At 63.2% G+C, this 115343-nt stretch carries 103 protein-coding genes, 1 rRNA gene, 4 pseudogenes and 1 other annotated feature (1 of these 109 only partly in view); of the genes and pseudogenes, 55 read left to right on the top strand and 53 right to left on the bottom strand.

Going from position 1 to position 115343, the window contains the following annotated elements; genetic code table 11:
- Positions 1–73 precede the first annotated feature (73 nt).
- Entirely contained in the window at positions 74–523 is a 450-nt protein-coding gene (locus tag B9A95_RS29450; RefSeq protein ID WP_084051174.1) for a hypothetical protein, read from the top strand.
- Between the two features lie 1231 nt (positions 524–1754).
- Positions 1755–2174, top strand: coding sequence for a hypothetical protein (locus B9A95_RS29440; RefSeq protein ID WP_139807148.1), 420 nt, complete (start codon positions 1755–1757; stop codon positions 2172–2174).
- Positions 2175–2968: 794 nt separating this feature from the next.
- Here B9A95_RS29440 and B9A95_RS29435 read toward each other — a convergent pair.
- Positions 2969–3622, bottom strand: coding sequence for a helix-turn-helix domain-containing protein (locus tag B9A95_RS29435; RefSeq protein ID WP_245808577.1), 654 nt, complete (start codon positions 3620–3622; stop codon positions 2969–2971).
- Positions 3623–3652: 30 nt separating this feature from the next.
- Here B9A95_RS29435 and B9A95_RS29430 point away from each other — a divergent pair, with 30 nt between their 5' ends.
- Positions 3653–4768 (top strand): alpha/beta hydrolase family protein, encoded by a 1116-nt coding sequence (locus B9A95_RS29430; protein WP_084051171.1) that lies wholly within the window; start codon positions 3653–3655, stop codon positions 4766–4768.
- 293 nt (positions 4769–5061) lie between these two features.
- Here B9A95_RS29430 and B9A95_RS29425 read toward each other — a convergent pair whose 3' ends face one another.
- From B9A95_RS29425 to B9A95_RS29405, 5 genes are all read right to left on the bottom strand, one after another.
- The gene (locus B9A95_RS29425; protein ID WP_084051170.1) at positions 5062–6054 is read right to left on the bottom strand and encodes a Gfo/Idh/MocA family protein; all 993 of its coding nucleotides are present in this window, start codon (positions 6052–6054) and stop codon (positions 5062–5064) included.
- A gap of 314 nt (positions 6055–6368) precedes the next feature.
- The gene (locus tag B9A95_RS29420; RefSeq protein WP_084051169.1) at positions 6369–7136 is read right to left on the bottom strand and encodes an ABC transporter substrate-binding protein; all 768 of its coding nucleotides are present in this window, start codon (positions 7134–7136) and stop codon (positions 6369–6371) included.
- Positions 7137–7172: 36 nt separating this feature from the next.
- Positions 7173–8006: a PfkB family carbohydrate kinase gene (locus B9A95_RS29415; RefSeq protein ID WP_084051168.1), complete on the bottom strand. Its 834-nt coding sequence runs from the start codon at positions 8004–8006 to the stop codon at positions 7173–7175.
- A 1-nt stretch (position 8007) separates the two neighbouring features.
- Positions 8008–9048 (bottom strand): SIS domain-containing protein, encoded by a 1041-nt coding sequence (locus B9A95_RS29410; RefSeq protein WP_084051167.1) that lies wholly within the window; start codon positions 9046–9048, stop codon positions 8008–8010.
- 68 nt (positions 9049–9116) lie between these two features.
- Positions 9117–9869: a GntR family transcriptional regulator gene (locus B9A95_RS29405; RefSeq protein ID WP_084051166.1), complete on the bottom strand. Its 753-nt coding sequence runs from the start codon at positions 9867–9869 to the stop codon at positions 9117–9119.
- A gap of 275 nt (positions 9870–10144) precedes the next feature.
- Here B9A95_RS29405 and B9A95_RS32910 point away from each other — a divergent pair, with 275 nt between their 5' ends.
- Together B9A95_RS32910 and B9A95_RS29400 are read left to right on the top strand one after the other, a co-directional pair.
- A complete protein-coding gene (locus B9A95_RS32910; protein WP_139807147.1) occupies positions 10145–10399 on the top strand; it encodes a hypothetical protein in 255 nt (84 codons plus the stop codon).
- Positions 10400–10898: 499 nt separating this feature from the next.
- Positions 10899–11585, top strand: a complete 687-nt coding sequence (locus tag B9A95_RS29400; protein WP_245808576.1) for a molybdopterin-dependent oxidoreductase — start codon at positions 10899–10901, stop codon at positions 11583–11585.
- A 513-nt stretch (positions 11586–12098) separates the two neighbouring features.
- Positions 12099–12228 (top strand) — a sequence feature (23S ribosomal RNA rRNA prediction is too short).
- A gap of 60 nt (positions 12229–12288) precedes the next feature.
- Here B9A95_RS29400 and B9A95_RS35890 read toward each other — a convergent pair.
- A complete protein-coding gene (locus tag B9A95_RS35890; RefSeq protein ID WP_245808575.1) occupies positions 12289–12651 on the bottom strand; it encodes an integrase core domain-containing protein in 363 nt (120 codons plus the stop codon).
- A gap of 524 nt (positions 12652–13175) precedes the next feature.
- Positions 13176–13463, bottom strand: a complete 288-nt coding sequence (locus B9A95_RS29390; protein WP_084051164.1) for a transposase — start codon at positions 13461–13463, stop codon at positions 13176–13178.
- Between the two features lie 745 nt (positions 13464–14208).
- On the opposite strand from B9A95_RS29390, the gene rrf reads away from it, so the two are divergent.
- Both rrf and B9A95_RS29380 read left to right on the top strand, forming a co-directional pair.
- Positions 14209–14325: ribosomal RNA gene (gene rrf / locus B9A95_RS29385) — 5S ribosomal RNA — on the top strand.
- A gap of 273 nt (positions 14326–14598) precedes the next feature.
- Positions 14599–15804: a sigma-70 family RNA polymerase sigma factor gene (locus tag B9A95_RS29380; RefSeq protein ID WP_084051163.1), complete on the top strand. Its 1206-nt coding sequence runs from the start codon at positions 14599–14601 to the stop codon at positions 15802–15804.
- A gap of 271 nt (positions 15805–16075) precedes the next feature.
- Here B9A95_RS29380 and B9A95_RS32905 read toward each other — a convergent pair whose 3' ends face one another.
- Positions 16076–16375: a hypothetical protein gene (locus B9A95_RS32905; protein ID WP_139807146.1), complete on the bottom strand. Its 300-nt coding sequence runs from the start codon at positions 16373–16375 to the stop codon at positions 16076–16078.
- Positions 16376–17471: 1096 nt separating this feature from the next.
- On the opposite strand from B9A95_RS32905, the gene B9A95_RS29375 reads away from it, so the two are divergent.
- From B9A95_RS29375 to B9A95_RS29365, 3 genes are all read left to right on the top strand, one after another.
- Complete coding sequence (locus B9A95_RS29375) at positions 17472–19337, top strand: putative bifunctional diguanylate cyclase/phosphodiesterase (protein ID WP_084051162.1); 1866 nt, start codon at positions 17472–17474, stop codon at positions 19335–19337.
- 441 nt (positions 19338–19778) lie between these two features.
- Positions 19779–23282, top strand: a complete 3504-nt coding sequence (locus tag B9A95_RS29370) for a PAS domain S-box protein (RefSeq protein ID WP_084051161.1) — start codon at positions 19779–19781, stop codon at positions 23280–23282.
- Positions 23275–23718 (top strand): response regulator, encoded by a 444-nt coding sequence (locus tag B9A95_RS29365; RefSeq protein WP_084051160.1) that lies wholly within the window; start codon positions 23275–23277, stop codon positions 23716–23718. The genes B9A95_RS29370 and B9A95_RS29365 overlap by 8 nt, the downstream gene beginning before the upstream one ends.
- Before the next feature lie 54 nt (positions 23719–23772).
- Here B9A95_RS29365 and B9A95_RS32900 read toward each other — a convergent pair whose 3' ends face one another.
- The 3 genes from B9A95_RS32900 to B9A95_RS29355 form a co-directional block, all read right to left on the bottom strand.
- Positions 23773–24024 carry a hypothetical protein gene (locus B9A95_RS32900; protein WP_139807145.1) on the bottom strand — a complete coding sequence of 84 codons (252 nt, stop codon included), beginning with the start codon at positions 24022–24024 and terminating at the stop codon, positions 23773–23775.
- 270 nt (positions 24025–24294) lie between these two features.
- Positions 24295–24465 carry a hypothetical protein gene (locus B9A95_RS34835; RefSeq protein ID WP_212648416.1) on the bottom strand — a complete coding sequence of 57 codons (171 nt, stop codon included), beginning with the start codon at positions 24463–24465 and terminating at the stop codon, positions 24295–24297.
- Between the two features lie 511 nt (positions 24466–24976).
- Positions 24977–25213, bottom strand: coding sequence for a WGxxGxxG family protein (locus B9A95_RS29355; protein ID WP_084051158.1), 237 nt, complete (start codon positions 25211–25213; stop codon positions 24977–24979).
- A 557-nt stretch (positions 25214–25770) separates the two neighbouring features.
- Here B9A95_RS29355 and iscB point away from each other — a divergent pair.
- Positions 25771–26523, top strand: a complete 753-nt coding sequence (gene iscB / locus B9A95_RS34830) for an RNA-guided endonuclease IscB (RefSeq protein WP_212648415.1) — start codon at positions 25771–25773, stop codon at positions 26521–26523.
- A 1033-nt stretch (positions 26524–27556) separates the two neighbouring features.
- On the opposite strand, the gene B9A95_RS29345 is transcribed toward iscB, so the two are convergent.
- Positions 27557–28168: a hypothetical protein gene (locus tag B9A95_RS29345; RefSeq protein ID WP_084051157.1), complete on the bottom strand. Its 612-nt coding sequence runs from the start codon at positions 28166–28168 to the stop codon at positions 27557–27559.
- A gap of 86 nt (positions 28169–28254) precedes the next feature.
- Here B9A95_RS29345 and B9A95_RS29340 point away from each other — a divergent pair, with 86 nt between their 5' ends.
- Positions 28255–29637 (top strand): MFS transporter, encoded by a 1383-nt coding sequence (locus tag B9A95_RS29340; protein WP_084051156.1) that lies wholly within the window; start codon positions 28255–28257, stop codon positions 29635–29637.
- A gap of 206 nt (positions 29638–29843) precedes the next feature.
- Here the strand turns inward: B9A95_RS29340 and B9A95_RS32895 are convergent, their stop codons facing one another.
- The 3 genes from B9A95_RS32895 to B9A95_RS29325 form a co-directional block, all read right to left on the bottom strand.
- The gene (locus tag B9A95_RS32895; RefSeq protein ID WP_139807143.1) at positions 29844–30200 is read right to left on the bottom strand and encodes a hypothetical protein; all 357 of its coding nucleotides are present in this window, start codon (positions 30198–30200) and stop codon (positions 29844–29846) included.
- Between the two features lie 239 nt (positions 30201–30439).
- A complete protein-coding gene (locus B9A95_RS29330) occupies positions 30440–31339 on the bottom strand; it encodes a ParB/RepB/Spo0J family partition protein (protein ID WP_084051154.1) in 900 nt (299 codons plus the stop codon).
- Positions 31336–32106, bottom strand: a complete 771-nt coding sequence (locus B9A95_RS29325; protein WP_084051264.1) for a ParA family protein — start codon at positions 32104–32106, stop codon at positions 31336–31338. Before B9A95_RS29325 ends, B9A95_RS29330 begins: the two co-directional genes overlap by 4 nt.
- Positions 32107–33071: 965 nt before the next feature.
- On the opposite strand from B9A95_RS29325, the gene B9A95_RS29315 reads away from it, so the two are divergent.
- The gene (locus B9A95_RS29315; RefSeq protein ID WP_084051152.1) at positions 33072–33293 is read left to right on the top strand and encodes a hypothetical protein; all 222 of its coding nucleotides are present in this window, start codon (positions 33072–33074) and stop codon (positions 33291–33293) included.
- A 575-nt stretch (positions 33294–33868) separates the two neighbouring features.
- Here B9A95_RS29315 and dkgB read toward each other — a convergent pair.
- Together dkgB and B9A95_RS29305 are read right to left on the bottom strand one after the other, a co-directional pair.
- Positions 33869–34678, bottom strand: coding sequence for a 2,5-didehydrogluconate reductase DkgB (gene dkgB, locus B9A95_RS29310; RefSeq protein WP_084051263.1), 810 nt, complete (start codon positions 34676–34678; stop codon positions 33869–33871).
- A gap of 255 nt (positions 34679–34933) precedes the next feature.
- Positions 34934–35578 (bottom strand): annotated as a pseudogene (locus tag B9A95_RS29305) (transposase domain-containing protein); the annotation flags it as partial.
- Between the two features lie 312 nt (positions 35579–35890).
- Between B9A95_RS29305 and B9A95_RS29300 the strand changes: the two are divergent.
- Both B9A95_RS29300 and B9A95_RS29295 read left to right on the top strand, forming a co-directional pair.
- Positions 35891–36472: a GAF domain-containing protein gene (locus B9A95_RS29300; RefSeq protein WP_342744633.1), complete on the top strand. Its 582-nt coding sequence runs from the start codon at positions 35891–35893 to the stop codon at positions 36470–36472.
- Between the two features lie 494 nt (positions 36473–36966).
- On the top strand, positions 36967–37485 hold the full coding sequence (locus B9A95_RS29295) for a hypothetical protein (protein ID WP_084051150.1): 519 nt from the start codon (positions 36967–36969) through the stop codon (positions 37483–37485).
- A gap of 194 nt (positions 37486–37679) precedes the next feature.
- Here B9A95_RS29295 and B9A95_RS29290 read toward each other — a convergent pair whose 3' ends face one another.
- Both B9A95_RS29290 and B9A95_RS29285 read right to left on the bottom strand, forming a co-directional pair.
- Positions 37680–37949, bottom strand: coding sequence for a hypothetical protein (locus B9A95_RS29290; protein ID WP_084051149.1), 270 nt, complete (start codon positions 37947–37949; stop codon positions 37680–37682).
- A gap of 260 nt (positions 37950–38209) precedes the next feature.
- Entirely contained in the window at positions 38210–38680 is a 471-nt protein-coding gene (locus tag B9A95_RS29285) for a YbjN domain-containing protein (protein ID WP_245808574.1), read from the bottom strand.
- Positions 38681–39427: 747 nt separating this feature from the next.
- Between B9A95_RS29285 and B9A95_RS29280 the strand changes: the two genes are divergently transcribed.
- Positions 39428–40606, top strand: coding sequence for an MFS transporter (locus tag B9A95_RS29280; protein WP_342744632.1), 1179 nt, complete (start codon positions 39428–39430; stop codon positions 40604–40606).
- A 757-nt stretch (positions 40607–41363) separates the two neighbouring features.
- Here the strand turns inward: B9A95_RS29280 and B9A95_RS29275 are convergent.
- Positions 41364–42398, bottom strand: coding sequence for a nucleotidyltransferase domain-containing protein (locus B9A95_RS29275; RefSeq protein ID WP_170928852.1), 1035 nt, complete (start codon positions 42396–42398; stop codon positions 41364–41366).
- Between the two features lie 330 nt (positions 42399–42728).
- On the opposite strand from B9A95_RS29275, the gene B9A95_RS34300 reads away from it, so the two are divergent.
- The gene (locus tag B9A95_RS34300) at positions 42729–43586 is read left to right on the top strand and encodes a transposase (RefSeq protein ID WP_170928851.1); all 858 of its coding nucleotides are present in this window, start codon (positions 42729–42731) and stop codon (positions 43584–43586) included.
- 675 nt (positions 43587–44261) lie between these two features.
- Here the strand turns inward: B9A95_RS34300 and B9A95_RS29260 are convergent.
- Positions 44262–45017: a DeoR/GlpR family DNA-binding transcription regulator gene (locus B9A95_RS29260; RefSeq protein ID WP_084051144.1), complete on the bottom strand. Its 756-nt coding sequence runs from the start codon at positions 45015–45017 to the stop codon at positions 44262–44264.
- Between the two features lie 122 nt (positions 45018–45139).
- Between B9A95_RS29260 and B9A95_RS29255 the strand changes: the two genes are divergently transcribed.
- From B9A95_RS29255 to B9A95_RS29245, 3 genes are all read left to right on the top strand, one after another.
- The gene (locus tag B9A95_RS29255) at positions 45140–45724 is read left to right on the top strand and encodes an NUDIX hydrolase (protein ID WP_170928850.1); all 585 of its coding nucleotides are present in this window, start codon (positions 45140–45142) and stop codon (positions 45722–45724) included.
- Positions 45725–45755: 31 nt separating this feature from the next.
- A complete protein-coding gene (locus tag B9A95_RS29250) occupies positions 45756–46130 on the top strand; it encodes a hypothetical protein (protein WP_212648414.1) in 375 nt (124 codons plus the stop codon).
- A 511-nt stretch (positions 46131–46641) separates the two neighbouring features.
- A complete protein-coding gene (locus B9A95_RS29245; protein WP_170928849.1) occupies positions 46642–47226 on the top strand; it encodes a DUF6923 family protein in 585 nt (194 codons plus the stop codon).
- 132 nt (positions 47227–47358) lie between these two features.
- Here the strand turns inward: B9A95_RS29245 and B9A95_RS36455 are convergent, their stop codons facing one another.
- Complete coding sequence (locus tag B9A95_RS36455) at positions 47359–47568, bottom strand: IS66 family transposase (protein ID WP_084051141.1); 210 nt, start codon at positions 47566–47568, stop codon at positions 47359–47361.
- 205 nt (positions 47569–47773) lie between these two features.
- Complete coding sequence (locus B9A95_RS29235; RefSeq protein ID WP_084051140.1) at positions 47774–48307, bottom strand: DUF402 domain-containing protein; 534 nt, start codon at positions 48305–48307, stop codon at positions 47774–47776.
- 86 nt (positions 48308–48393) lie between these two features.
- Between B9A95_RS29235 and B9A95_RS29230 the strand changes: the two genes are divergently transcribed.
- Positions 48394–48699: a hypothetical protein gene (locus B9A95_RS29230; protein ID WP_084051139.1), complete on the top strand. Its 306-nt coding sequence runs from the start codon at positions 48394–48396 to the stop codon at positions 48697–48699.
- 620 nt (positions 48700–49319) lie between these two features.
- On the opposite strand, the gene B9A95_RS29225 is transcribed toward B9A95_RS29230, so the two are convergent.
- The 5 genes from B9A95_RS29225 to B9A95_RS29210 all read right to left on the bottom strand — a co-directional run bounded on the left by B9A95_RS29225 (position 49320) and on the right by B9A95_RS29210 (position 53921).
- A complete protein-coding gene (locus tag B9A95_RS29225) occupies positions 49320–50069 on the bottom strand; it encodes an alpha/beta hydrolase fold domain-containing protein (RefSeq protein WP_170928847.1) in 750 nt (249 codons plus the stop codon).
- Positions 50066–50359 (bottom strand): hypothetical protein, encoded by a 294-nt coding sequence (locus tag B9A95_RS34295; protein ID WP_170928846.1) that lies wholly within the window; start codon positions 50357–50359, stop codon positions 50066–50068. The genes B9A95_RS29225 and B9A95_RS34295 overlap by 4 nt, the downstream gene beginning before the upstream one ends.
- Positions 50360–50436: 77 nt before the next feature.
- Positions 50437–50847 carry a hypothetical protein gene (locus B9A95_RS29220; RefSeq protein ID WP_139807140.1) on the bottom strand — a complete coding sequence of 137 codons (411 nt, stop codon included), beginning with the start codon at positions 50845–50847 and terminating at the stop codon, positions 50437–50439.
- A complete protein-coding gene (locus tag B9A95_RS34290; protein WP_084051137.1) occupies positions 50844–51632 on the bottom strand; it encodes an SDR family oxidoreductase in 789 nt (262 codons plus the stop codon). The genes B9A95_RS29220 and B9A95_RS34290 overlap by 4 nt, the downstream gene beginning before the upstream one ends.
- Before the next feature lie 1032 nt (positions 51633–52664).
- Complete coding sequence (locus B9A95_RS29210) at positions 52665–53921, bottom strand: cation:proton antiporter (RefSeq protein ID WP_084051136.1); 1257 nt, start codon at positions 53919–53921, stop codon at positions 52665–52667.
- A 235-nt stretch (positions 53922–54156) separates the two neighbouring features.
- Here B9A95_RS29210 and B9A95_RS29205 point away from each other — a divergent pair, with 235 nt between their 5' ends.
- The 4 genes from B9A95_RS29205 to B9A95_RS37375 all read left to right on the top strand — a co-directional run bounded on the left by B9A95_RS29205 (position 54157) and on the right by B9A95_RS37375 (position 56168).
- Positions 54157–54450, top strand: a complete 294-nt coding sequence (locus tag B9A95_RS29205) for a hypothetical protein (RefSeq protein WP_139807139.1) — start codon at positions 54157–54159, stop codon at positions 54448–54450.
- A gap of 517 nt (positions 54451–54967) precedes the next feature.
- Complete coding sequence (locus B9A95_RS29190; RefSeq protein WP_084051132.1) at positions 54968–55288, top strand: Dabb family protein; 321 nt, start codon at positions 54968–54970, stop codon at positions 55286–55288.
- Between the two features lie 233 nt (positions 55289–55521).
- Positions 55522–55692, top strand: coding sequence for an SAM-dependent DNA methyltransferase (locus tag B9A95_RS34825; RefSeq protein ID WP_212648413.1), 171 nt, complete (start codon positions 55522–55524; stop codon positions 55690–55692).
- A 119-nt stretch (positions 55693–55811) separates the two neighbouring features.
- Positions 55812–56168: an N-6 DNA methylase gene (locus B9A95_RS37375; protein ID WP_212648412.1), complete on the top strand. Its 357-nt coding sequence runs from the start codon at positions 55812–55814 to the stop codon at positions 56166–56168.
- Positions 56169–56846: 678 nt separating this feature from the next.
- Here the strand turns inward: B9A95_RS37375 and B9A95_RS35880 are convergent.
- Complete coding sequence (locus B9A95_RS35880) at positions 56847–57416, bottom strand: M28 family metallopeptidase (protein WP_245808573.1); 570 nt, start codon at positions 57414–57416, stop codon at positions 56847–56849.
- A 107-nt stretch (positions 57417–57523) separates the two neighbouring features.
- Positions 57524–57655, bottom strand: a pseudogene (locus B9A95_RS35875) (PA domain-containing protein); the annotation flags it as partial.
- A gap of 608 nt (positions 57656–58263) precedes the next feature.
- Between B9A95_RS35875 and B9A95_RS29175 the strand changes: the two are divergent.
- Positions 58264–59316 (top strand): GGDEF domain-containing protein, encoded by a 1053-nt coding sequence (locus tag B9A95_RS29175; protein ID WP_170928845.1) that lies wholly within the window; start codon positions 58264–58266, stop codon positions 59314–59316.
- A 719-nt stretch (positions 59317–60035) separates the two neighbouring features.
- Here the strand turns inward: B9A95_RS29175 and B9A95_RS37370 are convergent.
- Positions 60036–60524 (bottom strand): PAS domain S-box protein, encoded by a 489-nt coding sequence (locus tag B9A95_RS37370; protein ID WP_170928844.1) that lies wholly within the window; start codon positions 60522–60524, stop codon positions 60036–60038.
- Complete coding sequence (locus B9A95_RS29165; protein WP_170928843.1) at positions 60481–61356, bottom strand: alpha/beta fold hydrolase; 876 nt, start codon at positions 61354–61356, stop codon at positions 60481–60483. Before B9A95_RS29165 ends, B9A95_RS37370 begins: the two co-directional genes overlap by 44 nt.
- A 293-nt stretch (positions 61357–61649) precedes the next feature.
- Between B9A95_RS29165 and B9A95_RS32880 the strand changes: the two genes are divergently transcribed.
- A complete protein-coding gene (locus B9A95_RS32880) occupies positions 61650–61880 on the top strand; it encodes a hypothetical protein (protein WP_139807138.1) in 231 nt (76 codons plus the stop codon).
- Between the two features lie 141 nt (positions 61881–62021).
- Here B9A95_RS32880 and B9A95_RS29160 read toward each other — a convergent pair whose 3' ends face one another.
- Together B9A95_RS29160 and B9A95_RS29155 are read right to left on the bottom strand one after the other, a co-directional pair.
- On the bottom strand, positions 62022–62543 hold the full coding sequence (locus B9A95_RS29160; protein ID WP_170928842.1) for a DinB family protein: 522 nt from the start codon (positions 62541–62543) through the stop codon (positions 62022–62024).
- Positions 62544–62548: 5 nt separating this feature from the next.
- A complete protein-coding gene (locus B9A95_RS29155; protein WP_245808572.1) occupies positions 62549–62956 on the bottom strand; it encodes a DUF421 domain-containing protein in 408 nt (135 codons plus the stop codon).
- Between the two features lie 533 nt (positions 62957–63489).
- Here B9A95_RS29155 and B9A95_RS29145 point away from each other — a divergent pair.
- Positions 63490–63906: a hypothetical protein gene (locus B9A95_RS29145; protein ID WP_139807137.1), complete on the top strand. Its 417-nt coding sequence runs from the start codon at positions 63490–63492 to the stop codon at positions 63904–63906.
- Between the two features lie 192 nt (positions 63907–64098).
- Here the strand turns inward: B9A95_RS29145 and B9A95_RS37365 are convergent, their stop codons facing one another.
- Complete coding sequence (locus B9A95_RS37365) at positions 64099–64224, bottom strand: diguanylate cyclase domain-containing protein (protein ID WP_212648410.1); 126 nt, start codon at positions 64222–64224, stop codon at positions 64099–64101.
- 413 nt (positions 64225–64637) lie between these two features.
- On the bottom strand, positions 64638–65090 hold the full coding sequence (locus tag B9A95_RS29135; protein ID WP_084051124.1) for an NUDIX hydrolase: 453 nt from the start codon (positions 65088–65090) through the stop codon (positions 64638–64640).
- Positions 65091–65458: 368 nt separating this feature from the next.
- Between B9A95_RS29135 and B9A95_RS32875 the strand changes: the two genes are divergently transcribed.
- Positions 65459–66253: a hypothetical protein gene (locus tag B9A95_RS32875; RefSeq protein WP_139807136.1), complete on the top strand. Its 795-nt coding sequence runs from the start codon at positions 65459–65461 to the stop codon at positions 66251–66253.
- Between the two features lie 435 nt (positions 66254–66688).
- Here B9A95_RS32875 and B9A95_RS29125 read toward each other — a convergent pair whose 3' ends face one another.
- Positions 66689–67159, bottom strand: coding sequence for a hypothetical protein (locus tag B9A95_RS29125; RefSeq protein WP_139807135.1), 471 nt, complete (start codon positions 67157–67159; stop codon positions 66689–66691).
- 772 nt (positions 67160–67931) lie between these two features.
- Between B9A95_RS29125 and B9A95_RS29115 the strand changes: the two genes are divergently transcribed.
- The 5 genes from B9A95_RS29115 to B9A95_RS29095 all read left to right on the top strand — a co-directional run bounded on the left by B9A95_RS29115 (position 67932) and on the right by B9A95_RS29095 (position 72940).
- The gene (locus B9A95_RS29115) at positions 67932–68873 is read left to right on the top strand and encodes a dienelactone hydrolase family protein (protein WP_084051120.1); all 942 of its coding nucleotides are present in this window, start codon (positions 67932–67934) and stop codon (positions 68871–68873) included.
- Between the two features lie 189 nt (positions 68874–69062).
- Positions 69063–69194: a hypothetical protein gene (locus tag B9A95_RS37360; protein WP_425429984.1), complete on the top strand. Its 132-nt coding sequence runs from the start codon at positions 69063–69065 to the stop codon at positions 69192–69194.
- A gap of 30 nt (positions 69195–69224) precedes the next feature.
- Positions 69225–69437, top strand: a complete 213-nt coding sequence (locus B9A95_RS37355) for a transposase family protein (protein WP_139807133.1) — start codon at positions 69225–69227, stop codon at positions 69435–69437.
- Positions 69438–70007: 570 nt separating this feature from the next.
- The gene (locus tag B9A95_RS29100; protein ID WP_170928841.1) at positions 70008–71003 is read left to right on the top strand and encodes a serine hydrolase domain-containing protein; all 996 of its coding nucleotides are present in this window, start codon (positions 70008–70010) and stop codon (positions 71001–71003) included.
- Positions 71004–71428: 425 nt separating this feature from the next.
- Positions 71429–72940: a diguanylate cyclase gene (locus tag B9A95_RS29095; protein WP_084051118.1), complete on the top strand. Its 1512-nt coding sequence runs from the start codon at positions 71429–71431 to the stop codon at positions 72938–72940.
- A gap of 416 nt (positions 72941–73356) precedes the next feature.
- Here the strand turns inward: B9A95_RS29095 and B9A95_RS29090 are convergent, their stop codons facing one another.
- Positions 73357–73605 carry a hypothetical protein gene (locus B9A95_RS29090; RefSeq protein ID WP_084051117.1) on the bottom strand — a complete coding sequence of 83 codons (249 nt, stop codon included), beginning with the start codon at positions 73603–73605 and terminating at the stop codon, positions 73357–73359.
- 67 nt (positions 73606–73672) lie between these two features.
- Entirely contained in the window at positions 73673–74014 is a 342-nt protein-coding gene (locus B9A95_RS29085) for a response regulator (RefSeq protein WP_084051116.1), read from the bottom strand.
- A 189-nt stretch (positions 74015–74203) separates the two neighbouring features.
- Between B9A95_RS29085 and B9A95_RS32860 the strand changes: the two genes are divergently transcribed.
- From B9A95_RS32860 to B9A95_RS29070, 3 genes are all read left to right on the top strand, one after another.
- Entirely contained in the window at positions 74204–74461 is a 258-nt protein-coding gene (locus B9A95_RS32860) for a hypothetical protein (RefSeq protein WP_139807132.1), read from the top strand.
- 726 nt (positions 74462–75187) lie between these two features.
- Positions 75188–76999, top strand: coding sequence for a family 43 glycosylhydrolase (locus B9A95_RS29075; RefSeq protein ID WP_245808570.1), 1812 nt, complete (start codon positions 75188–75190; stop codon positions 76997–76999).
- A gap of 953 nt (positions 77000–77952) precedes the next feature.
- Positions 77953–78441: a DinB family protein gene (locus tag B9A95_RS29070; protein ID WP_084051259.1), complete on the top strand. Its 489-nt coding sequence runs from the start codon at positions 77953–77955 to the stop codon at positions 78439–78441.
- 821 nt (positions 78442–79262) lie between these two features.
- On the opposite strand, the gene B9A95_RS29065 is transcribed toward B9A95_RS29070, so the two are convergent.
- From B9A95_RS29065 to B9A95_RS32855, 3 genes are all read right to left on the bottom strand, one after another.
- Positions 79263–80537 carry a DUF4139 domain-containing protein gene (locus B9A95_RS29065; RefSeq protein WP_084051113.1) on the bottom strand — a complete coding sequence of 425 codons (1275 nt, stop codon included), beginning with the start codon at positions 80535–80537 and terminating at the stop codon, positions 79263–79265.
- Between the two features lie 1153 nt (positions 80538–81690).
- Positions 81691–82041, bottom strand: a complete 351-nt coding sequence (locus B9A95_RS29055) for a hypothetical protein (RefSeq protein WP_084051111.1) — start codon at positions 82039–82041, stop codon at positions 81691–81693.
- Between the two features lie 599 nt (positions 82042–82640).
- The gene (locus tag B9A95_RS32855; protein ID WP_139807131.1) at positions 82641–82889 is read right to left on the bottom strand and encodes a hypothetical protein; all 249 of its coding nucleotides are present in this window, start codon (positions 82887–82889) and stop codon (positions 82641–82643) included.
- 86 nt (positions 82890–82975) lie between these two features.
- On the opposite strand from B9A95_RS32855, the gene B9A95_RS29050 reads away from it, so the two are divergent.
- The 8 genes and pseudogenes from B9A95_RS29050 (at position 82976) to B9A95_RS29010 (ending at position 94080) form a co-directional block, all read left to right on the top strand.
- Entirely contained in the window at positions 82976–84382 is a 1407-nt protein-coding gene (locus B9A95_RS29050; RefSeq protein ID WP_084051110.1) for a GGDEF domain-containing protein, read from the top strand.
- Positions 84383–85784: 1402 nt separating this feature from the next.
- A complete protein-coding gene (locus tag B9A95_RS29040) occupies positions 85785–86066 on the top strand; it encodes a hypothetical protein (RefSeq protein ID WP_084051108.1) in 282 nt (93 codons plus the stop codon).
- Position 86067: 1 nt separating this feature from the next.
- Positions 86068–86208, top strand: coding sequence for a hypothetical protein (locus B9A95_RS34285; RefSeq protein WP_170928840.1), 141 nt, complete (start codon positions 86068–86070; stop codon positions 86206–86208).
- Between the two features lie 1092 nt (positions 86209–87300).
- A complete protein-coding gene (locus tag B9A95_RS29035) occupies positions 87301–88923 on the top strand; it encodes an ABC-F family ATP-binding cassette domain-containing protein (protein ID WP_084051107.1) in 1623 nt (540 codons plus the stop codon).
- Positions 88924–89026: 103 nt separating this feature from the next.
- Positions 89027–89323, top strand: coding sequence for a hypothetical protein (locus B9A95_RS29030; RefSeq protein ID WP_139807130.1), 297 nt, complete (start codon positions 89027–89029; stop codon positions 89321–89323).
- 55 nt (positions 89324–89378) lie between these two features.
- Positions 89379–90692 (top strand): annotated as a pseudogene (tnpC, locus tag B9A95_RS36630) (IS66 family transposase); the annotation flags it as partial.
- 2235 nt (positions 90693–92927) lie between these two features.
- Entirely contained in the window at positions 92928–93194 is a 267-nt protein-coding gene (locus B9A95_RS29015) for a hypothetical protein (protein ID WP_139807129.1), read from the top strand.
- Positions 93195–93297: 103 nt separating this feature from the next.
- The gene (locus B9A95_RS29010) at positions 93298–94080 is read left to right on the top strand and encodes a carboxypeptidase-like regulatory domain-containing protein (protein WP_084051103.1); all 783 of its coding nucleotides are present in this window, start codon (positions 93298–93300) and stop codon (positions 94078–94080) included.
- Between the two features lie 446 nt (positions 94081–94526).
- On the opposite strand, the gene B9A95_RS29005 is transcribed toward B9A95_RS29010, so the two are convergent.
- Both B9A95_RS29005 and B9A95_RS29000 read right to left on the bottom strand, forming a co-directional pair.
- Positions 94527–95519, bottom strand: coding sequence for a hypothetical protein (locus B9A95_RS29005; protein WP_139807128.1), 993 nt, complete (start codon positions 95517–95519; stop codon positions 94527–94529).
- A gap of 23 nt (positions 95520–95542) precedes the next feature.
- Positions 95543–96574, bottom strand: a complete 1032-nt coding sequence (locus B9A95_RS29000) for a hypothetical protein (RefSeq protein ID WP_084051101.1) — start codon at positions 96572–96574, stop codon at positions 95543–95545.
- Positions 96575–97251: 677 nt separating this feature from the next.
- On the opposite strand from B9A95_RS29000, the gene B9A95_RS28995 reads away from it, so the two are divergent.
- From B9A95_RS28995 to B9A95_RS28985, 3 genes and pseudogenes are all read left to right on the top strand, one after another.
- Positions 97252–97611 carry a hypothetical protein gene (locus B9A95_RS28995; protein ID WP_139807127.1) on the top strand — a complete coding sequence of 120 codons (360 nt, stop codon included), beginning with the start codon at positions 97252–97254 and terminating at the stop codon, positions 97609–97611.
- Positions 97612–98169: 558 nt separating this feature from the next.
- A pseudogene (locus tag B9A95_RS37350) lies at positions 98170–98436 on the top strand (transposase); the annotation flags it as partial.
- 65 nt (positions 98437–98501) lie between these two features.
- Positions 98502–99068: an IS5 family transposase gene (locus tag B9A95_RS28985; RefSeq protein ID WP_425429927.1), complete on the top strand. Its 567-nt coding sequence runs from the start codon at positions 98502–98504 to the stop codon at positions 99066–99068.
- A gap of 4 nt (positions 99069–99072) precedes the next feature.
- On the opposite strand, the gene B9A95_RS28980 is transcribed toward B9A95_RS28985, so the two are convergent.
- On the bottom strand, positions 99073–102456 hold the full coding sequence (locus tag B9A95_RS28980; RefSeq protein ID WP_170928839.1) for an ATP-binding protein: 3384 nt from the start codon (positions 102454–102456) through the stop codon (positions 99073–99075).
- 494 nt (positions 102457–102950) lie between these two features.
- On the bottom strand, positions 102951–104141 hold the full coding sequence (locus B9A95_RS28975; protein WP_084051097.1) for an MFS transporter: 1191 nt from the start codon (positions 104139–104141) through the stop codon (positions 102951–102953).
- A 41-nt stretch (positions 104142–104182) separates the two neighbouring features.
- Here B9A95_RS28975 and B9A95_RS28970 point away from each other — a divergent pair, with 41 nt between their 5' ends.
- Both B9A95_RS28970 and B9A95_RS32850 read left to right on the top strand, forming a co-directional pair.
- Positions 104183–104788 carry a TetR/AcrR family transcriptional regulator gene (locus B9A95_RS28970; RefSeq protein ID WP_084051096.1) on the top strand — a complete coding sequence of 202 codons (606 nt, stop codon included), beginning with the start codon at positions 104183–104185 and terminating at the stop codon, positions 104786–104788.
- A gap of 364 nt (positions 104789–105152) precedes the next feature.
- A complete protein-coding gene (locus B9A95_RS32850; RefSeq protein ID WP_139807126.1) occupies positions 105153–105602 on the top strand; it encodes a hypothetical protein in 450 nt (149 codons plus the stop codon).
- Between the two features lie 487 nt (positions 105603–106089).
- Here B9A95_RS32850 and B9A95_RS32845 read toward each other — a convergent pair whose 3' ends face one another.
- Positions 106090–106275 (bottom strand): hypothetical protein, encoded by a 186-nt coding sequence (locus tag B9A95_RS32845; RefSeq protein ID WP_139807125.1) that lies wholly within the window; start codon positions 106273–106275, stop codon positions 106090–106092.
- Positions 106276–106597: 322 nt separating this feature from the next.
- Complete coding sequence (locus B9A95_RS28960) at positions 106598–107155, bottom strand: TetR/AcrR family transcriptional regulator (RefSeq protein ID WP_084051094.1); 558 nt, start codon at positions 107153–107155, stop codon at positions 106598–106600.
- A 231-nt stretch (positions 107156–107386) separates the two neighbouring features.
- On the opposite strand from B9A95_RS28960, the gene B9A95_RS32840 reads away from it, so the two are divergent.
- Entirely contained in the window at positions 107387–107932 is a 546-nt protein-coding gene (locus B9A95_RS32840; protein ID WP_139807124.1) for a Rossmann-fold NAD(P)-binding domain-containing protein, read from the top strand.
- A 1721-nt stretch (positions 107933–109653) separates the two neighbouring features.
- Here the strand turns inward: B9A95_RS32840 and B9A95_RS28955 are convergent.
- Together B9A95_RS28955 and B9A95_RS28950 are read right to left on the bottom strand one after the other, a co-directional pair.
- Entirely contained in the window at positions 109654–110277 is a 624-nt protein-coding gene (locus tag B9A95_RS28955; protein WP_170928838.1) for an IS630 family transposase, read from the bottom strand.
- Complete coding sequence (locus tag B9A95_RS28950) at positions 110195–110644, bottom strand: winged helix-turn-helix domain-containing protein (RefSeq protein WP_084051092.1); 450 nt, start codon at positions 110642–110644, stop codon at positions 110195–110197. Before B9A95_RS28950 ends, B9A95_RS28955 begins: the two co-directional genes overlap by 83 nt.
- Positions 110645–111149: 505 nt before the next feature.
- On the opposite strand from B9A95_RS28950, the gene B9A95_RS28945 reads away from it, so the two are divergent.
- Positions 111150–111386 carry a hypothetical protein gene (locus tag B9A95_RS28945; RefSeq protein ID WP_084051091.1) on the top strand — a complete coding sequence of 79 codons (237 nt, stop codon included), beginning with the start codon at positions 111150–111152 and terminating at the stop codon, positions 111384–111386.
- Here B9A95_RS28945 and B9A95_RS28940 read toward each other — a convergent pair whose 3' ends face one another.
- Positions 111387–112421, bottom strand: a complete 1035-nt coding sequence (locus tag B9A95_RS28940) for an LLM class flavin-dependent oxidoreductase (protein WP_084051090.1) — start codon at positions 112419–112421, stop codon at positions 111387–111389.
- 73 nt (positions 112422–112494) lie between these two features.
- Here B9A95_RS28940 and B9A95_RS28935 point away from each other — a divergent pair, with 73 nt between their 5' ends.
- A complete protein-coding gene (locus B9A95_RS28935) occupies positions 112495–112950 on the top strand; it encodes a MarR family winged helix-turn-helix transcriptional regulator (protein WP_084051089.1) in 456 nt (151 codons plus the stop codon).
- 398 nt (positions 112951–113348) lie between these two features.
- Here the strand turns inward: B9A95_RS28935 and B9A95_RS28930 are convergent, their stop codons facing one another.
- On the bottom strand, positions 113349–114125 hold the full coding sequence (locus B9A95_RS28930) for a class I SAM-dependent methyltransferase (RefSeq protein ID WP_084051088.1): 777 nt from the start codon (positions 114123–114125) through the stop codon (positions 113349–113351).
- A gap of 86 nt (positions 114126–114211) precedes the next feature.
- On the opposite strand from B9A95_RS28930, the gene B9A95_RS28925 reads away from it, so the two are divergent.
- Positions 114212–114982 carry a helix-turn-helix transcriptional regulator gene (locus B9A95_RS28925; protein WP_084051087.1) on the top strand — a complete coding sequence of 257 codons (771 nt, stop codon included), beginning with the start codon at positions 114212–114214 and terminating at the stop codon, positions 114980–114982.
- Between the two features lie 302 nt (positions 114983–115284).
- A protein-coding gene (locus B9A95_RS28920; RefSeq protein WP_084051086.1) for a helix-turn-helix domain-containing protein crosses the window boundary here: on the top strand, positions 115285–115343 show its 5' end (the start). It continues 235 nt past the right edge of the window; only the first 59 of its 294 coding nucleotides appear in the window; it begins with the start codon at positions 115285–115287; its stop codon lies beyond the right edge, outside the window.

Here is a 115343-nt window from a genome sequence, read left to right as displayed (position 1 = left end):
GAGACCGGTATGCGAAGCTCGCGCATATGGACTACGAGCTGGTGATGAAGGAAATCCTGAAAGGAGCGAAGGCGTGACGAAGGGTGGGAAATTTGGGGGTGCCCTCGGTGCCCTGGCCAAAGCCAAAGCGCCGAGGGCCGCAGCCGGAGAGGCCTCTTCTGTGCCAGATTCCCCGATTTCAGGAAATCAGGAAAACCCGAATGCGGGATCTCCCGAAAACCCGATTTCGGGAGATCAGGAAACCCAGGCTTCTGGGCAACCGCAGGCGGCCGGGTTGCAGGCATCAGAAATCCTGCTTTCAGGAAATCGGGATATCCTGTCTTCGGGAAATCATGAAAAGCAGAAATCGGGGAAGCAGGGAAGCCAGGAGGGGGACCCGCCCCAACGCCCTCAACGGGAAAAGTATTCCACCATTCTCGACTCTGGACTTGTCACCCAGCTGAAGATGTACGCCGTTCAGAACCGGATGAAGGACAGTCAGGTGGTTGAGGCCGCGCTGCGCGCCTACTTACGCAACGGCTAGAGGGAAGGAGCAGGCTGCAAGCAGGGCAGGCGGAGCACCACGGCCCGGTCTGCGCGGCCTCTGGGCCCAGGCTGCGTCTCCAAAGCTTCTTTATTGCATGATTCCTGAATTCGGTTTTACCTGAATTCAGGACTTTTATACGGTGTTGGGCGGGGCCTCCACCTCGGTTCGCCGCGAGGGTAGGGGAGAGGACAGCGAGAAGCGCTTGAGGACGGGGGAAGAACGTTTCCAAAACCTCGTCCATCGCCGTTGCCTTGATCACCTTCACGCCCGCCGTACTGCCAGAGCCACGAATTCAAGAAAACATGATTTCAGGAATTCATAATTTCAAGAAAGACTGATTTCAAGAAATCATGAAGCGTAAGCGCGGCTCCCGCCTCGCCCCAGTGTGTTCCCTGAACCCTATGGGAGGCGGTGGTCCGTTGCTGCATCCTGCTCACCATGCCGGAGCGGCCATCACCGTGGGCGGGAGGGCACGAAGGAGACCGGGGCGTGGCGAGGCCTGAAGCAGAACGTGCCCCGGTCATGAGGGCCACTGTGCGGATCAGTGAGTCGTTCGGCGACGCGCTCAACGTGGCCCTGCTGGTGTGAGGACCTGCCCACCGGTACCGCAGGCAAACGCTGGCGTGACCATGGGACCGTGGCGGGAGAAGCGCTGCAGCGCTCCGTGGGGCCTGGGGATGAGCAAGATCAGCGGAAGTCTCGCGGCCCTCAGGCCGCCGGGTGAGGGCGAGAGGGAAGAGGAACCGAACGGAGCTAAACCCTGCCATTGCCGTCACCCCCAAGGTGCAGGCGCCGGGCGCTCCCATCCACGGGAGACAGGGCAAGACGCTCGCCGGCCGGTTTCACCTCATCCGGCACCGTGAACTGACCCACGCCCTCCCTGACGCCCCGGACGGGGTAAGCGTACGGTGCGTGAACGCCGGTAAAGCGCTTAAACCGGCGGTGAGCGTGGCCCGGCGGCATTGTGGAGCGCACGCGCTCCGGCTTCAGGAGATTGTGGCGGTTCAGCGGACAGGATAAGGCTCGGAACGTTCTCCCAAGCGGCCCAGCAGCGATCAAGTGAAGGCGCAGAGCCGGGCGAACATGACGTTCAGCCCGCCGGACTCAACAACCTTCGGGATGTCCGCCGGGGCCCTGGCCCTCCACCCCACGCCACCTGCGTCTCAAACGGTAAATATCTGCTCAGCCCTTGCTCAAGTGCGGCAAGGGGTACGGGGTAACGTAGGGAATGCGTTCTTTCCGCATCCCCAAGCAGCGGTTGCCCGACCACTTGAAACACCTCCGCCAAGGTCCATCGGGAAGGAGCAACCCGGATTCCACCCTGGGCACCCCGGAACGTACCCATCACGTGGTCGGTGCGCCTGCGACAGGCGGTTCTGACCGCCTCAGCGAGTTGTTGCCCCTGATCCTGCGGGCCATGGTGGACGAGAGGGGAGACCACCCACCGGAGGAGCCCATGGTCGTCAGGCAGGCTGAGATTCTGGCGGCCCTGGCTCCCTACCACCGGCCGAAAAGCCGATTTGAGGGGCTCATGATGCGGAAATTGGTGGGGGAGGGTTACCTCAAGCCGCGTGGAGCGCGCGATAAGTCGGGCTTGAGCGACGCGTACGAGATCACGCAAAAAGGGAAGAACCTGCTGGCAGGGTGAAGTGCCCTTTGAAGCCAAAGACCCTGCGGAGCCAAGAAGTACGGCAGAACGGGCAAGAAGGGCGGGAGCTGAAAGTGTCTCGCCCTTTTCCTTGTCTTTGATCAATCCACCGGTCCTGCACCTCTCCACGGCAGGCAGAAACAGTCCTCTCAAAGGAGGACGCACGTAAGAACCGCTACGAGCACACTGACGCGCGGCGGAGAAAGATATAAACCATGACCTGGCAGTCGCTGAATTCGGCTGCAACCAAGGGAACTTCGCCGCCACCTGGAACAGGGGGACGTTGCCCTTGGGCCCGGCTGGTACAGGTCGTACCAGCTGCAGCGCCGCAACACGCCGCGCCGTGGGCGGCTGTCTCCAGCCATGCCGCGGCCGGCTTCGGCCGCCCAAGACCGCGGCCAGCTTCGGAGTCCGGTTCAGGGTTCTCACCGACGGCCGCGAAAAGGGCTTGCCGGACGCTGTGGTGTTTGAGACGAAACGGAGGCGGCTCCTGAAGCGGCTGGAGCGCGAGGACAAGCTTCAACTGCTGCGCACCGGGGTCACGCAGGAAGAGCGGCGGCGTGAAGGTCCGGCAGTACCCCGCCTCCCGAAGCTCCGCCTGAGGTGGAGTAGACGCCTCCACGGTGCGTCCCCGCGCGCAGGAAAAACGGTAACGGAACGGAGGGGACGGCGCGGATGATCCGCCAACCCCATGACGCGTGTTTACAAGGGAGCCCCGCTTTCCAACCTACGGCTGGCCGCGGGCCGGAAGCCTCTACATTACTGGGTCCAGCTTTTGGAGGGCATTCCAGACGTCAATGTTCCCCGTTATCCGGCGTGAGGAAGACGCCCAGGAGGTAGGTGTCCCCTTTGGCCTGACGGTTCAGGTAGGGCCTGACCACGGCCATCAGCTCGCGTTGCAGCGCGCGTGCCTCGGCGCGCGGCAGAGTCAAGAGGTTCCAACCCGACAGCACCAGCGGCGAGGCGTCGTCCAACGGGTTCCAGCTGTGGCCATCGACCGTGGCGAGGTCGTAAAAGGTTTCGCCGGACGGCAGGGCGCGGGTCAGGGCCCCCCACGGGCCATGCAGGTCACGGCGCATCGTTCGGGCGAACTGGCGCTCGAAGCGCTGGAGGTGCGCGCTGCGGTTGTGCTGCCCGATCTGCTCCAGCGGGCGCACCGAGAACGGGGTGAAGAACGCGGCGGGTGCCCGGTAGTAGCGTAGCGCCCGGCCAGGACGGGCCTCGCGCCGCGTTTCGCGCAGCAGACCCAGGCCCACGAAGCGCGCGACGGCTTTGTAGGTGGCCGTGACACTCAGTCCCAGGTGCGCCGCCACTTGCGACACGGTCCGCTCCTGCCCCATGAAGGGCGCGAGCAGCCGCAACTGTTCGCGGTCGGTCACCACCTCGGCACGGCGCTCATCCGTCAAGATTTCGACGTCTTGCTCGCTACTTCCGTGACGGTCTGTCATGGAAAGCAGGGTATAACCTACGCTGAACCCATGAAGACGCTTCTGTCTGCCCTGCTGCTGTCTGCGCTTCTCACATCGGCCCGCGCGGGCGCGGCGGTCATCACCCGGCCCTTGACGCTGGACTTTGCCGGCACACCCGCACGGGCCGAACTGGTGCTGCCGGACGAGGCCGTGAAGGCTCCGCTGGTGCTGTTGATCCAGGGCACCGGCCCCGAGGACATGAACGGGAGTTTTCCCGGATACGGTGGCGACGTGGTGAAGGGGTCGCTGGGAACGCTGGCCCACACGCTGGCCGCGCAGGGCTTTGCCGTTATGCGGTTTGACAAGCGTGGCGCCGCCGCCGCCTTCGACCCCCAGACCGCCCAAGCGGCCCAGGCCGCGTACGCCCAGCGGACCATGCGTGACCTGCTCGCCGATGCCCACACCGCCTTAAACGCCGCCAGGGCGCAGCTGGGAGTAGACGCGTCACGCGTCTACATCTACGGTTGGAGCGAGGGCAGCGTCGTCGCGGCGTCCCTCGCGCTGGAGGTGGGGGCCCGCGGGCTGATCGTGCAGGGGCCAGTGGTGAACAGTTTCGCCGCCACCTTCACCCGGCAGTTCGAGCGGGTCGGCCTTCCCTACCTCACGCGCTACGCCCGGAACGGCAAACTCGGGCTGGCGGACTTGATGGCGTCCTTCCAGGGGGACGGCAGCCCCATGGCAAAGATGCAGGGACAGCTGCTGTTCGACCGCACGAGCACCCTTGCCAGGCCTGTCCTGAGCACCTTCTTGGACAACAACCATGATGGGCTGATTGACCTGTTGGGTGAGGCCCTTCCGGCCATCGCGGCGTATGACAGCGCCGCTGTACTGCAAAGTCCCATGTACGCGCCAGCGACGTCCCTGCCGCCCCTGGGCACACTCGCACCGCAGCTGACGCTGCCTGTACTGATCCTGCAGGGTGCGGTGGACGCGAACATCGACCCTGCGGACGCCCAGGCGCTCGATACGGCGCTGGCAAAGGCCGGGAACACCGATCACACCCTGAAGGTTTACGCAGGCCTGGGGCACAGCCTGGGAAGGGCCACGAGCGTCACGCAAGACTATTTTGCACCCATGGCGCCGGAACCGGTCAATGACCTCGCGGCGTGGCTCAAGCGGCACTGAGGACGGCGCCGCGCGTCCAAATGGCCCGGCGGTGCCGATCCTTTGCCCTGGCCACACTGGCCCGCGCATGGAGGGCTGCGCTTCCAGGACTTGGCCGACGTATCGGTCACGTTACCCACAGCGTCCTTCTGCGGCCGCCAGCACGTTTTTCGGCGGCATCTCCTTGAACCAGATCAGCTTCAACTGACCCGGTCCACCCAGGGCGTCAAGCGCTTCTGACGCTCGCGCCTGCGAATGCATCCTGAAGGCGCGTCATGGGCCCTCCCCCCCCCTTCTGTACAGCTGCTGGGCAGTCACCTGCTTTTCCCGTTGGGCTGAGAGAAGCGTTGCTCCCGTTCGCGCATGAGGGTGTCAAGCTGGTCTTGTGCGGCCTGCAGGGCCCACATCGCCGGACGCACCGAGCGTGCCGATACCGCTGGTTCCCGTTGCTCCCGTATGGCAGCGAAGAATTCTGCGTCCTGTTCCAGGATCGGACGCCTTTGATGAGCGAGCGCCAGATGGCCCTGCCTGGACTGGATCCCGTGTTCGGTGAGGAGCAGGGCGTCTTCCTTCCCCATAAGCAGGTAGTCGTGAAACGGGAGATGCGCGTTGTAAGACAAGGCCAGCGTCGCAATCTGATCTTGCGGGGTACGGAGCGAGATGGTCAGGTCCATCGGAATGCGCAGTGGTCCGCTGGGCGGCGCCACCTGCGAGACAGCGCTCTGGGCCTCCGTTCCCAGGAGCCACAACGCCAAGTCGACCGAGTGACAGGCGTGATGCCACAAGAGATTGTCGGTCCAGTCTCGGCGATGACCTTTCCAGTTCACCGTGTCGCGCCGTAAAAACAGATGGCGACCAACGAGGGAATGCGGCTGCAGTTCTCCCGCCACGACCTGCTGCCGGGCCTTCTGACTGGAAGGCCAGTAGCGCTGGGTGTGGCCCACCATCAGGCGCCGGTCCATCTCGTGAGCCACCGCAATCAGCCGGTCGGTCTCAGCGAGGGACAGAGCGAGCGGAATCTCGCACAGCACGTGCTTTCCCGCGCGCAGGCAACGCTCGGTCTGGGCAGCGTGATGCTCGCTGGGGGAACAGATGATGACGGCGTCGATTTGAGGAGTGCCCAGGAGCGCGTCGAGATCGGTGGTGGCGTGAACTGCGCCATGACCGCGGGCAAAAGACTCCACCGCCTCGCGTTGGGGTCCCATAACCGTGTGGAGCGTGAGGTCCGGACGGCTTTCCTGCAACTCGTGGATCGCCTGGGCGTGGTCTTCCGCAATGGACCCAGAGCCGAGGAGAGCGACGTTCATGGTGGGGAGTGTAGTCGAGTTTCCACGCGGGAACAGCAGCTTCGGCGCACTTGCCGAGTCAGCGCGCCGCTTCAGCGAGGATCCGGCATCCGTGTGCCGGTCCCCGCGAGGTCTTGCCGCCGCTTGTCGGCCGAATGCTGCTTCCCCAACGGGCCAAAACGCAAGGCCATACGGACATCCGCGGCAACACGCTCCGATGGACCAGCCGGAAACGCTGCACGAGGGGGGTTCGGGGATAAGGAGCACGGGTGGGTCTCACCCCAGGGCGTGCAAGCGTGGCCTCACGGCTAAACCCCAGGGTCAGCGCCCGCCCCTTATTTGCAGCGGACGTCTTGCCCGAAGTACGACTGGCTCAGCTTGGCATAGGTGCCGTTTTTCATGAGGGTGGCCAGGGCATTGTTCACAGCAGTCAGGAGTTCAGCGTTGTTCTTCTGAACGGCCATCCCTATTCGCTCGGGGAAAATGACGTCCCCGAGTTGCAGTTTGCCCGGAAGGGTCTTGCTGACGTCGATGGCGTTGAACCGGTCGAGCACCATGGCGTCCGCACGTTTGGTCAAGACGGCGGTGAGTTGGTCGTTGGTGGTGGGGAGGGTCTTGATGTCTTTGAGGCCGGGAAGCCGCTGTGCGTATTGCAGGTACGAGGTGTTCACGCCGAGAGACACCACTTTGCCCTGAAGGTCTGCGGTGGTTTTGGGCCCTCCAGGTGTTGAAACCAGCACCCCTCCGCTGCAGTAATGCGGTGTGCTGAACGCCACGGCCTTGAGGCGTTCGGGAGTAATGCCGTGCGAAGCGATCACCAGGTCATATTTGTTCTGCTGTAGGCCGATCAGCAAACTCTCAAAGACAATGGTGGTCCATACGGGCTTCACGCCGAGTTCTTTGGCTATGGCGTTGCCAAGGTCCACCTCGAAGCCGGTGAGCGTCTTGCCCTTGAAGTAGTTGAAGGGCCGGTAATTCCCTTCCGTGGCGAGATGAAGCACACCCGACTGCTTGATCGCGGCCAGCGTGCTGGCTCCCGCAGTCGAGGAAACGACGCCAGTGAGGGCCAGTAAGGCCCAGCGTTGAAGCAGGGTTCGGTTCATACGTCCTCCTCGGGGTTCGGTCCAGACGCTGGAGTGCTACACGGTGGGCGGGGTTTCGGCCGGCGTATAGGGTGTGCCGTAACCAAATGCACCGTGGGTCGCACAGTTTTTTGCTGCCTCCTGTGCGGCGGCGTGCAGGGTAGAACCCAGCCCGTCTCCCGAAATCCAAGTGTTCAGGAAGCCGGCGATAAAGGCGTCACCTGCGCCGAGGGTGTCGACCACCGTGGTCGGTACGATCTGTCCGCGGTGCACCCCGCGGTCCGTGATTGCGAGCGCACCCTGCTCACCGCGGGTCATGACGACGATCTCCGTTCCCAGGGATATCATCCGCTGCGCGAGCGCCACGCAGGCTTCCTCAGGCTGGTGGGACGCGGAGAAGAACGCCACGTCCAGCATGGGGGCGAGTGCCGCGCTGGAGTCGGCGGTCCATTCTGAGGAAAAATCGAACGAAAGGCGTGGTGCAGCGTCTCGAATCTGAGGAAGCAAGGGCTCAAGGCCGCTGTAGGCGCTCGTGTGCACGACCTCATGCCGGGCGATAAAGGCGAAATCCTGGTCTGTGAGTTGCCAGGTCGTGGAGACGCCGGCGTCGCTGCCTTCAAATATCCGGTCGTTGTTGCGGTGGCGGACCTTCGACCACGACGTCTGGCCCTGCACCATTCGGGTGTGGGCGGTCTCCACCCCTTCCTGACGCAAGGCGCGCAGGATCAGGTGACCTGGAGGGTCGTCGCCCAAAACGCCGAGGTAGCTGGCAGGGTGTCCCAGACGGGCGGTGAGCACAGCAACGTTGACCGTATTGCCACCGGGGTACATCACGTTTTGGTCGACGTACAGGTCGGCGGTGTTGTCGCCGAGTCCGAGCAGGCGGCGCATCCTAGTACTCGGTGACCCACATGTAGCGGCGGGTGTCCAAGTGGTGGCCGTGGCGTTCAGAAAGGTGCTCAGCGAAGCGGTTGAGGGCTGCTTGAAGCACGAAGGGCCCGACGATGGGCCGGATGGCCGGATCCACGCCCGTCATGGGGTAGTCGAGGGTGTCGTAGACCATCAGGCGGGCCGAGTACTTCTGGCAGAACGTCAGGGCCCGCTCTACCAGTGGACGGCTGGGATCCTCTCCCAGGAGGAGCACGACGGGGGTCTGGGCATCCAGAATCTCGAATGGTCCATGAAACCATTCGGCGGCTTCAATGGGAATGCTGTGCATCCACTGCATCTCCATCAGCATGCACACGCCGAACACGTAGGCGGTGGCGAACATGGGGCCACCCGCGAGGTGATAGAGAATGCGGTCGTGCTCGTAGGTGCGTGCGTCCTGCTCAGCACGCCGGTCATTCAACTCAGCGCTTTCCACCAGAACACCGGGCAGTGCATCGAGCGAGCGCAAGAGTGGCTCCAGGAGCGGCCACCCGTCTCTGGCCTGCAAGAGGCTCCCGATCAGGGCCTGCAACACGATGAACATTCCAGTGTGCGCCTGTTCGGTCTCACCCATCAGGAGGGAGCGCTGCGAGGCGCGGGCCAGGGGGGCCTGTTCAGTACCCGTCACGGCCAGGGTAAGGCAGGGCTTATCCTTTAGAAATTCGGCTGCCTGAACTGTCTCCGGGGTGGTGCCGGATTTAGAGCCCAGAACCACCAGCGTGCGTTCGTCGAGCCTGGGGGTGACGGTCATGAATTCTGCTGGGAAGTAGCGTTTGACCTCAAAGCTGGTGTGGGCGTGCGCCATCCAGTATTCCAGCGTCAGCATCACCCGGTTGGGTGCGCCGCAGCCGACGAGGTAGATCCGGTCAACCTGCGGCGCCAGCTCCTGACCGATGGCGACAGCCTGGTCCTTGGTCTGCAAAGCGCCCTGCAGACCCCCTACGATTCGCTGATGGTCGATGGGCGCGGCCCGAACACTCGGGCGCTCTGTCTGGCTGGTCATGTCTACTCCTTTGGTTCCTGGTATATACCAAGCCTGCGCGAGTGGCCCAGAAAAGTCAAGCGCTCCTCTCAACGACGCGTTCCTTCGCCAATATGAAACACCACGAATTGAGGGTGATTGACAGACTTCAAGTACTCAAAGGGGACCCCCACCTGGTCACGGACCACCGACCGGTAGAGCAGAACCGGATCGCCCGCCGCCAGGGAGAGCGTGGTCGCCTCCGCAGACGTGGCGTGCGACAAGCTGATGGTGCTGTCGCCCGTTCCTGCGTCGATGCCGTACCGTTCGAGCAGCACCTGGTACAGCGACTGGTTGCCGGCAAGGTCCTCGGCCGCCAAGGCCGGAACGCGGTCCGCAGGGAGGTAACTCGTCTCCAGGCAGAACGCCAGCCCATTGACCAGGCGCAGCCGGCGCAGCACCACGACGGGACTGCCCAGCGGGATCTCCAGCCTCTGGCTCACCTTGCTGGGTGCGGGAGAAATCTGAAACTCCAGCAGGCGTCCCCCGGCACGCCCCCCCTCGGCGTTGACCATCTGCGTAATGGAATGAAGCGTGGGGTCATTGAGCAGGCGGTTGACTTTCGGTGCGCTTACTCGCGTGCCCGCAGTGCTGTCGCGCTCCAGCAACCCCATGCGCACCAGATTGTCCATCGCTTTCCTGACCGTCATGCGGCTCACGCCCAGTTGCTCTGCCAGTTCTCTTTCCGAAGGGACCTTGTCGCCGGGCGCAAATTCGGTCCCCTCAATCATTTCCTGAAGCACCTGCTGCACCTGCAGGTAACGGGGAGCGGCGAGAGGGGAAGAACGGTCCAGACGCGTCATCCTGTTCAGGATGCCCCTCTTGTCCGCCGATTGGTAGTTGGTCTTCAACAGTGCGGGGTGGATTCTGGCAGCTTGACCTGGGCAGCGCCGATTTCTCCAGCGGGCGGCTTGACCGTCAAGCCGCCTGTTCAGATGCCGCCGGCAACCCCGGCGGGGTTCCCGGGAGCGCAGCTCCTCGGTGAGCAGCGAGGCGAATTTGATGTGGAGCGTGGTGAAAAGCCCGGAGACGCCGACCTCGCCTCTCTTCTGCGCAGTCAAGGCATGAACGCCGACGGGTGCCCGGCATCGCGCTGATGTACCCACAACACGTACGGCGGGGCGCCGCGGTTTACACCGTGATGGTGCGTCACTGCGCTGGGAATGCCACCACACCGCGCAACCCCCTGAAGCGCCTTACCCTCGCGATCAAGAATCCGGAGAAGTACCAGCACGGCACGGTCCTCGAAGACACCGAAAATCTCCCTCAACCTGCACCGGGGACGCTTCCCCGTATATCCCCTGCCCCCGCCTGCCGCGCTCCCTCTCCCTGAGGGTGACAGTCGGCGCCGGAGGGGTTGACAGTGACGGGCGGCGCAAAACCCCAACAGGTCACACCCGACTTGCGCTGCGACCGTCTCGGTCACGCGCGCACACGCCCGTGCAAGCACGTCCTCGCTGCACTCGGCATGCAGTGAGGACGTGGGCATCCGGCGGAATATCGCCTGTGCCCGGAACTGGCCGCTTCCTCTCCATGATGCCCCGGAGTCCCCATAAGGCGTCATCGCGCGTCGGCACCGCCAACCTGCCCTTCATGGCGCGCGCTGCTTCGCCGCACGTTCGCCAGGCTTCCAACCTCGACCCCCAATGGCCTCAGGAGATTCCAACACCCTCAGGGGAAGGTTGAGAACGTCGTCAAGATACAAGCCCGCACGGCCTGTTCAGGGAGCGCCGAAAGTCCCTTCCTCGCGGTAGCCCCCGGGGAGTACAGTCAACCCCGACTGATCTATGCATTCCTGCCTCGCCCGCGCCTCGTGATCCGCTGGAGATACTATGACCGCTGAATTTTCCGCTCCTGGCCAGGTGTTGCTGTCTGGACCCATGCCCCGCTTCGGCCTGCCGCGCTATCTGGGCCGTCAGGTTCAGGGGGCTCCAGACGCAACCCTTGGAATCTTCGGCCACGTGGTTTGCCCAGCGGTCCTGAGCCCCTCGCTCCTGGCCCATGTCCCGCGGACAGCCATCATTCGTGACTTCCACTGCGTCACCACCTGGACTGCGCCCGGCGTGCATTGGGAGGGCTGGCAGTTTTCGGACGTGTGGGCCGCTTTTTTGGCAGAACTCGCACGGCCGGACGTGACGCACGTGATGGTCAGCGGCCACGACGGTTACCGGGCGTGCGTTCCTCTGGAAGAATTGATGCGGGCCGACGTGCTCCTGGCAGACCACATGAACGGCAAGCCACTCACGCCGGCCCATGGCGCGCCCCTGCGATTGATTGCGCCGCAACTCTACGGGTACAAAAACATCAAGCACCTCCGGCGCCTGGAACTGCTGCCTGCGCCGGTGAGCAGTCGTGTCGGGCGGCTTCTTTCTCACCCGCGCGGCCGAGTGGACCTGGAAGAACGCAGTGGAACTGGCGTGTCCCGGTTCTGGCGGTGGATGTACCGAACGCAGGTCAGCGGGTATCTCTGTGGGGCCCGCGCGCTTTCGGAACACAGCCACCCCATCACCCGGCCTTAGGGCATTTGCCGTAATTTGCCTCCTCTCGGTCCCGACCACCGGGCCTCGCGGTAGCCTCGCCCTTCCCGGGGATGCGGCGTGACGGGCCAGGCCATCCCTTTTCCCTGCACCCCGAACGCCTGGAGAGCCGTAACTCGGTACGCCAGGCGTTACGGGGAAAGACTGTGCAGGAATGGAGCCCCATCGAAAAGCGCCCCTGGCGCAAAGACGCCGGGACGCTAAGCCGCGGTGTGCAGGAGGCGCTCAACGGCCAGCGGCGCGCTCACCGCAATATCCGGCAGAAAGCGCTCCTGGGGTTGGGCTGTTCGCCCAGTGGAGCAGTTGTCCGAAGGGCGCCGCGCGTGGAAGAGCACCCCTCACGGTTCCATTCTTTTCCATGCGCATTCCAGTTTGCTCGCCGGCCTCGGTCAAAAAAACTCCACTTTTTGACAGATGCGCCAAAGCGCCGCGCTGGGTTCAGAACGTCGTGGAGCAGTTCGGTCCCTATCCGCCGTGGGGGCGGGACACTTGAGGGGCGTTGCTTCCGATACGGGAGGACTGGAGTGAACGGACCCGCTGGTCTCCCGGCGGCTCCACCAGGAGCACATGCTGGGTAGCCACGTCCGGCATGAATCACCGCTGAAAGCATCTAGCGCAGTTGTCCGAAGGGCGCCGTGAGGGGTGCCCTTCTCCCACATGCCACGGTAGTGCTCCAGCAATCCCTTCAAGCGGCGTTGTGGGCCTTTGCCGCTTCGAGCAGCTTAGCCCAGGGGCAGGCATAGCCCAAGGCTGAGTGGAGCCGAACCTGGTTGTACCAGTCACGGAACCGTTCGGTTCCGTGGCGCAATTGCTGCATGGAACCGAATTCCTCGCGGAAGACGAACTCGTACTTTAGGGTGCGATTGGTTCTTTCCAGGATGCCCATTCCTCCTTTCTGCGAGACCTTCGTCCGGGTCCAGTGGCCGACCTGCCCACAGGCGTCCTGGAAGGCCGCTGAGGTGAAATCCGAGCCACCGTCTGTCATGACCAGCACGTCCTCCTGAATGCCGAGGTCGCGAAGGACCTGTAGACCCGCCTGCAGCGCCAAGACCGCGCCGCTCGCAGAAAGGCTGCGGAGGACGTGGAGATGCAGCAGGCACCGCGTCTCCACATCCAGGACCAGATACGCCCAGCAGACCCCATCCCCCAGACGGAAGCGCGTGGCGTCAACCCGAACCCGGCGACCCGCAGGCCACAAGGTCTCATTGACGGCTGGGAGAGCCTTCTTCCGGGTTTTGCGAGGTAAGGGTGGCTGAAGATCTAACTCGGCAAGAGCAAGCCGAATGGTATGCAGGCCCACGTGCCCAGGAGCAGCCTGCTCCTGGGCTGGTGTTGTCGCCAGGACCTGGTGAAGTCGCCGATCGCCGTACGTCGGGTGCTGCAACGCAACCTCTCGAATGCGTTCCAGCCGGGCCTGCTCCCTCTTTTCTCGCCGAGCTTGCTGTGCGGCGTGTTGTCGGGCATCCCGTAATTTCCAGGCAGGAACGTCTGCTTCGCGTGCGAAGCAGGACAGGCTGAGGTGCGGATGGTCTCTGCGAAACCCCTCGTACAAGGCGAGAAGTTCAGCCAGGCTCAGAGACCCCGCACTTTTTTTGCGATCTGCAAGGCCAATTCCTTCTCGCCGACCAACACCTTGAGGCGTTCGTTCTCGCGTTCCAGCTCGGTCTGCCGGTCGCCCTGACGATCTCCGGCGAGGCGGGCACGGCCTGCCTCCAGGAACTGGGCCTTCCAGGTATGGATCAGGCTCTCGTTGACACCATGCTGTCGTGCCGCCTCAGCAACGCTGAGTTGCCCGCCGAGGACGGCCAGAACAATCTGCTCTTTCGTGTCCGTTGCCCAAGTTTTCCGTTGCTTGCCCATACTGTCCCTCCAGTGTGCCCAACCCTCGCAAGTGGGCGGGTGATTTTGGAAGGATTTCCTGGAGCATTACCCACTCAAGTTTGCCGGACACGGTCAAAAAGAAGTCCGCACTTTGACAACTCCTCGAATACGGTTTCCGGATCATCCCCTCCGCTGCGGTGATTCCGCACCTCTCCGTCACTGTTTTTCCTGCTCGCTCTGCTGCGCAGCGCTGCACGTCCGCTTGGGTCTATCCGTCATTTCATAACGGATGAACCCGAATCCCGAGAAGCGGGACGCCGTTCCCACGGTGAGATATGAGGTAAGCCGCCCGGTAGACCAACCGGTCAGAAGGCCAGACGTGCGGGCGCAGCGATGCGTTTGGCCGGCTGGTGCCCATCAGACGAATTGAAAGCCGGACAGAACTCCGCACACGCAGGGCCAGATCGGCGTTTTTCAGCTCTGATGTGAGCTCCAGGCGGAAGAGTTCCTCATCGGGGCAGAGCCCCTTGTCAGGGCGCGTCAGTGGCGGTGGATTTTCCAGGGCCAGCCGGGCAGGGGTGCATACCCCGTTCCCAGGAGGAACGGGGATGCCAATGCAAAACACGCCCTCAGATGGCAGTTCGGCGTTCAGATGAATTTCGTCCGGCTTCCAAAGACGAAGTCTTGACCAGACTGGCTCTTCCATATATAGTTTGCAGGCTCGCCCTGTGGTTTCCAGAGCAGCATGATTTGAGTAACGCCGTTGGACCAAAAATACAGACACCCCCGTGCCCACAGCGCTGTGGAACCACCCCATCCCATGCCGAACTGGGTTGTGAAACGCAGCCGCGCCTATGATACTCGGACCGTAGGGTCCCGGAAAAGTCGGTCAGCGCGGGGGTTTTCCCTTTTTTCTTTTGAGACACCGCAACGCGAGACAGAGCTGCCACAGGGGCAGCTCTTTTGAGGACAGGAGTGCGCGGCCAAAACCCCTCCAGAAGCGCTGAGCAGCGACCGCGCAGCTTGCTGGAACACTCAGGCAACGGGCCCCTGCCCCGCTGAAGCTGACCCGGCTTTGCCGCGGCGCGGTGGGAGGGGGCCGGAGGCTGCTGTGCGCCGCGTTTCTTGTTCTGTCCAGGCCCCGGGGGCCGGAACATTCACGGAGATGAGACCCATGACAACGAGGACAGCAACCGCCGAAGCGCCCGCGCAGCCCGCGCGAAAGCGCACACGTCCACAAAAGAACAAGGTGGCCCCCACGGCCCCGACTCCGTCTCTGGGCGTGCAGGATCAACCTGCGCGCGTTCCAACCCAGGAGCTGGAGTTCACCGCGCAGGCTTCTCCTCTGCTCACAGACAATCTGGAGTTGGAGGAACTGGAGCTGGAGGAGGGCGAGGCGCTGGAGGCGGCCCCCACCCTCAGTGAGGAAGAGTTGATCCTGGAGGTCAACCCTGGCGCCTACCTGGGCGACTCCCTGCGTCAGTACCTGCACGAGATCAGCCGCGTGGCGCTGCTGTCGCCCCCCGAGGAGCTGGACCTGGCCCGCCGCCACGAGGAGGGCGAGGAAGCGCGCCAGGCGCTCGAAGGCGCGCCGGATGACCTTGACGCGCGCGCCCGTCGCCGCCTGCAACGTCAGGTGGAGGACGGCGTAGCGGCCAAGCAGGCGCTGATTGAGGCAAACCTGCGCCTGGTCGTCAGCATGGCGAAAAAGTACACCAACCGGGGCCTGGGCATGCTCGACCTGATTCAGGAGGGGAACGGGGGCCTGATCCGCGCGGTGGAGAAGTTCGAGTACCGCCGGGGCTACAAGTTCTCCACCTACGCCACCTGGTGGATTCGCCAGTCGCTGACCCGCGCCATCGCCGACAAGTCGCGCACCATCCGTGTGCCCGTGCATATGGTCGAGACCATCAACAAATTGGCCCGCACCTCGCGCCTGTTGGAGATGGAGCTGTCCCGCGAGCCGCTGGATGTGGAGGTCGCTGAGGCCATGGGACCGGGCTGGGACGCCAACAAGGTGGAGGAGACCCAGAAGATTGGCCGCGAGCCGGTCTCGCTCGAGGCCCCGGTGGGCGAGGAGGGTGACAGCTTCTACGGTGATTTCCTGCCCGACGAGCGCTTTGCCTCGCCGATGCAGAGCGCCAGCCAGACCCTGCTGGGAGAGGCGATGGAGCGGGCCTTCAACCAGTTGAACGAGCGCGAGGCGCTGGTCGTCAAGCTGCGCCACGGCTTTGTGGACGGGCGCGAACACACCCTGGAGGAAGTGGGCCAGGTGCTGGGCGTGACGCGCGAGCGCGTGCGGCAGATCGAGAACAAGGCGCTGCGTAAGCTCAAATCTCAGGAGGGCGTGAGCAGCGACCTGCTCGACTTCCTCGACTGAACGGCGAAGAATGCCTCGGGCAAAGGCAGGAAGGGAGGAGACCCCTGCGGGGGCGACCTCGCGTTGCCGCCTCCTTGTGTGTCGGCCGCCCGGTGGGCGTTCAGTGACCCTGCTGCCGCGGCGCTGAGAGGACCCGCAGACCAAGCAGCGCGAAAGACGCCCGTACGCCTGCCGGTGAATGCGCCGCACGGGAAGTTCGTCGCGCTGGGCAGTCCCCCAAAACTTCACCCCCGCCGAGTCGCGGGGGTTTTCCCTTGCTCAACAGCAGGGCTCAGGGGTACATCCGGTCGTACACACTGTTGTAGTGCAGCAGGCTGCCGACGAAGCCAACTGCCCATCCGACCTCCGCAGAGGTGTAGAGCGACAACACGAAGAACGCCACTGCCCAGGCGAAGCCAGCGGGCATCTGCCCCAGGCTCATTAGGCCTGCACCGCTCAGCAGGGCGTTCAGCCCGGCGCCTCGCCAATAGCTTGGCCGTTGAGGCTTCCTCCTTTGCACCGCCCATTTCTCCTTGGACGTACCGGCTGGGTTGGGGGTAGGGGCAGCCTCATCGGGATCAGGCACAATCATGTCCCATGGTACAATTTTGAGACTGAAACGCGGGTGGTGCGGGCAACACCTCCTCAAAAGCTCATCCTCGCCTTCCGAGCGGAGCGTTTTGCTGTTCGGCATTTGCGGTTTCACCGGAGATCCGCTTCAGCCTCAAGCGCGCCTATAGACCGCGCCACCCACCGCTGCTCCTCTTCCTCCGCAGCAGCTTCGGGCGAAGAAAGCCCACCACCTCTCCTCAGACGCTCGGCCGGGTGTCTCGTTCGGTCCGCTGCATCGGCACTGGAGCTTCGCGCCATACACCAGGGCGCGTGTCCGCCATTCCACCGGTCTACCAATTCTATCGCTGGCGCCTGGATCTCTGCCCAGCGGGTAGGGATCCACGGACCACGACATCATCCCACCGCGCGTGCAGGCAAGGGGAGGACGGCCATGGAGTCCTGATCTGGCCAGGACCACCACTGACTATAGGTCAATTCTCCCGCCAGGGTTTCAAGGGTCTGGGCGGGATTCCTCCGCGACCTCCAGGCCCTCGGGGGAGCCCGGCAGTGGAGGAAGCTGCGCGGCGCTCGGGTACGTTCTACCCGGACGGTGGGGGAGCAGACCGGTGTTGAGGCTGTACCTGAGCAGCCCGCAGGGAAAAGCCGATGAAGCGCTGGGGCGCTTCAGGGCTGCACCGGGGGATCGGGCACAGCCTGCACTGGGTGCTGAGGCGTTTGGGGCATGACGCGTCCCGGGTGAGGCGGCAGAACGCCCGCCAGAATTGGGTGCCCCACGTCACCAGGCCCTCGCCATCTCGCGCCGTGCCCCCGAGTTCCGAGGCTGTCCCCGCCCTCAACGCTGCCGGGTTCCCATTGATCCTCGCCACCCCCTGACTTTGCGGTCACCCCGGTCCATCTGGCGTTGACGTCGCGCACCACGTGGTCACGGGTACCATCAACTTTATGCGTGCCTCTGGGAGACGGTTGCGCCCGGGTCACGGTTGTCCAGCGTTGAGGGGCAAACCCCTGGCTGCGTTTGCCTCCGCTTCACTTCTGGGCGTCGACGGTGTGCCCTGGCGTATTTTGGGTAGCAGTGGACGCCTCTCCGTTGGCTTTGTTCAAGGGTTGGATGCCTGATGCGCTTACGTGAGGTGGATTCGGGCCATCTGCAGTGGGCCCGCATCGGCGAGGACCGGTTGCCCGACTGGCTACTGGCTGCAGTGCTGCTCAGCACCGCGGCCGTTCAGGCGGCCGTCGTGCTCGATCCAAGATTTCACTGGAACTCCGCGCTGGTCCTGCCCGAAGTGTCCGGCTTTGTGCTTCGGGTGGTGGCGACCACCTGGTTGCTTCTGACCGCAGGCCGTCCTCGGTCCTCCTGGACCTGGGTGAGCGTCATCGTGGCGGATGGCCTGTTGCTGACCTGGAGCTTTGCGCTGATTCAGGTAACGCAGATCGGCATCTTGCTGCTCCTCGTGGCGCATCTGCCCTTCATTGGCGCGATTTTGCGTGGGCGGCAGAGGGGGAGTGCGGTTGCCGCCCTGCTCCTGCCCTCCGGGGCAATTCTCGTCCAGCGCGCGTCGGCGGCGTCCTTGTGGAATCTGAGCGATCTGTTGATCTTCTGGGTGGTGGCGCTGATCGTCAGCATCAGTACGGTGCGGGCGACCGGAGCACTGGCCGCCGCGGAAGCGCGCATGCGGGAGTTGGCAGCACGCCGCGAGCATGAGTCGCTGCATGACGCCCTGACGGGGCTACCCAATCGGCGCCTCTATGCCGATCGCCTGGCCAAAGCCGTCCCTCACGCCCAGCGTCTTGGGACGGACGTGGCCGTGCTGCTCATTGACCTCGACCGCTTTGGCCTGATCAACGACAGCCTGGGCCACAAGGCAGGCGACGACCTGCTGCGGGCGGTGGGTCAGCGGATGTTATCCGCCTTGCGGCAGGAAGACACGCTGGCCCGCTGGGGAGGCGACGAGTTCGTCATCATCGCGCAGGACGTTCACGGGCCCGCCGATGCGCTGACCCTGGCCGCCCGTTTGCAAGAAACCGTGCGCTCCCCCATCGATATCGGCGGGCAGAGCCTCTTCGTCACCCTGAGCATCGGCATTGCCTTTGCCCGGGGACGCTGTCAGGACCTGGACGCCGTTTTGCGTGAAGCAGACACCGCGATGTACCGCGCCAAGAGCCACGGCCACTCTACCCTGGAGATCTTCGACGAGGCCATGGGTGAGATGGCCTTCCGCCGCATGCATCTGGAGACGCAGTTGCGCAAAGACCTCAGCGATCACGCCCCTGCCTTTTGGGTCGCCTACCAGCCGATCGTTGACCCGCTCACGGCCAGGATTGTCGGCGTTGAGGCACTGGCCCGCTGGCATTCCCATGGACAAAGCGTCTCCCCAGATGAGTTCATCCGAATTGCCGAGGAGTCTGATCTCATTCATGATCTCGGCCTGCGTGTTCTGCGCACCTCGCTGGCAGCCACCACCGTCTGGTCACCGCTTCAGCCTGACCTGTCCCTGGCGGTCAACGTCTCACCCGTGCAACTCCGGCGCGCGGACTTCTGCGAACGTGTTCGGGAAGCCCTCAGGGAACAGGGGCTGTCACCGCACCTGCTGTGCCTGGAGATTACCGAAGGTGCGCTCCTGGAGTCGAGCAGCGTGTCCATTCGCAACCTTACTGAACTGCACCAAGCCGGGGTCCGACTCGCGGTTGATGATTTTGGCAGTGGATACTCTTCTTTGTCCCAGCTGCGCCGGTTCGCTGTTCACCGGCTCAAAGCCGACAAATCTTTCGCTGAAGACATCCCGCTGCTTCGCGCGGTGGCTGACCTCGGCGTCGCCTTGCGGTGTGAAGTGCTTGCGGAGGGCATCGAGACCGCAGAGCAGCGCGACACCCTGGTGCAACTGGGGTACCGGCTGGCACAGGGCTACTTCTGGCATAAGCCCAGGCCCGCATCCGAGATCGAACACCTTCTGGTGCGTCAGGCGGCTCAGAACACCACCTGAGCTCCAAAGGGCCAGTGAGGTCATGGCCTCCATGGTGATGTTGCCCACGGTGGCTGACCAGCACAAAGGTGTGGATGGGAAGCGGGAACTGGGCGCTGCAGCCGTGGTGCTTACCGCGGGCCCCATCACCGACCACCAGCTGGCGAACGTTGTGAACTCAGGGAGGGGCCAGGCGGTCCGCCAGGTTTCACCACCGGAGTTCCAGAGGCGCACTCCAGACGCGGGGGCGAACGGTTGCTTGCGTGCTGCGGCTTTGCGCGCACGCCGTGGCCCAGGCGTGCGTCTGTGCCAACCCGTTTTCCGTCAGCAAGGCCGCGTCCTGACGCCGCGCCTTTCACGATGAGGCCTTCAGCGCGCCCTGCTCCAGCGTTGGAAGCCGGTAGAGCTGAGGAAATGAACGCCCTACATGTGCCGGCCACGGCCTCCCCGTAGACTGCAGCCGTGCCCCCAGAGTCTCGCGTCTCCGCACCCCACTCCACCACGTCGTACCTCGACGTGCTCTTCGAGCAAGCGCGGACGGCACACGCGCTGTACAGCGCCGAGTTGCGCTTCGTTCGGGTCAATGACGCCTTTGCACGTCTGGTGGGCCTCCCGGTGGACGCCGTCGTGGGCCGCTCCGTTCTGGACGTCCTCCCCACCATCCCACCCGCACTTCTGGAGGCCTACCGCACGGTTCTGGTCAGTGGCGAGCCCCTGCGGGACTTTCACTACACCGTTCCCACGCCCCATGCTCCTGCCGGACTCGCCCACCGCCAGTGCACCGCCTTCCCGATCTCGGGGGAGGAGGGCGTCATCACCCACCTCCTGGTCACCATCGAGGAACGCACCGCGCAAGTGCTCGCACAGCAGGCGCGTGAGCTGGGCGAAATACGCATGCGGCGGCTTCAGGACCTCACGAGCGCCCTGTCCCGGGCCGTGACCGAGCAAGACGTCCACCAGCTCATCCTCCAGGAGGCCAGTCGCGCTGCAGGAGCCTACGCCGCGATGCTCATCGCCCCCGCCGACGGAGGCACGCTGTTCTTAATTGGGGCGACCGGTTACAGCGATGAGATCCTCGCTCCGTGGCGGCGCTTCCCTGCCCCGGGGCGTCTTCCCGTCGTCGACGCGGTCCGACAGCAGCGGGCGGTCTTCCTCCCGGCGTCCGAACTGCGGTCCACCTCCCCGGCTGCGGCCGCCTTCCTCCAACCCGGCACCCGCGCCATCGCGGCCGTCCCGCTCATCGCGGGAGACGGTGTGCTCGCCGCACTCACCCTGTCCTTTGAGGATGAGCGGGCCATCACGGACGAGAACCAGGTGTTCATCCAGGCCGTGGCCGAGCAGGCCGCGCAGGCGATGGAACGCGCCCGACTCCACGACGGGCAGCAGCGGGCCCACGAGCGCGCGGCGCTGCTTGCCCGGGTCAGCGAAACCCTCTCCGCTTCCCTCAATGTGCAGGTGACCCTGGAGCGCATCACTGGCCTGACCATTCAGCATGTCGCGGACTGGTGCGTGGTCTACCAGCCTGCCCCGCAGTTCGACACCCTTCCGCCGGAACGGCAGCGACTGCTGCCCGCCGCAGTCGCGCACCGCGATCCCGCAATGATCGACACGCTGCAGGGCATGCTGCGCCGTTACCCGAGCGATCCCCGCTCCCCCATCAGCAACGAACACGTCTACCGCACCGGCCGGCCCCTCTTGGTGCCGACCCTGTCTCCCGAAGCGATCGACGCACTTCCCGGGGAAGAGCGGCGCGCCATGGTCCGCTCCTTGGGGCTGCACTCGCTGATCACCGTGCCGCTTATCGCCAATGGCCGCAAACTCGGCGTGCTGGGCATGGCCACCTCCAGCGCAGACCGAACCCTCACGCAAGACGACCTGCACCTCGCGCAGGAACTCGCGCACCGCGCGGCCCTCGCCCTCGACGTCGCGCAACTCTACGAGGCAGCTGCGCTCAGCGAGCAGCGTCACCGCTCCCTGGTCGAGGCGACCTCGCAGATCGTGTGGACCCGTACGTCCACAGGAGCGTTCAGCGAGGACCAGCCCGCCTGGCGTGCGTTCACTGGTCAGACGCAGGAGGAACTGCTCGGGTGGGGATGGCTGGACGCCGTGCATCCGGGAGACCGCGAGCACGTCCAACAGGTCTGGCGACAGGCAGTGGAGTCGCAGTCCTTGTACGTCGTCGAGCAGCGCTTGCGGCGGCATGATGGGCACTACCGCGTGATGCAGGCGCGCGCGACTCCGATTCCGGACCGGGACGGCTCGGTCCGCGAGTGGGTTGGAGCGCACAGCGACGTCACCGAACGCGTGCAGGCGGAAGCCCAACTGCGCGGGAGTGAGGAGCGCTTCCGCCGGCTGGTCGAGGCGAGTCCCATGGGGATCGCCATCGGGACGCTTGACGGCACGCTCCACCTTCCGAACGACGCGTACCTCCATATGCTCGGCTTCACGCGGAAGACGTACGAGGCCGGGGCTTTGAACTGGGCCCAACACACCCCGCCCGAGTACCGGGAAGCGGACGCGCGGGCGTTTCGAGAGGCATTCGAGCGGGGCGTATCCGAACCCTACGAGAAAGAGATGCTTCGCCGGGACGGCACCCGCTTCCCCGTGGGGCTGGTGCTGGTCCGGTACGACCACCACGACGAGACGTTCGTGATGGGGTACGTGCAGGACCTCAGCGTGCAGAAAGCGGCGGAGCGCGCGCTGCGCGAGCATGGCGAGGAGCTCGAGCGCCGTGTCCAGGAACGCACCCTTGCCCTCACCGAACGTACTGCCGCGCTGGACGCGTTCGTCCGCTTCGCGGAGCTCGCGTCCACCACCCGTCTGGAGGACCTCACGCGTCACGCCGTGGAGGTGCTGCGCGCCACCATCGGTTCAGTCAGCGTCGCGTACTACGGGCGCCACGGAAACCTGTGGAAGGCTGAGTCGTGGTCCGGAGATATTCCGGAGGAGGCCCTCACCATGATCCGTGCGGGCATTCCTCTGGACCAGCCCACCTTCGCGCAGGCCGTGCAGGGGCGGGAAGCGCATTACACGGAGGTGTGGGACGCGAAGCGCGAAGGGCTCGGCGACTCGCGGATGTACGGCGCGGGCGCGCTGTATCCCTTCTATCTCAGCGAGGAGCCCGTGGGCCTGCTCAGCATGGCAATGATGCAGCGCCAGACGTGGACTGGCCGGGACAGGGCGATTTTCCGCGCGGTGGGGCGCAGCTTTGCCCTCGCCCTCGAACGCAACGAGCAGACCCGGCTGCTCCGCGAACGAACGCGCGAGCTGGAACGCTCCAACGCGGAGCTGGAGCGCTTTGCCTTCGTCGCGAGCCACGACCTGCAAGAACCCCTGCGCACGATTTCCAGTTACAGTGACCTCCTCCACAGGCGCTACGGGGACCAGGTGGATGACCGTGGACGCCTCTTCCTGAAGTTTCTGGCCAGCGGGGCGCAGCGCATGAAGGTTCTCATTGACGACCTGCTTGTGTTCTCCCGCATGAACGCCGTTCGTGAACCGCTCCGGCCCACCGACGCGAACGCTGCCCTAAAGGAAGCGCTCGGCCGGCTGCAGGCGCTGATCGAGCAGGCAGGCGCGCGCGTCGAAGTCAGCCCTCTTCCGGCGGTGCTGGGAGACGAGGGGGAACTCGCACAGCTGTTTCAGAATCTGATTGGGAACGCCGTGAAGTTCCGCCGTCCGGATGAGCCGCCCGTCGTGCGCGTTGCCGCGAGCGACGCGGGGGACGCGTGGCACTTTACGGTCGCCGACAACGGGATCGGGATCGACTCCGAGTACCACGAGCGGGTGTTCGGGTTGTTCCAGCGCCTCCACACGCGGGAGGAGTACGAGGGGACCGGGCTGGGGCTGTCGATCGTGCGCAAGATTGCCGAGCGGCACGGGGGGCGGGCGTGGCTGAACTCCGAGCCGAGCACCGGCACAACGGTGCACTTCACCCTCTGCCGGGTGGAACACGGCCTTGACTGACGTCCTGCTGGTAGAAGACCACGGCGCGGACGTCGAGCTGGTGCGGGAAGCCGTCGCGAGCTTCGAGGGGGAGGTGACGCTCCACGTGGTTCAGGATGGCGACGAAGCCTTACGATTCCTGCGGCGTGTGGGGGCGTATGCCGGCGTTTCCCCGGTGCAGCTGGTGCTGCTCGACGCCAACACACCGCGCATGAACGCCTGTCAAGTCCTCACAGAACTCCGGGCAGACGCAGCGACGCGCGAGCTGCCCGTTGTGGTGTTCAGCAGTTCTGCCCGCCTCAAGGATATTCAGGCGTGTACGGAGGCGGGTGCCAGCGGATACGCCGTCACGCCCAGCGACTTTCTCGGATTCGTGATGGTCGTGCACGGGTTCTTGCAAGACTGGAGGAAAGCCGTGGCTCACCCTGACGGTCTCACGGACCTCCCCCGGCGCTGATCATGTTTCAGCGGCGGCCAGCCGGGTGGGAAGGGGTTGGGAGGGGCGAGGAAGTCAACGTAGGGCCTGTACACGTTGCCTCGCCTGGCGCGCACAGCCTTGCAGGCGAGCGGCCACCTCACCGCGCAGCTCGTCTCCAGCAGCGTGCACGAGGGGGTCATGGGCTGCTTTGACCTCCACCAAGGTCGAGAAAGAGGACGGCGGCTTGCTCCCCTCACGCACAGCGCTGGCAACGCCGCGCTCCACGTTCGTGGGCGTTTCGCGCATTTGTCCGAGTTGCGCGGCGCGTGGAAGGGCACCCCCCACGGTTCCCCATTCTCCCCAATGCGCATTCAAGTCCGCTCGCCCTGCCGGGGCAAAAAGGAGGGCTCTTTTTGACACATGCGCCAGAAGTGCCTGACCAATCGCCTCCTTCTGAAGCCACCCTGGAGGCATGCGTCCCTTGCTTGCTGGACAACCCAGACGCCAGAACCTGCCCGTAACACCCGGAAACGGTGTGACACGCCACCGCCCGAGGGGGGAGTGAGGGGTGTGGCAAGACCCTCCTGGTCATCCCGAGGGGGTTTGGTCCAGGCTCTAATTCCGGTGTTGATCCGCCGCCTCGTCCTTTGAGGTGACGGTGCCCTCTTCGGCCTTCTGCTGGACTTCCGCCGCAACCTGTTCCACAACGGCGAGAGGCCGTTCATTCTGGGCAGCGTGAGAGGCAGCGTCCTCAGCGGCGTCAACCCGGTTCAGTCGTCTCTGCACCTGTTGCCGGGCAGTGGGATTGAAGCGGTACAGGGCGTAGACTCCTCCAACCAGGAAAAGCAGGAGCCAGGGGAAGCCTCGTCCTGAGGAGTGATGGTCGCCGATCGCAGCAAGCTTGTGCCGCTGAAGCTCTTTCTGTTGCTGCGCCCCGGTTGCTGCCGTTGCCACCTGCTGCCTGAACACCGCTTTTGCTGTCTTTGTTGCCGCCTTCGGTTCTGCATGGCCTTCAGTGGTCCGGGTCTTTTGCCTGATTTCCCTTGTGTTCTTTTGAAGAGATGGCATGATTGTTTTCCTCTTGAGACGCGCTGACGTCTCAAGACCTGGCGCGCAGTAAGGAGGCCCAGAGTCTGGAATGACGTCTGTGTCCTTCCGTCATTCTTGACCGGAGGACGACTTGAGTCGATTTCTACTGCCGAGGGCGGCAGTTTCTCGACTTTGCCTCACCGCGGCGCAACAAGTCCTCAACGGTGCGAAAACAGGCGACCCGGAGGCCGCCTGAGATGGGTATGACTTAGCGCTGAGTCGTTGTCGTCTGGTCGCGGCGAACCACAGCAGGTTCTTTCCGGCGCAGTCCTGCCAGTCCAGCAAGGCCCAGCAGGCCAAGCCAGCTCCAGTCCATGCCGCCATCATCGTTTTGCGTGGTCGCGTTGGTCGTGGTGGTTTCCGCCGCGTTGTCCTGGGCCAGAGCAGGCATTGAGGCAAAGCCGAGGGCCAGCGCCAGTAGGGTTGTTTTCGCTTCTTGTTTCATGGGTGGACCTCCCGCAAGAGTGTGAATTCCTACGTTCATGCAGCCTGTCACAGTGAGGCATTTTCCTCTGCATATAAACTGTTGGCTTAGCCCTAACGCCGCCTTTAGAACGGCAAAGTCAACGTGTATACCCTGGTAAAAGCCAGTTTTACTCCTCCTGCAACTGACGCGGGGGGCGAAACCGAGGAATCACACGGGTTGCGTCGCCTCCCCCAGCGCTTGCCCGGCTCTCCGTTACGATTTTTCCTGTTCACTCCGCTCGGGCTGGCCAGTAAGCAACCCCACGAATGAATTCGGGGGCTTTTCGAAGCTCCACTTGCTTGGCCGAGGACTGTGGCGAGTAAACGATTTCTGAGTCATGACACCCAAGAATGCCTCGCCAGTTCTTGGCTCTGTCGCCACAACAAAGAAGGCCGGGAAGGGAATCCCCGCGCCTCTGGTAAGGCACCCACAAGCTCAGAAATGCCCCTCCAGGCGAACTTCACACGGCGCTTACGCGCATAGGGTCCACATGCCCAACCGAGTGTTCGTCCTCAATTCCGAGCCGCTCTCCCCTGATGCCCTGCACACCAAAACGGGCCAGGACGCTCCTCGAAGCCGGAAGAGCCGCTGTGTTCAGACGCGCCCCTTTCACCATCATCCTCAAAGCCGAAACGGGACGCGTCTCCCAACCTCTGGCCCTGAAGATTGATCCTGGAAGCAAGACCACCGGTCTTGCATTGGTCCTCAAAGGCAAGACTGGCAAACAATGCATCTGGGGTACCGAACTGGCCCACCGCCGCCCCGCCATCAAACCAAAACTCCAGGCCAGAAGGAGTCTCCGGGCCTCCCGGCGCAACCGCACACTCCGGCACCGACCCGCGCGCTTCCTGAACCGCACCAGGCCCACCGGTTGGCTGCCACCTTCGTTGATGCACCGCGTTCTCACCACCGTTTCCTGGGCAAGACGACTGGACCGCTTCACTTCCCTGGATTCATTCAGCATAGAACTGGTCTCCTTCGACACCCAGAAGCTGATGAACCCGGACATCCAGGGACAGGCCTACCAGAAAGGCACCCTGTTCGGCACCGAGCTCCGCGCGTACCTCCTGCATCTATGGGACGGAAAGTGCGCGTACTGCGAGAAGAAAGGCGAGGAAGTCGAGCACCTTGTTCCCCGCAGCCGGGCAGGCAGTGACCGCATCAGCAACCTGGTCCTCTCCTGCCGCAAGTGCAATGAACTCAAAGGCAAGCGCACCCTCGAAGAATTCCTGACAAAGAAACTGACCCTGCTCAAACGCATTCGGGAACAACAGCAGGTCAGCCTCTAAGATTGCGCAGCCGTAAACGCCACCAAGTATCGCTTACTGGAGGAACTGCGCCGCTTCGGCTATCCGGTCGAAACCGGTTCAGGAGCACAGACCCAGTTCAATCGCTGGAAGCAGGGCTACGACAAAGCCCACTGGATCGACGCGGCCTGCATTGGAGACTCTGGGGAGAGGGTCCGGCGCAGCGCCCTGAAGCCTCTCCTGATCAAATGCATGGGGCGGGGAGCCAGACAGATGTGCGGCACCAACAACTCCGGGTTCCCGATTCGTTACCGCACCCGGCAAAAGGTTTTCTTCGGCTTCCAGACGGAAGACATCGTGCGGGGTGAGGTGAAAAGCGGGAAGTATGCGGGAAGGCCTACTGGACGAATTGCGGTTCGGGCACGACCGAACTTTAGACTCGGGAGCTTCGATGTCGCGGCAAAGGACCTCACCGCCTTACAACGGGCAGATGGCTCCAGCTTCTCGCAGCGCCGATGGCGCTGGACTCCATTCACCCCCAGGCGTAAACGCCGGGGCACCCTCGAGCCGCTCCGGTGGTTTTTTCAGGGACTCACCGGAATCCCTAATCCGTGGCTGTGGACATCCGGACGCAACGAGGCCCCTTGGTCTCCGTTCCTGGTTCCGAGCTCTCACCACCTCATAGCAGCCAGCACCCAGGCGTGTGATCTCCGCATCGTCCTTGGTCTCCTCGTTCCACTGACCGCCATTCGCCATAAAGCGGTGCCCGTATGGGGCACACCAGGCATCGGGGCGGAGATCATCAGGATCTTCGGAACTGGCAAAACGCCCTGTACAACGTGTCGGCAAACAAGGGTGACAAAGCTGCGGCCATGTTCTTTGCATTCCAGCGTGAGCGGCCGATCGCTCATCCCCCCCGTTCAGCGAACGGCGGGGGGCGGCTGGCCACAAAACTGCGCCGCATGAGGGCCAGTACATGGCGAAAAAGAGGACCTTCCGGAGCGGCGCCTGAGTAGGGCCAGGGCAACCCGGTGGGATGGGCCTGCCTTGGAAGATGGAGTGCAGCCTTTGGTGGCTAGCGCCCCTGGTCGACGGGTCGGCCGAGTGGTACGAGATCGCACAGTATGCCGTAACGCTTTGCTCCGCGCTTCGACTGGTAGCGCTGGTGCAGCTCAAAGAGCTCTTCTGCAAAGGCCTCCGCATCGGCTGGGTCGAGGAAGAGTGCAGCGCTCCGAATCTGGAGGAGGCCGGGAATATGCTCCACCGGTTCCGCTCCACCCTCCTGCGCATTCAGCGTCCACTGCAAGGCCCCTTTGTCACCGAGTTCCACCACAACCTCCTTGAGCCGTGGAGTCGGTGCGTACTGCAGTTGCTGGCCCACCTGCTCCTTCCAGTACCTTCCGTGTTGCATGGCCTGCAGCGTCTGATCACTCAGAAGGGAGGCCGGAATACGGAAGGAACTCTGCGCCGCGCGGTAGACCTTGCAGGGCCGTCCCCGCCGGGATTGCTCGCGAACCAGTTCCAGAAGGCCCTCCCGGCAAAATCGCCCGACCCGGTAATGCAGCGTGCCCAGCGGCACCCCCAGTTCCACTGCAGCCTGCCCCACTGTCCGTTCGCCACGCATAAATGGCTTGAGCAAGCACGCCACATCAGGCCGGCAGAGCAGTTCTGCTGCCTCAGAACTCAAGACCTCCTGGATTCCGGATGGCATCATGGTTTCTCTACTCTAATCTGGTTGTTTTCACAAAAGTAGAGGTCTCTTAGCGTTGAGGTATGCCTTCTCTTGGTGGCCTGCGCGGCTATACGGTGATCTGGACCGGTCAGTTTTTCAGCTCTCTGGGTGCCAACATGACGGCCTTCGCGCTGTCATTGTGGTTGTGGGAGCGAACGGGCAGCGCGACTGCCCTGGCAACGGTGCCCTTCATCGTCTTTCTGCCCCTGATTTTCATCACGCCCCTCGTTGGGGCACTGGTTGACCGCTGGAACCAGCACTTGAAGCGGGTCATGATGATTGGCGACGCTGCCCGGCTCCTGACCAGCCTGGTTCTACTGGCCCTCCTCTCCTCAGGCCACCTCGCGCTGCCCTGGTTGTACCTCCTGATCTTCGTTGAAGCGGCGCTCGGTGCCTTTCAGTGGCCCGCCGATTCTGCCGCGACCACCGTGATGCTTCGTCAGGAGGATTACGCCCGTGCAGGTGGCATTCAGAGCGTGGTGGGGTCGGCGAGCACCATCCTCGCGCCGGTCCTGGGAGCGCTGCTGTACAAGCAGGTGGGCCTGAGCGGCCTCGTCCTGCTCGACCTTCTGGGCAGCCTGGTGGCGCTCCTGACCTTGGTGCCCGTGATCGTGCCCAGACCGCCCCGGGGCCAGGCCCGTGGGGCAGCACCAGCAAACCTTTGGCATGAAGCGTTGTACGGCTTCCGGTTTATCCTCGCCAGTCCGCATCTTCTGACCCTGCAACTCGTTTTTCTGTTCGGCAACCTGATAAATGGCCTGACAATGGCGTTGTTCACTCCTCTGATTCTTGCCCGGAGTGGCAACAACGCCGGCGCGCTGGCCACCACCCAGATGGCGGGCGGCATCGGTGGCGTGCTGGTTGGGCTGACCATTGCGGGTTGGGGGGGACCGAAGCGCCGAATCCACGGTGTGTTGATCGGGTGGACCATCAGCATGACGGCCATATTGGTCAACGGCCTGGCGCAGAGCGTATGGCCCTGGGTACTGGGAGCACTCATTGGCGCTCTTGGGGCACCGGTGACGAACAGCAGCAATCAGGCCATCTGGCAGAGCAAGACACCCGCGGACATACAGGGCAAGGTCTTCGCCGCGCGGCGGGTGATCGCGATGCTTGCGCTGCCGCTCTCGACATTGGTTGCAGGGCCGCTTGTGGACCGGTGGCTGAATCCCGCGATGCTCCCGGGAGGATCGCTGGCCCCCATCTTTGGTCGCGTCGTGGGAAGTGGACCGGGAGCGGGGATAAGCCTTCTCTTCGTCTTCGTTGGATTGTTCGGCCTCCTGGTGATGCTCGGGATGTACGGCGTACGTCACGTCCGCGACGTGGAGCAACTCGTTCCAGACGTTCAAGAGCTTCCAGCGTGTGACCACTCAGCGGCGGGGCTGGACTTGCCCGCAGCAACACCACGGCCCACTTCATCTTGAAGACCCACCGTGTCTGCCTTGTTTTGCTCCGGGTTGGTGTGCCGTTTGCGTCCAGCATGTAGGCCAGGAACAGCGGAAACTGCCCAGAAGGGCAAAGGCAGACCGCCGGGGCAACACGCGGCGCCGCCGGGCAGCAGAGGCTGCGCAGCGGGCGTGTATTGCGTGGTCTTCCACGGGTGGGCGACGTCCCGCCCGAAATGCCTCGCTCAAGGTGCTCGCGCCGCATATGCGTTCCCGGGGAATGCCGAGCAGGTGAACGCTGTCCGGCCTGCCGGACAGCACGCCGAAGCAGCGCTCCGGCCAACCGTCCAGGGTGCCGCGGTCGTGGGCGGGGCGAGCGGGCGGTGAGCGAGACCAGTTGGGTCAGGGGCGTGCCGAACCTGAAGTCCGCTGGCCTCGCTCACCGCCGGGTTGCCGGTCACGCCCAGGCCCATCACCTCCAGCGAGTTGGGCCTGTCCCCGTGGATGTCCACGCGCAGGCCGGAGGTGAAGGCCGTAAAGGCGCTGCTGCGTAGGATGAGGTGGCCCTGACCGGTCATCTCGGGCGTGCCGAGGCGGCGCATGAGGCTCCGCACCGCGCCCAGCGCAGCGTAAGGGACGGGGACGTGGGCCTGGCGGGCAGCGTGTACTGGTCGCTATGGGCGCGGGTGAGGTCGGTGCGCAAGGAGGACCGGCTGGTGGCTTGCGCGGCGTGATGTTTCCCCTGTTCACCGCCCGCGCGGTGTGTCTCCTGCGTCCGAGTTGCGTGACCTGAACAGCAAAAACCGCCCCAGCGCAGGGACGGGAAAGGAGGAGGTGAACTTTAGCCCCCGCTTTGCTCCAGGGCCTGGCGGACGCTCTGCGGCATCTTGTCGAGCCACAGTTCCAGGGCCTTGACGTCCGCAGGCTGCAACCGGGTGAGCAGGCGGCGGCTGGAGAGCTGCTTGCCAATCTGCACCGCCCGGTGGACGTGCGGAGCTGGGAGCTGGGCGGCGGCCTTGAGACGGGCCACCTCCGCTTGCAGCTCCACCCGGCTTGCTCCACTCTGGGCAAGCCGTAGCAGGTCGGCGTGGTGCTCTTCCGGCGCGGCAGCGACCACGCCCGCGAGGGTGAAGGGCAGGCCTGACCGCAGCGCACCGAGGATGGCCTCTGGCCATTTCAGGATACGGAGCTTGTTCTTGGCGAAGGCTTCCCACGTCTCGCCGAACACGCCGAACAGGCGGGAGACCGCCTCGTGGTCTGCCCCTGGCGCCTCACGCAGCAGCTGCATGAGGCGAGGACGGGCCTCCTCGCGGGGAAGATCGAGGGTCAGGGCCACCAGGTCAAGCTTGGCGTCCACCTCGTCGATGACGTTCAAGTTCTCCCGCTGAAGGTTCTCCACGAGGGCGGCGGCACGCGACTCTCGGTCATTCAATTCGCGGATGATCACGGGCACCTCCGTTAACCCGGCCAGCTGCGCCGCCCGCCAGCGCCGCTCGCCCGCCACGATCTCGTGACCACCTTCCACGGGGCGCACAAGGAGGGGCTGGAGCACGCCCTGCTCCCGAAGACTCGCCGCCAGGCTGGCGAGCCCCGCCCCGTCGAAGGACCGGCGGGGCTGCGCCGCAGTGGGGTGAAGGGCTGCGACGGGCAGGGTATGCGTGGCCGGCTTGGGCTGGAGCAACTCGGCCGACTTGCCGAGCAGGCCGCTGAGGTCCTCGCGGACAGGCCGCTTGCGGGTCATGCCTGCACTTCCGGCCCGGGCACACCCAGGGCCCCCGCGACCGCCCGGGCAGCCTGAAGAACGTCTTGGTGAACGGGGCTGCCCGCCGAGTACACGCCGACCGGTTGTCCGGCGGTCGAACTGTCCAGCCATACGGCTCCCCGGAACGGAACCGGCCTGGCCAGGTCAGGCAGGTGACGGCGCAGCTCTTCGAGCACCTCGCGGTCGTGTAGGCGGCGGCCGTCATACATGGTGGGGACGTACAGGCCCACCCGCAGCTCCGGGCGTAGGCGGTGATACAGCTCCAGCGCGCTCTGCAAGCCAGGCAGGGCGTCCAGGCCCTTTTGCTGGGTCAGGACGGGCACGATCAGCATGTCCGCAGCGAGCGCCCCCAGGGCCGCGAGTTGCCCAAGGCTCGGTGGGCTGTCGATCAGCACGGCGTCATACTGGTCGGCCACCTTCTGAAGGGCGTGCCGCAGGGTGAGGACCGCGCCGATCTGGCCGCTGATCTGGGCCTCGGAGAGCGCAAGGGTGACGTGGGAGGGGATCAGGTGCAGGCCATGCGCTTCGCGGGGCGTCGGGAGGGGCTTATTCTCCACGGCAACCGCATATACCGTCTCGTCGAGCGACACGTCGCGGATCCCCAGCCACCGGGTAAGGCTGGCCTGAGGATCGAGATCCACCAGGAGGACCCGGCTTCCGGCCTGAGCGAGCTCATATCCAATGTCGCGCGTGAGGCTCGTCTTCCCAGCGCCTCCAGCATGGTTGAACACCGTCGCTGTCTTCATCGACCGCACCATAACGCAGGTCCGTTCTTACCAGTAAGAACGGGAGCGGTGCGGCCCACCTGGAGCCCTCAGCGTAACCGAGCGTGCCGCAGTGAGAGCGGCAGCACGGTGCTCGGGGCAGGAAGGGGAGAGGTGCACATCCCGAAATCAGAGATCCGGGACGACCCCAGGCCTGCGCTGCAGCCAGACGGGAAGGAGCCCTTCAGGTTCCGCGTGGACACCTCTGTGTGGGAGCCCGAGGCCGGAGACATCACCGCCTGGCCAGGCGGTGACTGGGGGATTACGGTGATCGAGTCGCTGGGCGTTTGGGTCCAGGCCGGGCGCTGAACAAACGGGCGGAGGCCAGGGGAGGCCTCTGCCTCCCTTGTCTGCGTGGCGCTCCAGGAACCGTGCCGGGCCGCGGCGCCGTCCCCGAACAGGATGAGCACATTCTTTCCGCCCTTACCGGTACCCACCGCCAGCAGGACACCCCGCTGGGGCGCCGTTCGGGGAGATTGGCCTGGCGTGCCGCGGCGAGGCAGGCGTGGTGCCCTCCCTCCTCCAGCCAGCGGTGCCGGCCAGGGGCCGCAAACCCGGCAGGCCCGCCGACCAGTCGGGCGGAGCGCAGCCAGCACCCACCGCTGCCCTGCGCACTCAGGTGGGCGGTCACCACGTCGATATCACCACGACCGTCTCGTCGGCCGCCACACCTCCGGCTACCGTGGCCTGCTGGGAGCCGGCGTAGACTCCAAACCGGGATTTCAAAGACGGCCCCTGCTTTCAGGGCGTACGCTCTCCGCCGCCACTGCAAGGCGCCGGTGCACGGTGCCCTTCTTGTGTTGAAAAGCGTGGTGTGCGGTGAGGCCACCCATACGCATCCTGCCCGAGTTGTGCAGAAACTGCTCGGGTTCACGTCCTCCCTATTTCTGAACCGGGCTTCAGCTTCTCCTCGTGCGCGGCGCACCTTGAGGTGGAAGCTTAGGCGCATGCCTGACAAAGACGACAAAAACAGTGGTCACACCAGCCTGCCGGACCAGTACGACCGCAACAAGCAGGAAGTCCACGAGATCGGGCACGACCGTAAACCCTCATTCAAGGGTGTAAACGACAGGGAAGCGACCGCGCCGCGCAACAACGAGCACGAGGACGTCAAGGAGCGGGGTGACGTTGAAGAGGCCCGCAGCGTTCCCGCCTCCAAGCAGGGCTGACCTGATCACGCCGTATTTCCTCGTGACCGGTAAAATTCCAGCTGCTCAGTTCCTGGGAAATGCCCCGCAGTGATCCGGGCCGCTCGCACCTGGAAAGAACCAGGAGGCAGCTTCTTCAGATTGAGGCCCCCAAGCCGTAATGCCTGTAGCGTTCCGCTTCCAGGAGCGGAGGCCCTCCCGGGCTTCCCGCTGTACTCCGGAGCGGCTCTGCCGATGGTGAAGCCTTTCCGCTCCAGATCTCGTCCGAGAAGTTGGTACACAGGCCGCCCGAGGACAGGTGATGGAACGCCTCACGGCACTCCATTCACTCTTCGTGCATTTGTTCGAATTCCGCCGTGAGGGCTGCCCCTCCACCCACGGCGGAATTCGAACAAATGCCCATTCAAGTTCGCTCGCGCTGCTCGGCCAAAAGAAGCCCTCTTTTTTGACAGGTGCTCTAAATGGCTCTGGGCAGTGATCTCCTCTCCCGCCTGAAGTCCGGAGTGCTTTCGTACGGCACAAGACGCTGAAGACGCGGCAAAGGGTAGACAGCCCCAGACGGCTGAACTGGTCCCTTTGCCTCCGGAACACAGCGTTCAGTCCCAGTCAGGCCGAGCACTTTCGGGAGAAGCAATACGAGCACTTTCGCCCTGCTCAAGCGCAGCAATCCTGTCCAAATCATCCGATGTGAGGACAAGATTTTGGGACTTCAGATTGCTTTCCAGATTCTCCCGTTTTGTAGAGGATGGAATTACCGCAAAGCCTTGCCCCATTGCCCATGCCAAGGCCACTTGGGCGGGGGTCGCGTCGTGCCTACGGGCAATGTCTTGAAGAACTTCGTCATTCATCACTTTTCCCACGGCCAATGTCATGTACGAAGTTAAGTGAACACCTTCCTTCTGGGCGAATTCGACGAGTTTCCGGTTTTGCAGGTAGGGGTGAATTTCCACCTGGTTTGTAGCGATGGCTGTCTCACCCAAAATCTCGCGGGCTTGTACAAGTCCAGCAATGTTGAAGTTTGACACGCCTACTTGCTTGGTAAGACCTCGTGCTTGCGCTTCAGCCAGAGCTGTTAGGTATTCTTCGGGCTTGACTTCTCCCTTAGGGACTGGCCAGTGGATCAACGTCAAGTCCACTTGATCGACCCTCAACTTATCCAAGCTTTCCTGTAGGCTGGAAAGAAGTGCATCACGACTGAAATTTTCAGGTTTAATTTTTGTCGTCAGGAATATCTCGCTCCTGGGCAAGCCTGACTCCTGCAGCACCTCTCCTATTTCTGCTTCATTCCCGTATCCCTGTGCGGTGTCAATTGCGCGGTAGCCAAGACCCAGGGCAGTACGGACAGTATTGCGAACGACATCATCCTTGAGGCGAAAGGTTCCGAGGCCAAAACGTGGAACGGTCATAAACTTACCCCCTGTGAGAGCAATACAGTAGCGCTTTGCGTCCGTGGTTGCGCACAAGGTTGATTCTCCTTTTTTGCACCTCTTTCGTTCTGTGTTCTGCGCAACTGCCTAAGCACCACAGAAGAAGTATGAAGAAAATAACGACCACTATCCCGTTTGTAATTTGTGCAGGTTCGGGCATCTTCACCCCTGAAGAAGCTCATACCCACGGGCGAGTGGCCTGCAGTCGAAGTTCAGGTCACCCGCAGCCCCCCCCTCACGCCTCACACGAAGGGCGCTGCGCAGGTGACGCTGTCGGAGAGCGGCAGGCACGGTGGTTCGGGTGAGTGAAACGTGGAGATTCGGGCATACGGGGCGGGGAATTCCTCGGTTCGTCATCGCCGTTTGAAGTCCAGGCGTGGCCGCTGCCGGGTGGGACGATGCAGTGGTTCGGTCAGGTTGTCATGCCGTGCACAGGAGGTGCCCTGGACGTGCTCCAGATCTTGGAGCACAGTGAGTTTCCGAATTGCTGCGCCGGAACTCCAGCACCTGCCGGTGGGCATGCACTCGGGAACCTTGTACTCGCCGGGCAGCGGGGTGAAGAGGGTCCGGGCCGCCTCCGTATCCCGGTGAGGCTGAAGCGGGATGTCGGGCACGGTGCTGCACCCGTCTTTGCCCTCTACAGCCAGTGCTTCACTCCCCCCACCTTCACGCAGACCCCGTCAGACTTTTTGGTAGCGGAGTACCTCAGTGGGCAAGGGAGCGAACATGATGTTCCTCTGCCCCAGGGTCTCGGGACTGACGGTGCTCCCACGCCCGTACCGCACCTCCAGGACGTCTCGCCGGATGAGGGGGAAGCGGTGGTGCCAGATTCAATGAGGCCCTGGGGAAACGTTGACGGTACAGCTCCAGATCGCTCACGGCGCACCACCCTACTCGCTTGAAGTGACCTGGGCCGCACGCGCTGACCCGCCCTTGCCTTTCCCCAGGTTCAGCCCAAAACCTGCTGTGGGCTTGACCGACTCGCCCACTGAAACGGTGAAATGGACCGAGAGGCCAAGCTCCGGAATTCGTCTTCACTCCTGAGCCCCTGCCGCCGGCGCACAGGGACAGGGGCTTTTTCCTCTCTAGAGGAGATGTTCCGTTTATGAGTACGACGTAAAGACTGGCTAACCGTAGGAAAAGATACGTTTTTCACGGCAGCGGAACCATTGAGAACCTATATAAGGTGACGTGATAGTTCGGGAATCGTCGGCGAACACAGGCTATGCTGAAACCGTTCGTTCTCACATCGCGGAGCGCGTTTACGAGCAGAAATACTACGGCGTCTCCCTCAGTGCCGTTGCTGAGGTCGCCGCTATGACGTACCAGGTTCCCATTGCGCTGCTCACCCTCGTTGGAAAAACGCACCAGTACTTCAAAGCGGCTGTAGGAACTGGTCCCGAACCAACGCCGGTTGAATTGACCTTCTGCCGCCACACCGTTCAGTCCGACGAGGTGCTGGTCGTTCCCGATGCCCAAGCGGATCCCCGCTTTCGGGAAAATCCATTTGTGACGGGCGACCCCCACATCCGTTTCTATGCCGGTGCACCACTCAAAGTTGGGGGGGTGCGGGTGGGGAGTCTGTGTATCCTCGACGTGCAGCCCCGCACCTTGACGGCCAGGGAGGCGGAGAACCTGGCGTATTCCGCGTACACGGCTTCCTCCATCCTGGAATACCAGCAGCCCGCTTCCAGGGGTCCGTTCCAGCTGCTGAACTTTGAGCAGTGGCGAACAGCCCGTTTACGCTCTGCCCGTCAGGCGGCTTTGCCCTGAGCCAGGCCAGGCGACCTCTGCGCGCTGCGCCCCTGATCATCACCCCTTACGCCCCCATTTCCCTTCTCTGCGTCCGTTCCGGCTGGCAGCATGGAGGAGACTTTTGGGCGTGAGGAGAACTCCTGGGGAGCTCACCCTCTTCCGCTGAGGTCGGTGGCACCGCAGAGCATGGTGGGGTGTTCCAACTCCTCGGCAATTCAGATCAGGGGAGGTGTTGATCTGGCCCATGACGCCTACCTCCATTGCAATAAGGAGAGCCACGCGAATACCAGCCGTTTCCCACGCGGTCTGCCGTGCTGGGAACTGGGGGCGGCGCCAAAAATCCTGAAACCCGTGCTCGGCGAAGAGAAAAAGTGATTGAGACTGTGACGAAGGGGACGTGAGTCAGGACTGGACGCTTGAGGGGACGAGGGCTGCAAGACTTGCGCCCAGGCGTGGATGAGGGACGTTTGCACGTCCAAAGGTTGGCGGTGTAATGCAATATAAGGAGCGTCATGAAGCGGTCTTTCCTGCTGCTGCTGTCCCTCGGCTCCGTCGCTTCCGCCGTCCCGCTTCTGGGAACTCCCGGATCATTCTTCGAGAGCGGTTTGTGCCGTACGTACCGTTGCAGCCTCAGTTCCCGGGAGTCGCTGGGCGGCGGAGTGGTGGACTTCCGTTATACGCTCGCGCCTGAGCGCGCTCCTCAGGCAGGGGAGATTCCTGAAGCCGGACCGACCCTCTCGGTGATTCGCGTCAACAACGTGGTGACGTCACTGGGGTACGCGCAGGGAGCGCAAGACACCCTTCTGTATCCAGGGTCTTACCTCTTGAAGCTTCTCTCGCGGACGTTTACCTTCGCAGCCGGTAGCGCGGTTTCCGAAGCCACGTTACGGCAACTCGAGGGGCGTTGTGGCGAGGCAGACGGCCAGCAAGTGGAGGTGAAGGTGCCGGTCGGCCGCTTCACCCTCTCGTGCGTCAACTCCTACGGCGAATACACCAACGCGCGCCGCGTGGCGTTCCGACTCTACCGCTGAGCAGAAGGCCAAAGCCACGTGGGTGTCCACGCGTACAGCTCCTGTTCGACCGGTCCTGGCCGAGGTGTACCTATTTGCTGCTGAATCTCCACGGCATCGTGCCCTCCGCGCCACCGCAGCAGAGGGGAATCCGCTTGCCGCCCACGATGACGCTCTTGATAGCTACCAGGTTGCCATCCCTGCCGTAGCAGTCCTCAGGCGTCTTCGCTCAGGTGGCGCAGGTCTGCCTGCCTGACCGGCAGGGCCATGGAGATGACCTTGCTCGCGGGACCGGGCGAAGCGTGGGCGACGAGCACCACGTCACCGAACCTCGTTGTATCTCCCCGGGGGGTGGTGGCGTGGCCTGGGCCATCTTTGTTGTCCAGCGAAGTCCAGCGGTAGGACCTGCAAAACGCCGAGGTGGAAAACGCCTTGCTGGTGCCCGGTACGCCTTGGGCCAGCGCGGAACCGCACAGCAGGGCCACAGCCGCCGCAAAGGCCCGGCGTCATTCGCACTCCACGGAAAAAAGGCAGTTCCAACGTACCAGCGTTTTCCTGCGGACATTGCGCCCAGCACCGGCCTACTGGGCGTGGTGCCGGAGCCGGGCGCAAGTGCAGAGCGCTCAAGAAATGCGGAAGTCCTAGCGACACTCAGCCTGAACGTGGTGAGCCTTGCAAGGCGCGCGGTACGGGCCGTGCCCACCAGGGATGTGGAGTTGGGGAATGGAGACGGGGGAGAGCAAGCTTACTTGAAGAACTCCTCCTCGAAGTCGCCGAGATCATCCAGGTAAGCCTGCATCCAGGCCAGCAGAGCGGCTTTGGTGTAACCGCCACGCAGAATGAAACTGCTGTCAACGTACGTATTGTCCTCGAGGACGTACGCATGCGTGTAGTGATGCGTGTTCCACCGGTTGACGTCTTCCACGGTGAGTTTGACGGCATCGGGACCGTCGTAGATGCTGGCTGTGACCCGGAGGCAGGCGTCATCGATGCCCTGACCAGCGCACCCGCTGAACCACATGCCCAGTTCGTACTTCCCCGCCACCAGGGTAAAACTCAAGTCCTCGTTCCCCGAGGCAGGGGAAACGGTCACGCGGTACCCAGCAGTACCGAACACCTTGGCAACGGTGGCGGGTGTTGCTGCAAGGACCTGAGTGGGAGGGGCGGTGACCGCCGGACCCCCGGCACCGCCGGCCGACGCGGAGCTGAGCGTCACGAGGAAGAACGGGAGCGTGGTCCATGACGCCATGGACCGTGCCGGCCGGTTGGAGACCGTCTGTTCTGAACGTTTAGAAACGGAAGGGAGATTGGGGGACGGCATGGGCGACCTCTCTTTCGGGCCCACCCTATAAGTCGCCGGATGACAAACCGGTGACGGGGCACAGGGAAATTGGCCCCCTCGCAGGGAGGGACGACCAGGAGAAGCGGAAGCGTGGGCGCCCTCAGGAAGAACGTGGGGTGCCTTGCGGGACGCACTGTACGGGCTGAGGGGCGAACTGCTCCTGACCGGCATGACCGTCCTGGTCGTTCGGTGCCTTCCACGGCAGGCAACACCGTCTGCAGGGGCTGCGCCACCGCGGTGATCATCCCGCCCAGTTGCTTACTGGCGCCGGTTCAAGAAAGGCATCTGTAGACACCCATCCGGGCTTCCTCATGACGTGGCTGCAGGACCTGTGGCTCGGCCGCTGCCTACCCACCCTCCTTCTAAAGCCTTAGAATTTGTTAAGGTATGCCAGGAAGTTCACACAGTGCACACACGCTGGCACCAATCCCCCCGAGTGAAGTTCTTAATTTCACGTGGCTGCACTCGCTTTGGTCTTCTCCCTGACCCAGCACCAACCCCACATGAGTGGTCCGCCGCATTCCGCCGGCCACAGCACAGGTGTAGGAACGTACAAGACGGGCTGGCTTCGCAACGGCAACCGCTGACCAGAGCGGAGCATCTCGAGCAAGGGAGCATGGAATGACCCATACCACCTCTATACCGGCTGTTTTCCCTGGACTTGCTCCCCGAATCTGGGCACTCTTTTTCCTGAATGGCCTCCTCTTTTCCTCGTGGGCCGTGCAGATCCCAGCTGTTCAGGAGCGCCTTTCACTCAGCCCCTTGCACCTCTCTGGACTGCTGTTCGCCATCATGCTGGGAAACGTCCTGGCACTTGCGCCGGTAAGCGGGGTGTTGCGGAAATGGGGCGCAAAAACAGCCGTTCTGCTGAGTATCGCGGTGATGAGTGCTGGACTCCTCGGCCTGGCGTGGAGTCCAAGCGTCCCGCTCGCGGTCATCGGCCTCCTGGTCTACGGCATTGGCTTCGGGGGCGTTGACCTGGTCCTGAACGCCACTGGCACCTGGCTTGAAGACGAGTTGCAGCGCCCCATCATGTCAGGCTTTCACGCTGCATTCTCCGTAGGAGCACTCGTGGGGGCGGTCACCGGAGGCTTCTTCCTCACGCAGGGCGTTTCTCTGGGGGGGCACCTGGGCACCATCAGTTTGCTGGTTGGGTTGGTTGGAGGTGCGTTCGCCTTGCCGCTCCCAAGCCGCCTTACGTCTGGGTCCACAGCGAATGAGCGGGGGCGTCCAAGCCTCCTGTTGTGCCTGATTCTCGTGGCCGGGTTCAGCGCCGCCTTATGTGAAGGCGCCGTCAACGACTGGGCCGTGGTCTATCTCAAGGGGATTCTGGATGTTCCCGCCTCAGCTGCCAGTGTGGGTTTTACCAGCTTCGCCGTCATGATGGTGGTCGGCCGGGTGTTTGGCAACCGCCTGAGTGCCGCGCTCGGGCGCAGCCGATTGGCCACAGCAGCAGCCCTTTTGGCCACTGTGGGTTTCCTCGCGCTGCAGTGGGCGGGGGAGGCCTTTTTCCTGGGTTTGATGGGATTCGCACTGGTCGGCCTGGGGCTGTCCGTGTTGGCTCCGCTGGGGTTCAGCGCGGCGTGGCAGGTGGGGCAAGCGCGGGGCGTTGCTCTGATGACTGGCATTTTTTACGGTGGTTTTCTGGCCGGGCCACCTCTGGTGGGCATGGTCGTTCACGCCTCGACACTGCAAGCGGCGTTTGCGCTGCCCCTGCTGCTGGCGCTCGTCAGCGTGGTGCTGGCCGGAGGCTTGAAGGTGTATGCCGAACAGCAGCAGGACATCCACGCCCTCGCCTAGCCTCAACCGGTACCAGTCAGTTCCTGTCTTGACCCTTCCAGAAGCAAAGCGCAATGAATTTGCTTGGCAACCCCACGGGGGTTGTGCGGGCAGAAATCGCGGCGCCCTCTCCAGGCCTGGCTCGACTGACGTTGGCGGCCGGTCTCGCGGAGTGCACGCACGCCTTGCGCAACCTCCTCCACCTGTGGTGACGGAAGCGGGCAGTCTCCTGCACGGTCGCTTCCCGAAAACGCCGGCCCCGACAGCCCACCTGACCTGGCGTTGAGCCACTTGTCAGCCTGATCCCCACGCAACCCCCTCCGGTTCGAGGTGGCGGGGCTGTCCTCCAGATGGGTCCCACGCCGATGCGTGGTTTTCGGTAGGAACAGAGCGCAACGCATAGGCTTGACTTTAGGCGTATCTAGGGGTATCTTGTAGAAATCAAGGCGACCCCTTCGGTTGCCTTCTTCGTTGAGACACGGGCCAGATGACAGTCCTGTGGCGAACGATGGTTAAAAAGTTTCAGGCAGGGCAAAGACAGCGAAAACGTTGTCTTATAGGCTCTCCAGGTGTTCACGCCATACTTTTTCATCCGCGAAGGGAAGCGTTCACCTTCTCAAAAACGAACGTGCGAGTGGGACGGAAGTAGGCCCCCGGGTTGGTTCGACTCCAATCGCCCACACCTCTTCAGGCGACCGAGCGGTCGCCTTCTTCTTTTGTAACTGCTCAGCACAACACCAACTGTTGTGCTGAGCAGTTCCCGCGCTCGACGCTGAGGTCAGCGGCCGCCACTTGCGTTCAGTTGTGCAGTCCACGGGTGCCCTGGAACAGTCGCTCCAATCCGGGCGCTCAGCCAGGCCTGTTGTGCGGCGGTCAGGTAAGGCCGCAGCCGCAGAAAGTCCCGCTGGTCCTTGGGACGTACGGGTGACCCTGGTCGGCCGGCCTTGAAGAGCAGCGCGGCTTCCGGCGTCAGGTACGGCAGATGGTGCGGCCCGTAGCACCTCGCCTGCTCCAGAGGGAGGGTGATGTCCGGGTCGCGGCGGTACCTCCAGTTTCCGCCGCTGAGGTCGGTGAGCATGAGATCGAGCATCATCACTTCCTGCAGGTCTGGGTGCCGCGCATGCACCTGGAAGTCAGGCGGAATCAGGGGCGTCACCCAAGGCTGGTACCTGCGGTTCACCGGCACGTCCAGACGCCAGCCCAGGCGCTGCAGATGCTGCTGAAGTTCCGCCTGCCGGTCACGGGGCACAACGACGTCCAGGTCTTCATGTGGACGGGTCACGGCGCCGACGTGCAAGTCGAGCGCAACGCCGCCCGCGAACATCCACGGAAAGTCCAGCGGGGCGAGTACCTGCGCGGCAGTACAGGCGCGCTCAAAGCCCGTGACGCGGGCGTGATGGGCGGTCGCCCGCTCGCGGAAGACCGCGTCGGCCTCTTCACGTCCCTCACGCCGGAACACCTGCGCGTACGCTGCCGCCGCATCCGGGTCGGCGGCCAGCAAGGCGTTGAGAGCGTGCTGATCCGCACGCCAACTGGTTGTTTCGTCGAGCAGGACCAGGCGCCAGCCCGCCGGGTGGAGCCAGTGCAGACCTTGTGGCCGGTAGCCCAAAGTCTCAAGCGCCTGCGCCTGAGCGGCCGTGATGGGGTCGGGGAGGAGAGCGACGTGCAGTTCCGGCACGTCGAGGTCCTGGAGGCAGGGGACGCTGCCTGGGCCGCCGACCTGGGCGTGGAACACCCCGTCTTCGCGGTTGCGGTCAAGGAAATCACCCAGGGTGGCATACAGGTCGGTGAGGGCCAACTGCAGGTCAGGCATGCTGCCAGTGTGAGGGGTCAGACCAGGGAAGTACCTGGACTCCCTTCTCCAATCGGTATCGCACCGAAAAGGAGCGTTTGCTGGCGCGGCGCTTGAGTCCAAGCAGGTCTTCAGGGAGGGGGGCCTGCTGCCGCTTCGCCTCTCAACTCCAGGGCAGCTCCGCCCTGGTTCCCGACGTGTCCGGGTGGTGGACCCCTCACTGCAATTTGCCCTGACAGGGCCGCCCTGCGCTGAGATACGGGTTAGGGGAGCCGCGCCAGGATGCGTAACTGACATCTTGCAGTTTTAGAAAAGGTCGTCTGAAACGCGCTTTTGGCCCCATAGAGGGGTGTGAACCCAAAAGGACAGCGTTCCAGACGACTTTATTCTGACATCCTGCCCTGCTTTTTCCGCAAGCAGCACCGGGAATCCTTCGAGGTCTTTCTCGACCTGCTGCTGGATGGTTCCGGCAGACCTCTGCCGGAACGCGCTACGGTTAAATCCCCCTCGGCCCTCAGCCGCTTTCTCAGCCATGCGGGCTGGAACACCCGGCAGTTGTGCCAAGTCACGCGTCAGCACGCTCGAGAGACGTTGCAGGACCTGTGGCGACAGCAACCCCATCAGCGCCCCCGGCTGGAACTGCTGGTGGGTCTCACCCATCTGGAAAAGACCGGCAAGTTCAGCGAACTTGCCGATGGGGTCCACACCTACCACGGCGTTCACTTGGTGGTGTTGTCCTTGCGCTGTGGGGAGCTTCGTCTACCCTGGGCTTTTCAAGTCTGGCGGGGGAAGGGTACCCCTTCCCCCGCACAACTCGCCCTGAAGTTGCTCCGAACCGTCCCTGCGACGTTGCTGAAGGGGAAACGTCGGCCTCGTCTGCACGCGGACGGGGGCTTTGAGCGTGCCGAGTTCATCCGGAGCGTGCTGAATCGGGGCCTCGACATTGTGGTGGGGGTGCGTTGTACCTGGAAACTGGAGGATGGGCGGCAAGTCCGTCATCTGATGGTCCGCGGCAGCCTGCTCAGGCCCACAGGGCTTGACCAGGTGATGTGCATTTCCTGGGTGTGGCTCCACCGCAACAAGGCACCGGAACAACGTTTCGTGAGGTCCAATCTCGACCTGGGGGGCAAGTACCTGGCACGGGTGAAAAAGCGCCGCCCTGCGGATAGAAGCCTTTTTCAAGACGGTGAAGGGACGCTTCGGCCTTGAACGCTTCGCCCAGCACAGTCAGCAGGGAGTGTTGCGCTGGTGGTGCCTCTCGGGGATGGCCTTCCTCCTCTGTCATTTTCAGGACCTTGACCTGCCCATCGATACACCAGGAACGCGGCCTGACTGGGGCGACTGAGCGAGAACCGTACGGTTCTCGCTCGTTCCAGAAGTGCGTCGTTAAGCACTTCAACTGGAGCGAGAGGCCCTCGATGCCTTCCACAACGCACTTCCTCCTTTCACAACCTCAACTGCAGGATGTCAGTCTGGGCAGGGCCGCCCCAGCTCGTTGACCCGCACCTTCCACCGGTGGACGCAGGGAATGCATGCACGTGGTAGGAGAGCTGGCGCAAGCCCTGGGCACCAGGCCTCCAGGGCTTCCGCGTGGAGAGCGAGCAGCCATGTCATTTCCAGCTACCAGTAGAATTCCAGGTGTGCTGGCTTTAGCCGTATCGTCAGCTTCTGCCATAAAGCTTGTGGGGAGACTGCATGACGACGAATGTACCTGAGGAAAGGCAATCTGTGACCAACCAGCGCGACAGGCTGTCACATGCTGAGTAGTTACCTTCTTTTTTCACAAGTTGCCGCGGCTCCGGTTTACTCTGACCAGGCCAGATCCTGCCCGGTTTGCAGCAGGCCTTTGTGGCCCTCCTTGCTCCAAGGGTTTGAAACAACATTTCAAGCCCGAATAATGGACAGGCCCAGCTCAATGTATGGTGTGGTCACATCCTCCGGTACGTCCTGTTCCACCACCAGACCGCTTACCTCGCTGATGGAGGCGATCACGTAGGGCGAGGCAACTCCCAGCTTTTCGCTCGACGCCAGCACGACCGTCTCCGCCGCTCGGCGGCTCAGCGCACGCTTGACGTGGGCCTCCTCCAGGTCCCCTGTGCTCAGGCCTTCTTGCACATGCACGCCGGTCACCCCCATGAAGTAGGTGTCTGCGCGCACGTGTCCGATGGCCTCGATGGCCGCCGCCCCCACCGCCACCACAGAATGCTTAAACAGTCGTCCGCCGATCAGCACCACTTCAACCCCTGGATGTTGCGCAAGTTCCACGGCGATGGTCGGGCTGTGCGTCACCACGGTCGCTTTCAGGTCCAACGGCAAGTGGCGCGCGACCTGGACGGCTGTCGTACCTCCATCCAGAATTACAATCTGGTCCGGCTGCACCAGGCGTGCCGCGGCGCGCCCGACCGCCACCTTGGCTTCTGAAGCCAGGTCTTGGCGGGCTGTGAAGTTCACCGCGGCTGGCGAGGCGGGCAGGGCTCCACCATGGACCCGCTGCACGAGCCCTTCAGCTGCAAGTTCGCGCAGATCACGCCGAATGGTGTCCTCCGACAGTCCAAGCTCCTGGCTGAGCGCCTTCGCCACGATCTGCCCATCACGCCGCAGGAGGCTGAGAAGGTGTTGCTTACGTTGGCTGGTCAGCACGAAATCTCCTTTCCCCCAATATACCATTTGCACGGTATTTCTTGACTTTGCACGAAATTTCCGGGTAAGGTGGGACCAGGGAGAGCGGCCAGACCCTCCGCCCACGAAAGGACACCGCCACCTTGAACACGACCGAGCGAGTTCGTATTCACGACGTTCAGATGCTGTCTGATGACTGGTACGTTCTCAAGAAGACGACCTTCGAGTACCGGCGCAACGATGGCACGTGGCAGCGCCAGAGTCGGGAAACCTACGACCGTGGCAACGGTGCGACCCTCCTGCTCTACCACCTCGCGCAGCGGACAGTCATCCTGATTCGACAATTCCGTTTCCCGGCCTTCGTGAACGGCCACCACGGGCTGCTGATCGAGACGCCCGCAGGGTTGCTCGACAACGCCACTCCAGAAGAACGGATCAAGGCCGAAACCGAGGAGGAGACCGGCTACAGGGTCAAGCACATACAGAAGGTGTTCGAAGCCTACATGAGCCCAGGTTCAGTCACCGAAAAGTTGCACTTCTTCGTCGCCGAGTACGACCCCAACTCTAAAGCAGGGGCCGGCGGAGGTGTCGAGACGGAAGGCGAGGACATTGAGGTGCTGGAGTTCTCCATTGACGAAGCGCTAGGAATGATTCAGACGGGCGAAATCATAGATGGCAAGACGATCATGCTGCTTCAATACGCCCAGTTACACCTTTTCATCGGGTGAGCCGCTTTACGGCTCCCAGGAGGTTTCCGAGATGTCCCAGACCAAGTCCATGTTGATCCTGATCGCGGGACCTTACCGCAGCGGCACTGGCGATGACCCCCAGAAGATGGCTGCCAACCTGCGCCGACTGGAAGAGGTGTCCTGGCCGTTGTTTCAAGCCGGACATGTGCCCATAATCGGCGAGTGGGTGGCACTGCCAATCTGGCACGTCGCCGGAGGGAAGGAAGTGGGTGACGCGCTGTATGACCGGATTCTGCACCCTACGGCCGGGCGGTTGATTCAACTGTGTCACGCCGTGCTGCGCCTGGAAGGCGAATCCAAGGGAGCAGACAACGACGTCCGTTTGGCCCGTGAGCGGGGAATTCCCGTGTATTTCCGGCTTGAAGATGTGCCTGGTTGCAGTTGATCCCAATGCCCTCGCCTCGGCCGACGCTCCATTCGCCAGCGGTGAGGGCGGCATGTGGACCCCGATCACTTCCAATTCCAGGCTGAGTTGATCGGTCAGGACAGTGGAATGACACCTCTGCTCCGGGCGTAAGGACCTACCGCAGCGTCGGTGGTCTGCGGTGGGACGCAGATTGCTCGCCACAGCGCACAGGGTGGCGGCCTGAAGTGCGGGGTAGACGCCTCCTGACCACCCGTGTGTTCTGAGCGTCTGCCTGAGGGTAGAGGCAAAAGCGCAAGTCGCTCAACGTGAGATCTGGCTTTGCTCAGGTCCATGTTCCTCGCTGTGATGATTCGCGAAAAGGAGTTCAATGCTTTATCTTCTGAAACCCCCCTCAACGCTGAGCACCTCTCGTTGGCTTCCCTTTCTGTTGCTGACGTTGGTCGGCTGTGGGTCGCTGCCGCACACGACTCCAAACCCAGGGCCTGTGCCTTTCGTGCGTGCCGCCGCGACCGGACAACAAGGTGTGTCCATGGTGGCCCTTGATGCCACTGGGCCAGACCTTTCGCTTCCGCTTCCCCCGGACGGAATAACTGTGTTTGCGGATATTGCCCGCAATCCTAAAAACGGCGCGATGTACGCCATAACGAACTCCAGCTTACATGTGCTCAATATGCAAACAGGACGGGACACGCTCCAGGGTCTTCTGAAGGTCGCCGACATGACTGCGCTCGCCTTTGATCTCGGAGGGCATCTTTACGCAGGGAGCCGAAGTGGGCGCCTGTATCAAGTGGATCAGGGGACGGGTAAGACAACGCAGATTGGAACCGGCCAGACGACGCCAGCTATAGCCGGAGACCTCGCGTTCAGTCATGATGGTACGTTGTATGCCTCAGTATTGGCTGGAACGAGTGATCAACTCGTCACCATTAATGTCTCCACAGGAGAGGCTACCCCAGTGGGTTTGATCGGCTTTGGCCAGGTGTATGGCCTCACGTTCAGAGGGGAGATGCTGTACGGGATGACGGAGGCCGGAGCCCTGATCTGGATCGACCGGGAAACTGGTAGAGGAACTCTGGTTCGGCGCACTGGCCTGACGGCCACGGGTATGGAATAAAGAGAGGATGGAAGTAATTTCGCGACTGCTCAGCAGACGGGCTGCCGTGCTGAGCAGTCGCGCCAATGTATTTGATGAGCGGTCTGTGGTTAGCGGGGCATCGGGTGCCCGGCCGAAAGGTTGAGCACCCGGTCAGCGCATCAGGCCGGTCAGGACCCCGTCACGGTCCTGACCGGCCTGATGCGCGGTTTCCACAGTGGACTTGATCCGCATGTACGTCTGCCCGCCCTCTGCATTCTTGCTGCACTGCGCGACCTTCCTCGCCATCACTACCGTCCGCGGACTCCGTTCCGCTGCATTGTTCGTCGGTGGAATGGCCGGGCGCTTCAGGAACTGCCACAACCGATTCTGCTTCAGGATGCCGCACCGGAGTCGCGCAGTTCATACCTGCCGCCGCGAATGTGTTGTCCCTCAACGAACAGAATGTAGGGATGGCCCGGTGCAGCAGGCCCCGGGTACAACATGGCTTGACCTTGGCGTTCAAGGCCTGGATCTGGGCTTTGTCGGGTCGACCGCTTGCGAGGGAAGCGGCGCGCGTCATGCCCAGTTATTGCGTCTGGAAAGCCGTTGGGCCACGCCAGGTGAGCGTGACGCCCAGGCTTTCCAGCCATCTGTTGAGCGTGCCGTGCTGGAGCATGCCGTTGGTCAGGCGGTGCAGGGAGGTGAGGGCGTGTTCCGCCTCATCTGGCGTCAGCAGGCCTTCGCGGATGGCACCGAGGTACTCGTCGGTGTCCTCGATCTCCGCCGTGCCGTTCTCACTCACGGTCAGGTCGAGGTACAGGTCGCGGGTGACCCAGGTCGTGTCCCCGGGCGTGATGGCGGCGACATCGACGTAATAGAGGTTCTGTGCGGCCCATCCAGTGCCGGTGTAGCGGTTGATCAGCAAACCGTACTCCGGCAGGACGTGGCGTTCCATGTGCGTGATGTCCGGGTGCTGGTGAAATGCCCGGGCGACGTGCAGCCCTGTGGGAGAGAGGTGCGCCCAGTCGAGGCGGTACGTGACGGGCGGGGTGCCTGTTGCGTAATCGAGGGTATGGGTCAAGTCCGTGAGATTCAGCGTTTCGACGCGGGCAGGGTGCATAGAGGTAGTTTTCCATGTCCGCCAGGCACCCCGCTGGACCTGAGAAGCCCTGCGCCTCTCGCCCTGGACTTTGAGGAGGGACCGGCGTGGTGAGCGTCACAGAGGTTGACCAGCAGGGTTCTACCTTCACGTTCGCACCGGGGACGCGCGTCTGCCGAAAGGAAGATGTCCGCGCACAACTTTTGGGGGCATCGGTGGGAGCACTGCACGGTGCTGGGAACACCTTTAAAGACCCTGGAGGACGGTTCGGACTGGACGGGGATCACCGGATCGGTGCTCCTCTGGCGCCGGCCCTGCCCCTCGCGTCTGGTCGTCCTGACGACGCGGCTTACCCGGCGGCCCTGGGAGCCCGCGCCCGGGCACGCCTGGAAGAACTGGCTTCCCGGGCCTGACTGAAGGGATCTCCCAGACAAAGCGCAGGTCCACTGCGCCAAACCGGCTTTCTCTCCGCCAGTAACCCCCCTGCCCAGAGGGAGCGCGCGGCCAGACCGTTTGCCCGGGGTGGGCAGGCAGCAGATGACCCGTTCCTGCGACCCCATCACGGCGCAACTTCTGCCTCTGCAGGCCGCCTATCCTCGCGGATCACATGGTCTTTGGATGGGGAGAGCGCGTGCGGTTGCAGGTGCCGATCGTGGGGCTGCCTTTTGCGCCCATATGCGGTGGTGCGCGTAGTAGAGACGTCCGGTCACCACCGGACCGTGTTCAACCGGCGGACCGGGTCAAAAGCGCGCGTGACTGAACTCTGCAAGGGGAACGGGGGCAAGGGGAGCGCTCACGCTCCAGTTCCGCCCCGTACGGCGCGGCATGTTGTCCGCACGATACGGTATGAGGATTTTGGTTCATCCGCGATGAAATAACGGGCCAGCCCGAGCAGGAAAAGCGGTGACGGCTGGACTACAGCCCCATGATGATCGCCAGCCGCGTCCACCGGAGGCGCAGAAGCCGATGCGCTGAATTCGGCGCCGACGAAGCCATAGTGCCGACGGGACCGCTGCTGGCTGCGCGTTTCACCTCACGGACAGCAGGCCATCTGCCACCGCTCCACGATAAATGCCCACGCGGCCCGACCGCTGCGGGTGGGCAGCAGCGGATAGACGTGCAGGCCTCCCGGCTGCTCGATGAGTTCAAGGGCCGTTCCAGCGTCCTTCGCGTTCCGCGCGAGCAGTCGGGCGTCCGGGTTGAGAATGTCGTGCGTTCCGGACAGCACTGTGATTGGACCGAGGTCTTTGAGGTCGCCGAACAGGGGGCTAACCCGCGGGTCGGTCAGCGGGAGCTGCCCCTGCCACAACTGGGTGAAGACCCCTGCACCTTCGCTGGCGATCAGCGGATCCCGCGGTTGAACCCTCGCAATATCCGGGTTGGTGAACGTCAGGTCCAGTGCGGGTGAGATCAGTACGGTCTGGGGCAGCACGGTGCCGTGGTCGCCTCTGAGCACGAGAGCCGCGGAAAGCGCGATCTGACCACCCGCCGAGTCCCCGGAAAGTCCGGTGGGTTCGCCCTGGCAGATGCTGTCCAGGACCAGTTGAACCACCGACCTGGCCACCGTGTCGGCCGTCCCGCCAGGCACCTTCGGGTAGATCGGGACGGTGACGGTCGTGCAGACCTCTGCCGCGATCTGCGCAGTGAGCCGCCAGTGCAGCGGCAGGATCTGATTCACCCATCCACCTCCGTGGATGTAGACCACGTTGCCGCGGGGCCTGGGGCCGCGCGGCGTAACGGTGTAGACCAGCATGCCGGATCGCACGTCGGTACGGAACGTCACGTCGTGAGGTAGCCGCCGCGGAGGATGGTAAGACTGCGGCCTGTGCTGCAGGTTCGCAAGGTGATGTCTGCCTGGGGCGTCACAAATGGGGCATTCACCCGCATTGCCCGCGCAAGGTGGGGCGTCGCCCATTCCAGGAGGGTGACCGGAGCCAACCGCGCAGGAGCTCCAGAGAGCAGCCAACTGGGGAGCCGTGCCAGGAGTTCGGGCGCAGCCTGCGGAGCGCCAAGTGCGGCAACGTTCCGAAACTCGGGTGGGTCTGAATTGTTCCGGCGCAACGGCGTATTCATGTCAGCCTTCTTTGGTGAAGGGCCGTGGTGCTGAGGACACCCGGGGCGCTGCGGGTCCTGAGGGTTTTTTCCCCCGGTCAGCGTGGGGCGGAGCGGGTCAGGATGAGCGCACACGCGGCGGCGGTGATGAGGCCAACCAGGCTGCTGAGTTCGTCCGCGTGGGTCGTGAGGGTGTGCAGGTGCTTGGCGTGGTAGACGAAATGCGGGACGGCGTACATCAGGGCAGTCCAGCCGACGATGCGGACGTCCATCCGCGCCGGGTTTTGCCACGCGAACCAGGCGAGCACGGCCAGACTGAGATTCAGACCGCCGACGTCACGCACGAGGTGTTCGTTGTAAGGTCCGTCGCCGGCCACCCACACGCCGAATCCAGGGAACCGGTCGTAGAATGCACGTGGAAAAAACTGGGCCCAGACCCCGACGAGCAGGGAGGTGGCGCCCAGATATGTCAGGGCCAAAGGAATCAGCAAACGCACACGAGGAGTCATGCGGATGTGGCCCCTGTGGTTTCACGCTGGGAGGCGGTCAGCCACGACGCCCAGCCTTCACCAACGACCTCGGCGTCGCTGGCGACCGCGGCCCGTCCCTGCCACGCCCGGAACAGCGGGATCGGCAGAGGGAGCGGGATGACGGCGTTCTGACCAGCCCGGCCCGGCCGTTGCCGGGCGAGGGTCGTGAGGCTGGCGGCGTCCGGGCCAGCGAGGTCGGGCACCCGGCCGGCCGGTTCACCGAGTGTGAGCTGCGCCAGGCGCTGGGCGACGACCTGTGCCCCGACCGGTTGCAGGATCACACCGGCCGGAACCAGCGTGACCGGGCCCAGGGTCAGCTGCTGCAGCAATTGAGCGACGAATTCATGGAATTGCGTGGACCGCTGGATGGTAAAGGGCACCCCACTGCCTTTGAGCCGCTGCTCGATTTCCAGCTTCTCGCGGTAGTACGCGGCACCCTGCATGCGTTCCAGGCCAGTGATGCTCATGTACGCCACGTGCTGGACCCCACTGCGGCAAAGGGCCGGGAACAGGGTATCGGCCACGGCGAGGTCTGCACCGGCCTTGAGGGGTTGGGTCGCCAGATGCAACAGGGTGTCCGCGCCGTCCAGGGCCTGCTGGCAGGCAACGGGGTCGCGCAGGTCGCCCTGGATCCAGGTTACGCTCGGCATTTCCCGGCCCGGGCGGCGGCTGATCAGGCGCAGCTGGGCGCCGTGCGACAGGAGATGCGGGATAACTCGTTGGCCAAGCAGACCTGATCCGCCCGTCAGCAGCACGGTCCTCATCGGCACACTCCAGCTGCGGCGCTCGGTAGAGCAGCGCTGCCCTCACGGGTAAGAAGTACTTTGCCGATCAGGATGTGGTGGAGCGGGGACCCTGTTGACGTGGTGTGCACTGGATTCTCCTTCGGTGGGGTTCCGGCCGGACAGAACTGAGGTGCGGGTGCCCTGGAGTCAGGCAGGCCGGTCCCGTGGTGGGAGGGGTGATGGGATGCCGTGATATCCGAGTTGTGGGAAGGGCGGCGCAGGCTTCGGCCGACCCATGCGGCAGCCGCCAGGCAAAGAGCGTTTTGGCCGCTGAGCAGTGGGCGTTCCATGGACATAACAAGCTGAACGTTCGTTCAGTAAGACCACCATACGCGGCTTGCTGGCCAACACGAGGGACAAGTGCCCTGCCCACGGATCCTCCTCGGTCCCGGCGTCACCACTGCTTCAAGGCACAGGGGGTTGACCGATCACCACAGGCGCCTCACAAGCTGGAGGTAAGGCCTCCAGGCAGGGCCCCTGGTGCGGGCGTGTCGCCCGTTCATTGCCTGGAATGCGGGTGGAACACGTCGTCAATTCCAAATGTTTTGAGGTGGAGAGTGCAGTATACAAATCGGCGGGATTCTTCTCGACTCCCGTTCCCCGCTCTCTTTGGGCAGCACCATGCTGAAGCACGTCCTGGGTCAGGAAACGGCTCCAGAGTTCTCCCCTCTCCCCGGCTTGGAGGAGCACCAGGACGTGCTACAGCGCGTAGGCCAAGGGTTGAAAACTGAGCGAAGGGAAGTGCCTTTTTGCGCTGTGGCACGACGAAATCGGCGACCTACAGTCGGAACGCCCTGAACCCCTCTTGCCACCATTGGTTGGCCTGGAGCGCCTTTGTAGGCCTTCAGCCGAGCTGCCTGGTGGGTCACTTGCCATAGGTGAGCGGTTTCCCGGGCGCAGGGGTGTCGGGAGGAATTTCGACCAGGACAGGTTGCTGTTCTCTCATCACTCGGGGTCTGGAAGCCGGCCCCCGTGGCAAGCGATCCACCCGGTGCACCATCAATCTGGTGTTTACGCCCCCTGTTCCCCCGCCCGCGCAGCCAGACGGCCCACCGTCAACCCTTGCACGATGATGCTGAAGACCACCACCACGTAGGTCATTACCAGGAAGAGGTCACGCGCCTGGCCAGCCGGCACCGTAAAGGCCAGCGCCACGCTGATTGCCCCACGCAGCCCGCCCCAGATCATCAGGCGACGTGTATAGGGCGCAAAAGTATGGCGCCGGTTCAAGAACCACACGGGCACCTGCACGCTCACCGTGCGAATCAGCAGCAGCAGTGGGATGGTGATCAATCCCAGCACCAGCGCTGTACCGCTGAAATCCACCGCCACGACGACCAAGGCCAGCAGGGCAAACAGGAAGATGTTAAGCAACTCGTCCGTCAGGTGCCAGAAAGCATCGAATTTCTCGCGGCTGCTCAAGCTGGCCGGGCGGCGATCCGTAAGAGAGCCGACCAGGAGTCCTGCAGCCACAGCGGCCAGTGGGGCAGAAACATGGAGGTGCGTCGCCACTGCTGTACAGGCCAGAACCAGACCCAAGGTCAGCAGTACCTCGACCACAAAGTCATGCACAGACCGCAGGGCCAGGTAGGCCACCAGCCCCAGAATGGCGCCGAGCAGCAGTCCGCCGACGGCTTCCTGAGCAAACAAGGTCAGGACACCCAGCGCACTCAGCTCTGGGCTGTGACCGCCAGTTCCTGCGGCGGCGATACTCGCCAGCACGGCAAAGGCCACCACCCCCACGCCATCGTTGAACAGACTTTCACCGGCGACCAGCGTTTCGATGCGCTTGGGCACCTTGGCCTGCTTAAGCATTCCGAGTACTGCCACTGGGTCGGTGGGCGAAATGAGGGCCCCGAAGAGCAGGCAGTAGACGAAAGGGACCCCGAGTCCAAACAGGCGCAGCAGGCCGTACAGTGCGCCGCCCATCAGCCCCGTGGATATGGCGGTGGACAGCAGTGCAAAAGAGATCACTGGGCCGCGCAAACTCCACAGGGCATGTGAGTTGAGGCTGAGGGCCCCAGCAAACAGCAAAAAGGACAGCACACCCTCGAACACGAAGACGTCAAACGAAATTCCCCGTGCGGCTTCGGCCGCGGACAGGGCGAAAGGAACGCGCAGGGCCACGAGCGCGAGCAGGGCCAGGCTGATCAGCAGCCCCCCCACCGTGACGCCGATGGAGGCAGGCAACTTGAGAAACCGGGCGTTCACGAAGGCCAGGGCCGCGGTGACGCAGACCAGGAGGGCGGAGAGGTCCAGAAGGCTCATGGACCACCAACGGTGTGGGGGCGGGTGAGACGAAAGAGGGGGCGGAGCGACTTCTGCTGAGGATGATCACGGCGCATAAGGACCTCGCTGGGGAAAACAACATGGAGGAGCCTGCGGTAGCAGGCTCCTCCAGTTCGACGTATGGCCGCCGGCACCTGATTCAGAAGAATCAGGGTTGTTCTGCCAGTGTACCGCACAGCTGGCCCAGGACGTCCCAGGTGAGGCCTGCCGTGACTTGGATGCTCACGAGGAAGCCCAGGCCAGAGCATGGAAGGCGCGGTGCAACGTGCTGGAGCTGGAGGGCCACAACATTAGAGATACCGAATACTGGCTCGACGTTGAGTTCGTCGAACCCTGCCCAGAGGGAGGAGTGGCGGGACGCTTGCACCAGGACGAAATCTGCATGCCTTCTTGCCCTGCGGTGGTCGCGGCGTACGGCTGGGAGTGGCCGCTCTCCGAGGACGAGGTGCTCGCGCGACTGCAGGCAATCAATCTGGAGCGTGCAGATCAGCCCTTAGCGGCCACATAACCGGGTGCGAACTCTCCAGGGCGTGACGGACCTCCTCACTGGCCGCGCCCTGCCCAGCAGCACCCAGGAGCGGGTGCTGCACCGCGCCCAGCGCACGAACGGTGAGTGGGCCAGCATGACACGCGAGGAACCGATCTGGCCGCTGCGCGCCGGTGTGACGACGGCCATGGGACCAGGCTGGAGTTCCGTAGGCCCTGACGCTGCGGAACTCCAGCTCTCTATCTGTTTCGTAAGGATTGCGGTTGGTCAGTTGCGAAACGACAGAATGACCCGAGCGGAGGGGAGGGAACGGATGATCCCGCAAACCGTATGAAGTGAGGTGTTCGGCGGTCTGCTGGATTTCGCGGTGGCTCAGCTGACGCAGGCGGTGTGGGCCGCATCCGCCCGAGCGGGGAAGAGGTGCGTCTCAGGCGTGACCCTTCCCTTCGCAACGATTCACCGGCCCCTGGGTCCGTATGGTGGGGTGCTTTTCCAGGACCACTCCAATGTCTGGGAGCTGTGAAAGGATGTGGACGTTATGTTCGAGCACATCGTCATTTTCCGATTCAAGGAGCCGCTGTCTCCCGAAAAGCAAACAGAGCTGGTGGGGGCCATCCTGGAGTTCAGGGAGCAGATTCCGGGCATTGTTGGTCTCTCCGCAGGCATCAATGAAACGGAAGAAGTTCAGAACATTCACGATTACACCCTGGGCCTGCGAATCACCTTTGAAGATCGGGACGCCCTCAAGGGCTATTTGCCCCATCCAGCGCACCAGGCCTTCGTGCAGTGGCTGGACGGCCTCGTGGAGAGCGTGGTGGTCATGGATTACCCGGTGGAAGCCAGGGAGGTCTCCGGGTGACGCGCTGATCCGGCACGCCTGGAGCAGGGCTCCTCGAGCATTTGTCAAAGGGAGGACTTCTTTTTGACGGCGCCCGGCGAGCGAGGTTGAATGCGCATTGGGGAGAATGGCGCCATGAGGGGTACCTTCCCAACGACGGCGTAATTCGGACAAATGCCATAAAGCCGTTCGGTTCCAGGCCAGTGTCCGGGGCTCGCTCAGAACACCGACCTCTCCCCACCCCTCAAGGCCCCATGATCAAAACAGCCGATGTCGTCCAGAAACTCTGGAACCGCTGGAATGACGGCGCGACCTACCGCCAGTACGTCACGGAACTGATCTATCTGCTGTTCCTGAAGCTGGCCAAGAAGACTGGTACAGAAGACCAGCTGCCGGATGGGGGTACCGCTGAGGCGACCCGCTGAACCTGAGCGCCCCGGGCCTGTTCGGGCGTTACCGCCGTACCCTGCTGGAGCTGGGCACGAAGGGCTCACCGCTTGTTCGGCAGATCTACGCGGACGCCAGCAGCTTCATCCGCAAGCTTGTGACGATCCGCAAGTCCGTGACGGACATCCGTGCTCTGGACTGGTACAGCGCCCGCGAGGAAGGCTGCGGGGACCTGTATAAAGGTCTACTCGCGAAGAACGCCGACGAGAAGAAGAGCGGCGCAGGCCAGTACTTCACGCCCAGGCCCCCGACCGACGCGATTGTCGCGTCGATGAAGCCGACGGGCGGGCGAGGACCGCATTCAGGACCCCGCTGCAGGGACGGGCAGTTTCCTCATTGCCGCGCACCCCTACTGGCCTACTCGGAAGATGTTTTAAGCGGTGCATCGGGGGTGAGTTTGCGCCAAATGCTGAGGCAAGCCGTCAACTCGACAAAGCCGGGATACAGGGCTTGACGCTTCTCCCAGCGCGTCAGACGTACCTTGTGGCCTCCAGGGGCTGACCCCCACAACGTACCCCCTGCCTCCGCTCTCGGGCAGCGTGAAGCGTGACAAGCGGAGACGTCCGACGCTTGAGGCTCCCGGCCTGGAGAAACCGGAGATCCCCAACCCTTCAGGAAGCAGCTCAGCACAAGCTGCAGGTTGTCCCGATGCTGCAGGGAAGCGGGTGACTGCTCTGCTCAGCTGTCCTAAAGCGCAGGAGACGGATCTGGGATGTGTGGCCCACCGGGTGTCGCTGTACCTGCACCCTCAGAGCTTGCGGGGTTTTTCCAACCCCAGGGCGAAAGTGGCGGAGGCCCTACCGGTGAAGTGGGAAGTCCTCCTCCGAGAGGTCTTGACGCGTGTGGTATGTTCTGAACGTAAATACTATCCTGTTTTTTCTTAAAAATCATTTATGCCCATCAGGAGAAGCGAAAAGGCGCCCGCGTTGATACCGGGTGCCTTGCTTTTCAAGCGGTTCCTTCTTCTCTGGGATGTTGAGGGGAAGATGCGTGAGGCCGGCTCAAAGAGAGCAGGCCAAACGGGGTCAACCCTCAGGAGCTGCGCTCAACTCTTCTTCCCCAGCGCCAGTAGAAGTCCTCACGCCCATTTCGGCTTCCAGGTCGCTCTGCGGTCATCCCTCTCCTGGCACATCTAGCGCCCCGTAGAGGTCGGCTTCAACGCAGCGCCGGCGGTCTTCAATGTGGCTCCTACCGTAGCCCGAATGAGTTCCGGGTTGGCCAGCGCATCCGTCGGCTGGTGATAGTTGGCGTCCAGCCCCCGGTGGAAGAACAGTGTGGGAATACCCGCCTGTGCAAAAGGCACCTGGTCGCTGCCCTGGTCTGGGGAGGAGCCAGCAATCTGCGCGGCCTGCCGTGGGGTGTCGACGAGCTGGCGTTCGCCCGTCACACGGAGTGGTGCGGCATTCACCCCGACCATGTCGAAGTTGAACATGGTCTTCAGTCCCTGCACCAGCGCTGGGTTCTCCTGAACAAAAGTGCGTGAGCCACGGAGGCCGTCCTCCTCTCCGTCGAACAGCGCGAAGAAGCTCCGCTGGGCAAGTGGGGTGTGGACCGCACGGCGGGCAAGTTCGACCACGGCAGCGGTACCCGACAGATTGTCGTTGGCACCAGGAGAACGGAACACCGAGTCCAGGCGACTCCCAAACACAATTTCCGGGCGGGTGACACCCCACTTGAACGCCACCACGTTGACACCGCGCACCTACTGTCACGTACCCGAACGTTCAGGGTGATCTGTTGACCGTCCTGCAGGGCCGTGCCCGCAGTGCTGGTTACCGTGAGGGCGGGTAAAGTCAGGCGTTCACCGAGACGACCCTGCAGCTCCTTGGCTTCATTGTTCACCACGATCAGCCCGGCCGCACGCACCGCAAGGGCGTTCTTGGCCTTTTCGAGGAACGGGATCTGGCCGCGCTGCACCCCCACCTGACCGCGGACGTTCACGGTACGGAAGTTCTCCGGGGCGTCCACGCCCGGGACCCGTACGACTCGCGCTGTCACTGTCCCGCCAGTGCTGCCTTACAGCGCGCTGGAAGGGTGCTCCTGCCCAAACGGACATCCGAGCCCAGATCACCGAACCGGGGATACGTGAAGACGTCGCGGTGGGTGGTTTAGCCAAGCGCCCGAAACTGGGATTCGAAGTAGGCCCGGGCCTTCTCATTGGCTTCAGTTCCGGCCACACGTGGGCCGAACTTCAAGACGGTGCTCAAGTCTTCGCCTGGGCAGAAGACGCCAGCATCAACATGCCCAGGAGGGCACGCGCGTTCCAGAGTTGCATGGATGGAGAAGAGCATGCGCAAAGGCGGAGAAAGCCGCCGTCTCTCACGGTTGAACGCTGGTGGGCCGGACGGCGCATCAGCCCTCCTGTAAGGGGCACTGGAGCAGCGGCAAGAGCTGAGCGGGAGCGCAGGCACTCTCCTGCCCGGGCCACCTGCATGTTCGTCGTTTTGCTGTCCTTGCGCCGAATGAGCACATTCTTCCCGCCATGCCCAGCGCCCTCCCCTCATTTGGGCGTCATAGATGAGAAAGAGAGACCTCCTTACGATGCCGGTATGGGCCGGCAGAACAGACGAAAGTTCTCGGGCCTGGACGCCGAGGCGTGGCGCTACCGCTTCTACGTCAGCATGACCGGGATGATTCTTCTGGGGGAGGCGGGCGTGGCCTTGTACGACCATCTCCAGCGCGGCCCCACCACGTCCCATGGATGGGAGTCCACGTTCGGCGCTCTGTTTTGCGGGGCCATTCTTGCCGCTTTGCTGTCGCGCCGCATTACCTTGCGCTTCCTGGATCTCCTGGTGACCTTCAGCGTCTCGCTGGTGCTGGTCATTCAGTTGATTCAACAGTTTCAGAGCCCTGCGCTGCCCGAACCTCGGCTGTATTTCATTGGCTTGTTCGTCATCTTGGCAACGGTCACGAACCTTCCTCTGCGCCCTGCACTGCTCTGGATGGGCGTGATCATGCTGGCGTACCTCACGCTGATCCTGACCCGGCCGGCGCCTCAAGACTTCACCCTGCTGGTTGAAATGTCGGTGGTGGTCCTGCTCATCCTGCAACTGGGCATTTTTGGTCGGCAGATCACCAGCGAACGGACGGAAGGGTTGCAGTACCGAACGCTGGCCCTCACCGATTCGCTGACAGGTCTGTTCAACCGCAGGGCGATGTACGACCGGCTTCAACAGGTGTTGGAGGAGCGGAAGGATGGCCGCCCTTTCGCCGTAGTGCTGCTGGACCTCGATCATTTCAAGGCCATCAATGATCGGTACGGGCATGACGCAGGCGATCAGGTGTTGCAACGCATGGCCGCGGTGTTGAAGGCAGGAATACGGGAGGGTGACTGGGTGGCTCGCTGGGGCGGGGAAGAATTTCTGGTGCTGTTGCGCGGGGTGAACGCCGTTCAGGCGGAGCAGATTACGGCGCGGTTTCGCCAGTCCGTGCGTGAGACACGGCTGGACGGCCTGCCGATGTTCACAGCGAGCTTCGGCGTGACGGCGGGACAGCCGGGTGATGACGTGCGCAGCCTGCTGCAGCGGGCGGACGCCCTGCTGTACCGGGCCAAATCGCTGGGACGTGACCAATGGCAAACGGACGCCTCTCCTTTGTCATGATGGGTGAGGGAAGTTCCACCTTGCTGTAGGGGGGAACATCAGACGTCATAAGACGCCGCTGACAGCCTTGCGAGGAGCCCGTAGCTATACTCCGGAGAAATTCAGAGGAGTATGCATATGCTGTCTGGCACAGCATTTATGGGCCCGTGCACTGTTGAAACCACTTCGTGCTGTGGGCCAGGGAAGGAGCGACCGCCCTTCAATCTGGCGGAGGAATGGGGGTACGGCCCCACTCGTGAAGCCCAGAGCCGGGGGTTCAACACGGCACCGTTTGCCCCTGAGCGCTCAGGCCTACAGGACTGGGTCACGTCCAGGACAGCTTCGGCGTGGCCCGTGAGTATTCCCCGAAGTACAGGTAGGGGGTGGGCGTCCTCGCGCTCATACCTGCCACTGCTGTGGATCGCGAGAACCTGCCGTCGTCCCGGCGCATAAGTGGCGCCACGCTCCAGCGCACGCAGCCCTCAGGGCGGCGGGGAGCCCCACGGCACCAGGAAACGACAGGGGAGAGGACCCCCCTGCAGAAAGCCAAAGAGGAAGGCGACCCAGGGGTCACCTCCCAGCCGAAGCAGAAGATGCCGAGTTGTGCCCAAAGGCGCGGGCTGCCTCCTTCATCAGAGGCAGGCAATACCGCCGTTCACGTCACCTTACCCAACGGATTGGCTCCGTGAAAGGCAACGCACCGATTCCTCCCTGCGGCTTTGGCCACATAGAGGGCTCCGTCAGCGCACGCCATCAGGTGATCGACCGCTGCCGTCACGTCGCCCGAAAACGCGAGATCCGCACTGACGGGGTGACGGGTGACAATGGCTTAAATCCCTCCACTCGTTCTGCGCCTCAATCTGCGTGCGGTGAGGACGATCAGGGGCGTTTCCTGCGCCAGTCAACTCGGACGCTTCAATCCGCTCACCTTCTGCGATCTTGCTCAAGGTGCTCGTGCTGTCAGCTTGCCATTCAGGTGGGACAAACAGCGTGATGGGCTGACCGATGGCTTCAGCCGCCGTATAGCCGGACAACCGCGTGGCTCCTGCGTTCCAGGAGCGGCTGGTGTGATGAAGGTCTGTGCCGACGATGGAGTCATGACTGGCCCTGGCGATGGCAGCCAGATGATCAGCGCTGTTGGAGCGTCGGCCTTGACCGCCAAGACCCTCCGCCCTCCCGATTGGTTCAGGGGGTGTGCGCGAGCAGCGCCTGAAGAATCTCGTACGCACGCGTCCACAAGATCGACGCGCCCTCGTTTGCGTCAAGGACGCGTGTGGCGTACGGCAGCCGACTGGCGAGGGTCATGCCGAAATCCGGGGAGTGTACGGTACTGGCGTCCTGACCGCCGAACCAAAGGTCCACCGGAATGCGCATCTCTTCGGGCTCGTACGGCCACGGCGCCAGGGCGTTCACGAGATCACGGGCGTACGGGCGTGCGCCGCGCGCGAAGCCTTCAGCAAGGGCCTGACGGTACGCCGCATGGAAGGTCGGGTCGAGGTACACCGCGCGGTCACGTTCGCCGCTCATGCCCAAGATCAGCTCCCACAGGCCCCCTGCCGTGGCGAAGTCGGCGAAGGCAGCCTCGAAGCCGTCCGGGTCAGTGGCAATCGCGCTCACCATGTTCGCCACGTCCGGTGACAGCAAGGGCGTCAGGGCAGGGTGCCTCAGGTCATCCTGCGGGGATACCAGCGCGGCTGCCCCCACCAGGTCCGCTCCGGCCAGGGCCAGCGCGAACGGCGCTCCCTGCGAGAAGCCCACCACGCGGGCATCACCCAGGCGGGCCGTGTGCAACAAACACCTCACGTCCGCCACCCAACTGAGCAGGGTCTTTTTGGGATGTGGGTCACTTCGGCCCAGACCAGGCCGGTCCGGCACGATCAGCCGGACATCCAGCGCACTCAGCACACCCGCGCCGAAGCCGAGCGCACCGCTCATCGCCGCGCCAGTACAGAACACCACTGGACGCCCATTCTGAGGGCCCCATTCGGACCAAGCGAACACCCGTCCATCCGGGAGGCGCAGGTCAATCTGCCGTTCGGGCGGCGTTATACCGTACGTCATGGCGTGCAGTGTAGGCAGACCTGCCGCACGCCGCATACGCCGTTTGGCGGGCCCGGGACGCCGCGCTCAGGGGCGGCACTGCCCAAGATGTCCGCCGTGCATATCGAGAAAGACGGCTGATGCTGAGCCGCACCTCGCCCCTACTGCGCGGCAGGTCTTCAGGGCTGTTTGGTCCTGAGCCGGTGTCAAAAGCGCACCCACCGGCCTGGCGATGGAGATCTGTTTGCCCGGAGCACGCGCCGCCTCGCGTGTAACGCGAGAAGCCCGGTGCTGTGGCGGACTGCACTCCTGGCGTGATCAGCACGCGTCCAGAGCTGTCTCCTGCAAGACCTCAGTGCATTCCCCAGGCCTGCCTCGACCGAGAGGGGCGTGTGCAGACCACCCGTGTGCGGCCTCTCCCGCCTGCCACACACCGCACGAGAGGTGGAACGCTGAACACGGGCGTGACCTCGGCGCCGTCCAGCGTGATGGGCGTCACCTCCCCGCCCGGGCAGGGCAGCGGCGGACCCACCTCGCCCCCATGAGCGCGGCCACCCACTCCAGAACGGTGGTCCGGCTGCCTCTAGGGCTTGAGATGGCTGGGCACCCGGGGCAACCTCGTTCAGGTTCAGGACGCCTTCTGTAGGGCCGATGTAGGACAACCGGTCCAGTGCAGCAGCGGAGGATCAGGCTGGGCCCGGTGCAGCCCGGTGCAGGTGTCCCAGGAAAGCGATCTGCCCCGCGTGGTGCGCCTCGTGTAGGGTGAGGTGGTGGAGGACCCACGCGGGCGTGACGGTATAGGCGCTGAGCTCGCGCGGACGGTGGTAGTCCTCAGGCGTCATGACCTCAAACGTCTTCACGAGTTCTGCGCGCACCCAGGCCAGCCGCTCCAGGTGACGTTCCAGAGCTTCACCCCGCATCTGGGTCAACCGGCCGTCGGAACTCCGCACGTCTACAGGAAACCAGGCATTCCAGCCGGGCGGAAACACGTCGCCGCAGACCTCGACGGCCAGCCAGTCGAGTTCAATGGCAGCGATGTGGTAGAGGAGATCACCCACGCTGCTCAGCCCCGGACCGGCGGTCCAGTCCACCTCACCGATCTTGTTCACCCGCTCTCGCGTGCGCGTCCGTGCTTCGCCCAGCCGCCAGAGCGCTTCTCCAATCTCCGGGGTGGTGGCTTTCAAGCTTTGCGTCAGAAACAATTCCATTCCACTCAACATATCCAGGGGCGAAATGCGGCGCATCTGCCAAAAAGCTGAAGATCAGCCTGCGTGACCCGAGGGGGGGCAGTTTCGACGCGTTCACTGCGGATGACCAGGAAGGACAGCAGCCGTTGGAAGGCGGCGATGAGGGCCAGGACCAGCATGGCGCGCAGCGGGGAGACTTCCGGGTAGAACAACATGGGGTCACCGGCAGCGGAACCGGGCCCGATGACACTGGCGAGCTCCAGTGGGCTGAGCTGGGCCAGGCCGCGCTTGCCGGTGATGCGGAGCAGGAAGACCAGCCACAGGAACATCAGGGCGGTGCGGAACACGATCTCCAGCAGGAAGAGCGGTGGGGCGTCACCCAGAAATATGCGCGCGATGTCGAAGGGAACGGTCCCTGCGCTTCCCAAACTCATGAGGTGTGGCCTGAAGACAAAGGCAGAAAGGGACAGAGCGTCAACAGGGTTTAAGGGCTTCCTGGTACCGCGCCCAAGCGGGAGCGCAAGTCGAAGGGGTTCGGCGGTGACGACGGCCAGCATGAGTTCGCGCCCGATGTGCCGACCGACATGACGCTGGTGGGGCTGTTCGGCCGTGGGGGGACGTTCATTGACGCGCTGGGCATTCTCGGCGCGCCGGACAGCGGGTGGAGCAGGAGCACAGCCGGCTCCAGACCCGGAGCAGGGAAAAAGCGTGCCCCCCGGGTGGTGAAAGACAACGCCGGGGCAGCGCCCACAGCACCTGCCAAGCGCAAAAGCACAGCGAAAGCTGAACTGGTGGTCGGCGCGTCGACACCAGCGAAGAAAAGCGCTGCACACCGGTCCAGAAAGGCAACGATCGACGCTCAGGGGACGGGCTGAGAGAACAGACCGTCAAACGAAAACTCCAGCGGATTCAGACGGGTTGCATCCCCCCCTCTCAGCAGCTACCGTGCTCTCCAAGGTTGCTCCCTATGCGAATCCACTGTGCCGCCGCCCTGCTTCTGTCTCTGTCTATCGCCGGTGCTCGGCCCCAGCATCGCCCAAGCCCTGAAGCGCTCGCCGCCGCCTTGGGCATCCGTTCGGTGGGGTTAGGCATTCCCGGCGACCGGATTCTCCAGACCTTCCAGACGTGCAGTCCTGGAAGAATCCCGCGGCAGTGCGTCTTTGCCATCGTCAGCCAGAGGCAGACGCCTCAGGGCCCCGCGCACGACGTCACCATCCATCACGCGCAGCTCGGTTCCTGGCTCTGCGGCGTCACCCTGCCCGTCCCGGAACACGGCGCGCAGTACCGCCTCAAGGTTGGGCCGAACAGCTGGCAACTGCTGCTCAAACGCCCGGGTACGCCTCCCGTCAACCTGAATCCGCAGCTGAAATGTCTTGAGAACTGACGCCGGACATTGGTCTCTTCGTTCCCAGCGCTGCCAGGCTGAGTGGTGAGATGAAGAGGGAGTTCGGGAGTTGAATTGAAGGGAGCTTTTTGCCTTTGCGTCGTGATTGCAGTGCTTATAGGTATGAAGAGAAGTTATTTCCGAAGTCATTTCGTAACTACTCACCACGAGGGTGTTTCTTGTGGTGAGTAGTTACGAATAAACTTGGTTCCGGCCATTCTTCTTGGCACGGTACAACGCGATATCGGCCGCGTGAATGACTTCTGCAGGGGTTGCACCATTGGTGGGATATTCCGCCACGCCGAATGAAGCGGACACTGAACCGAGGACGCCCTTTCTATACGGCACTTGTAACTACTTAGGACGAGATGGATTGTCGTTCTAAGTAGTTGCGTCATTTCTCCATCAGGCCATTCGCTGTACTCCGAGGAATATTTATAGGCCGCGCAAAAGCTATCCAAGACGTGGCCCAGTCTTGTCTGACTGAGCGCTCAGGGGCAAATAGTGCTTTGTCGGTGAATATTCAGCACAAATCTGCCAGTATCAAGCTCGTCCTGGTGGTAACTATTCACCCCAAGAGAAAAAATATAAGGGTAAGTAAAATCAATCGGTTGATTTTGAACACTCCAAAAGCCTCTCGGTGATGGCTCAGCGGGAAAGCGAAAGCTCGGGAAGAAGGATGTCGTTCTGGAAAAGCAACTGCTTAATATGTCGGGAAAGATGGTGCAGCTTTATAGGGTGAATGCTTTCATCTCACGTTTCCTCAGGACCGTTCGAACTACGCCATGACGTCCCGCTTGAACGTCTTCCAAAGCAGCCTCTATGTCATGCACCATGTCCTCAGGTGTGGCATCTGCAGAGTACCAGGCGCACTCGGCTATTTCTTCTGGATTCACGATGATAGGTTGTCCCTCAACAATTTGCGCTTCGAACACATGGGCGAGAATGTCCGGCCATCCACCTCCTTGTAGCAAGTACAGACCAACGAGCCGTAGAATCTTAATCTGGACTCCCGTCTCTTCCACAGCTTCGCGCCGCGCTGCCTGCATAGGCGTTTCTCCAGGATCCACTATGCCGCCAGGCGCACCCCAGCGATAGGCACCATAGTTCTGGCGAACCAGAAGAACCTGCCCCTCCTCGTTGAAAATCAAGGATGCTGCGCACTGGCGGTGAGGAAGCGTCACCCTCGCAGCTTAAGCGAACGAAGGAATGAGGGTACTCACGCACACGCGCAGCCCCTGCTGAAGAGTCACTTTTGTTAAACCCCTGGATCTGCGTTTCACGATTGGCGCCGTGCTCTCATTCCTCCGCCAGATCGGAGGGCGGCCGCTCCTTCCCTTTTCTGGACCACACCACACAGTGGTTTCAACATTGTACGGAACCATAAATGCTGTGCCGGACAGCAAATGCAAACTTTCTTGAATTCCCCGAAGTACAGTTGGATACCCAGGCTATTCGGCGTGAGCCCCGGGGGCAGCAGCCACAGGCAGACCTCCCGTAACGTTTCGGAGGGCCCTGGTGAAGCTGGGGGCCTCTTCTTATCCTCTGAGGCGTGGCCCTGCTGCGCCCCCTAGACTGGTGCGGGCTGCGTCAACGTGCCGCCGTACAAGCCCGGGCGGCCGCTGAGTCGGCTTGCGCACGGGCAAATCTGGATGATGAGGCAAGAACTCGCCACCTTGTTTGGCCTGACGACGAGGCGAGCGCGCGGCACAGCCTGCGTCTCCTCAGCGCCCACGGCAGCTTTCTGGCGTGGGGGGGCGCGCCCGAAGTCGAGGCGACCCGGTTGCGGTTCTCGGTGGACACCAACGTGTGGCGCTTTCGCACGGCGCATGCGGGTGGGCGCTGGGAAGAAGCCACCGTCCTGTACCGCCACAACTTTCTAAGCGGCGTGACGTGGCGAGACGCGCCCGAACCCGCCCGGGGCGAGGGCCGCTTCGGCCAGGAAGCAACAGGAACTCCAGAAGGACAAGGGAGGCTTGCCCGAGACCTGGCTGGACTGGGAGGCCCAGATCCATGTGGATCAGAAGGCGGAGATAAGGAGCAGAAGGCACACGCCAATCAAGCAGACGATGATTGCAGACCGGACTTGAGCGCTGCTCGGCTTGTTCAGGTTCCGATGATCGCAGCGCGTTCCGCTCTCCAGCACTGCAATCTCGCGTCCCCGGACTTCATAGCGCACCTTCAATCGGTCCCCGGGGTGAATGATCCTCAGCGCTGCCTCCTGCGCGAGGCGCCGCAAAGCCACCGAATCGTGGACCACGTCCGCACCATGTTGCGCGCGGAGAACCGGAAGGCGCAGCGAAGGGAGGCGTTGAAGGTGAGGGGGCTCGATCCGCGCAGTCCGTAGTCCTGGGGAGCCGGGATGCGCCCACTCCACATCAACCGTGATCCGGACGGACGCGTGCCCTGCGCCCGGTCGTTCATCCACGTGCGCCTGAACCTGGGTGACCCAGGTGTACGCTTTGAAGGTGGGGGCCGGCAGACGAGACGTTCTCGAACTCAGCAGCATTGAGAGACCCCTGTGCTCAATCCAGAGCTGGCAGGACCAGCGAAGAGGGCAAAGGGTCGGCGTGCGCAGACCGAGAAGCCAAGACCGATGCGACCTTTCAGGTCAACCCATTGAACGGTCTGCGCTCTGCTTTTCTCAATGCCGTGCACCATACGTTGGATGATAAGTCCAATCTGAAAGTACAAGGGTGCCGTTCAGGAGGGGGGGGCTTGCTCCTCAAAGGTCACCGGGTACAGAGTTCTGGCGTGGGGGTCGCCGTGCTGATGATGGCCTTCATGCTCGCCGTTCAAACCTGGTGTAGAGGTGTGTAGAACCCAAGGAACACGCCGAGGGTTCAGCTCTCCCAACCACAGCCCTGTTCCTCCAGATGTCCGCTCTGGGGAGCGGCCTCAGCCACTGCACAGGGATGTTCCAGCGCTCAAGCAGGGTGCTCAGGGTTACCCGTCCAGAAGCTGCGTTCAGCGACAACTTTTCTTTTTCCAGTACGCCCGAGTATCCGCTCACCAGCCCTGGATAGGGCCTGGCCTCACCGGGTTCGAGGCTCACCACGACGGAAACGGATCCGACGTACGTGCCGGCCGCTCGAAGCTGCATCACGCCTCCACGGACCTCTCCGTACGCGACGACCTGCGAGAGGTCGGGCGTCCATACAGTGACCCTCAGGGCGTCCACCAGCGAGAATGCCATGAACGTCAGGAGCACTCCCAGGTGTCTCATCCCCCTTATTGTAGGCGCGTTCATCACGTGAACCTCACCCCAGGAGCCCTGCCACGGCCGCGCCCTGCCATCACTGTGGGCAACGGGCTGACCTCCCCTGACCGCGAGCAAGCGCCGGGCCTCTGCGGCGTTGCGCGGAGACACTCCCTGAGGGGAAGAGGCCGCGGGGTAGAGCTGACCCCTCTTTGAGATTCGCTGGTGTGGGCCTATCAAGTGGAACGTCAATACCCTTCCGGTGGCGCAGTTTGAGGAATGTACCGCCTTGTGGACTGTTTCCTTCAAGCAGGCTGAAAACAGCCTGCAGGGGCGACCCACGCGTTGCACTGGTGCGGTGGAGGACGTTGCCCATGACGTTCACTTCAGGTGGATAGAAGCGCAACCGAGGGCCGAGTTCAGAGGCGATTTCAATCCGTTCAGGGAAGAAATGGAGTGGCCGCTGCGAGGTCCCTGCCTGGCCTAGTCGCGCTCAGCCACGACGCCGAGCGCTGTCTGTAAGGCGCTGCGCAGCTTCAGACAGTCTGGGCCATTGGACGTCATGCCGTTCGGTGAGGTGCTCTTGCTTGGCGTCCATTGACGCCTGGGCGTGCTTCGGCTCGGTCTGGGCCATTTCCAGGATCTGCTGTTGCGCCCGGGTCCGTTTTCCTGGCCTACGCTCGCAGCGCTCATGCCGCGAAGAGGCGTCAGAGGACAGCGTTCTCAGATAGAGCCATTGGTACAGTTCGCCATCCTCCTTAACCTTAAATTTCCAGAACACTGCTGGGTATCCTTAGAATGAGCTGTACCACACAGGAGACGATCCATGAGCGATTATCAGCAGGACCTGTTCTTGTACGTGGCGGAAGAATTCGCGGAGGACTACCGCGAGGGTGAGATGCCGCGCCGCGAGTTCCTCCGCCGAAGCGTCCTGCTGGGCGGCTCCCTGGTCGGAGCACGAGCGCTCCTCGCCACCCTTGGGGTCGGGGGCGTGAGCGCATCGGAACTGGCGGCGGCTCAGACCGCCGCTCCTCAGAACGAACCCGTAAAAAACAGCTACCAGGTGTCGCCTGACGATCCAGCCATCGAGGCTGGGCCCGTCACCTACGAGGCGCTCGGGCGCACCAACTTCGCGTACCTCGCCAGGCCGAAGGGCGTCAACAGCGCGCCCATTGTCATGGTCATTCACGAGAACCGGGGATTGCAACCTCATATCGAAGATGTCACCCGCCGGGTGGCCAAGGCGGGCTATATCGCCCTCGCTCCAGACTTCGTCTCGTCCGAGGGCGGAACGAAGAAGTTTACCGATACGGCGCAGATCTCGAGTTTTATCGCGCGTACACCCGCAGAGACGCACGAGCAGCACGGCCTGGAGGCGGTAAAATTTCTGAAGGCGCAACCTGGGGCTGAGGTGGAACGCTTCGGCATGATCGGCTTCTGCTGGGGAGGCGGCATGACCTGGCGGCTCTCCACGCTGTTGCCGGACCTGAAGGCGGCCATTCCGTACTACGGCCCTTCGCCCTCCTTTGCGGACGTTCCCAAGATCAGGGCCGCTGTCCTCGGAATCTACGGCAAACTGGACAACCGGATTACTTCCAACGTTCCACCGACCCGAGCGGCACTGGAGGCGGCAGGGGTCGAACACCAGTTCCTCATCTATCCTGGAGCCAATCACGCCTTCCATAACGACACCGGGGGAAGTTACAAGCGGGACGCTGCGGAGAACGCCTGGGCCACCACCCTCGTCTGGCTCAAGTCCAAGCTCTAGCCCTGCTGCTCAAGAGCGCCTGGCAGGTGCAACCCGACGGGTGAAGCTGAGAACCGCGCCCTCCAACCGGAAACTGCGCAGCTGAAAAAGCGGATGGTCTCCCTGTGAACGGCCCAAAAAAAGCAGCGCGCTTGGTAGAGCGGCGAGAAAAAGCGCCACACCCTGAAATTTCAGCTGCTGATCTGCGCGGTGACTCAGCGCATCCTCAGCACCGCCACGAGCGCTGGGGCCGTTCATGACCTGAAGCTGTTGGGTCAGTCAGGCGTCCGTTTTCCTTACCAAACGGCGCTCATTGGAGACGCTGGGTACCAGGGCCTGTGAGTTCTCTACAGGCCCGCCATCACTCCCCTCATGAGGCGACGCGAGCGCCCGCCTCTGTCCACTGAGCAGCGCCAGGACAACCGTGTCCTGGCGCATACCCGGCAGGGGACCCTACATATGATCCGGCGCGTGAAGATCTTCCGCGTGTTGAAGGGCGTGTGCCGACATCGGCGGCGTCGGTTTGCGCTCCGGGTTCAGCTCATCGCGGCGCTGTGTAACCTCACACAAGCCTGCCCATCATGACTTTCGCAAGAGGTCTATTCAAGAAGTCGAAGATCTAATCGTAGGAGAATGTGAAAGACTTAGAAATTGCCCTCAGGAAGTAAAGTCGTTAACCCTCCTCCCCTGGACTAAACACGTCTTAGACTCACTTTAATTACGTTGGTACTCCGTTGACTGGCGGGAACCTGATGGATGGCGCCCGTGTTTCTGGGGTCAGCGCGGTACGGAGAGAGTGGGAATCCCCCGTGTTCTTCGCCAGCACTTTCAGACTCAACGGAGTACCAATAACAATTGTTTAGTAAAGCTCAGTGCCGCTGGGCGGCCTGATTTCTCCTTCCGCCCCTCCCGTTCCGCCAGCACCGCTTCCATCTCTGCAAACGTCTCGGGATAGACCCCAGTCCGCCGCTTGAATTGCTTCCGATTGGTCTTTAATGTGCGTGCCAGACGGTCTCGCTCCACCCTGCCAGCTTGGCCGATCACTTTCGCAAGAGGTCTATTGACGGCCTCATCTAACCGATCAAGCGGAATTCGTATCGGGAGATCTCCGACCTGCCAGTGGCCTTGATGAGGCGCTCTGTGTACGCCGTTTTCATGTGCTTGCGACCGCTCCTGACCTGGAGTGCATTGATCCTCAGTTCTACCGCCCACGCTTTGGATTTCGCGGCGGCGGCGTATAGCGCCGCTCATCGCGGCAGTGCCGTGTTGGTGATGCAGGGCGGTCAGGAGCGCTACGCCGCAGCGCAAAACGGATATGACCTGAAGCGGCCTCACCTGCTGGCCAGCGGCAGCAAAAGCTTCGGATGTGCTCTAGCGGTGGCGCTGCAGTCAGACGGCAAGCTCCAGTTGGACGAGCGGGTGAGCGCCACCTTTCCCAGTTGGGCGGGTGATCCCCAACGGGCGAGCGTCACGGTACGCCAGTTGCTGCAGTTCACGACTGGGCTGCCCGGACAGGTCGGACCTCAGGCCGTCCGCCTACAGCGCGACTTGTACGCCGACGCCCTTGCCACTCCCCTTCGGTACCCCCCGGGAGAGCGCTACACCTATGGCAACGCACACCTGGCGGTGTTCGGGGCGCTTGTCCAGGCCAAAACGGGTGAAGATCCCGCCGCGTACCTGCAACGCCGTGTGCTCGACCCCATTGGCGCTCGAGCCACCTGGACCCGCGACCACGCCGGGCATCCTAATCTCGCCGGCTCGGCGTTCATGACCGCGCGTGACTGGGGACGGTACGGACAGCTGTTCCTGCAGGGCGGTGACTGGGAAGGGAAGGCAGTTCTCCCGCGAGAAGTCCTGCAGGCCTGCTTTCAGGGAAGCGCAGCGCTCTCCGCCTATGGACTCACATGGTGGTTGAACAGGCCCTTTGAGGGAACCCTCGACGCTGACGATGATGTGTCCATGACCATTGCCCGTGCTGGCAGCGTAGCTCAGCAGATCGCCCCCGGTGCGCCCAACGCTGTCGTAATGGCCGCAGGCGCGTTCAACCAGCGCTTATATCTGATTCCCGAACAGCGCCTCGTCGTCGTGCGTTACGGAGAAGGGGGACCGTGGAGCGATAACGACTTCCTCAAGGCCCTCTTGGGTCCATGAACAGGACGCTGCCCCGCGGCCAGCCCAACCTGTTTCCGAACCTCCTGGAAGTTGACCGGCCCAGGGTTCAGGGAACGCTCTCTCAACGGTTGTGTTGCCTTCACCGGGTTGGGGGAGCCTGACCCCTGCACGTCCAGGTCATTTCACCTGCTGCGGGCTGCACATGCACAGCGATGTGAATGCCGCCATAAACATCTTGGATCGGGGCCGGGTTGCAGCCTTCAGCGGGGGTGTGCCAAGTGCGGCACCTGTTGGCCTGAGAAGCCCCGCGTTTTAACGCGGGGAGTCATCACGGGTGTCTCTTCTTCCCGACGTACACTTCGGCATGTCAGGTCTTCTGCACAGGTGGACCAAATGCGTTGGTCCCTCCTCAGGCACCACCGTGCTGGATCCTCACAGCAGGGCAACGGGGTGACGCGCGCACCATGCACGACACCCTTACAGGCTTTCTCAGACGCCCGGACTTCGAGGCCGCCCTCCTTCACCTCTCCGGCACCCTGGGCCTTGTTGACCTCACTGCTCTAAAACAAGTCAATGCACTGCACGGGCATGCTGGAGGAGACGCCTTCATCCAGCATGTGGCCACCGTCCTGAAAGAAGCGTTTCCCTCCGGTACCCTGTTTTGCCGTTGGGGAGGAGACGAGTTCCTCCTCTTCCAACCCGAAAGCCCTGAAGAAGTGGTCCGGGCGACGTTGGAGCGGGTGAATTCTGCTGCTCTCCATCCTCTTCCTGGCCTGCAGGCGCTGGCGTTTGGGACATGTGCGCTGTGGCATGACATGCCCTTTTCGCAGGCCTTTGCACTGGCAGAAGAGCAGCTGCAGCGGATGAAAACCCGACTTGGCGCCCAGCTTGCCGGCTCCTGGAGCACCACTGCCCTCATTGAATTCTCCCGGCAACTTGAACAGCTGAACTCACCCGCTGAGGTCATCAAGCAGGGCCTTACCCAGCTCCTGACGCTCACGGATTTTGATGTGGCCTTCCACTTCGAATGGTCAGGCCGTCAAATGCGCGCCCAGTACGTGGTCTCCCGACCAGGTGTTGAGCGAGCAGGTGCCCTCGCGCCCAGTACGGACGCGTGGATTCCCCGGTCTGGCCTGGCCCTGGAGGTAGACCAACGGCAGAAAACCGTTGGGGTCACCGATTATCCGTCCTCTCCCTACGCCTTACCCCTCCTGGTCCAGGCGAACGTCAAAAGCGCTCTTCTGGCCCCCATCCGGAGTAGAGGCGTCATCTGCGGCTCGCTCAGCCTCGTGTCCGTGGGGCGCTGGCGAACCATCACCCCTCAACTCGAACACTTGCTGGACATCGCCGCCCTCCGGTTGGAACACGTGCTGGAACTCCGCCGTACGGAGCGGGCCGTACGCATGTCCTTCGAAGGTGGCCTCCTGGGACTTGGCGCAGCGCTCGAGGCCCGTGATCTGGAAACACACGGTCATACCCAGCGGGTCGCCACCCTAAGCATCAAACTGGGCGTCCTGCTGGGCCTGCAGGGGCAGGACCTCGATCAGCTGCGCCAGGGCGCGTACCTACATGACATCGGCAAGCTTGCCATTCCCGACGCGATCTTGCTCAAGCCTGGCAAGCTCACGCGGGAAGAATGGCAATTGATGCAGTTGCACGCGCATAAGGGGTGGGAGATGGCGCAGCGAATCCCCATGCTCCCGGAAGCCACCCTCGATCTGATTCGCCACCATCATGAACGCTGGGATGGACGCGGGTACCCCGACGGTCTGACAGGCGAGAATATTCCCCTTCTGGCCAGAATATTCGCGGTTTGCGATGTGTATGACGCCCTCGTGAGCGTTCGGCCCTACAAATCAGCCTGGACGGTATCGGAAGCGTTGGAGGAGGTGGCGGAACAAGGAGGCCGTCAATTCGACCCAGCGGTGGTGGAGGTGTTCCTCAAGCTGTTTCAGGAGACTGCAGAAGAAGTCTAGAGCAGTTGTCAAAGTGAGGACTTCTTTTTGACCGAACCCAGCGGGCGAAGCTGAATGGGCGTTGGAGAGAATGGGAAGCCGTGAGGGCTGCCCTTCCCCTCACGGCGCAATTCTCCCCAATGCTCTAAGGTGGTTGGCTTCCGCACAAGGACAGTCCGCGTTGTTCCGCTTCTTCTCACCGTCACCTGCCTGGGTGCCTGCGTGCGGCCGACTTCGGTTCCAGCCCTCCCCTCGGACGCCCCCGGCAGGACTTGGGCGATCGGGTCTGACCCGTGAGAGCGGTACGGAGCTTCCACCCAGGTACGCGCCCTGCGTGCGAGAACAGGCCCCCGAACTCGGCAGGGGTCTGGGGGCGCTTCAACCGAAAGGCGCGGCTCCCGCTCCGGAAAGGGGCCTCCCTGAACGTCAGGGCTTCCTCAGAAGGGCTCAGGCATGGCAAATCCCTGCGCCTTCAGGGCTTCCCCCGCTTCCTTCAGGGCCATACCCAACGCCATCTTCGTCGAATACCCCCTGCCACTCGCAATGCGCTCGCCTCCACGGTGGATTTCGATTGTTTCGACGTATCTCCCATTCACCCGAAGTTTCGAGAGGGGCAGGACCGTCATCTCGCACTGAAGTTGCCGCAAGGCTTCCCAGAGCTCACGGCGTTGCTGCTCCCGTTTCATGACACCACCCTAACGTCTTTTCCTGGTCCGGGGGACCGAGCGGCCGGCCTCGCCTGTTCGACTTCGATCAGAACTCCTCAGGGCGCGTAGGACTTTTCCTCGCAGGCCATGCGGAATACAAAAGCGGCTTCAGCAGCTTGACCAAGTCGTCGTAGGACGAGGGCCTGAGCAGGTAGGCGCTTGCGCCTGCCGCCAGGATCAGCGCCGCGTCGTTCGCTTGCCATCCCGCACTCCACACCACCCGCAAGTCGGAAAGCTTCTCGCCAAGGGACGGCAAGACTTCAAGTCCGGAGAGGCGCGGCACATTCATGTCCATCAGGATGAGGTCTGGGGACGCACCAGCTTGGAAGCGCTCCAGCGCCTCAACGCTATGCTCCTTGCCGCTGCACGCGCCCCAGGCGCGGCCCAGTCCGGGGGCGCAACTTTCAGCTCCAGATCAGCACGTAATGACCCGAAGAAGGGAGAAGCGGGCCAAATCGCACCCGGTGACCATGTTCGGAACCCTGTTTCCGTCCCTCGGGAGGAGGACCCCTTTCACAACTGGAAGGTATTCACGCTCGGCAAGCGGTACCGCGACGTCCACACGGGCATGGAGGGCGTGGCGGCCGCGAAGCACATCCACCTGTACGCCGGCGTGCGCATCAGCGCTGAATTTCTCAAGGACGGCAGGCCAGAAACCGAGGTCTTCGGCGAGCAGCGCCTGAAGCCCGTGGACGTGGAGGAAGTCGTGGAGCCCCAGGCAACAAGCGGGGACTCAGGAATGATCCTGGCCAGCCCGCCGTTCCTCGTCGATGACACAGGGATGAGTGGAAACCTGCTTCGTAAGACCGTTTTCCGGTCCACCACGGCAGACTGAGGGCGAGATGGCGGACGCGAACGACATTCAGTGGATCAAGGCGGGGTCTGTGGACGCCTGGGTGACCTCACCGGACGATCCGCGCTGGCCAGGCGGCCATTGACGCTCTGGACGGTTCCAGAGGGCCATCTGAGAATGGCGTTGCGCGAGGACGTCCTGTACGTTTCCCCGATGAATTCGGGAACGGAGATCGTGGACGCCGACCGCCGTGCAGCGCGTGCTTTTGGGTATTCCGGCCCTCTCCCAATTCAGTCGCCAACCTGAACCCATAATCCCGCGCCGGCCCGCTTCAGCGGGCCTGGTGGGAGCAACCCGTATGGGCAGCGGAACATCGCGACCTACGGACAAACCCACCCCACCTCGCCACCGCCGACGAACTGGCCGCCGAAGGCCTCAAGGCCGCTCGCGATCAGCTTCCCGCCGCCCTCTTCACATTCAGGGCTCCCGACCTCGCACGCCTCAGCGCCCGCTGGGAGCGCTCCGGGTGCATGCCAGTCTCAAAGACTGCATTAGTGACGAAGATTGTTGAAAGTAACAACTTAAGCAAAATTATGCTAATGTGAGGGCACTGCAGAGTTCAATACTTTCAATGCACGCGCGCTACGCAGCGTCGGTGCACGGGTTCGCTTTGGCTCCAGCCGTAGGGAGGAAGACATGAAGGGTATTGTTCCTACACTCCGTCGTCGTTTACCGGCCGGCGGATTCGCAGCTCTTCTCACCGTCCTTGTGGGTTGTCAACAAGCGCCGCCCACAGTCAACCTGTCGGGCGCGTCCACCGAGGCGCAAAACGTTCGCGAAGGCCGTCCGGGCACGTACCGCAACAAGTTGACGATTAACGCGGGGCCGCTTGGCACCGTGGACACGTGCGCCGATCCCGACATTGTGCGCGGGCAGCAACCGGGCGACCGCCAGTGGTACCTGTACTGCACGACCGATCCTTTGAACGCGGGCGACCGCGACGCGAACGGCAACTTCAACTTCCGCCTCATTACGATGGCGAAGTCCACAGACCTCGTGAATTGGACGTACGTCGGCGACGCCTTCTCTCAGCGGCCCTCGTGGGTTTGGCCGGACGCGGGCATGTGGGCGCCGGAGGTTGCGTACCTCAACGGAAAGTATTTCCTGTACTACACGGCGAGCGACACGGTTAGGGGCGGCAGCGCCATCGGTGTGGCCACAAGTGATTCCCCCACCGGACCCTGGGTGGACAGCGGCGGCCCGGTGGTCGAGCCGCAGAGGCCTCCCGTAGGGGACCCGAACGCCCGCCGCTGGGTGTTTGACGCGGACGTTATTCAAGACACGTCCGGGCAAAACTGGATCTACTACGGCTCGTACTTCGGCGGCGTCGCTGTACGCAAACTCTCGGCGGACGGCCTGCGCTCCGATCCAGCCACGCAAAAAGAGATCGCCAGCGCCAACCGGTACGAGGGCAGCAACGTCTTCCAAAAAGACGGCTGGTACTACCTGTTTGCGTCAGCCACGGACTGCTGCCGGGGTCCCCTCACGGGCTACAGCGTGTTCGTGGGCCGCTCGCGCAGCCCTGATGGCCCCTTCCTCGACCGTGACGGCGTGGACCTCAGCGCCACCTACGTGGGCGGGACACCCATGTTGAGCATGAACGGGAACCGCTGGGTGGGCCCTGGGCACAACGCGGTCTTCACCGACGCGAGCGGGCAAGACTGGACGGTGTACCACGCCATCGACCGCTTCGATCCGTACCTCGCGCAGCCTGGCGGCCTGAACAAGCGGCCAGCGCTGCTCGATCCGATCGACTGGGAGAGCGGCTGGCCCACCGTGCGCGGCGGCCTCGGGGCGTCCGACGAAGTCATGCCCGCTCCGGCAGCGCAACCCGGTCAGCGCAGCGCCTACCGCACGCCGAAAGAGAAAGTAGCGCAACCTGGCAAGCTGCTCGCCGCGTTCAGCGACGAATTCAACGGTACGACGCTCGATGGCGCCTGGACGTGGATACGTCCGCCCGCGCCGAGCGCGGCCAGCCTCGAGGGCGGCGTTCTGCGCTTCGACACCCAAAATGCCGACCTGTTCGGGGACATCAACAACGCTTCCGTGCTCACCCGCCCGGTTCCACAAGGCGACTACCTCGTCGAAGTCAAGCTCAGCGTTAATCTTCCAGGGTCGGGCTGCTGCTTCAACTTCCGTCAAGCGGGTCTCGTCATATACGGCAACGACGACAATTTCGTGAAGCTCACGCAAGCGAGCATCTGGGACACGCGCCAGATTGAGTTCGCCAAAGAGCAAGGTCCTGTGGCTCCGGGCTTTCCGAGGTACGGCAACACGGTGCTCAGCGCGGCGGCGCCCGATGCGATCTGGCTGCGCATCGCCAGGACGACCGAGAACGGCGAAGAGCTGTACACGGCCTCCACGAGCCGCAACGGCACGACCTGGACGCGCGGCAGCACCTGGACGCACCAACTTGACGCCAACGCCCGCATCGGCCTCGTGTCGATGGGCGGGCCGGACTTCACCGCGCGCTTCGACTACGTTCGCGTGTACAACGTCAAAGAGAAATTCCCGAAGTAAAGCCCAGATCTTACAGGAGGCAATCGCATCCCAACCCGAGGCCAACTGAGTATCTCCTTCCTATGGATGTCGGCGTGCTTCTTCTCTAAGCCAATGCTGAATGGCTCCCCTGCGTTCATCCCCCCGCTCAGGACACTGAGCGGGGGTTTCTTGAGAGAAGAAATAATGCGGGTCGGCAACACATCATTGGGCAGCGAAGACAAGATTTCTGAGGAGCCGCCAGGAGGAGGCTGGGGAAGCGGACGCCTTCGCCCTGGCGGGCAAGACCCTCCCCTACACCGGTCAGGGTCTCGCCGGACCAGCGTGCGGCAAGCAGACCGTCGTGCTGGAGGCGCGGGGCAACCCGTACCGACAGGGAGGGCATGGGAAAGACGCTGGACCTGATGCACCGGCACGCCTCCTGCGTACCGGGAGCGGGAGGAGCCAGAACGGCGCGCCTACCTGCAGGAGCTGGCCCGGCAGTTCCGGACGGCCCCGGCGCGCTGTCCAACCCCGCCGGGAGGCGTACCGGGAAGCTGGGCGTCACAGTCGTTGGGGAAGTGCATATTTTTTCAGGTGCCGGGCCAGGGCATCAGGCCGTACAACTGATCTTACGCGTCCACGCCGGTTTCCCTGCGGGGACCGTCAACCCACCAGAACACGTTCCCGCGGAACGTAATCCACGGGTCCGCCCGCCCCCGCGTGAAAAGCTGAGCGGACACCCGCAGGGTCACGTCGTGCGGGCTGACGGTTCCGGGGTCGGGGACGGTATGGTTCCGCAGACCGTTCAGGCCTTCCCAGCCGCGCGCATAGGGGTTCTCCTTGGTCTCACTGCGGTGAAGTGGAGGTCAGGCGGTGCCCGCCCGGGCCGAGGGGTTGCGGTGCAGCGTGTTTTGGGTTGAGGTCAGCGAGTTCAGGATGGTCCCGCAGTTCCGCTGTTTGTCGTTGTGACCCCAGGGGCCGATAATCGCGGCATGGACCCTTCGTTGCCGCTGCTCTACAGCTGGACCAAGCGCACCCGTGAGGTGCTTCTGGCGTACGCGGAGTCGTTGCCGCCTGAGGTGTACACCTTCGAGCATCGGGACTTCGCGTATGGCAGCATCCGCAATATCCAGGCGCATGTGGCGGACTGCTATCTGTCGTGGGTTGGACACTACGGTCTGCGCCTGGAACAGTACGAGGGCGCGTTCGAGGTTCCAGGCCCGCAAGATGCGCAGGCGATGCGGGCCGCGTTCAGAGAAGTCGACCGCGTCGTTGAGCAGGCGTGCGCCAGCTTCATCCAACCTGATGAGGTCTTTGAACTTATCCGGCCAGGGCGCGACCGCTTGCAGGTGACGCAGCGGTGGTTGATCATGCATCCCATCACCCATGAGTTTCACCACAAAGGTCAACTCCTGGCCCTTGGGCGCATACTTGGGCACCCACTGCCAGCAGGCGGCGACACGGATCTCGTCTTACCGTAGACCCCTCATCCGTGCTGAACACCCACACCCCGGGGGGCTGTCCTGCCAGATCATCTGCGTGCCGTCCTCGTGGGCGTGGGCCGCAGCGGTCTCCAGGTCGCCCAAAGCGCTGATCAGCAAGACCATGTCCGCAGCAGCGTCCAGCGCTGCCAGAGCGGGCTGGAGTACGATTCTAAAGACGTCTGCGGGCGTGGCGTCTGCGGGCGTGGTCGCCTCAGCGAGCGCTTCGGTAACGTGCTGCAGGTGCTCAGCCAGGGCGGGGAGCGCGGTGGACGCCGCGGACCGTTCGGGCTTCCGGGCAGCATAGCGGTCGCTGGAAAGCGGGTGATGGTCACCCAGGCCACCTGGGCCCGAGGGAAGACCGGCCCAGGCGCGGAAGCGACGTCGTCAAGCGCAGTGGCCAGGTGTGCGAGGTGCAGGTGCCCGAGATGACCGCCCGCGCAGGAAAAGCAGCGTCAGGGCGGCGCGTGACCCGAATCCCAGAAGCGCGCCTCGGGGCGTGCAGAGCGACGCCGAATTGCTGGCTGCGCGCGGCTGGAGACCCCGAGGCGATGCGCGCCCTGCACCGGCGTCACGTCATGCTGGCCGTCTCACGGCTCTGGCCCAGTGGTCTGGCGTTGGAGACGCGGCGTCTGCGGTCGAGGGGACGCCTTTGCGTTGGTCTCTCGCCACGCTCCAGCCCAGGCACGCTCGGCTCTCCATACCGAGCTGCGAATCTACGCGCTGGCACAGCGGCATTTCAGGACGCTGGTGCCGCACAGGAGAAAGGGGGAGACTTCAGGTCTCCCCTTGCGCTCAAGCTTGAACGCTGAACTCCGTTCTCAGCTCGCCTGATCGATCACCACGGTAAAGCTCTTGCTGACCTTGCCGCCGGCCGGAATGTCGGCGCGGAGTTCCGCAGTCGCCTGCTCCTGGCGCGCGGGCAGCGTGTCGATGGTAACGCGCGGGCCGCCGATCCACTCGCGAACCTCGGCGCGCACCGCCCGTTCCCGGCCGCTCTCGAAGGTGTAGGTCACGCGGTAGGTCACTTTCGTCACGTCGCCCCTGGCGTTCTTCGACGCGCTGAGCTGCTGCACGGTGCGGCGGTAGCGGACGTCCGGATCTGCCCCCAGGCTGAGGCCAACCTGCGCGCCAGCCGCGGTGTCGGAAATGACGGTCTGCCCAACCACGCGGCCGTCTTCGCGGACCGTCAGGGGCCCGGCGGGGAGGCGTTCCCCAGCCTTGAGGCGGTAGTTGCGGCTCATGACGCCTTCGCTCGACTGGGTGGAAAAGCCAGTGCTCAGCCCGGCGTACCGCTCGAAGCCCGTCAGCTTCGGTCTGATGAAGGGGAGGGTCACGGTGCTGCTGGCAGGCAGCGTAAAGGCGGAGCTCAGGGCGTAGCGGTAAAGGCCTCCAAGTTCGCCTTCGGCCCCGATCCTGGGGGCACTGGGCGCCCGCGCGGACGCAGGGGCGGCCTGCACAGACTCGCGGTACATCACGGGGTTGCCGGACAGGTTCACCTCACCCGCGTAGAGCTCGGTGGCTTTGACGTCGTAGGGCAGCTCGGTGCCGTTGCGGATGTCGGCCAGGGCGTCGAGACGTGCGCCCGCGGCGCTGGCCCTGAGGGTGTAGCGCGCAGACCACGTCACAGCCCGTGTGAGGTACGACAGGGTGCCGCTTCCCGGCTGCGTCAGGGTGTAGGTCAGCGTCTGGGCGGGCAGTTGCGCGCCCACCGGCGGCGCCCCGGAGAAGCGCAGGTCTTCGAAACGCGCCGTGCGGTACTGCCCCTGGGCGTCGCGCACCAGCAGGTCGCGGGCGCGCACGAGCGTCACCACCTGGGCCCCGCGGCCCGGCTCCTCGAGCGTGACGGTCTTGCCCTCCAGGCCAGCGAGCCAGCTTGCGCCGCTGGTCTGGGTGACCTGCGAGAAGTTGAGGCCGTCGAGGTCGAGCGTGCCGGGAATCAGGCCATTCCACACGCTCTCCGGCAGGGGGATGTTCAGCGTCGTGCTCTGCGCGCGCACCGTGTCCCGGACCTCCGTGAAGCTCGGGTAGATGCGCAGGTCGGTGGCGCTGGCGGCGCCCGTCAGCAGGGCAGCAAGGAGAAGAAAGCGTTGCATCCCCCTATGGTTACCCGAGGCAGCTGATGGGGCGTGAGCAGGGAATGTGACGCAGCCCCCCCCGGCAGTTAAGGCGTTTTCCCCAGGGGACCGCTGTGCCCCGCCAGAGGTCCTGGCCACCAGCGGGTTCCCTGCAGTCGTGGGGACGGTTCGTCAGGGGTACGCTTCTCACAGCGGTGGATCTGCCGGTCAGCCGTGCGTTCCCGCTGCCGCACCAGCTGGAGCATGCACCATCTTACGCATCCTGGTACGGCTTGCCTGACCTGTATCCCAGAGCAGGGCGGCCCTGTCAGGGCAAATTGCAGTGTGTGGGTCCTCCACCCGGACACGTCGGGAACCAGGGCGGAGCTGCCCTGGAGTTGAGAGGCGAAGCGGCAGCAGGCCCCCTCCCTTACGCGAAGACCTGCTTGGACTCAAGCGCCTCGGCCTCAGTACCGGGGCACATTCCGGGACTGCGCTACGGCCTCGCTCAGCCGGGTGATTGCCTGGGTCAGCCCAAGGGGGGACAGGGCCAAAGCGGTGGGCGACATCAATGGCAAGTACAGGCTGAGTGGCAGGCCAGCGCCCGTAGGCAGCGTAAATCTCGGTCAGTCTCGGCGCAGCTTCGCTGAACCGCGCCTGCTCTGGAATGCGTGCGCGCATGACGTGCATGTTGTGCGCGGGGTCGCTGGGCACCAGGTTCAACAGCTCCTAAACCGGGTGCACCGAGACCGGGATGATGTGGCCGAGATCAAAAGCCTCCGGTAGGCGAAGGACTGCCCCTCCAGCATCAGGAGCCGGATCTGATGGCGTTCCCAGGTGAGGGGCGTGCGGGTCTCCGGTGAAGCACTCAGGCGCGCGGAGATGTCTCCCCGGAGGACAGGAGCGTCGCGCGATGCACGCTCGACGAACAGGCTCCATTCGTGCATGCACAGCGCCTCGACCCACAGGGACATGTCCTGCAGCGTCCGCCATAAGGAAGCGGGAACCAGGAACGCGGTCTCGTCCGGCTGTGTTCACGGCAGGGGCACGCCCCTGAGGGTGGCCGCTGGCGCAAGTGGACCGAAGATTCGGTGCTGACCGCCACCGCCGGCATACCGCATGGGAGATGGCGGTCAGCGTCTGCGCCGTCTGGACCTGCAGGCCAGCGGGAAGCTGCTCCCTTTCTGCCCGGTCAGCCGCCAGCAGGCAGGACGCCTCCCGCCGCGTCCGGCCGGGTGTAGGGCAGCGCGTCCCACGCTTCACGCAGCCGGGTCAGTTCGGCGCGAAAGCTGACGTCTTGCCGTACTGTGCCGTCCCGCTGTGCCCTGGCACCCTGGTACACGGGCGAGCCGCCGACAAGGCCCCTGGAGAACACCAGCCACCGTTGCGCCACCCGGCGCAGAGGCACCGCCACGTTCCCCGTCGCCTCCAGCAGATACTCCAGGGCCAAGTCGTTCAGGGCGTGGATCAGGGCGAACTTGTAGCTGTTGGTCTTCGCCTCGTGGAGCAGCAGGCTGGCCAGCAGGGCCTGACCTTCAGCCACGGTAGGCCTGTCCAGCGTGGAACAGCAGCGGTTCGCGCGCGACGGGGAGGAAGCCGCGCTGGGGTGCCGTGAGCGCCTGGCCCCAGGACGTAGTCGTGGCGGCCATTCTGGAACTCCTCGCGAATGCGGCCTCGTAGTGAGTATCTACTTACATTCAACTTATTCTTACGTACCCGGTAGAAAACACATTTATGGGATTTCGATCACTATGCGTAATGGTGTATAAGCTGACGTTAGGGCATGCAGCGTACCAATAGGAAAAGATCTCTCTCGTTCGTACCAAGTGCTTATCAGCAATATTAAAACTTTTACCAATTTTCCACAACGCTGTAGTTTAAAATATCTCTAGCGAGTTGCATAGTATCGATACTTATATATTTAAGTAGCAAATAAGAACCAAAAATTGATTTTCTACCTGTCTCAATAGGAAGATTATCTCATGTTGAATCACATTCGTTGTGCCTGTAAAGTCTTAAATTCGAGCTTACTTCAATCCAATTTGCAATTTCTCCTCCGTCTCCATGATCGTGACAAGTGAGGCAAGGTGTATAGCTTAAAATACTGTCAAATATACTGTGTACTTAGAGAACGGCCTATCCTTAGTCTGTCCAACAAGCAATTTCTCCTATTCTCTTCGCCTCCTCCAAAGAAAGCTTGAATAGTTTAAATATGGCGTAGACGATTTCCCCAATGAATACATCCTGAGTCGTGAGTGTATCTGTGGCCTCTTCCGGACTCAGTCCTTGAGGCAGGGAACGGTCTTTTTCGAGTCGGGTCGAAAATCTATCAGCAGCCTTTTCTGGAGCCATTTTCCGCGTCAGGGAACGGTCTTTATCGACATCATCCATGGTCTTTGCACTTCGGGCAGCTATCACTCTATCTGCTCATCCAGGTAGAAGCCTCCTGCTGAGCAGTGACCTGAGGAGTACAGCCCATGTTGCTCAATGCTGTCGTGCGCTGGGGTCTGAGCAGTCACGCTGCTTCAAGCCTGAGCACCTTGACCGATCACCACCTCCCTGGCATACGCGAGACGCACGCGCACCATGATCCCAGGACGGCCCTGATAGGCGGCTGGGACAGCGGTGACATCCGCTTCCCCCGGCACGAAGACGCCCGCAAAACGCCTGGCTTGGTCAGGGGGACCATTCCAGGGGCTGCGCCCGGCCTGACCCCTCCTGTGCGCGGGCCGCCCGCCCCTCCGCGGTCAGCCGGCCAACGGGGGAAGGGCTACAGTGAACTGACCATGCCCTGGCACATCCTCGACCTGCTTGTGACCAACTTTGCCCTTCTGGTCGCGGGTGCCTTTGCCTTGAGCCTGACCTTCAAGCCAGGGCGCGTTGCCGCCACCACCCTGGCGGTGCGCGCCGCCCTGACGGTCGCCTCGTCGTTCATTCTGCTGTCGCACAGCCTGCCGCTCGCTCCAGGCCTGATGTTCGACCTCCGCGCGGTGCCGATTGCGCTCGCCACGTACTGGGGCGGCGCGCGTATGGGCCTGGCGCTCAGCGTCCCCGTGATTGCCTACCGCCTGCACCTGGGCGGAAACGGCGCGGTTCCCGCGGCCATCAACCTGGTGCTCGTGGTGCTGATCAGCAGCCTGCTCACACGCCTCGCCTCCCGCCACCTGCGTTCACCGCGCGAACGCACCCTCTCGACCCTGGCGGCCTTTGGGATCCCGAACCTGCTGGTCTTTGCGGCCTATTCCGCGGCCGGGCGCCCCTTCGGGGAGGCGCTCAGCACCTACCTGAGCATTACCCTGCTCGACGCCCTGGGCCTGGTCGCCGCGGGAATTGTGATCAACACGCGTCAGCGCGCCATGGACCGCAACGCGGCACTCGAGCAGATGGCCTTTCTCGATCCCCTGACCGGCATTCCCAACCGCCGGCAATTCGATATGGACACCGGCGGCGCCCCCCTGAACGGCCTGTACCTGCTGCTGCTCGACATTGACCACTTCAAGCAGGTCAACGACACCTACGGCCACGACCGCGGAGACCAGGTGCTGCAGGCGGTCGCCCAGGTCATGCAGGCCAGCCTGCGGGGCTCAGACCGCGCGTACCGCTTCGGGGGCGAGGAATTCGTGCTGCTGCTGCATACCGCCACCGCAGAACAGGCGCTTGACATCGTTCACCGCCTGCGGCGCAACGTGGCCGCCACTGCGGGCCCCAAAGCCGGTCTGCCGGAAGTGCGCCTGACCTTTTCTGGAGGGCTCGTCCCCCTCGTGGGTCAGGCAAGCATCGACGAGGCCATTCAGGACGCCGACCAACTGCTCTACCAGGCCAAAGGGAATGGACGAGACCAGGTGCGGACCCAGACCCTGCGCTCGGGGCGCACAAAGGCATAGAAAGGTCCCGGAAACCGAATGCAACCTGGAGAATGCGGCGACGAGGTTCAGGGCTGGGCGCCCTGCTCCTTTCCCCCCACCCACGTCAGGCATTCCTGGCGCGCCGCCCCAAAGCCCTTTGCAGACCGAGGCTGTAGTACGGACTTAGCAACGCCGCGAGTCGGCGGTAGCATCCCCGCTGCGCAGTTTCCTGAACGTTCACGACGGGAGACTTCTCAACGCGGGTGGGGTGGCCTGGGAAGCGGTTGAGGCCGCCGTTCTGTTAAAGCGCGAGGCGTTCGCAGCAGCGTTGCGGGAGCGCCCGAGGGAAGTGTCTTGTACCGAAACGTCACAGAGGCGCAAGCCCGTCGGTGGTGTCCTGGGGGTTGGCGGCGTGTTTGGTTCTGCAGAGGTAGAACGTGCCGTCTGGTGCGGAGCGGTGGCCACCTGTGTGGACGACGGGGGCAGGGACCCTCCAGATTCACCTTCCCCTTCTTGCGGTTGATGCAGGGCCCTGGCATCCCCAAAAGGCAGGCACGCCGTTGTTTGAGCGGGGCCGGGTCATCGGCGAACGCCTTCCTGACGGTCGGGGCGGTTATCACTTGAAATCCACTGGGCGTAGGCGCCGCACCAGCCGCAGGGGGTGGGGAGGAAGGTGACGCGGCTTGGCCGGCCGTCGAGGAGGTCAGCGGCGCTCGGCTGCTCCTCGAAAGTCGCGGCATCATCACCTGCCGCACCTGGAAGTTCTACGGAAACACGGCGACCCACATCGCCATCAATGGGGACCGGTTCCTGGAGCTGATGGCCTCCACCATCAACATCCCTGAGGGGGTTGGGAGCGCGGGTCGCCTGGGCGACAAGCTCAAGCGGTCCCAGGCCGAACCGGGCAGTGGGAACCGTCGCCCGCGCCCGGAGGACGCCGCAGAACAGCGAGAAGGGGAAGGCGAGGGCCTTCGGAGCGTCAAAACGGGAATTACGAAAACAATAATTCCCGAATTATGGAGAGTGCCATTCCATATACAGAGACTCCGGCAGAGCATCCTCCAGAGACTCCGGCAGAGCATCCTCCAGAGACCCCGACATCATGATCGGGAGATGGGGAAGGACGGGCCGTCTCCGGTCCGGACGATGATAACCGGGCAGCTGCCGCCGAAAAAACGGGAGGCCCGAACAACGAACCTCAGTGGGAAGGTGGCGAGGGGGGGCGCCTGACGGGTTTGGACAGACGGGCAAGGTGGGGAGCGAGCATCCCAACGCCCCACCCTTGAGAAAGTTCCGGGCGCGGCGGGCGGCGCGGCCCTGCTCGCCCTGGTCCCGGTCCCCCGCGGCGTCCTGACCTCCCGGCCTGCCCGCGATCCGGTCACCATGCGCCGGCTGCGCGCTGCTGTTTTGCAGCAACGAGAGTCGCCTCGCGGAACTCCAGGTGCAACTCGCCAGGAGCGCGCCCTCGGGCACTCCCCGCGCGCTGTTCACCCGCCTGACCGACGTCGAGATTCAGCAGGCCGTGGACGCTGCCCGGCAGGACATGCCGCTGGACACAACGTCGCGTGGCTTCGAGACGCTGGCCCGGCTGGGCCTGGACCGCCTGATCGGTGAGCTCCTAAGCCTGGAGATGATCACCGGCCTGTCACAGGTGGGCATCGCCCCGGCCCCCAAGCAGCCCAGCTGCGGAGGAAGCGCCACCGCCCTCTCCAGTCTCCATTGAGGTGGACAGCCGCTGGGAGCACAAGCGCGTGGAGGACAAGGTCGTTACCGTCGTCGCGTTCGGTGGTCCCAAGGTAGAGCTGCACACGGGTGAGAAACTCGCTTCATTCCTGCTGATGAAAGATTACCGGCGTGTTCACTGACTTTCGCGTTCAGCACGACAGAAGGGGGGGGGGAGTGGGTGGTGATGCCCGACTCAAACAAGCCCAAACGAATCACGGCGGGGGCCGTCTCCACCTGGGTTGACGCCCCGAACGACCCGGTGGGTCCCACCCGTCATCTCACGCTATGGGGCGTTCCGGATGGTCGCCTGCGCCTGGGTATGCACGAAGGCACCTTGTCCGTCTCCCCAGTTGCCCCGGCCGCCGAGATCACCGAAGGGACCGGCTGGCCAGCCGGTCCCTGGGCGACTCCGGCCCCTGCCCATCCACGCCCCCAAGTCACCCCTGCACTTCCCGCCCTGGCCCGCCGCTGGCGTGTGCCTGGCAGGAGCAAACAACATGGGCAAAAAGCGAGACATCCCAACCTACGAACAGACCCATCCACCTCGCCACCACGGACGCCTTGCGCAGCGAAGGCCTCAAGCCCCAGCGCGACCAGCTTCCCGCGGCCCTCTTCAAACGCGCAGCAGAAACCCGAGGCGCCATAGGGGCTTCAGTCTTCCCCACGCGGCCAGCGTTGGGGGGCACGGCGTGCGTGTGAAGGGCACCCACGTCCGCACCAGCCCGGCCCATCAAGCTCGGCCGGGGCGCGGGCCTCGTCCGCGCGGAGGTCTGACCGGCTGTGGCGAACACGGAGCCGTTCGTGGTGGCCATGCGGGCGAGCAGCTACGGTTCTGGGCCTGGACGTCGGCCCCTCCCTGTACGTGCAGCTGACCGGGCGGCTGTTGAAGCTCGGGAAGGACAGGACGTAGTGCTTGCGGAATGGTCGCCGTGGTGCACGCGCCTGTGCCGGAGAAGTGGCAGGGGTGGAAACCCAGGCGTGGAACGCGCCCCAAACAGGTGAAGAAGCCTGTCCCCCGGGAGGAATCCCTGGAACGGTGGAAGCCCGCCGGCCCGTTGTACCTTGAAAATTTCTGGCCGGAACCGTTATCGTAATCGCGACGACCGGGTTCCCCGGTGTTGGGCTGTCGTTCTTTCCCCTGGGGGCTTTCCTTGCGTACCTCTCTCCGTTGACTTAGGTTGATCGCTTGCCTCGGCTGTCACGCCGAGACGCTCACCAGCATTGGAGTAGAGATGTTGCAATTAAAGAATGTGTCCTTTGGACACGCGGACGACCTGGTGTTGTCCGACGTCACCCTGGACCTCAACCGAGGCGAGCGGCTGGGACTCGTCGGTGCAAATGGAAGTGGCAAAACGACCCTGATGCGCCTTATGGCTGGCGTACTGACCCCCGACCAGGGTCACATCACGGGAACCGCCCGCGTTGCTTACCTGGCGCAGCACGCAGCGCTTCGGGGCACAACCGTATTGGACGTGCTGACTCCAGCAGCATTGCGGGACGCTCGCGCAGCGCTTGACGGCGCGACCGCGCATCTTGAACGCGGAAGTGAAGCGGACCTGCTGGCCTTTGCGGACGCTGAGGAGGCCTACAGGCAAGCCGACGGGTATGGATTTGAAGGGCGCGCTTTGGCTGTGCTGGATGGACTTTCTCTTCAGGGTGACGCCGCCGTCGACGCGCTCTCGGGCGGGCAGATGCGCCGGGTGATGCTGGCACGTTTGCTGCTGACCCCTGCTGACCTTTACCTTCTCGACGAGCCCACCAACCATCTGGACGTGGACGGCGCAGCGTGGCTGGAAGGCTGGATTCAAGCCAGTCCGGCGGCCTTTATGCTCGCCAGCCACGACCGCGCATTTCTGGAAGCCGTCACCCACCGCGTTGCGGAGCTAGAGCGGCGGACGCTGAGCGTCTACCCCGGTGCCTACAGCGCGGCTATGGCCATCAAGGCCGAGCTGCGGGCCGCGCAGCAGCGCGATCACGCCGCGTACCGGCGCAAGCGCAGCGCCTTGGAAGAAGAGCGCCTCCGCCGGCAAAGCAAAGCCCGCAGTGCAAACCAGTACAATCACAAACGTGCGCGCGATCCGGACAAGCTGCTTGCCAAAGGCAAAGCCCAGAACGCGCAGAACGTCAACGCCAGTCACGCCGTGATGCTCGAGCGAGCCGCTGCTCGCCTGGACGCTTCCGCGCCGCCTAAACCGTATGAGGATCGCCAACTGATTCGTTTGGCCCTTGCAGATGCACCGCCCGGACCGGTCGACGTTCTGCAGATCCGGGGGCTTGGCGTGCAGCGGAACAGGTGCACGATTTTGAGAAGCATTGACCTGCAAGTACGCCGCGGTGACCGCATCGCCCTGATCGGCGCAAATGGGAGCGGGAAAAGCACCCTGCTCGCAGCGTTGACCAGCGATGCACCGTGCGCAGGGTTTCGGCGTACAGGTGAGGTTCGGTGGGGCCAGAACCTGACCCAGTACTGGGCTGGCCAGCAGGGTGAGGAGCTTGGGGGTCTGATCACCATTGAAGATGCGCTGCTCGGCGCCAACCCCAAGCTCACGCCGCATCAGGTGCACGAGGTGGCAGCGCAATTGGGGGTTCCCGGTGGGCCAGGTGGCCTGGTGGCGCACTTGTCCGGTGGCCAGCGGACCAGACTGACACTGGCACGCCTCAGCGTGACGCGCGCGCAGGTTCTGATCTTGGATGAACCCACCAACCATCTGGATCTCCCAGCGATCGAGGCACTGGAAACGTTGCTGCTCACCTTTCCCGGAACGTTGCTGCTGGCCTCCCATGACCGCGCCCTGGTCGAGCGCGTGGCGACACGGCGATGGCTGGTCAGAGATCAAGCCGTTACCGAGGCCTGACCGCCAGTGGCAGGCAATGGCCTGGAGTCTCCGGATGGTGACCACAGCCCCAGGACTGCTGTGCCAACACGCTGGCCGTACGCACGTGGGCACACAAAGGTGAGTGCGTGCCAGCACGTGCTGCACTTCGACCTGTTCCGTCAAGTTCGGCAAGTGGTTTGAGGGCGTGGACCAGAAGCTGGCCGCAGCGCCGCAACGTGGTCGCGGGAAGCCGAAACTCACGGTGGAGAATCTTGAGGGGGACGTCACCGACTTCAAGGCCCTCGCGGAAGAAACCCGCTGCAAGCTCCAGAACAGTGATGGGAAGGGCCAGAACCTCGGCAACAGCCGGAAGCGCAAAGCCGCCGCCGCAAAACCAGCGGCCAGGCCCAAGCGCATCGCCAAGAAACGTGACCGGTGACTACTCAGCACCTACACAACCGGATGGGATGCGGTAACGTGAAGGCATCTCCGACGTGACCTGCCCGAATTGCGAACGGCTCCAGGCGCGCTTCCGTGAATTGAAAGCGCAGGTCGCGCGGACCAGCGAGACGACGCGTCAGCCCCCAGCCAGGACCAGGCCTGGAAGAAGAAGCCCAAGAGCGAACGCCCCTAGGGCGTTCGCTCTTCTGGTGGTCAAGTGGGACACCCAGGCACCACCTTGAAGATGCGCCCTTCTCCCGACGAGGTGGTCGTGCTGCCCCTCACGGGAAGCTTGTACGTGTGGACAGCAATGGAATGAGGTCGAAAGTGTAAGACCTCCTGGCTCGGCAGGTCTTGGACCTACCGGAGGTCCAGTTGCAAGTGACTGAGTACCGGGCCGAAGTGAAGGTGTGCCCCCGCTGTCACCACCGACAACAGGAGGCGTTCCCACGGGACGTGCGCGGTCAGGTGCAGTACGGCCCTCGCTTCCAGGGCCTGGCGGTGTACCAGGGTGTCGCTCAATTCCTGCCGTTCAAACAGGTTGGAGACGTGCTTGAAACGCTGTGCGGTCAGCGCCCCAGTGAAGGAACACTCGCGCCGCACCTCAACCTCGCCACAGCGCGACTCACTGGGTTTGAGGTCAGCCTGAAAGAAGCCCTGCTCGAAGCACCCGTCCTGCATGTGGACGAGACGGACAGCAAGGTAAAAGGCAAGCTCGCCTGGGTGCACGTCATCAGCAGCAAACAGCTCACCCCCTATGGGCACGACCCGCACCGTAGGCCCGGCCGCCATCCAGGCTTTGGGGGTTCTGCCGCGGTACCCCGGCGTGTTGACGCACGATGTCTGGCCCTCGTACTTCCACCTCTGCGCCCGGCATACGCTGTGTAACGCCCACCTGCTTCGGGAGTTGCGCTTCCTCCACGAACAGTTGTACCAAGACTGGGTGGGAGAACTGCGAGCCGCACTGCAAGGCGTCTACCATCAACACGGGGCAGGTACCCTCACTCCACCGGAGAAAGCCGCGTTCCTGGTTCGCTTTGATGCACCCCTGGAAGCGGGACTGGAGACCAACCCCGCAGCAGAGCCGGTTCCAAAGCAGCGGGGACGGGTGAAGCAGTCCCCTGGGCGTAGCCTTGCCCCTCAATGTCAGAAACACTGAGACAAGGTGTTACGCTTCCTCCAAGAGGAGGGCGTCCCGTTCGACAACAATCAAGCCGAGCGAGACATCCGGATGGTGTGTGAAGCGCAAGATCGCCGGTGGGTTTCGTTCCGATGGGGGTGGAAAGAATTCCTACCGCATTCGGAACTACCTCTCTACGCTCCAGAAGCAGGGCCTCTCTGACTACAAAGGATTGGTCAGTATCTTCACAACCAGCTCCTTCTTTCTCACCCCTTGTTCTCATGCTAAACTGCTGCGAGTACGCCGCAGCAGTCGTTATTATCGTTCTTGTCCTCTTTGGTATTTGGGTACTCCGGGGGTGCACTAAAATCTTTGGCGAGTGAAGCGTGTCTTCTTCAGCCTCAGCTGCTTTTGTAGATAACTGCAGAATTGCCGTAGGGCGCGAAGTATATATGGAAGAGAAGTCAAAAGCACTTTTTAGGGCCAAATTCTCCGATGGTCCCGATCTATTTTTAGGAAATGGTACACGGGCATATGTCAAATACGTTGATTCTCGGAATAGCTGTGGAGCAGTGATTCGCGGCGACTACACTTGTGGGATTTCTGGTAGTATATTGAACGATGCTCCAATCTTTACCGCAATATTCCAGTCGCCGTCACCACACCCTATGCACAGCCTTCAGGAACAATTCCCGCATCCTGAACGCCGTGAACGCCTAGTTGCCTGCAACGGCCATTTCTTCTGATGCAGAGCGTGTCCCAGAACCCGCCGAAGGGGAAGCGCATTTCCCTGAGGTCTCCGCAGGAGTGGTATGGGAACTGAGAGAAGACTGACAGCGTATATCTCTCATGGTCATTATGCTCATCCACTACCCGGTATATAGGGAGGACGCGCTGTGGTAGCCATAGGCTCAGTGTTTGTTGCCGGACAGGTTTTGGTGGCCCTGGCTCTACTTATGGCAGGCGCATGGTATCTACGTGAGACTCGTCGGAGCATTCGGAGCGGTACCGGCGCAGCCCAGTGGCCCGTCTCAGAGGCAGTGATTGAGTTGCACGAACTCAAGCAACCGGTCCATCAAGGCATTCGTTGGGAAGCAACGAACCCAGTGTTGAATCATGGATACCATCGACTGGAATACATAACAGGGGTGATTTGGCCGCCAGGTGCGCCTGCCCACATGCAGCGCCGTGCTGTTGTCCCGCTCCCAGGTATGCACTTGATCCGCATCAACTCGCTGAGGATTGACGTATACGACTCTCATCAGGTACAGAGGTTGAATGCTCAAGGCATAATTGAGGCCGAACGTCTCTACCCACTTGGTACTATCGTGAGGATCCAACACTCACCGACCGGTCCAGCTGGACCTTCCAGTCACGGAACCGAGTTGGCTTATATTGAAGGGAGTGTACTTCCAGATCAGGTGAATTACGGATGTGGCTGCCTAATGATAGGTACTGGACTACTACTACTTTCGCCCGCCTTTTTAATACTAGTGAATGCTGTATTAAATTAAGCATATCGTTCCCACAATTTAACTTCTGACACAAGACCCTTTTTTTGTTGACAGGGCTGTTACGCGTTAAGCAGTTACCGTGACTATTTGGCCTGGGTGGATCATGGAGCTGTCCTGAGGTGTTTATGTCGATGTTGTTGAGCATAAGCACACTATATCGTTGAGAACAACTTCATCGTTGGTCTACCACCTTCATTGGCTTTACCGTTCAGAAGAATAAACCTACCCTTCCGAAGCTTTCGCCGATGTGCGGTCGCCTCCTGAAACTGGAAAACCCCGCCTGACGGCAGGGCACGTTCTATTTGCACAACTTCAGTTCAGTCGAAGCGCGACCACAGCGGTAACGAGGAACTCAGTGCCACCGATGTGGACCACATCGTGACTGATGGCTTCAACGCCCACGCAATCCACTCGAACAATTTATCGATGAGCACTTTAATCGTGGTGCCAATCTCATCTTGTAGGCAGACGTGGCTGGCCACCTTCCTTACCACTTGACCTGTATTCACCCCGTAGTTTATGGACGTGCGCACTGAGGTCACCCCAGCACCGGAAGGCGGGGGTGTGGGCCGCATCCATGCTGCCTCCGCCGGTAGGGAGTTCCAGCCCCAGGGCTTGCCCCTGATCATCCTCAACGTGCTGGAGTTGGAGCAGGCGGTTGTGGCCTTGGAGAGACGCAGCAAGCACGTCCTTTCTCAGTCATACGGTTTCCGGACCATCCGTTCCGTCCCCTCCGCTGCGCTCCGGTGATTCCACGCCTCTGGGCCACCATTTTTCCTGCTCGCTCTGCTGCGCAGCGTTGCACGTCCGCCCGGGTGAAGCCGTTATTTCATCACGAATGGACCGGAACCCCTATAGCGCATTTGTCCGAATGGCGCCGTGAGGGATGGCCTTCCACTCACGGCGCCATTCTCCCCAACGCGCTTTCAAGTTCGCCCGCCCTGCTCGGTCAAAAAGAAGTCCTCTTTTTGACAAACGCTCTAATGGGGGCCTGGGCCTCTTCGACCATGACGGCAGACCGGGAGGATTCAGCGGTGCCCGGCGACAGCTCGGCAGCCTTTGACACGTGGGCAAGCCTGGTGCGTGACGTGCTGCGCCCCAGCGTCCTCGGCGAACGGTACGGGACGGCCCTGGGCCGCATGACAGACGCTGCGCGCACGCTGGAGCGGGCCCTGATCGAACGCGGTCTGGAAGGGCGGCGCTGGGCGGACGCCTCCTCTCAGACTACCTCCTGAACGGCGCTCCCCCAATTCACCCGAAAATCACGCTGAGGTCACTACGCTGCCTTCCAGACGTGCCCGCGTGCCTGACACGCCGGGCGGCCAAAGGAGCAAGCCCATGTCACGACACTTCAGAACCTTCTCCCTCGTCCTGTCCGTCCTGTCCCTCTCGGCGCTGGGCCTGAGCGCGCCTGCCAAACTCACGCCCAACACGGTGAGCGGCCGTGTGGTCGACGAGCGCGGCAAACCCGTGGTGGGCGTCAAGATCATCATCGCGCCTGCCATGTTCAGGGGGACGATCTTCACAAGCACGGACGCGCAGGGACGCTACCAGTCCACTGAACTCAATCCGGCCACCAACCCGTATTACGTGACGGCCTACAAGGAAGTGAAGTACCACGACCAGCGGTACTGCCTGCGTATGGCTGGCGACCCCGAACCATACCAGGACGCTCTGAACGCCAAAGCGGGCGCGGTGCGCAACTTCGTGTGGAGAATCCACGGCGAGTCGGACATGCCCTCGTCGACTTACGGGGGGGATACCTGGGGCGGAACCCTCGCCTTCGAACGCGTCTACACCGACGATGCTCACGTCATCGACCGGGACGCAACCGTTGAGGTCACGCTGGTGCCCGATGGACCTCTTATCGACGGCAGCAAGGGAACGGCCATCGCGCGCACCCTTCCGGTGTCCAAGGGCCTGGGTGATATTCCCGTTGGGTATTACAAGGTGTCCGCGTCCCTGAAGAACGCGGACGGCACGAAAACGCCGCTTCAGGTCGGGCAGGGCAGCCAGAAAGAGCAGCTGGGCAAGACGACGATGCTCCTTTTCCGGGGCTTTGACTCCTGCGGGCACAGCGGCACGCTCAGGCAGACGCCAATCTGGCTGGCAAGGCCGTGAAGGGCGGGTTTTGTGTCTTCCTCACGGCGGGTCCCGCCCTCGCCGGAGGCGGCGCTTTCCCCCTCAGTGCAGTTCACCAGGGTGAAGTGTGTTCGTTCGCGGACATCCCTTAGTCCGGGCCATTCACGCTGAGCCGAGTGACGGAGATGAACCTCGCGCTCACCGCCGGAGCTCTGCAAATTCAGAGCGAGGAGGCCAGCGGTCTTGGCGTGTGGTCGGCGGAGTGCAGCGTGTCCTCAAGCGTCTCGTTCGACTTTGAAAACACCAGGGGCGGATTCGACGATACCCTGAACTTTCAACTTCGGCGCGGTGACCGACCTGGCTCTTCCGGAACTGTCATCTGGGAGGCGCAGGAGCGTGGACACGGGCGGAACGAGGACGTCGAGAAGGTCCTGGATGCCAGCACGGCGCGCCTGTGCGCACTTCGTCGCCGCCTGGCGTCAGAGTCATCCTGGACGTCTTCTCAAGGCGCCGCCAGAAGAGCGGCGAGGTCGAGTGCCTCGCCGCTCTTTCCTTGCGCTCAGGAGGGCACTGCAGCCTGACTCTGCTTCCACCTCGGCGCCCGCCCCGGGCTTGTCGTCTCCCACGACCTTTGCACCGAGATCTGCCGCTCCCGGCACCGAGCCTCCGTCCTTGAAGGTGCCGTCCGGGCCCTCTGTGATGTCCAGGCCGCCTTTCAAGCTCGGACCGACGTTGAGGGGACCGGCCTTGATGCCCGCCTTGGCGCCGACGAACACCGTGGGCCTGCCCTCAAAGGCGTACTCGAACTCCGCGAAGAGCGCGAGCAGACCCTCGCTGGAGAACTCTACTGCGACCTTCTCGCAGTTGAAGCGAGGCTCCACGAACGCGAGGTTCACGGTGGCCTTGTACGGCCCGGCGAACGTGCAGGCGCCGGGACTGACCTCGTTGATGTGCTGCACCTCAAGCCGGAGTTCCTCAGGACTTCCCGCAACGTCCAGCAGGTACGTACTGACCATCTTGTCGACCTGCTGCTCGGTCCACAGCTTGCGTAACTCGTACCCAGCGGAGTCGCTGATATTACTCAGCAGACCGCTCACCATGCGGTACGTCGGGTTGAATGCCTGTGCGGGAGTGCTGTCCAGGCCGAGCATGAGGGTGCGCCGGCGGTCGTGGGCCTCAAGCGGCACCCCGCAGCGCTGCAGGGCGTACTTGCGCTCGACTGCCCGGTGGCAGGCCGTGGCCGTGCCGAACTTACCGCCGCCCGGAACGGTACGGGCGTTCCTGGACGCTGCGGGCGTACGCGCCGCGTACCGCGGCTGACCATCCGAGAGGCTCCACGAAACGCGGCTATCCGTCAGGTGCCGGACGTCACCGGCCAGGTGAGGCGGCGAAGACCTTGCCGCGCCAGGGCCCCGAGCAGCGTAAAGATCAGCGCGGCGGCCAGGATACCGGGGCCCGCGAAGCGCCCGGGCGGCCACGACGCGTCCCCCCCGGCTTGTCGTTACTTGGCTGCGCTCACGTCAAAGACGAGCGCGCGGGACTCGTCTCCCTCAACGACGCTGAGGCTCTGCCCTTTCAGGTTCGCGGGCAGCTTGAAGTACACGCGGAAGCGCGCCTCCTCCCCCGGCTTCAAGCTGCCATCGGTGCGTTCGTCCCGCGACACCTTCAAGATGTAGTCGTCGTACGCGGTGACGTCACCGTCCGCGTCGCGCAACTTGAACGAGAAGGTGCGCGAGAAGAAGGAGCGGGCCTCGGCCGTCTGCGCTGCACCGTTGCGAAGGGTAAACGCGGCGACGAGGTTGCGTTCTCCGCTCTCGAGCTTCCCACCGTTGATCGGGTTCGTACTCAACGCGACCGAGTCGAGCTTCAGGTCGAAGTGCCCGAGCGGACCGTACGCGCCCACCTTCATCGGCACGGCCTCCAGCGCCGTGACCTTGGCGGCGTCCGAGGGGTCGGCGAATGGGGCCGGGAGCGCCCTCACCTGGCCGCGCAGATCGTAGCGCACCACCCGCTTGTCGTCCTCGACACTCACGATGAGCTTCGGAATGGGACCAGCGGCCGGGACGGCGATCACGGCGTACGCGGCCACCTTCTGAGCGGGTTTGAGGGTGATATCGAGACGGTCAGTGGTGCCGTCGCGGCCGATGTGGTTCTCGTTCGCGTGATTGACGTTCCTCGCGTCCACCACGGTGAATTGCAGCGTTTTGTAGAAGTAGTGGAGGTCCTCTTTTTGGGGGTTGTGCACGGTGTAGCGCAGGATCAGCAGCTTCTCGTTCGCTTTCGGCACGTATACGTTGTCGCCGACGGTCACGCGAGAAACGCTGAACTCTGCCCCGGTGAGGGTGAAGTTGATGGCCTTTGGGTCCTTGCCCAGGGTGAAGGTCTTGCCGATGGTGCCGGTATCTCCCGCGAGTTGCGCTGTGCCCTGCACAATTCGTGTGGGCGGTGTGCCGGGTGTCTGGATCCGCGCCAGGGCAGGAACGGCGAGCAGGGCGGTCAGGGCAAGGATCGGGGCGGGGCGTTGCAGGTTCATGGCTCCTCCGGGGGCGACGGGGAGGGTTCGTCGCGTTGGAGCTCAGGGTGCTCCGAACGCCGTGATTTTTGGATGAAGCAGTGTGGCGGTGGCAACGCCTTGGGAAGGACATCGGCGCTGCTGCTTCGGGCGTCCATGCCCTGCCCCAGGGGCCTTCACGCCTTCGCCGGTGTCCACGGGGCCATCCCTGGCGCCCGCGTCAAAAAGAGGACTTCTTTTCGACCGGGGCCGGCGAACGAACCTGAATGGGCATGGGGAAGAATGGGGCGCCGTGAGGGCTGCCCTTCCACGCGCAGCGCCCCATTCGGACAAAGGCCCGAATCGTCACGCCTCAGGGAGATCTCAACAGCCGTATCGAGACGTTGCTCTGCACCGGACGTGGCTGCGCAAGCAGGCTGGCTTTGGTACCTGCTGTCCACACCGCCACGCGCGCATCACGGCAATCATTCATTGCCCTCACCCTCCGCTCTTGCGGCGCTGTCCCCGGCCCGGGCACCGGGAGCGGGGGAACCCCGCGCCCAACACCGTCAGTGGCGGGGCGATCGGCGAACGGGGCGCACCCGTGCCCGGGGTAAAGCGGATTCTTGAGCGCGCCATGTTCCGCGGGACGGTCTGTTCCTCGACGGGCGCGGATGGGACGTACCCGTCGGCCGAGGACAACTCGGGCACCAACCCGTATGACGCCCTCCGCGTACAAGGAAGTGACTCGCCACGACCGGCGGTCCTGCCTGCCGATGGCCGCTGACCCGGAGCCCTACAGGGAGGCCTTCAGCGCCACCGCAGGTGTGATCCGCGACTTCCGCTGGAAGGTCAGTGGGCCGTCCGATCAAACGGATGACATTGGCACGGGCTTCTGGGGCGGGCCACTGGCGCTGGTGAAGACGTTCACTGACACGGTCGTGGCCGTAGACCGTGCCGCGCAGGTTGGGATCTCGCTGGTGGTGCCCGACGGACCATTCACCGGGGGCAGCACCGGCAAGACGATCACGCGGGTCGCGAGTTTGAACAGGGGCCTTCAGGACAGCGCTGCCGGGTAGCGCACGCTGACGGCGGCCCTGGTAAACGGGAACGGCAGCAAAACGCCACTGGCCGTGGGCACGGCGAACACCGGGGAGGGCCCCGGCCCGTTCCTCAAATCGCTCTATCAAGGGGTACGGTTCCTGTGGGCACAGCGCGACCTTCGTGAAGACCCACTTCTGGGTTCCCCGCCCATAACAGGCCCTGACACAGATTCCGGTGAATCTGCTACTTCATCACGGACTCACCCAAGCGGACGTGCAATGCGGCGCAGCAGAGGGGACGAAACGGATGATCCGGAAACCGGATGGGTGGCGCAGGGACTCGGGCGGCGGATGGCGCTCCTGGGCCTCTTCGTTTGCGGCATGGCGGACCCTGGCGCATGGATCAAAAAGAAGTCCTCGTTCTGACCGGGCCCGGCAAGCGAATTTGAATGCGCATGGAGGAGAATGGCGCCGTGAGGGGTGCCCTTTCACCCGCGGCGCCATTCGCACCACTGCTCTATGCTCCGCACCGCGCGTATTGACCTTCCCGGCGGCTAAGAGCCTATCCGGAAGATATTGGTCTACTGAGAGGCAGTGACGACGACGCAACCGCACCAAGATCAGATCAATGACCAGAACACGCTCTGGGAGGTATCGGACGAGCTTTGGGTCCGTCTGGCCCCAGTGCTGGTGATCAACACACCCAGGAAAAAGAGCGGGCGTCCCTCAAGGGACGCCCGCTCAATCTTCAACGGGCTGATTTGGTTGGCCCGAACCGGCAGTCAGTGGAGCGAGTTGCCCCGCCGGTACGGTCCGAAATCGACTGTCCACGAGCGGTTCTGTGCCTGGGTGGAACACGAATGCCTCCGTGCGGCATGGGCCCTCGTGCTCGAAGAGTACGACCAGGAACTGGGCATGGATTGGGAATGGCAAGCCGCCGACGGGAGCATGGTCAAGGCCAGGGTGGGAAAAAGGGGGCCGCTGGTGCCCCGGAAGCGACGGGCAGCAACCCCACCGATCGGGGCAAGGCCGGGTGTAAACGTACCCTCCTCAGCGACGCGAAAGGCATTCCACTCTCCGTCGTGCTCTGTGGTGCCAAGCGTCATGACAGCAAGATGCTGAGTGAGGCCCTCGATGCTGTCGTCGTTGCTGTTCCTGCTCCAGGAGAGCAGGAACAGCGCCATCTCCTCCTGGACCGTGGGTACGACACGCAGGCGTGTCGTCAACTGGCTCTGGATGAAGGTCTGCTCGCGCATATCCCCAAGAAATCGACGGCCGCTCCGCCCATTCCTGCTCCTGGTGATCCACAACGACACCCACCCCGGCGGTGGGTGGTCGAGGTGGGCCACAGTTGGTTCAACCGTTTCCGTCGCATCCAGACGCGCTGGGAGAAGCGGCAAGACCTCTATCTGGGCTTTGTCGAATTGACCGCTTGCCTCATCATCTGGCGCAAACTCGCCCCCATTGCTCCTCTCAAAAAATCTTCCGGATAGGGTCTTAGCCCCGGGTGACCGTGATGTGCTGTAGGGCAGGCTGCGCTTCGAGCACCATACGTGCGGCCGGGTTGGAAGCCCAGAAGGTTGCGCAGTACCCGGCAGGAACGTGCTCCTGGGCGGTGTGGATGACCCAGTCCGTGAGGGACCGCAGGGAAGTGGCCGCGTCAGGGCTGGCGTTCGCGCAGGCAACCTGGTAGCGGGTGAGGAGCACTTCGCCAAAGCTCAGCACCCCGTGAGCTGCCGCGTCGCCTTTCAGGTCGTGCTCCGCGACGGGCAGGTCAAGCGCCATCAGTGCCTGGGCCCGGCGGATCTGCACCGCCAGCGACAGGTGTGCGTGGGCCTTGCGCTGGGCGAGGTCAAGCAGGCCACCGAACACCGCCAACTGCGCCTCGGGTGAAAGCAGTTGCGCCCGGGCGAGGTGCAGTTGTGCCCAGTAATACGGTTCTTTTTCCGCGTTCAGCAGTGCTTCGGCCTGCGCAAACGCCTGCTGGGCTTCGGAGCGTTGCCCTACCGCCGTGAGGGCCTGACCGAGAGAGATCAGGCCCCGGCTCCGAATGTTCTGGATGTATTCAGGAGCGTCGATCGCCGGTTGAATGGCGGCCAGGGCCTCCTGGGAACACCCGATCTCCAACAGCACGCGGCCCCGCTGGAGCTCCAGCACGCGCCGCCATCCTGCGGAGCCCGCATCCCTGCCCGAGGAGGTCGCCAAAGCCTCTGCCGAGGCGTCAAGGGCGGCCGCGTAGCGTCCGAGGACCTGAAGGCAAGAACTGCGGCCCCAGGCATTGATAAGTTTGACACTGCCGTGCCCCTCGCGGACGTCCACGAGGCGTTTGTAGGCGTGCTCAAAGACGTGGAGGGCACCGTTGACGTCTCCGAGCTGGTAGTGCAGCCAGGCGCGTTTCCCGGAAGCGGCAGCGAAACTGCTGACGTTGCCGTTCTGCTCGTGGAGGCGGGCAGCCTGGCGGTAGTGCTCCAGCACCTGGGCAAGGTCGTTGGGGATCACCATGCCCAGCCCCTCGTGAGATTTGGCCTGGAGCTCCATGTCTGCGCATGTCTGACCCACTTCGAGCATGCGGGTGAACGCCTCGCGTGCACGTGCGCCACCGCCGCGAATGATATCGGTATACGCGATTCCCTCGAGAAAGGACGCTTCGGCTCTCAGGTCGCGTGCCTCATGCGCCAAGGCCAGCCCTTCCTCTGACGCCTGCAGCAGCGCGGTGTGATCACCCTGCAGGAAAAGGAGAAAGCAGTGGCGCACACGGGCAGCAACCTGCTGGGCGAGGGTCACGGCACTCTGCTGCAGGCGGACGACGACGGCACCTACTCCATCGACATCCTGCAGGTTGATCAGCGTCTCGGCCTGAGCGTTGAGGGCGTCAAACGCAGCGGGCTGATCCTGAAGCTGATCCAGCAGATCGGCCAGCTGACCATAGGTCTGCGCGGCTTCCCGAAGCAGGTAGCGTTGCTCGGCATGCTGCGCAGCATGCCGGAGAAACGGCACAGCCTCAGCTGGCCGCGCGCCCTCGAGGAAGTGCCGGGCGATGCGCTCTGGCGCGGCGCCGTGACGTTCAAGGGTTCTCGCGGCGCTGCGGTGTAGGGCCTGCCACACGCCTCCCGGCAAGGTGCTGCGGACACTCTCGTAGACGATGTCGTGGGTAAAGCGGTCACGGTCGAAGATCTGCGCGCGTTCAAGTTCTGCCCAGACGGGAATCAGGGTGAAGATGGGTTGGTTCAGGACCTCGCTGACCACATCAAGGTCAAAGTCACGCTGGAGGACGGCGGCAGCCTGGGCGACCTGGAGGGCAGTAGGAGGCAGCCGCTTGAGGCGCTGCTCGATCAGGACGCCCACCCGTCTGGGCAGCGTGAAGTAACCCAGGGAAGCATTGAGATACCCGTCGGTTTCTATAACGTGCTTGAGGGTCTCGAGGATGAACAGCGGGTTCCCACGGGTGTAGCGGGCGAGATCGGGCGCGAGGTGCTGGACTTCCGGCACCTCCAGGCTCCCGAGCAATTCCTGGACCGCCTCATCAGGCAGGGACGCGACGGCGCAGCTGACCGCGAGACCCGTTTCGATCAGTGCGTCCAGGCGTTCGCGGGCGGAGGCGGCCAGCTCACCTTCGCGCGCGACAGCGAGAAGCGCGGGAAAGTCCCCCTGCGGTCGGTTGGCCAGAACGTACAGCAGGACCTCCTGACTGGCCTGGTCCGCAAACTGCAGGTCATCCATCACGAACGCTCCGAAGTCTGGTGCCGCAGCGCGCATCAGTTCGAGAAAGGCCCGGAACAGACAGAGCCTGGCCTCACTGCGCCTCTCCTGCGGGCCAATGGTCCCTGTGGTCAGCTCAGGCAGCAAGCCGGCGAGCTGCTGGCGTGCCCAGTCCGGCATCCGGTCGCGTGAGGTTGCCTGCGTGAGTTGCCGGGCATACCGGGTCAGGGTGGCGTACGGAACGTCCTGATCCCCTGGGCGCGCCTGGAGGTGCATCGTGGTCCCAGTGGATGACGCGAAGTCCAAAGCGAGGCGGGATTTGCCACTGCCGGGCGCTCCGGTCAGGAACAGGACCTGTCCGGCTGCGTGGGCTTGCTGCAGCTGCCGCCATTGATCCGCCCGCCCGATCAGGCGGGGAGGTCTCAGGACAGTCAGCGGAAGCGGGGAACAGGAGTCCGCCTGCCTGAGTACGGCGGTGCTCTGCGCAATGGTGCGGGCGAGTTCGCTGGTCTGACGCAACGGTTGGACCCCGAATTCTGACTTCAGCATGGTCTGGCAGCGCCCGAACGTCTGCAGCGCCTCAAGGCGCTGACCGCACAGGTACTGCAGGGTCATCACCCGCACGAAGGCCCCTTCCGAAACCGGGTCGGCCGTCAGCCCCTGCGCCGCCCAGCGCAGAGCCTCGTCGAGGTCACCGCGCCTCTCGGCCTGCGTGGAGAGCTCGCGTAGGGCAGCACGGCGCCAGTCCATCCAGCGTTCACGTTCAGTGACCAGCCAGTCTTCGAACTCGGGGCAGTCGTCATAGTCGCGTCCGGCCAGCAGGAGTGGATCGTGGGCCAAAAAGGTTTCGTACTGTCCAAGGAGATACGCCTCGCGGGCGTCTTGGGCGTCCGCTCTCAACGTGTCGGCCAGCCGCAGGAGGCCGTTACTGCTCCCAGGCACCAGCTCCTCTCCGACCGACAGCCGGAGTTTGCGCAGCAGCTGCGCGAGATTGTTGCGCGCGGTCTCCTCCCTGGATTCCGGCCACAGGTACCCGGCCAGGCGAGAGCGGGGCGCGCTTCCCTCGATAACCAGGTAGGCCAGCAGGCCAGCGGTTTTGCGGTCGAGCTCCAGCACGATGTCGCCCAGGCCTGTCAGTTGGGCCTGTCCGAGCACGGTGATATGCCAGGCGGAGGGGGGCACCCCCCAAGTGTAGGGCAGTAGAACGCCGGGATCCTGAGCAGCAAAGGTGTGCGCCCAGCCACCAGCAAGGTTGGGGCGTGAAGCGTGGAAGCGCGCCCGGAGTCCCTGCCTGCAGACTTGGGTGCAGGTCCTGGGAAAGGGCGCCACTGGGTTGAGGTCAGGATTGCGGTGGGTCAGCGGTGAAACAACGGGCTGACCCGAGCGGACGTGCAACGCTGCGCCGCAGAGGGGGCAGGAAAAACGGTGACACGGAGGCGTGAAATCGCCGGAGCGGAGCCCAGGGGACGGAACGGATGATCCGCAAACCCCGCAGTACCAAGCGTTTACTGTCCAAACACCGGGCGACAGAGGGAAGTGCCCGCAAGGTGGTCTCATTGCGGCCGCCCGCTCCCCTTCAATGTCCGCCACGCTTTGCGCGCCAACCACGCCGCTCCCCTCTTTGACAACTTCGCACCGGGCCTTGAGAAGCGCTCTTCTCCGAGAAACCCGACAAACTACTCGCGCGAGGCGCTCGGGAAGGCGGTGGACGCAGAGGGCACCGGTACGGCGGCATTCGCAACGAGGGCAATGAGGAGCATCGCAAGCGGCAACCACGCAAGCGGCTGCGCACCAATCTGTGGCAGCAATGTACTTCCGAAGCCCGAGCCAACACTGATGCCGAGATACACCACACTCGCGTTGAGGGCGAGCATCAGGCCCCGTTCGGTGGGGTTCAGATGGATCAAACGGGCTTGTTGGGGTGTCTGAAACATCTGAGCGAACAGGGACAGTGCGGCGAAAGCAACCACGCCGTTGAGGGGCGTTTCCGGCAGTAGGAGCAGGGCCAGGACGGCGAGTGTGCCCCCAGAGAGGCTTGTGATGAGGGTGGGCGTGAAGCCGTAGCGGGTGGTGAGGAGTCCAGCAAGGGTGTTGCCGGTGATTCCAGCAAGCCCGAAGCCGAGGAGGGTGACAGAGATCCACGGAGGTGTGCTGCCAAAACGTTGGGCGAGGTAGCTGGCTGCCACACCGTAGACAACCATGGGTGCGCCGATCTGCAGGAGCGTCGTGAGGAGCGCTGGGCGGACGCCAGAGGTGGTGAGGGCACGGCGATACAGGGTGAGGGTGACGCGCGATCCGCCCAGGACGTGTGGAACGAGCCTGTGAATCAGCATGGCGCTGACGGCAGCCATGACGGCCAGGGCCAGCAGGGTGCCGCGCCAGCCGAGCGTTGGGCCGAGGACAGACGCGAGTGGAACGCCCAGGACTGAGGAGACGCTGAAGCCCGCGAAAACGGTGGCGAGGGCCTGGGCCTGATGATGGGGTGCAACGAGTTGACTGGCGGTGGCGGAGACGACCGGACCGATCATCGCTGCGCCAATGGCGACCATGAGGCGGGAAAGCAGCAATGCCGTGAAGGTGGGCGCGAGGGCGCCAGCGATCAGGCCAACGGTCAGCAGACCAAGCCCTGTATGTAACAGGAGTTTGCGGGGCCAGTGGCCGAAGAAGCTCTGGGCAAGGAGGGCAGAGGCGGCGAATGTGAGGGCAAAGGCGGTGACGAGCAGACCTGTGCGGTCAGGTGGGATATGAAACGTCTGGCTGATGGGGAGGCTGAGGCCGACGACAGCCAGGGCGGATGTTCCCACCACAAAGTAAGCAAGGGCAAGGACGAGCAGGGCCGCCCTCATTTCCACGACGGAGCGTTGCATCTCTAAATTAAGATACGAGACGTCGCGTATTGTCAATAGGGATGATGCTGGGTTACATTGCGTCCAAGATGCCTCCTGGCCGCCCCTTCAATTCCGCCCATACTGCCGCCGCACGTACTGCCGCCATCGATCTGCTCGAAGAGCAAGGGTACGCTGCAATTACCATGGAAGCCGTTGCAGAACGGACCGGAATCTCCAAACAGGCTTTATACCGGCGCTGGAAACACAAACGTCACCTCGTCGTTGATGCCTTTGCCGAAAAGGCCGATCTTCTCCCGGATCTTCCCGATACCGGCACCCTTCAAGGTGACCTCCAGGCTTTCCTCCGCGCCACCTTCTCGATGTTGCGCGGCACCTGCGGCATGACCAACCGCGTGCTGTTCACAGAAGCGTTGCAGGACCCGGAGTTCCTGCTCGAATTTCGCGAACGCCACCTGATTCGGCGCCGACGCCAGGTTTCTGCGCTTCTTCAGCGCGCCGCAGACCGGGGTGAATGCGATCTTCCCGCTGACGACACGCTGGTCGACCTTGTCCTGGGCCCGGTCTGGTACCGGCTTCTGCTTCAGAACGCCCCTCTTGACGAGGCCACGGCTGACAAGTTCGCAAAATACTTTTGTCATCTCGTGTGCTCGGTAGAGCCCACATAGATATGTTGTAATCACCCAGCACGAGTTTTGATCTCGTGCTCGATATCTATTCGAAGAACACCAGTACGGCTTAGATCAGATACATCGGTATTTGAAGCCCCCGCTTGTTCTCAAACCTATTCCATTGGTGTTCTACTATAGAATCTCATTCATCTCCAGAAATTAACAGAGACTGGTATATGTTTGGCCCTGCCTTTTCAAGTGAACCGAACTCATACGGAAGAATACAAGGGGATATAAAATATACTGCATTTTTATCGCATCCTGCCAAAAGCTACTCGTCAGATATTTCAATGTTATTGGAAGCAATGTCTCTTATTGCATTTATCTTCATAACGACATTGTATAATCCGGTTTCCGGGTAATGAGTTACACCAATGCGATCAAAAAAGTGACCCTCCCTCACCCAGGCCCTGACTTCTCCAACTGCTCGCCTTCCTGGCAGACGGGAAAAGCGGCGCCGAAGCGCTCCGACCCATGGGCTATTCCTGCCCTGGAGCAGACAAGATTCTCGGTGCCTACCGCGAAAATGGGTTGGCTGAAGGACCAGCGGCACCAGCGCCAAGGCGCACCCACGCTCTTGAGCGACGCAGAACGCCTGCTGCTCGCCCAAACCATCAGACACCGCCACCGGCGATGTCTGGAATGGGGCGCACGCGTGCAGTCTTGGAGACAGCAGGAATTGGGCAAGGACCTGCATCTCCGCCGCCGCTGTGACGTTCCTGAGACGCCTTCAAAAAAAGTCTTCCCCGAAGTGGTCCAAGCAACTCAGGCAGGTCTTGAAGGCGCTGAACGGCGTGTAGAAGTGTGCTGAAGCCCCTCATGGGCAGACAGTGAAGCCAACGGGGCAAAGCGCAGGCCGTGTGTGTCCAGCACCGTGACGCGTGGCTGTACGTGTACGCCTTCGTCCGCCCGCAAACGGGAGAAAGCCAGGACTGGTTGTGGCCGACGGTCAATACCGCTGCCTTCCGGACCGCTTTGCTCGGGGTACACAGGCGGGGAAGGATCGGGAGATCGTGTTGGACGGGACGGGGCGGCATGCCACCCCGCCGTTGAACTGCCCGTCCGGCATTTATCTGGTCTTCCTGCCCCCAGAGTTGCAGCCCCCGAACGGCTGTGGTCGTTGACCGATGCACCCCTGAAAAATCGGCACTTTGAAACGTTGGAGGCCCTCACCGTATTGCTCGCTGAGCAGCCTCACCGCCTGGAACGGCAGAGGACACGAATCCCTTCCCCCACGCTCTTCCAGGCGGTGGCCTCTTGTAACACATTAAGAGGAATCCGTATCAGGTGTCCTCCCGCTAAAAGCCCATGCACGCGGGCGTGACGGGCATCTGCGTCTCTCCGGGAAACCCGGGGAGGCGTTGTGGCCTCAGCGGAACAATGTTGCGCTTGAGGACGCCAGATTCTTCGGCGGCGGTATCACCTTTTTCTTTGATCGCAGCGAGGCGGACAAGTTGAGCCACGGTGGCAGCGTTGCTTTTCATACCTGCGGGAGTTGCCGCGTGCTCCCGTACTGGAGCCGGCAAGATCTCGGCAGGCTGCAGTGACGACCAAGCTGCGTGGAAGTCCCGGAGAGTGATCCGTTGGTACCCCTCAACTTTCACCAGAAAGGTCCGTTGATCCCGCAGGACCATCTTGAGTTCGGCGGTGTCATGGCTGTTTGGCGGTGGAGACACGCCGGGTGTTCGGAAGATGACGTGAAGGCCCAGCTCCCCCATCTGCGGGAACTGACCGTTCTGTCCTGGTCATGCCGCTCGCCAGCGGAAACGGGGTGGGCAAGGATGGAGACCGGGTCGGACGGAGTTTTTACCTCGGAGAGGCGAGTTCGGCGCTGACCCGCTCAAGAACCTGACCCGAGAGTGGTGTTCCCGCGGCGGCGCGGGACACCAGCAGCGCGCCGAGCAGCGTGCAGACGGTGACCACACCATCACGTCCGGGCTGATTCAGCCATTGACCCAGCTTCGCCACCCCATCTGTCAGCAGATCGCGGGTATCGGCGTTGTCGCTGCGGGTGATGTCGTGAATCAGTCCGGCGGTGGGGCACCCCTTCCCAGGGTGGTCGCGGTGGGTTGGGGAAAGGTACGTCCGAATGAACTCGCGCTGTGCAGCGGCATGATCCTCGGCGCTGGCATCGAGATCGGCGAGACGGGCGGCCATCGTGTCGTAGGCGTGGCGAGCGGCCTCCGGCACCAGCGCCTCCTTGGAATCGAACTGGCGGTAGAAGCCGCCGTGGGTCAGGCCGACAGCGGCCATGATGTCCTGCACACTGACGTGATCGACACCGCGCTCGCGAAACAGCTCAGCGGCGGCCTGCACGGTGCGTTGACGGTTCTGGGCAGCCTGTGCTTTGGAAACTCTGGGCATGATCCTCCTGAGAATGACGCCGGAGAGGGGAGAGGTGGGGTGGGCGGTGCAGGCGGCCGTCGACCTTCTTTAGATCATCAGTGTAATCTATTTTTAGATGAGACACATCATCTGAGCGGGCAAAAGTGGCTGCTCCTGGGCGGTCGGTTCCCCAGGGGCCTTCGGGAGACCACCCATGCAAATCGGCGATTCCGTCGCGCCCGTGATCCTCGCACCATCTGAATTCCTGGCGTGGAGGTGCTCCGGCTGGACGTCACCTCAGCGGCAGACATCGCCGCTGCCCAGCAGTGCGGTGACGTGAGCTTGCTGATCTACAACGCCGGGATCTCGGACGCTCAGGGCCAGCTCCCCTTGCGGGACGAACGCGCTTGGACCGCTGCAACCGAGCCAGACCTCCGCGCCAGTGCTGGCTGGCCCCGAGCGGGGCGGCGCGGTCCTGAACGTGCTGTCCGTACGGAGCTGGGCCCGTGTTCCCGGGGCGGCCCACAGCATGTCCAAGGCCGCGGCGTGGCCGCTGACCAGTGGCCTGCGCCGCAAACGACACGGTCAAGGACCCAGGTCACTGGACTGCGCCTCGGTTACACCGACGCCCGTATGTCTCGCGGCGTGGTGGGAGACAGGGCCGCGCCGCAATCGGTAGGGCGTCAGGCACTGCTGGGCCCCGCAGCAGGACGGCCCGAAGTGCTGGCCGACGCGGTCTCCCGCCAGGTCCGCGCGGGACTTTCGGCCACACTGGCGGCCTGGTGTGTCACTTGCCTTGGGCGAGCGGTTTCCTGAGCTCGGGGATATCGAGGGAAACTTCGACCGGGACAGATTTCCATTCTCTCGTCCTTCAGGGGTCCGAACGCCTACGCCCGTGGCAGGTGACCCAGTAGTGACTTCAGGGTCATGACCCGCCCTGGCGGTGGATGAAGAGCCAGAGGACGGTCTCAAAGTTGTCCTGGTTCCGGGCAAAGGACAGACTTTTGCGCACCAGGGTGGGGCAATTTGAGTCTGAGCGTGGCATTGAAACGCCCGATATGCTGTGCTCCTCCAATCCGGTGGATGGCTCCGAAAACCACGCCCTTGTCGGCGCCCAAGCGGCCTGTGTAACAGACCGCATCCAGGGAGGGAGCGGGAACGCTGCCACAGTCCGGAGGCGCCCAGCGCGTCTCTTTGCCCACAGAAGCAACCGGCAATGCGCCGAGTGCCTCGGTCCATCGCCAGCCAAATCCAGAGGCGTCGGTCCCGACGGCCAACAAACGTGCATCACTCATCGCATTCCAGCACCAGCGAAGCTGGTGCTGGAATGCTCAAGCTTTTTTCATGAGGGTTGCTCGTGAGGAATGCTGTGTGGAACAGTTTTTGGATCTGGCCGGTGAAACCACGAGCGGCTGAGCCCAGTGCCCCGACAGATTCCGCGAGGAGAGAGGCGTCCGGTCAACAATCGGTCGACTTCCGCTTCTTTTCCGGATGAGCTCCGTTGCACTGCGGGCAGATGGGGTCGTTCACGCTCCATGAAACGCCTGTCATCCGCCGGAAGCCACGGCCATCAGGGGAGATACGTTGCGCATACGTGAATGTCAGGGTAAAACGTACAACATCAAAAGCGGCCGGTTGGCCGCTTTTGATGTTTCTGCTGCTTGGGCTTCAGTGGGATTCCGGGTGAGGTTCAGGGCAACAAAAATCCACCTCCGGGCGGTGAACCCACGTCACCACCGCCAGCTCATGGTGATCAACCCGCGCGATCCGACAAGAAGCTCACGCCACCACGCCCCTTCCCGAAGGGCCACAACCTGATCCAAGCCCACACGTTGCAGGCCAGGCAAGCTTCACGGTGAGTGGGCCGAGAAGGGCGCATGGAGGCGTTGCGCTCGCCCTGCCTTTTGTGAAGGGCGTGGCGAGGGAATATATAAATAAAGGCAGAGCCTTTTCCTGCTCCCCTTAAAGTTCACGCGCCTGGCCTCTGCTCCGGAGCAGCGGTGCCACGCGCGGTGGTCCCGGATGCGGTTCGTTGGTGGACGGTGCCGGCGGCGTCACCGTGAGAGGGGAGCGGCGCACCAGCAGTTGCCTGCGCTGATCGAGAGGGACCGCCGAGTGCGTCCGGGGCACATAAAGGAGCCGAAGCGCGTGCTGGTGACTGAGGATTGGGGAGCAGTACCAGACCCCGAACTCGCGATCACCGCAGCGCAAAGGCGCCGGTCCGCACTGGACCGGGTCTGCACCTCACCCCCTGAAGCCGTGCGGACTCTGGTGGCCTGGGCCGCACTTCTTCCCCAGAAAGGGTCCGTCGGAAAGGAATTCCGGATTCTAATCAGAAGAAAAGCCCATGCCAGCGGGCGCAAACGGACTTTAACGTGGAAAGCATACCGTGGGCTTGGACCGAGTGAAGTGCACTCCTTGTGTTGCCGGGCGCCCATGCATGGCTTCGCCGAAATGAGCCCGTTCCGTTTGACGGCGGGTGGTCCTTCCGCTCCCGGCCCGCGGGGCCCTCAATTCGCCTGTCATACGGATTCCGATTAATTTGTTATGCAAGGCCACCAATGGAAGAAGGTGAGAGAACGGATTCTCTCCCTCTGCTGTTCCAACCGACGACACTGCTCCGCAAGCAACACGGTCAGGTCTTCCAGGGTTTCGAAGTGACGATTCTTCAAGGGAGCATCGGTGAGGGACCAAAGGCGTTCGGCGGGTTGCAACTCTGGGGAGTAGGGCGGCAAGAAGACGAGCTCGATGCCCGGTGGGCACTTTAACTGCGGCGTGGCATGCCACCCCGCACCATCCAAGACCAAGATGATCTCCCGGGTCTTTCCAGCCTGTGTGTCGAGGGCAAAGCGATCGAGCACAGCCTGGAAGGCCGCCGTATTGACCGTCGGCAACAACCAGTACTGGCTCTCTCCCGTCTGAGGACAGACGAACGCACTGATATAGAGCCATTCATACCGGTGTTGGACACGCACGGTCGGTGCTTTGCCTCGCTCGGACCATTGTTTGCCGACGAGGGGTTTCAATCCCACACGGTGTTCATCCATGCACCAGACTTCTACCGCTCGTCCAGTTGCTTCAGTACGCGCCGTAGCTGCTTGGACCACGGCTGGAGGATTTTTTTTGGAACGCTTCCTGAGTGACCTGGTTGGCCTCGACATGTCGAGGCCGAGGGACCTGGAGGCTATATCCCACCGCATCCAAAAACTCATAACAGCGGCTCAGATGCACGTCCTTCTCCAATTCCTGCTTTACCCAGGACTGCACTCGTGCACCATTCCAGACACCGCCGCTGGCGGTGTCTGCACGAATCGTCCGCGCCAGGAGGAGCACTTCGGCGTCGCTGAGCAGGGTCGGTGCACCACTGTTCTGGTGTCGCTGATCTTTGAGCCCCGCCAGACCATGTTGGTGGTACGCGTCGATGATTTTGTCTGCACCTTGATACGAGTAGCCCGTGAGCTTCAGGGCTTCAGCAGCGCTTTTCCCTTCTGCCAGGAACGCGAGGAGGTGACTGCGTCGTCGTTCCACCGCGCAGCTACTCCGGCCGTAGATGCCCCAGAAGTCTTCGGCCGTGTGTTGGAAAGTAACCGTTCTGATCTCATTATTATAACTGATTATTCGGAATCCGTATCAGAACTGAAGCACAACACCCCGAGCACCACCTCCATCGTGCGTCTCACGCCAGTCGGTGTTCGCAGCCGCCTGACCGGTCACCACCTCCCGCACCCAGCCTGAAGGCGTGCTTCCCCTGCTGACACGACAACCCAGCCCCTGAGATCATACGGAGTCGGTTCAATCATTTACCGGTTCTGAAGGGTGGCGGGGCACCTTTACTGCCAACCGCTCTGTTTTCCTCTTCCTCGGTTCGCGTCACGCCGGTTTCATCGCTGTTTGGCCGCGATTTGCCTCAGCGCGTCCTATCCGCGGGGCGCCGCGCCACCCTGATCCCACGCGGGTTGAAGCGCAATTCGAGCGGATGTACGCTGCCCTCCCTCGGGGGACGCCGCGCGCGCGGACGCCAGGAAGCCTGTGGGTGCCCCCGTACCACCGGGCCGGACCCGGCGGCGCGCACCGCCCGCTGCTCGCGTTCACGCAGGGCGCGGGGGAAACCGTGCGGCTCTTGTTGGAAGTCGTTCCGTTCCACCGGTACGGGTATCCCGCTTCCTCCGGGGCGTTCGCGTCCGTTGAGGACGACAGCCACTGCGCCGGGCGGATCGTCGCGGGCCTGGCTTTGGCCAGGCGCACACTGGAGGTGACATGGACGGGCTGATCAGCCCAGGCGCCCGCGGACGATCGGCGCCACCTCACGGCCCAGAAGCGCAATGGCGCTCAGCATCCGCTCGTGCGTCATCATCACGTTGGTCATTTGAAACGTCAGGCGTGACACGCCTCCCAGGACTTCATGCACGCGCAGCGCCTTGTCGACCACGTCCTGAACGTTTCCGATCAGGTAGGCTCCAGATGGCCCGCACTCCGCGTCGAACCGGGCGCGTGAGGGTGGTGGCCAGCCGCGCTCACGGCCCACGGTCTCGGTCATGCGTGCGTACCCCGGATAGAACGCGTCGCGCGCAGCCTGTGAGGTCTCGGCCACGAAGCCGAAGGCGTGCACGCCCACGCGCAGCGCTTCCTGAGGATGTCCGGCCGCCTGACCCGCTTGCCGGTACAGGTCCACCAACGGCCGGAAGCGCCGAAAGTTGCCGCCGATGATGGCCACCATCAAGGGCAGTCCCAGGTATCCCGCGCGGATAAAGGATTCGGGGGTGCCGCCCACGCCGACCCAAATGGGAAGCGCTGCCTGCTGCGGACGTGGGTAGACCCCCTGGCCGGCGAGCGGTGCGCGGAAGCGGCCTTGCCAGTGAATATGGGCGTCACCGCGAAGTTTCAGCAGCAGGTCGAGCTTCTCGGCAAACAACGCGTCGTAGTCGCGCAGGTCGAGTCCGAATAGGGGGTAAGCCTCGGTGGAGGAGCCGCGTCCGACCACAAGTTCTGCCCGGCCGCGGGACAGGAGGTCGAGGGTAGAAAACTGCTGAAAGACCCGGACGGGGTCGTCGGCGCTGAGGACGGTGACGGCGCTGCTCAGCCGGACGCGCTTTGTGCGGGCGGCCCCCGCCGCCAGGATGATGACGGGGGCCGCGTCGAGGTACTCCTGGCGGTGGTGTTCACCGACGCCGAACGAGTCGAGGCCGACCTCGTCGGCACGCTCGATTTCTTCAATGAGGTGATTGAGGCGGTCCGCGCCGGACAGGGTGAGGCCGGTGTCGGGGTCGGTGACGGTGGCGGCGAAGCTGTCGATGCCGATTTCCATAGGTCTCCTCGCGCCAGAACCGCTTTACGCGCCTGGCATTGACAAGCATACACTTTAGAACTAAAGTGTGCGCATGACGGACGCGCCCCCTCGGCTGGTACACCGCCGCGCCCGCACTGGCCGGCCCGCGGTCGTGGCCTGGCTGAGGATGGTGCGCCTGACCCAGCACCTCGGGCAGGCCTGGGCCGAAATCCTCAAAGCGCATGATCTCAGCCCCGCACAGTTCAACGTCATCGCCACCATCGGCGGTCAGCCTGGCCTGACCCAACGTGACCTGAGCGAGAAACTGCTGGTCACGCAGGGCAACACCAGCCAGCTCCTGCTGCACCTGATCCGGCGTGACGTGATTGAGCGGAAGCCGGCCGGAAGGGAGAAACGGCTGCATCTGACTTCCCACGGGCAGGCCCTGTTCGATGAGCTGGTGCCGTCACACGAGGACTGGCTGGTTGAGCAGTTCTCGCCCCTCACCTCCGAAGAGCAGGCGCAACTGGCCGCCATGCTGCGGCGCCTGAAACGCACACGGGCATAAGGAGCCCCCCGCGTAAACGCAGGGGATGTTCAAACGCTCCATTTGCGTACCCGGGGAATCACCGGTTTTCTCTCCCATTCCCTTCCCAGGCAACCCCGAAGCACTTTTCCTGGAAGCGGACTGGTTGCGGTCACCCTCACGCTGCTGTTCGCCCCCCCGGCCTTCCTCCGGTAGGGCCGTTCATCCCCTGGGGACGACCGCCCGTTGCGCGTGATGCGGAATACGCGGGGCGCGCAACGGGACCGCCTGGCCGCCGGCTCCCTCGCGAGTCTCAACGTATTCCTCCCTGTGGTGCGGCTTGGGGCGGGGAGCGGTGTCACAGCCGGGTCGGCGAAAGCGGCGAGCGGGGCCGGGCGGTCTTTCAGTACGGCTGTGCCGCCACGCGCCTCAAGGTGGATCTATACCGCGTACGCCGCAATCAGAACTGTATCGACCGTGAAGCTGCCGTCGTCCCCGAGCTCGAAATACTCGCTTACCTCGGCGGCCACGCCTGCCTGCAGCGAACGTATGGCGGCCACGTGCACGTCCGGGGTGCGCATGCGCTCAATCCAGGACGCGAATTCAAGGCGCAGGCGGTAGGTGATGACAGCGTCGACGGCAAATCCGCTCGCCGCCAGCGCCGTTTTCCATTCGTCGATCGAGGCGTTGCGCACATGGGAAGGATCGCGCAGCAGTTCGGTGGTCTGCAGCCAGGTGTCAAGCAGGGGCCGGCGTGGGCTGACCACGTCCGCGAACAGCCCGAGTCCTCCCAACTTCGTCACGCGCCGCATCTGCGTCAACCCTTCGGTGAATCCGTTCCAGTGGTGCGCGCTGTAACGGGTGGCGACGACGTCGAAGGTCGCGTCGGGACACGGCAGCGTTTCCGCCGCCGTCCGCTTCGTCACCACATTCGCCAGACCGCGTTTGACGGCCTCGCCCGCCACGGTCTCCAGCATCGGCGCGGACAGGTCGCAGGCAATCACTGTGCCGACCAGCGGTGCCAGCCGGAAGGTGACGTGCCCGCCCCCGCAGCCCATGTCGAGTGCAGTCGCCTCAGGCCGTTGCCCGACCAGCGCGGCCATCGCGTCCAGATCGGCACCAGCGGCATGCACAGAACTTGCCAGGTAAGCGCCGGCGCGCGAATCGTACTGCTTGAGGATGACGCTGTCGTGGTTGCGGTTTTGTGGCTGGGTCATCGGGGCTCCTTTGCGCTGATGGGTTCATTGTCGGTGAGCCGTTGCACTGTGACAAGAAGAGCTTTTATACTGGTATAAATTCAGCCATGAATGCTGCAGAACGGCGCAACCTGCTCGGTGCCTTTATCCGCGCGCACCGCGAGCGGCTCTCGCCGCCCCGAAACGCCGGGCGGCGACGTACGCCCGGCCTGCGGCGTGAGGAACTGGCCGATGCCGCGGGCCTGAGCGTCACCTGGGTGACCTGGCTTGAACAAGGACGCTCCGTGACCGCATCGAGCGGCGCGCTGGTGCGGTTGGCCGGGGCGCTGCACCTCTCCGCGGCCGAGCGCGCATCCCTGTTCGACCTGGCCGGCAGGACAGACCCGGACGCGGTTTCTGAACAGGCGGACGACCTGCCGCCGCCGCTTGCCGCGCTGCCATCGCTGATGACGGTACCGGCCTATCTGCTCGACCATGCATGGACGGTACGCGCGTGGAACCTGCAGGCAGCGGAGCTGTTCACCGGCTGGCTTGATGCCGATGAGGTTGACCACAACCTGCTGCGCTACGTGTTCCTGGACGACGCTGCCCGCAGGCTGATCGCGGACTGGGAGCACCGTGCGCAACGGCTGGTGGCCGAATTCCGGGCCGACTTCCACCGGCAACCGGGGGACATCACGATGAAGGCGCTGGTTGCCGACCTGCGCCGCGATAGCGCGCTGTTTGATGGCTACTGGCACCGCCAGGACGTACTGTACCGCGAAGGTGGTGAGCGGCGATTCATGCATCCTGCCCGGGGCGCGCTGACGTACATGCAGACCACGCTGCTGGTGGCGGCGCAGCGGGAGATCAAACTGGTGTGCCTGGCACCGCAGTGAAAACGTCTCTCGCCCGCGCTGCCCGGGCGTGCTGGAGCCAGAGGCGGAGCCCGCGTGCGTGCTGAACGGGCCCGGTACCGACAAGTGAAGGCCTGTTGCGCAGTAAGGGGGCGAGGCTCCAGAAACGTCGTCTAGGTAGGGAAAAAGTCCCTCATTTTAAACCAAAACCAATCTGGGCTGGTTGTGGAGCGTTTTCGTAAACTTGATCTGCTACTGCGCAATAGGTCCTGATATCTCCCGCAGTCTCCGCGCGCCGCGCCTGACGGACCTGCCCCTCGGGGTCATGAAGATGAGTTCGGAATATGAGAGCTGCAGCCTTGATTCCGCACCATACATCTGAGGAGCTTGAAGTGGCGTACCG

Origin of the sequence: Deinococcus hopiensis KR-140 (assembly GCF_900176165.1) — a bacterium.
Taxonomy (GTDB): domain Bacteria; phylum Deinococcota; class Deinococci; order Deinococcales; family Deinococcaceae; genus Deinococcus; species Deinococcus hopiensis.
The sequence above is the reverse complement of the archived record's forward strand: the minus strand, read 5'-3'. Positions and strand labels throughout refer to the sequence as shown.

Excerpts from the sequence above, each read along its gene's own strand:
- B9A95_RS29315 (WP_084051152.1), top strand. The coding sequence starts at position 33,072 with ATGCCTGACAAAGACGACAAAAACAGTGGTCACACCAGCCTGCCGGAC.
- B9A95_RS29165 (WP_170928843.1), bottom strand. The coding sequence starts at position 61,356 with ATGACGTACGGTATAACGCCGCCCGAACGGCAGATTGACCTGCGCCTC.
- B9A95_RS34295 (WP_170928846.1), bottom strand. The coding sequence starts at position 50,359 with ATGAATACGCCGTTGCGCCGGAACAATTCAGACCCACCCGAGTTTCGG.
- B9A95_RS34290 (WP_084051137.1), bottom strand. The coding sequence starts at position 51,632 with ATGAGGACCGTGCTGCTGACGGGCGGATCAGGTCTGCTTGGCCAACGA.
- B9A95_RS28930 (WP_084051088.1), bottom strand. The coding sequence starts at position 114,125 with ATGACCCAGCCACAAAACCGCAACCACGACAGCGTCATCCTCAAGCAG.
- B9A95_RS28975 (WP_084051097.1), bottom strand. The coding sequence starts at position 104,141 with ATGCAACGCTCCGTCGTGGAAATGAGGGCGGCCCTGCTCGTCCTTGCC.
- B9A95_RS28935 (WP_084051089.1), top strand. The coding sequence starts at position 112,495 with ATGACGGACGCGCCCCCTCGGCTGGTACACCGCCGCGCCCGCACTGGC.
- B9A95_RS29295 (WP_084051150.1), top strand. The coding sequence starts at position 36,967 with ATGAAGCGGTCTTTCCTGCTGCTGCTGTCCCTCGGCTCCGTCGCTTCC.
- B9A95_RS29210 (WP_084051136.1), bottom strand. The coding sequence starts at position 53,921 with ATGAGCCTTCTGGACCTCTCCGCCCTCCTGGTCTGCGTCACCGCGGCC.
- B9A95_RS32905 (WP_139807146.1), bottom strand. The coding sequence starts at position 16,375 with ATGATTGTGCCTGATCCCGATGAGGCTGCCCCTACCCCCAACCCAGCC.
- B9A95_RS29115 (WP_084051120.1), top strand. The coding sequence starts at position 67,932 with ATGAGCGATTATCAGCAGGACCTGTTCTTGTACGTGGCGGAAGAATTC.
- B9A95_RS29400 (WP_245808576.1), top strand. The coding sequence starts at position 10,899 with ATGACCGCTGAATTTTCCGCTCCTGGCCAGGTGTTGCTGTCTGGACCC.
- B9A95_RS28995 (WP_139807127.1), top strand. The coding sequence starts at position 97,252 with ATGACGCCCTCCGCGTACAAGGAAGTGACTCGCCACGACCGGCGGTCC.
- B9A95_RS29160 (WP_170928842.1), bottom strand. The coding sequence starts at position 62,543 with ATGGAATTGTTTCTGACGCAAAGCTTGAAAGCCACCACCCCGGAGATT.
- B9A95_RS29430 (WP_084051171.1), top strand. The coding sequence starts at position 3,653 with ATGAAGACGCTTCTGTCTGCCCTGCTGCTGTCTGCGCTTCTCACATCG.
- B9A95_RS29355 (WP_084051158.1), bottom strand. The coding sequence starts at position 25,213 with ATGAAACAAGAAGCGAAAACAACCCTACTGGCGCTGGCCCTCGGCTTT.
- B9A95_RS29380 (WP_084051163.1), top strand. The coding sequence starts at position 14,599 with ATGACAACGAGGACAGCAACCGCCGAAGCGCCCGCGCAGCCCGCGCGA.
- B9A95_RS29390 (WP_084051164.1), bottom strand. The coding sequence starts at position 13,463 with ATGGGCAAGCAACGGAAAACTTGGGCAACGGACACGAAAGAGCAGATT.
- B9A95_RS32855 (WP_139807131.1), bottom strand. The coding sequence starts at position 82,889 with ATGGATGATGTCGATAAAGACCGTTCCCTGACGCGGAAAATGGCTCCA.
- B9A95_RS29420 (WP_084051169.1), bottom strand. The coding sequence starts at position 7,136 with ATGAACCGAACCCTGCTTCAACGCTGGGCCTTACTGGCCCTCACTGGC.
- B9A95_RS29145 (WP_139807137.1), top strand. The coding sequence starts at position 63,490 with ATGCGAATCCACTGTGCCGCCGCCCTGCTTCTGTCTCTGTCTATCGCC.
- B9A95_RS29065 (WP_084051113.1), bottom strand. The coding sequence starts at position 80,537 with ATGCAACGCTTTCTTCTCCTTGCTGCCCTGCTGACGGGCGCCGCCAGC.
- B9A95_RS29035 (WP_084051107.1), top strand. The coding sequence starts at position 87,301 with ATGTTGCAATTAAAGAATGTGTCCTTTGGACACGCGGACGACCTGGTG.
- B9A95_RS29280 (WP_342744632.1), top strand. The coding sequence starts at position 39,428 with ATGACCCATACCACCTCTATACCGGCTGTTTTCCCTGGACTTGCTCCC.
- B9A95_RS28925 (WP_084051087.1), top strand. The coding sequence starts at position 114,212 with ATGAATGCTGCAGAACGGCGCAACCTGCTCGGTGCCTTTATCCGCGCG.
- B9A95_RS29220 (WP_139807140.1), bottom strand. The coding sequence starts at position 50,847 with ATGACTCCTCGTGTGCGTTTGCTGATTCCTTTGGCCCTGACATATCTG.
- B9A95_RS29175 (WP_170928845.1), top strand. The coding sequence starts at position 58,264 with ATGGGCCGGCAGAACAGACGAAAGTTCTCGGGCCTGGACGCCGAGGCG.
- dkgB (WP_084051263.1), bottom strand. The coding sequence starts at position 34,678 with ATGACCGTTCCACGTTTTGGCCTCGGAACCTTTCGCCTCAAGGATGAT.
- B9A95_RS29090 (WP_084051117.1), bottom strand. The coding sequence starts at position 73,605 with ATGAAACGGGAGCAGCAACGCCGTGAGCTCTGGGAAGCCTTGCGGCAA.
- B9A95_RS29050 (WP_084051110.1), top strand. The coding sequence starts at position 82,976 with ATGTTGCTCAATGCTGTCGTGCGCTGGGGTCTGAGCAGTCACGCTGCT.
- B9A95_RS32895 (WP_139807143.1), bottom strand. The coding sequence starts at position 30,200 with ATGCGCCGCCTCGGCACGCCCGAGATGACCGGTCAGGGCCACCTCATC.
- B9A95_RS29155 (WP_245808572.1), bottom strand. The coding sequence starts at position 62,956 with ATGAGTTTGGGAAGCGCAGGGACCGTTCCCTTCGACATCGCGCGCATA.
- B9A95_RS29415 (WP_084051168.1), bottom strand. The coding sequence starts at position 8,006 with ATGCGCCGCCTGCTCGGACTCGGCGACAACACCGCCGACCTGTACGTC.
- iscB (WP_212648415.1), top strand. The coding sequence starts at position 25,771 with ATGCCCTGCACACCAAAACGGGCCAGGACGCTCCTCGAAGCCGGAAGA.
- B9A95_RS29250 (WP_212648414.1), top strand. The coding sequence starts at position 45,756 with ATGTCCCAGACCAAGTCCATGTTGATCCTGATCGCGGGACCTTACCGC.
- B9A95_RS29010 (WP_084051103.1), top strand. The coding sequence starts at position 93,298 with ATGTCACGACACTTCAGAACCTTCTCCCTCGTCCTGTCCGTCCTGTCC.
- B9A95_RS28955 (WP_170928838.1), bottom strand. The coding sequence starts at position 110,277 with ATGTCGAGGCCAACCAGGTCACTCAGGAAGCGTTCCAAAAAAAATCCT.
- B9A95_RS28985 (WP_425429927.1), top strand. The coding sequence starts at position 98,502 with ATGGCAAGCCGCCGACGGGAGCATGGTCAAGGCCAGGGTGGGAAAAAG.
- B9A95_RS34825 (WP_212648413.1), top strand. The coding sequence starts at position 55,522 with ATGATCAAAACAGCCGATGTCGTCCAGAAACTCTGGAACCGCTGGAAT.
- B9A95_RS29440 (WP_139807148.1), top strand. The coding sequence starts at position 1,755 with ATGCGTTCTTTCCGCATCCCCAAGCAGCGGTTGCCCGACCACTTGAAA.
- B9A95_RS28960 (WP_084051094.1), bottom strand. The coding sequence starts at position 107,155 with ATGCCCAGAGTTTCCAAAGCACAGGCTGCCCAGAACCGTCAACGCACC.
- B9A95_RS29095 (WP_084051118.1), top strand. The coding sequence starts at position 71,429 with ATGCACGACACCCTTACAGGCTTTCTCAGACGCCCGGACTTCGAGGCC.
- B9A95_RS28940 (WP_084051090.1), bottom strand. The coding sequence starts at position 112,421 with ATGGAAATCGGCATCGACAGCTTCGCCGCCACCGTCACCGACCCCGAC.
- B9A95_RS29375 (WP_084051162.1), top strand. The coding sequence starts at position 17,472 with ATGCGCTTACGTGAGGTGGATTCGGGCCATCTGCAGTGGGCCCGCATC.
- B9A95_RS29405 (WP_084051166.1), bottom strand. The coding sequence starts at position 9,869 with ATGACGCGTCTGGACCGTTCTTCCCCTCTCGCCGCTCCCCGTTACCTG.
- B9A95_RS29425 (WP_084051170.1), bottom strand. The coding sequence starts at position 6,054 with ATGAACGTCGCTCTCCTCGGCTCTGGGTCCATTGCGGAAGACCACGCC.
- B9A95_RS29330 (WP_084051154.1), bottom strand. The coding sequence starts at position 31,339 with ATGACCCGCAAGCGGCCTGTCCGCGAGGACCTCAGCGGCCTGCTCGGC.
- B9A95_RS29190 (WP_084051132.1), top strand. The coding sequence starts at position 54,968 with ATGTTCGAGCACATCGTCATTTTCCGATTCAAGGAGCCGCTGTCTCCC.
- B9A95_RS29070 (WP_084051259.1), top strand. The coding sequence starts at position 77,953 with ATGGACCCTTCGTTGCCGCTGCTCTACAGCTGGACCAAGCGCACCCGT.
- B9A95_RS29275 (WP_170928852.1), bottom strand. The coding sequence starts at position 42,398 with ATGCCTGACCTGCAGTTGGCCCTCACCGACCTGTATGCCACCCTGGGT.
- B9A95_RS29100 (WP_170928841.1), top strand. The coding sequence starts at position 70,008 with ATGTGCTTGCGACCGCTCCTGACCTGGAGTGCATTGATCCTCAGTTCT.
- B9A95_RS28970 (WP_084051096.1), top strand. The coding sequence starts at position 104,183 with ATGATGCTGGGTTACATTGCGTCCAAGATGCCTCCTGGCCGCCCCTTC.
- B9A95_RS29000 (WP_084051101.1), bottom strand. The coding sequence starts at position 96,574 with ATGAACCTGCAACGCCCCGCCCCGATCCTTGCCCTGACCGCCCTGCTC.
- B9A95_RS29410 (WP_084051167.1), bottom strand. The coding sequence starts at position 9,048 with ATGACCAGCCAGACAGAGCGCCCGAGTGTTCGGGCCGCGCCCATCGAC.
- B9A95_RS29435 (WP_245808577.1), bottom strand. The coding sequence starts at position 3,622 with ATGACAGACCGTCACGGAAGTAGCGAGCAAGACGTCGAAATCTTGACG.
- B9A95_RS29340 (WP_084051156.1), top strand. The coding sequence starts at position 28,255 with ATGCCTTCTCTTGGTGGCCTGCGCGGCTATACGGTGATCTGGACCGGT.
- B9A95_RS32845 (WP_139807125.1), bottom strand. The coding sequence starts at position 106,275 with ATGAAAAGCAACGCTGCCACCGTGGCTCAACTTGTCCGCCTCGCTGCG.
- B9A95_RS29245 (WP_170928849.1), top strand. The coding sequence starts at position 46,642 with ATGGTGGCCCTTGATGCCACTGGGCCAGACCTTTCGCTTCCGCTTCCC.
- B9A95_RS37355 (WP_139807133.1), top strand. The coding sequence starts at position 69,225 with ATGAGGCGACGCGAGCGCCCGCCTCTGTCCACTGAGCAGCGCCAGGAC.
- B9A95_RS32850 (WP_139807126.1), top strand. The coding sequence starts at position 105,153 with ATGAGTTACACCAATGCGATCAAAAAAGTGACCCTCCCTCACCCAGGC.
- B9A95_RS29235 (WP_084051140.1), bottom strand. The coding sequence starts at position 48,307 with ATGCACCCTGCCCGCGTCGAAACGCTGAATCTCACGGACTTGACCCAT.
- B9A95_RS29325 (WP_084051264.1), bottom strand. The coding sequence starts at position 32,106 with ATGAAGACAGCGACGGTGTTCAACCATGCTGGAGGCGCTGGGAAGACG.